The 111052-nt window shown below is 63.8% G+C and carries 105 protein-coding genes and 2 pseudogenes (2 of these 107 running past the window's edge); 47 read left to right on the forward strand and 60 right to left on the reverse strand.

Annotation, left to right across the window (positions count from 1 at the left end; all coding sequences use genetic code 11):
* Positions 1–336: the 5' portion of a DUF488 domain-containing protein gene (locus KCX70_RS04030; protein ID WP_021209839.1), read on the reverse strand. It extends 66 nt beyond the left edge of the window; only the first 336 of its 402 coding nucleotides appear in the window; the start codon lies at positions 334–336; its stop codon lies off the left edge, out of view.
* A gap of 195 nt (positions 337–531) precedes the next feature.
* Here KCX70_RS04030 and KCX70_RS04035 point away from each other — a divergent pair, with 195 nt between their 5' ends.
* The 15 genes from KCX70_RS04035 to KCX70_RS04105 all read left to right on the forward strand — a co-directional run bounded on the left by KCX70_RS04035 (position 532) and on the right by KCX70_RS04105 (position 18753).
* The gene (locus KCX70_RS04035; protein WP_021209840.1) at positions 532–885 is read left to right on the forward strand and encodes a hypothetical protein; all 354 of its coding nucleotides are present in this window, start codon (positions 532–534) and stop codon (positions 883–885) included.
* Between the two features lie 57 nt (positions 886–942).
* Complete coding sequence (locus KCX70_RS04040) at positions 943–1383, forward strand: CopD family copper resistance protein (protein WP_102847052.1); 441 nt, start codon at positions 943–945, stop codon at positions 1381–1383.
* Between the two features lie 223 nt (positions 1384–1606).
* Positions 1607–2863, forward strand: a complete 1257-nt coding sequence (locus tag KCX70_RS04045; protein ID WP_212619359.1) for an acyl-CoA dehydrogenase family protein — start codon at positions 1607–1609, stop codon at positions 2861–2863.
* A gap of 980 nt (positions 2864–3843) precedes the next feature.
* A complete protein-coding gene (nosR, locus tag KCX70_RS04050) occupies positions 3844–6060 on the forward strand; it encodes a transcriptional regulator NosR (RefSeq protein ID WP_212619360.1) in 2217 nt (738 codons plus the stop codon).
* A gap of 29 nt (positions 6061–6089) precedes the next feature.
* Positions 6090–7991, forward strand: a complete 1902-nt coding sequence (nosZ, locus tag KCX70_RS04055) for a TAT-dependent nitrous-oxide reductase (RefSeq protein ID WP_212619361.1) — start codon at positions 6090–6092, stop codon at positions 7989–7991.
* Positions 7992–8203: 212 nt separating this feature from the next.
* Positions 8204–9511, forward strand: a complete 1308-nt coding sequence (locus tag KCX70_RS04060) for a nitrous oxide reductase family maturation protein NosD (protein ID WP_212619362.1) — start codon at positions 8204–8206, stop codon at positions 9509–9511.
* Positions 9508–10434, forward strand: a complete 927-nt coding sequence (locus KCX70_RS04065; RefSeq protein WP_212619363.1) for an ABC transporter ATP-binding protein — start codon at positions 9508–9510, stop codon at positions 10432–10434. The genes KCX70_RS04060 and KCX70_RS04065 overlap by 4 nt, the downstream gene beginning before the upstream one ends.
* A complete protein-coding gene (locus tag KCX70_RS04070) occupies positions 10431–11258 on the forward strand; it encodes an ABC transporter permease (RefSeq protein ID WP_212619364.1) in 828 nt (275 codons plus the stop codon). The genes KCX70_RS04065 and KCX70_RS04070 overlap by 4 nt, the downstream gene beginning before the upstream one ends.
* Before the next feature lie 22 nt (positions 11259–11280).
* Positions 11281–11832, forward strand: a complete 552-nt coding sequence (locus tag KCX70_RS04075; protein WP_212619365.1) for a nitrous oxide reductase accessory protein NosL — start codon at positions 11281–11283, stop codon at positions 11830–11832.
* Between the two features lie 47 nt (positions 11833–11879).
* Positions 11880–12065: a twin-arginine translocase TatA/TatE family subunit gene (tatA, locus tag KCX70_RS04080; RefSeq protein ID WP_207765181.1), complete on the forward strand. Its 186-nt coding sequence runs from the start codon at positions 11880–11882 to the stop codon at positions 12063–12065.
* Positions 12066–12977: 912 nt separating this feature from the next.
* The gene (locus KCX70_RS04085; protein ID WP_212619366.1) at positions 12978–14168 is read left to right on the forward strand and encodes an NnrS family protein; all 1191 of its coding nucleotides are present in this window, start codon (positions 12978–12980) and stop codon (positions 14166–14168) included.
* A 107-nt stretch (positions 14169–14275) separates the two neighbouring features.
* On the forward strand, positions 14276–15019 hold the full coding sequence (locus KCX70_RS04090) for an SDR family NAD(P)-dependent oxidoreductase (RefSeq protein ID WP_212619367.1): 744 nt from the start codon (positions 14276–14278) through the stop codon (positions 15017–15019).
* 16 nt (positions 15020–15035) lie between these two features.
* A complete protein-coding gene (locus tag KCX70_RS04095) occupies positions 15036–16154 on the forward strand; it encodes a methyl-accepting chemotaxis protein (protein ID WP_212619368.1) in 1119 nt (372 codons plus the stop codon).
* 235 nt (positions 16155–16389) lie between these two features.
* Entirely contained in the window at positions 16390–17529 is a 1140-nt protein-coding gene (locus KCX70_RS04100) for an HPP family protein (protein ID WP_212619369.1), read from the forward strand.
* Positions 17530–17613: 84 nt separating this feature from the next.
* Positions 17614–18753, forward strand: a complete 1140-nt coding sequence (locus tag KCX70_RS04105; RefSeq protein ID WP_212619370.1) for an HPP family protein — start codon at positions 17614–17616, stop codon at positions 18751–18753.
* 13 nt (positions 18754–18766) lie between these two features.
* Here the strand turns inward: KCX70_RS04105 and KCX70_RS04110 are convergent, their stop codons facing one another.
* The 4 genes from KCX70_RS04110 to nirJ form a co-directional block, all read right to left on the reverse strand.
* On the reverse strand, positions 18767–19627 hold the full coding sequence (locus KCX70_RS04110) for a LysR family transcriptional regulator (RefSeq protein WP_212619371.1): 861 nt from the start codon (positions 19625–19627) through the stop codon (positions 18767–18769).
* 891 nt (positions 19628–20518) lie between these two features.
* Entirely contained in the window at positions 20519–22012 is a 1494-nt protein-coding gene (locus KCX70_RS04115) for a nitrite reductase (protein ID WP_212619372.1), read from the reverse strand.
* A complete protein-coding gene (gene cobA, locus KCX70_RS04120) occupies positions 22003–22848 on the reverse strand; it encodes a uroporphyrinogen-III C-methyltransferase (RefSeq protein WP_212619373.1) in 846 nt (281 codons plus the stop codon). The genes KCX70_RS04115 and cobA overlap by 10 nt, the downstream gene beginning before the upstream one ends.
* Before the next feature lie 64 nt (positions 22849–22912).
* Positions 22913–24100 carry a heme d1 biosynthesis radical SAM protein NirJ gene (nirJ, locus tag KCX70_RS04125; protein WP_212619374.1) on the reverse strand — a complete coding sequence of 396 codons (1188 nt, stop codon included), beginning with the start codon at positions 24098–24100 and terminating at the stop codon, positions 22913–22915.
* A 559-nt stretch (positions 24101–24659) separates the two neighbouring features.
* On the opposite strand from nirJ, the gene KCX70_RS04130 reads away from it, so the two are divergent.
* Positions 24660–24890 carry a hypothetical protein gene (locus tag KCX70_RS04130; protein ID WP_212619375.1) on the forward strand — a complete coding sequence of 77 codons (231 nt, stop codon included), beginning with the start codon at positions 24660–24662 and terminating at the stop codon, positions 24888–24890.
* Positions 24891–24923: 33 nt separating this feature from the next.
* Here KCX70_RS04130 and KCX70_RS04135 read toward each other — a convergent pair whose 3' ends face one another.
* From KCX70_RS04135 to KCX70_RS04170, 8 genes are read right to left on the reverse strand one after another with little or no spacing between them, the layout of a single operon-like run.
* Positions 24924–25436, reverse strand: coding sequence for an Lrp/AsnC family transcriptional regulator (locus tag KCX70_RS04135; protein ID WP_212619376.1), 513 nt, complete (start codon positions 25434–25436; stop codon positions 24924–24926).
* Positions 25411–25854, reverse strand: coding sequence for an Lrp/AsnC family transcriptional regulator (locus KCX70_RS04140; protein ID WP_212619377.1), 444 nt, complete (start codon positions 25852–25854; stop codon positions 25411–25413). Before KCX70_RS04140 ends, KCX70_RS04135 begins: the two co-directional genes overlap by 26 nt.
* Complete coding sequence (locus KCX70_RS04145; protein ID WP_212619378.1) at positions 25847–26362, reverse strand: Lrp/AsnC family transcriptional regulator; 516 nt, start codon at positions 26360–26362, stop codon at positions 25847–25849. The genes KCX70_RS04140 and KCX70_RS04145 overlap by 8 nt, the downstream gene beginning before the upstream one ends.
* A complete protein-coding gene (locus KCX70_RS04150) occupies positions 26359–26817 on the reverse strand; it encodes an Lrp/AsnC family transcriptional regulator (RefSeq protein WP_212619379.1) in 459 nt (152 codons plus the stop codon). The genes KCX70_RS04145 and KCX70_RS04150 overlap by 4 nt, the downstream gene beginning before the upstream one ends.
* A 1-nt stretch (position 26818) precedes the next feature.
* Positions 26819–27997, reverse strand: a complete 1179-nt coding sequence (locus KCX70_RS04155; protein ID WP_212619380.1) for a cytochrome D1 domain-containing protein — start codon at positions 27995–27997, stop codon at positions 26819–26821.
* A complete protein-coding gene (locus KCX70_RS04160; RefSeq protein WP_212619381.1) occupies positions 27994–28335 on the reverse strand; it encodes a c-type cytochrome in 342 nt (113 codons plus the stop codon). The genes KCX70_RS04155 and KCX70_RS04160 overlap by 4 nt, the downstream gene beginning before the upstream one ends.
* Positions 28336–28352: 17 nt before the next feature.
* Positions 28353–28667, reverse strand: a complete 315-nt coding sequence (locus KCX70_RS04165; RefSeq protein WP_102847034.1) for a c-type cytochrome — start codon at positions 28665–28667, stop codon at positions 28353–28355.
* Positions 28668–28720: 53 nt separating this feature from the next.
* Positions 28721–30430, reverse strand: coding sequence for a nitrite reductase (locus tag KCX70_RS04170; protein WP_212619382.1), 1710 nt, complete (start codon positions 30428–30430; stop codon positions 28721–28723).
* 357 nt (positions 30431–30787) lie between these two features.
* Between KCX70_RS04170 and KCX70_RS04175 the strand changes: the two genes are divergently transcribed.
* From KCX70_RS04175 to KCX70_RS04200, 6 genes are all read left to right on the forward strand, one after another.
* Positions 30788–31594, forward strand: coding sequence for a CbbQ/NirQ/NorQ/GpvN family protein (locus tag KCX70_RS04175; protein WP_212619383.1), 807 nt, complete (start codon positions 30788–30790; stop codon positions 31592–31594).
* A complete protein-coding gene (locus KCX70_RS04180; protein WP_212619384.1) occupies positions 31578–32159 on the forward strand; it encodes a cytochrome c oxidase subunit 3 family protein in 582 nt (193 codons plus the stop codon). Before KCX70_RS04175 ends, KCX70_RS04180 begins: the two co-directional genes overlap by 17 nt.
* 10 nt (positions 32160–32169) lie before the next feature.
* A complete protein-coding gene (locus KCX70_RS04185; protein ID WP_102847030.1) occupies positions 32170–32421 on the forward strand; it encodes a cytochrome C oxidase subunit IV family protein in 252 nt (83 codons plus the stop codon).
* Between the two features lie 1169 nt (positions 32422–33590).
* Positions 33591–34031 (forward strand): c-type cytochrome, encoded by a 441-nt coding sequence (locus KCX70_RS04190; protein ID WP_102847029.1) that lies wholly within the window; start codon positions 33591–33593, stop codon positions 34029–34031.
* 3 nt (positions 34032–34034) lie between these two features.
* Positions 34035–35462: a cbb3-type cytochrome c oxidase subunit I gene (locus tag KCX70_RS04195; protein WP_212619385.1), complete on the forward strand. Its 1428-nt coding sequence runs from the start codon at positions 34035–34037 to the stop codon at positions 35460–35462.
* 81 nt (positions 35463–35543) lie between these two features.
* The gene (locus tag KCX70_RS04200) at positions 35544–37388 is read left to right on the forward strand and encodes a nitric oxide reductase activation protein NorD (RefSeq protein ID WP_212619386.1); all 1845 of its coding nucleotides are present in this window, start codon (positions 35544–35546) and stop codon (positions 37386–37388) included.
* Positions 37389–38062: 674 nt separating this feature from the next.
* Here the strand turns inward: KCX70_RS04200 and KCX70_RS04205 are convergent.
* The 4 genes from KCX70_RS04205 to ytfE all read right to left on the reverse strand — a co-directional run bounded on the left by KCX70_RS04205 (position 38063) and on the right by ytfE (position 40077).
* Positions 38063–38260: a DnrP protein gene (locus KCX70_RS04205; protein ID WP_212619387.1), complete on the reverse strand. Its 198-nt coding sequence runs from the start codon at positions 38258–38260 to the stop codon at positions 38063–38065.
* 133 nt (positions 38261–38393) lie between these two features.
* Entirely contained in the window at positions 38394–39077 is a 684-nt protein-coding gene (locus KCX70_RS04210; RefSeq protein WP_102852944.1) for a Crp/Fnr family transcriptional regulator, read from the reverse strand.
* Between the two features lie 136 nt (positions 39078–39213).
* Positions 39214–39351 carry a hypothetical protein gene (locus tag KCX70_RS04215; RefSeq protein ID WP_165788516.1) on the reverse strand — a complete coding sequence of 46 codons (138 nt, stop codon included), beginning with the start codon at positions 39349–39351 and terminating at the stop codon, positions 39214–39216.
* Between the two features lie 54 nt (positions 39352–39405).
* On the reverse strand, positions 39406–40077 hold the full coding sequence (ytfE, locus tag KCX70_RS04220) for an iron-sulfur cluster repair protein YtfE (protein ID WP_102852945.1): 672 nt from the start codon (positions 40075–40077) through the stop codon (positions 39406–39408).
* Positions 40078–40224: 147 nt separating this feature from the next.
* On the opposite strand from ytfE, the gene norR reads away from it, so the two are divergent.
* The 5 genes from norR (at position 40225) to ubiT (ending at position 44759) form a co-directional block, all read left to right on the forward strand.
* Positions 40225–41754, forward strand: a complete 1530-nt coding sequence (gene norR / locus KCX70_RS04225) for a nitric oxide reductase transcriptional regulator NorR (protein WP_102847024.1) — start codon at positions 40225–40227, stop codon at positions 41752–41754.
* Positions 41755–41848: 94 nt separating this feature from the next.
* Complete coding sequence (locus KCX70_RS04230; protein ID WP_102847023.1) at positions 41849–42058, forward strand: hypothetical protein; 210 nt, start codon at positions 41849–41851, stop codon at positions 42056–42058.
* A 312-nt stretch (positions 42059–42370) separates the two neighbouring features.
* A complete protein-coding gene (gene ubiU / locus KCX70_RS04235; RefSeq protein WP_102847022.1) occupies positions 42371–43366 on the forward strand; it encodes a ubiquinone anaerobic biosynthesis protein UbiU in 996 nt (331 codons plus the stop codon).
* A 14-nt stretch (positions 43367–43380) separates the two neighbouring features.
* Positions 43381–44271, forward strand: coding sequence for a U32 family peptidase (locus tag KCX70_RS04240; RefSeq protein ID WP_212619388.1), 891 nt, complete (start codon positions 43381–43383; stop codon positions 44269–44271).
* Positions 44265–44759 (forward strand): ubiquinone anaerobic biosynthesis accessory factor UbiT, encoded by a 495-nt coding sequence (gene ubiT / locus KCX70_RS04245; RefSeq protein ID WP_212619389.1) that lies wholly within the window; start codon positions 44265–44267, stop codon positions 44757–44759. The genes KCX70_RS04240 and ubiT overlap by 7 nt, the downstream gene beginning before the upstream one ends.
* A gap of 70 nt (positions 44760–44829) precedes the next feature.
* On the opposite strand, the gene KCX70_RS04250 is transcribed toward ubiT, so the two are convergent.
* Entirely contained in the window at positions 44830–45234 is a 405-nt protein-coding gene (locus KCX70_RS04250; RefSeq protein ID WP_212619390.1) for a putative zinc-binding protein, read from the reverse strand.
* A 91-nt stretch (positions 45235–45325) separates the two neighbouring features.
* Positions 45326–46003: a Crp/Fnr family transcriptional regulator gene (locus tag KCX70_RS04255; RefSeq protein WP_212619391.1), complete on the reverse strand. Its 678-nt coding sequence runs from the start codon at positions 46001–46003 to the stop codon at positions 45326–45328.
* Between the two features lie 235 nt (positions 46004–46238).
* Between KCX70_RS04255 and KCX70_RS04260 the strand changes: the two genes are divergently transcribed.
* From KCX70_RS04260 to KCX70_RS04270, 3 genes are all read left to right on the forward strand, one after another.
* Positions 46239–48245: a ribonucleoside triphosphate reductase gene (locus tag KCX70_RS04260; RefSeq protein WP_212619392.1), complete on the forward strand. Its 2007-nt coding sequence runs from the start codon at positions 46239–46241 to the stop codon at positions 48243–48245.
* A gap of 133 nt (positions 48246–48378) precedes the next feature.
* Positions 48379–48543 carry an anaerobic ribonucleoside-triphosphate reductase gene (gene nrdD, locus KCX70_RS04265; protein ID WP_021208804.1) on the forward strand — a complete coding sequence of 55 codons (165 nt, stop codon included), beginning with the start codon at positions 48379–48381 and terminating at the stop codon, positions 48541–48543.
* 2 nt (positions 48544–48545) lie between these two features.
* Positions 48546–49241 (forward strand): anaerobic ribonucleoside-triphosphate reductase activating protein, encoded by a 696-nt coding sequence (locus KCX70_RS04270; RefSeq protein WP_212619393.1) that lies wholly within the window; start codon positions 48546–48548, stop codon positions 49239–49241.
* Positions 49242–49661: 420 nt separating this feature from the next.
* Here the strand turns inward: KCX70_RS04270 and KCX70_RS04275 are convergent, their stop codons facing one another.
* The 4 genes from KCX70_RS04275 to KCX70_RS04290 are packed head-to-tail and all read right to left on the reverse strand — an operon-like array spanning position 49662 to position 52794.
* Positions 49662–51038, reverse strand: coding sequence for a 4Fe-4S binding protein (locus tag KCX70_RS04275; protein WP_212619394.1), 1377 nt, complete (start codon positions 51036–51038; stop codon positions 49662–49664).
* Positions 51035–51892 carry an FTR1 family iron permease gene (locus tag KCX70_RS04280; RefSeq protein ID WP_021208801.1) on the reverse strand — a complete coding sequence of 286 codons (858 nt, stop codon included), beginning with the start codon at positions 51890–51892 and terminating at the stop codon, positions 51035–51037. The genes KCX70_RS04275 and KCX70_RS04280 overlap by 4 nt, the downstream gene beginning before the upstream one ends.
* Before the next feature lie 21 nt (positions 51893–51913).
* Positions 51914–52246 (reverse strand): cupredoxin domain-containing protein, encoded by a 333-nt coding sequence (locus KCX70_RS04285; RefSeq protein WP_021208800.1) that lies wholly within the window; start codon positions 52244–52246, stop codon positions 51914–51916.
* A gap of 14 nt (positions 52247–52260) precedes the next feature.
* The gene (locus KCX70_RS04290) at positions 52261–52794 is read right to left on the reverse strand and encodes an iron transporter (protein ID WP_021208799.1); all 534 of its coding nucleotides are present in this window, start codon (positions 52792–52794) and stop codon (positions 52261–52263) included.
* Between the two features lie 321 nt (positions 52795–53115).
* Between KCX70_RS04290 and mdtD the strand changes: the two genes are divergently transcribed.
* Positions 53116–54528, forward strand: coding sequence for a multidrug transporter subunit MdtD (gene mdtD / locus KCX70_RS04295; protein ID WP_021208798.1), 1413 nt, complete (start codon positions 53116–53118; stop codon positions 54526–54528).
* Positions 54529–54535: 7 nt separating this feature from the next.
* Here mdtD and KCX70_RS04300 read toward each other — a convergent pair whose 3' ends face one another.
* Positions 54536–54751, reverse strand: a complete 216-nt coding sequence (locus KCX70_RS04300) for a hypothetical protein (protein WP_212619395.1) — start codon at positions 54749–54751, stop codon at positions 54536–54538.
* Between the two features lie 309 nt (positions 54752–55060).
* The gene (locus KCX70_RS04305; protein WP_212619396.1) at positions 55061–55963 is read right to left on the reverse strand and encodes a LysR family transcriptional regulator; all 903 of its coding nucleotides are present in this window, start codon (positions 55961–55963) and stop codon (positions 55061–55063) included.
* 188 nt (positions 55964–56151) lie between these two features.
* Here KCX70_RS04305 and KCX70_RS04310 point away from each other — a divergent pair.
* From KCX70_RS04310 to KCX70_RS04325, 4 genes and pseudogenes are all read left to right on the forward strand, one after another.
* Positions 56152–57533 (forward strand): annotated as a pseudogene (locus tag KCX70_RS04310) (glutamine synthetase family protein).
* Positions 57534–57545: 12 nt separating this feature from the next.
* Complete coding sequence (locus tag KCX70_RS04315; RefSeq protein WP_212619397.1) at positions 57546–59039, forward strand: aldehyde dehydrogenase; 1494 nt, start codon at positions 57546–57548, stop codon at positions 59037–59039.
* Between the two features lie 141 nt (positions 59040–59180).
* The gene (locus KCX70_RS04320) at positions 59181–60458 is read left to right on the forward strand and encodes an NAD(P)/FAD-dependent oxidoreductase (RefSeq protein WP_212619398.1); all 1278 of its coding nucleotides are present in this window, start codon (positions 59181–59183) and stop codon (positions 60456–60458) included.
* Between the two features lie 50 nt (positions 60459–60508).
* Positions 60509–61255, forward strand: coding sequence for a gamma-glutamyl-gamma-aminobutyrate hydrolase family protein (locus tag KCX70_RS04325; protein WP_212619399.1), 747 nt, complete (start codon positions 60509–60511; stop codon positions 61253–61255).
* Between the two features lie 173 nt (positions 61256–61428).
* Here KCX70_RS04325 and KCX70_RS04330 read toward each other — a convergent pair whose 3' ends face one another.
* The 10 genes from KCX70_RS04330 to KCX70_RS04375 form a co-directional block, all read right to left on the reverse strand.
* Complete coding sequence (locus KCX70_RS04330) at positions 61429–61761, reverse strand: hypothetical protein (protein WP_212619400.1); 333 nt, start codon at positions 61759–61761, stop codon at positions 61429–61431.
* Positions 61762–61773: 12 nt separating this feature from the next.
* Positions 61774–62172 (reverse strand): GFA family protein, encoded by a 399-nt coding sequence (locus KCX70_RS04335; RefSeq protein WP_212619401.1) that lies wholly within the window; start codon positions 62170–62172, stop codon positions 61774–61776.
* 91 nt (positions 62173–62263) lie between these two features.
* Entirely contained in the window at positions 62264–62722 is a 459-nt protein-coding gene (locus KCX70_RS04340) for a hypothetical protein (RefSeq protein ID WP_212619402.1), read from the reverse strand.
* A gap of 38 nt (positions 62723–62760) precedes the next feature.
* Positions 62761–63375, reverse strand: coding sequence for a LysE family translocator (locus KCX70_RS04345; RefSeq protein ID WP_212619403.1), 615 nt, complete (start codon positions 63373–63375; stop codon positions 62761–62763).
* A gap of 42 nt (positions 63376–63417) precedes the next feature.
* Complete coding sequence (locus tag KCX70_RS04350) at positions 63418–63804, reverse strand: tautomerase family protein (protein ID WP_212619404.1); 387 nt, start codon at positions 63802–63804, stop codon at positions 63418–63420.
* A 120-nt stretch (positions 63805–63924) separates the two neighbouring features.
* Positions 63925–65217, reverse strand: a complete 1293-nt coding sequence (locus KCX70_RS04355; RefSeq protein WP_212619405.1) for a PQQ-dependent sugar dehydrogenase — start codon at positions 65215–65217, stop codon at positions 63925–63927.
* Complete coding sequence (locus tag KCX70_RS04360) at positions 65214–65663, reverse strand: DUF2231 domain-containing protein (protein ID WP_031311109.1); 450 nt, start codon at positions 65661–65663, stop codon at positions 65214–65216. The genes KCX70_RS04355 and KCX70_RS04360 overlap by 4 nt, the downstream gene beginning before the upstream one ends.
* A gap of 807 nt (positions 65664–66470) precedes the next feature.
* A complete protein-coding gene (locus KCX70_RS04365) occupies positions 66471–66749 on the reverse strand; it encodes a hypothetical protein (RefSeq protein ID WP_212619406.1) in 279 nt (92 codons plus the stop codon).
* A gap of 73 nt (positions 66750–66822) precedes the next feature.
* Complete coding sequence (locus KCX70_RS04370; protein WP_212619407.1) at positions 66823–67680, reverse strand: cell division protein; 858 nt, start codon at positions 67678–67680, stop codon at positions 66823–66825.
* Between the two features lie 92 nt (positions 67681–67772).
* On the reverse strand, positions 67773–68666 hold the full coding sequence (locus KCX70_RS04375; protein ID WP_212619408.1) for a DUF2971 domain-containing protein: 894 nt from the start codon (positions 68664–68666) through the stop codon (positions 67773–67775).
* Between the two features lie 129 nt (positions 68667–68795).
* On the opposite strand from KCX70_RS04375, the gene KCX70_RS04380 reads away from it, so the two are divergent.
* Together KCX70_RS04380 and KCX70_RS04385 are read left to right on the forward strand one after the other, a co-directional pair.
* Entirely contained in the window at positions 68796–69008 is a 213-nt protein-coding gene (locus KCX70_RS04380) for a hypothetical protein (protein WP_212619409.1), read from the forward strand.
* 139 nt (positions 69009–69147) lie between these two features.
* Positions 69148–70113 carry an integron integrase gene (locus KCX70_RS04385; protein ID WP_212619410.1) on the forward strand — a complete coding sequence of 322 codons (966 nt, stop codon included), beginning with the start codon at positions 69148–69150 and terminating at the stop codon, positions 70111–70113.
* A gap of 177 nt (positions 70114–70290) precedes the next feature.
* Here the strand turns inward: KCX70_RS04385 and KCX70_RS04390 are convergent, their stop codons facing one another.
* The 7 genes and pseudogenes from KCX70_RS04390 to KCX70_RS04420 form a co-directional block, all read right to left on the reverse strand.
* Positions 70291–72423: a TonB-dependent siderophore receptor gene (locus KCX70_RS04390; protein WP_212619411.1), complete on the reverse strand. Its 2133-nt coding sequence runs from the start codon at positions 72421–72423 to the stop codon at positions 70291–70293.
* Between the two features lie 474 nt (positions 72424–72897).
* A pseudogene (locus tag KCX70_RS04395) lies at positions 72898–73266 on the reverse strand (hypothetical protein); the annotation flags it as partial.
* Between the two features lie 144 nt (positions 73267–73410).
* A complete protein-coding gene (locus KCX70_RS04400) occupies positions 73411–74241 on the reverse strand; it encodes an NYN domain-containing protein (RefSeq protein WP_021208776.1) in 831 nt (276 codons plus the stop codon).
* 88 nt (positions 74242–74329) lie between these two features.
* Entirely contained in the window at positions 74330–75436 is a 1107-nt protein-coding gene (locus KCX70_RS04405) for a catalase family protein (RefSeq protein WP_212619413.1), read from the reverse strand.
* Between the two features lie 103 nt (positions 75437–75539).
* The gene (locus tag KCX70_RS04410) at positions 75540–75998 is read right to left on the reverse strand and encodes a DUF2214 family protein (RefSeq protein ID WP_021208774.1); all 459 of its coding nucleotides are present in this window, start codon (positions 75996–75998) and stop codon (positions 75540–75542) included.
* Positions 75999–76015: 17 nt separating this feature from the next.
* Positions 76016–77398 (reverse strand): MATE family efflux transporter, encoded by a 1383-nt coding sequence (locus KCX70_RS04415; RefSeq protein WP_212619414.1) that lies wholly within the window; start codon positions 77396–77398, stop codon positions 76016–76018.
* 111 nt (positions 77399–77509) lie between these two features.
* A complete protein-coding gene (locus KCX70_RS04420; RefSeq protein ID WP_045424622.1) occupies positions 77510–77803 on the reverse strand; it encodes a hypothetical protein in 294 nt (97 codons plus the stop codon).
* A 215-nt stretch (positions 77804–78018) separates the two neighbouring features.
* Between KCX70_RS04420 and KCX70_RS04425 the strand changes: the two genes are divergently transcribed.
* Complete coding sequence (locus KCX70_RS04425; protein ID WP_212619415.1) at positions 78019–78951, forward strand: SdiA-regulated domain-containing protein; 933 nt, start codon at positions 78019–78021, stop codon at positions 78949–78951.
* 14 nt (positions 78952–78965) lie between these two features.
* Here KCX70_RS04425 and KCX70_RS04430 read toward each other — a convergent pair whose 3' ends face one another.
* From KCX70_RS04430 to cra, 6 genes are all read right to left on the reverse strand, one after another.
* Positions 78966–79415 carry a DMT family transporter gene (locus KCX70_RS04430; protein WP_102852975.1) on the reverse strand — a complete coding sequence of 150 codons (450 nt, stop codon included), beginning with the start codon at positions 79413–79415 and terminating at the stop codon, positions 78966–78968.
* Positions 79416–80427: 1012 nt separating this feature from the next.
* Entirely contained in the window at positions 80428–80988 is a 561-nt protein-coding gene (locus KCX70_RS04435) for a DUF4136 domain-containing protein (protein WP_212619416.1), read from the reverse strand.
* 28 nt (positions 80989–81016) lie between these two features.
* A complete protein-coding gene (locus tag KCX70_RS04440; protein ID WP_102846990.1) occupies positions 81017–81628 on the reverse strand; it encodes a DUF4136 domain-containing protein in 612 nt (203 codons plus the stop codon).
* A gap of 17 nt (positions 81629–81645) precedes the next feature.
* A complete protein-coding gene (locus KCX70_RS04445; RefSeq protein WP_212619417.1) occupies positions 81646–82395 on the reverse strand; it encodes a methyltransferase domain-containing protein in 750 nt (249 codons plus the stop codon).
* Positions 82392–82697, reverse strand: coding sequence for a nucleotide pyrophosphohydrolase (locus tag KCX70_RS04450; RefSeq protein WP_212619418.1), 306 nt, complete (start codon positions 82695–82697; stop codon positions 82392–82394). The genes KCX70_RS04445 and KCX70_RS04450 overlap by 4 nt, the downstream gene beginning before the upstream one ends.
* Positions 82698–82847: 150 nt before the next feature.
* The gene (gene cra, locus KCX70_RS04455) at positions 82848–83837 is read right to left on the reverse strand and encodes a catabolite repressor/activator (protein WP_212619419.1); all 990 of its coding nucleotides are present in this window, start codon (positions 83835–83837) and stop codon (positions 82848–82850) included.
* A 256-nt stretch (positions 83838–84093) separates the two neighbouring features.
* Between cra and ptsP the strand changes: the two genes are divergently transcribed.
* The 4 genes from ptsP (at position 84094) to KCX70_RS04475 (ending at position 92196) form a co-directional block, all read left to right on the forward strand.
* Positions 84094–86976, forward strand: coding sequence for a phosphoenolpyruvate--protein phosphotransferase (gene ptsP, locus KCX70_RS04460; RefSeq protein WP_212619420.1), 2883 nt, complete (start codon positions 84094–84096; stop codon positions 86974–86976).
* Entirely contained in the window at positions 86976–87914 is a 939-nt protein-coding gene (gene pfkB, locus KCX70_RS04465) for a 1-phosphofructokinase (RefSeq protein WP_212619421.1), read from the forward strand. Before ptsP ends, pfkB begins: the two co-directional genes overlap by 1 nt.
* Positions 87915–87934: 20 nt before the next feature.
* On the forward strand, positions 87935–89674 hold the full coding sequence (locus tag KCX70_RS04470) for a PTS fructose-like transporter subunit IIB (protein ID WP_212619422.1): 1740 nt from the start codon (positions 87935–87937) through the stop codon (positions 89672–89674).
* Between the two features lie 116 nt (positions 89675–89790).
* Positions 89791–92196 (forward strand): membrane-bound PQQ-dependent dehydrogenase, glucose/quinate/shikimate family, encoded by a 2406-nt coding sequence (locus KCX70_RS04475; protein ID WP_212619423.1) that lies wholly within the window; start codon positions 89791–89793, stop codon positions 92194–92196.
* A 606-nt stretch (positions 92197–92802) separates the two neighbouring features.
* Here the strand turns inward: KCX70_RS04475 and KCX70_RS04480 are convergent.
* The 3 genes from KCX70_RS04480 to KCX70_RS04490 form a co-directional block, all read right to left on the reverse strand.
* Positions 92803–93210, reverse strand: coding sequence for an endonuclease domain-containing protein (locus KCX70_RS04480; RefSeq protein ID WP_212619424.1), 408 nt, complete (start codon positions 93208–93210; stop codon positions 92803–92805).
* 37 nt (positions 93211–93247) lie between these two features.
* Positions 93248–93556: a hypothetical protein gene (locus KCX70_RS04485; protein ID WP_021208759.1), complete on the reverse strand. Its 309-nt coding sequence runs from the start codon at positions 93554–93556 to the stop codon at positions 93248–93250.
* A 67-nt stretch (positions 93557–93623) separates the two neighbouring features.
* Positions 93624–95207: a peptide chain release factor 3 gene (locus tag KCX70_RS04490; protein WP_212619425.1), complete on the reverse strand. Its 1584-nt coding sequence runs from the start codon at positions 95205–95207 to the stop codon at positions 93624–93626.
* A gap of 507 nt (positions 95208–95714) precedes the next feature.
* Here KCX70_RS04490 and KCX70_RS04495 point away from each other — a divergent pair.
* Positions 95715–96878, forward strand: coding sequence for a type III PLP-dependent enzyme (locus tag KCX70_RS04495; protein WP_212619426.1), 1164 nt, complete (start codon positions 95715–95717; stop codon positions 96876–96878).
* 64 nt (positions 96879–96942) lie between these two features.
* Here the strand turns inward: KCX70_RS04495 and KCX70_RS04500 are convergent, their stop codons facing one another.
* Together KCX70_RS04500 and KCX70_RS04505 are read right to left on the reverse strand one after the other, a co-directional pair.
* Positions 96943–97758 (reverse strand): tetratricopeptide repeat protein, encoded by an 816-nt coding sequence (locus KCX70_RS04500; RefSeq protein WP_212619427.1) that lies wholly within the window; start codon positions 97756–97758, stop codon positions 96943–96945.
* A complete protein-coding gene (locus KCX70_RS04505; protein WP_021208755.1) occupies positions 97759–98439 on the reverse strand; it encodes a Fe2+-dependent dioxygenase in 681 nt (226 codons plus the stop codon). It abuts the gene before it with no gap.
* A gap of 157 nt (positions 98440–98596) precedes the next feature.
* On the opposite strand from KCX70_RS04505, the gene KCX70_RS04510 reads away from it, so the two are divergent.
* Positions 98597–100867 (forward strand): TonB-dependent receptor, encoded by a 2271-nt coding sequence (locus KCX70_RS04510; RefSeq protein ID WP_212619428.1) that lies wholly within the window; start codon positions 98597–98599, stop codon positions 100865–100867.
* A 339-nt stretch (positions 100868–101206) separates the two neighbouring features.
* On the opposite strand, the gene KCX70_RS04515 is transcribed toward KCX70_RS04510, so the two are convergent.
* From KCX70_RS04515 to KCX70_RS04535, 5 genes are all read right to left on the reverse strand, one after another.
* The gene (locus KCX70_RS04515; RefSeq protein ID WP_336512533.1) at positions 101207–102733 is read right to left on the reverse strand and encodes a sulfite reductase subunit alpha; all 1527 of its coding nucleotides are present in this window, start codon (positions 102731–102733) and stop codon (positions 101207–101209) included.
* 175 nt (positions 102734–102908) lie between these two features.
* Positions 102909–103778: a DUF4198 domain-containing protein gene (locus KCX70_RS04520; RefSeq protein ID WP_212619429.1), complete on the reverse strand. Its 870-nt coding sequence runs from the start codon at positions 103776–103778 to the stop codon at positions 102909–102911.
* A gap of 29 nt (positions 103779–103807) precedes the next feature.
* On the reverse strand, positions 103808–104317 hold the full coding sequence (locus tag KCX70_RS04525; RefSeq protein WP_212619430.1) for a DUF2271 domain-containing protein: 510 nt from the start codon (positions 104315–104317) through the stop codon (positions 103808–103810).
* 9 nt (positions 104318–104326) lie between these two features.
* Positions 104327–104920, reverse strand: a complete 594-nt coding sequence (locus KCX70_RS04530) for a PepSY-associated TM helix domain-containing protein (RefSeq protein ID WP_102846980.1) — start codon at positions 104918–104920, stop codon at positions 104327–104329.
* A 206-nt stretch (positions 104921–105126) separates the two neighbouring features.
* Positions 105127–105819 (reverse strand): SIMPL domain-containing protein, encoded by a 693-nt coding sequence (locus KCX70_RS04535; protein WP_212619431.1) that lies wholly within the window; start codon positions 105817–105819, stop codon positions 105127–105129.
* 148 nt (positions 105820–105967) lie between these two features.
* On the opposite strand from KCX70_RS04535, the gene KCX70_RS04540 reads away from it, so the two are divergent.
* The 3 genes from KCX70_RS04540 to KCX70_RS04550 all read left to right on the forward strand — a co-directional run bounded on the left by KCX70_RS04540 (position 105968) and on the right by KCX70_RS04550 (position 108977).
* On the forward strand, positions 105968–107221 hold the full coding sequence (locus KCX70_RS04540; RefSeq protein ID WP_021208748.1) for an ATP-binding protein: 1254 nt from the start codon (positions 105968–105970) through the stop codon (positions 107219–107221).
* A 33-nt stretch (positions 107222–107254) separates the two neighbouring features.
* Complete coding sequence (locus KCX70_RS04545) at positions 107255–107815, forward strand: response regulator transcription factor (protein ID WP_021208747.1); 561 nt, start codon at positions 107255–107257, stop codon at positions 107813–107815.
* Positions 107816–108035: 220 nt separating this feature from the next.
* Positions 108036–108977, forward strand: coding sequence for an AEC family transporter (locus tag KCX70_RS04550; RefSeq protein ID WP_212619432.1), 942 nt, complete (start codon positions 108036–108038; stop codon positions 108975–108977).
* Between the two features lie 73 nt (positions 108978–109050).
* On the opposite strand, the gene KCX70_RS04555 is transcribed toward KCX70_RS04550, so the two are convergent.
* Both KCX70_RS04555 and KCX70_RS04560 read right to left on the reverse strand, forming a co-directional pair.
* Positions 109051–110142 carry a calcium/sodium antiporter gene (locus tag KCX70_RS04555; protein ID WP_212619433.1) on the reverse strand — a complete coding sequence of 364 codons (1092 nt, stop codon included), beginning with the start codon at positions 110140–110142 and terminating at the stop codon, positions 109051–109053.
* 28 nt (positions 110143–110170) lie between these two features.
* Positions 110171–111052 carry the 3' portion of a calcium/sodium antiporter gene (locus tag KCX70_RS04560; protein WP_212619434.1) on the reverse strand. 204 nt of this gene lie beyond the right edge of the window, so only the last 882 of its 1086 coding nucleotides appear in the window; its start codon lies off the right edge, out of view; the stop codon is at positions 110171–110173.

Raw genomic sequence — 111052 nt, forward strand, 5'->3', positions numbered from 1 at the left:
TTCCAGCCACTGGGCCAGGATCCGTGCGTTGTTCTGTTGTTCGTCACGGGCCGCGTAGACCAGCGTCAGCGGCCCCCGGCTCGCAACGTCCAGCAGTGGCCACCAGTGTTCCGGGTGGCCCGCCAGCTCCCGCCGGTAGCTGTCCCGAAAAGCCTCGAAGGTCGTTTCCCCGGTCTTGAAGGCGCGCCGCAGCTCGGTCGAGGGCGCGAGCTCCTTGCGCCAGTCGTCCAGCGCCAGGGCGTCCTTGCGCAGGTTGCGCGGCCAGAGCCGATCGACCAGCACACGGTAACCGTCGCCGGGTCCCGCAGGCTCGTAGGCGCGTTTGCAACGGATCATCGGTCGAGCTCCATTGCAGGTGAGCTATCGTCGAGGGTTTGGGTAAAAAATACTCGTTGCAAGGTTATAAATACCTTTTAGGTGAGGGTAATAAATACTATTTCTCGCTTAATTCTTTGATAAATAAAGGATTTAAAAGCGGCACGCTTCGTGATTGCGATCAAGGAAACGACACAACATCCGAAGGAGCATCGCATGAAGAATCTAGTCGCTATGGTTAGCTGCGCAACCCTGCTGGCCAGCTCGCTGGCGGGGGCCGACGAGGTGGTATCGGCGCGTACGGACCGCGTCGTCGGAGGCGGTTTCGGTGGACTCAGCGGGTTCATGCTGGGTGCGGCGGCAGGTGGGCCTATTGGCGCCCTGGTGGGCGGTGGTCTGGGCTATTTCGCCGGGCAGGGCGTCCAGCAGGCGACTGGCCTCGATCAAACGCTCTATGTCGTCCAGGCCGAGGACGGTACCCGCGCCAGGGTGCGTAGCTCGGACGGCGGTTTCGCCGCGGGGCAGCAGGTGCGGCGTGACGGCGCCAACCTGAGCGCGCAGACTCGCTGAGCAGGGTTGCCGGCAGCTTGCCAGGCTGGCCGGCATCGATTAACGAAGGAGCGGCTGATGAGCTATTCCCTGGTCCACACCATCCATCTGTTGGCGGCCATCTTCTTCATCGGGACGTTATTCGTCGAGGTGGCGGTGCTCGGTCGCGTTCGCCAGCAGATCGAGCCGTCGCTGATGCAGACGGTGGACAAGGCCATCGGTGCCCGCCTGCGAGTGGTGCTGCACGGGGTGGTGCTGTTCGTCTATGGCGCTGGCATCGGCCTGGCCTGGTATCACCGCCATTCGCTGGCTGACCCTTTCTCCAGCAGTTTCGCGACGCTGCTGTCGCTGAAGATCCTGCTGGCAATCGGCGTGTTTTTCAGCTTCGGCCTGGTCGCCCTGTTGCTGCGCAGCGGGCGCATGACGCCGGCGCGCTATCGGCGCATCCATTGGGCGATCTTCGCCCAGATGATCGGCATCGTGTTGCTGGCCAAGGGCATGTTCTACCTGCACTGGTAGTCGGGGCCGAGGACCCGGCGGACCTCGCGCCGCTAACCTCCGTCCTGCCTGCCAGGTGCGTCTCTACTGCATCGACACCTGGGCGACGATGACTTCGGTCAATCCTTGTGCGCTATGGATCGACGTGATTGAAGGCAGATTCAGCCGCTTGAGGCTCGTTCTTTTTCGGCTGCACCGCGTCTATGGTGCCCCATCCAGACCCGCCAGATCACCGAGGTATCCGATGCATTTCGCCTACAGCCCACGTGTCGAAGCGCTGCGCCAACAGCTGCGCGCCTTCATGGACGAGTACATCGTGCCGCGGGTCGGCGCGTGGCAAATGGAGGTCGCCGCCGGGGCCTACCCGGTGTCGTTCATGGAGGATCTGAAGGCGCTGGCGCGCTCGGAGGGTTTGTGGAACCTGTTCCTGCCCTCGCTGGGCAAGGACGAACCGGGCATGGGGCTGAGCAACCTCGAATACGCGCCGCTGGCGGAGATCATGGGCCGCGTGCATTGGGCCTCCGAGGTGTTCAACTGCAATGCGCCGGACACCGGCAACATGGAGCTGCTGCACCTGTTCGCCACGCCGGCGCAGCGCGAGCGCTGGCTCAAGCCGTTGCTCGAAGGCGAGATCCGTTCGGCCTTCGCCATGACCGAGCCGGACGTGCCGTCCTCCGATGCCACCAACATCCAGACGTTGATCCGCCGCGACGGCGACGACTACGTGATCAACGGCCGCAAATGGTTCATCACCAACGCCTCGCACCCCCACTGCAAGCTGCTGATCGTGATGGGCAAGACCGACCCGGACGCCGACACCCACCGGCAACAGAGCATGATCCTGGTGCCCTTCGACACGCCGGGCGTTGAGCGGGTGCGCAATATTCCGGTGATGAACCACCTCGCGCCGGAAGGCCATTGCGAGCTGCTGCTGCGTGACGTGCGGGTACCGGTTGGCAATCTGCTGGGCGAGGAGGGCGACGGCTTCATGATGGCCCAGGCACGGCTCGGACCAGGGCGCATCCACCACTGCATGCGTTCGATCGGCATGGCCGAGTTGGCTCTGGAGCTGATGGTCGAGCGCTGCCAGGAGCGCAAGGCGTTCGGCAAATACTTGCAGCAGTATTCGAACATCAGCGACTGGATCGCCGAGTCGCGTATCGAAATCGAACAGGCGCGCCTGCTGGTGCTCAAGGCCGCCTGGATGATCGACGAAGTCGGCGCCAAGGCGGCGCGCAAGGAAATCGCCATGATCAAGGCGCTGGTACCGCGCATGCAGACCGTCGTGGTCGACCGTGCCATGCAGGTCTACGGCGCCATGGGCCTGACGCCCGATACACCGCTGGCCGACATGTGGACCGGCGGCCGCGCCCTGCGCTTCGCCGACGGCCCGGACCAGGTGCATCTGCGCAGCATCGCCAAGATGGAAATCAAGGCCAGCGAGGCCCATCGCGGTGCAACCGCCCCCTACCTGACACCCTCGAGTCGTTGTCGCGTTTGAGGTGGGCTTAAGGGCTGCAGGCTGCAGGCTTCAGGTTTGGAGCCTGCAGTTTTGGTAAGGAGGCCCGCCCTCGGCGCGAAGCTTTTAGAAGCGGGCAGGCTTGCAGCCTGCATTCGCCGCGGGTCGCGCCTCCCACAATGGGACGGCGTTCAATGCACGCCCCGTGGGAGCGGTCTCGACCGCGAAGCTTTTGATTCAAAACGCACGGTGAGCAACGGGCTATTACCGAGACGGCTTGCGATATCTCCAAACGCCGAACCACTCGCGGTCAAGACCGCTCCCACACGTCAATGCACGCCCGTGGGAGCGGTCTCGACCGCGAAGCTTTGGATTCAAAACCCACGGTGAGCAACGGGCTATTACCGAGACGGCTTGCGATATCTCAGACGCCGAAGGATTCGCGGTCAAGACCGCTCCCACATGTCAAATGCACGCGCCGTGGGAGCGGTCTCGACCGCGAAGCTTTTGATCCAAAACCCACAATGGAGCACCGGGCTATTACCGAGACGGCTTGCGATACCTCCAGACGCCGAACAACTCGCGGTCAAGACCGCTCCCACATGTCAGATGCACGCGCCGTGGGAGCGGTCTCGACCGCGAAGCTTTTGATCCAAAACGCACGGTGAGCTCCGGGCATTACCGAGACGGCCTGCGATACCTCCAGACGCCGAACAACTCGCGGTCAATACCGCTCCCACACGTCAAATGCGCGCCCGTGGGAGCGGTCTCGACCGCGAAGCTTTTGATCCACACGCACGACGGGGCGCCGGCTATTACCGAGACGGCCTGCGATACCTCCAAACGCCGAACGACTCGCGGTCAAGACCGATCCCACTCGTCAATGGTCGCTGGCAAAGGGGCCTCATGTTGACATGGCTCAATGCAATCAGGGTTGCCGGGCAAGCTTGATTCGAGTCAAGGAGAGCGCCGGGGTCGCTCCCTACTATCGCCTCACATTCGATAAGTGAAGTGGGTAGGCCATGAAGTCCCGTCTTTCTCTCGCAGTTGGCGCCAGACGTGCCTGGAGGTTGGGCTTTGTCCTGCTGCTGGCACTGCTGCTGGGCGCCGCCCCGCTCGAGGCGCGCGAGTACGAAGCCGAACAGCAGCGCATCGAGCAGTTCTTTCCAGGCGCCAAGGTCTCTGCCGCCGAAGGCGAGTACCAGGTCCGCACCATCACCAAGGGTGACGAGGTGCTCGGCTACGCCTTCCAGAGCATCAACGTGGTGGACATCCCGGCCTATTCCGGCAAGCCGATCAATATCCAGGTGCTGCTCGACCCCAAGGGCGTGATCGTCGATGCCTACGTGCTCGAGCATCATGAGCCGATCCTGCTGGTCGGCATTCCGGTCGAGAAACTCCACGCCTTCACCGCCAAGTACAAGGGCATCAGCGTCGACCAGAGGGTCGTGGTCGGCCACTCCAGCGACGAGAGCGCCGTCACCATCGATGCGGTCACCGGTGCCACGGTCACTGTCATGGTGGTCAACGAGATCGTCATGCGTGCCGCCCACGATGTCGCGGTGTCGCTCGGGCTTGTGGAAGACAAGGCCGGCGCCGCGCAGAAACCGGCCACGATCCGCCAGGATGTTTTCCAGCCGGCCAACTGGAGCGAGCTGACCGGCAACGGCGCCATCCGCCGCCTGCGCCTGACCCGCGGTGATATCGACCAGGCGTTCAAGGGCACCGAGGCCGAAGGCATCGACGAAGCCGCTCCGGAGGCCGCCAGCGAGACCTTCATCGACCTCTATGCCGCCGAGGTCAATCCGCCGACCATCGGCCGCAACCTGCTAGGCGAGCGCCAGTACCAGACCCTGATGGACGGCCTGAAGCCGGGCGAGCACGCGGTCGCGGTCATGGCCAGCGGCGACTACTCGTTCAAGGGCTCGGGCTATGTGCGCGGCGGCATCTTCGATCGCGTGCAGCTGCGCCAGTTCGGCAACGTCATCAGCTTCCACGATCGCGACTTCCAGCGTCTCGACGACGTCTACGCCGAGGGCATCCCGCACTTCGGCGAGATGGCCATCTTCATCGTCCGCGAACACGTGGCCTTCGACCCGGGTTCGCCCTGGACGCTGGAGCTGCTGGTGCGCCGCCAGACCGGCCCGATCAGTGGCGTGTTCACCAGCTTCGAACTGCCGTACCAGATGCCCGAAGCCTACCTCGAGCGCCCACAGCCGAGCGCCGAGGAGCTGGCCGCGGTCGAAGAAGCCAGCCGGCCGATGTGGGTCAACATCTGGTACCAGAAGAGCTTCCAGATCGGCGTGATCCTGGTCGCCTTGGCGCTGCTGACCGTCATCCTCTTCCTGCAGGACACCTTCGCCCGTCGGCCGCGCTTCATGCACTGGCTGCGCCGTGGCTACCTGGTGTTCACCGTGGTGTTCATCGGCTGGTACGCGCTGGGCCAACTGTCGGTGGTCAACGCGCTGACCTTCGTCCATGCGCTGTTCCAGGACTTCCGTTGGGAGCTGTTCCTCACCGACCCGGTGATCTTCATTCTCTGGACCTTCACCGCCGCCAGCATCCTGCTCTGGGGCCGTGGCGTGTTCTGCGGCTGGCTGTGCCCCTTCGGCGCGTTGCAGGAGCTGATCAACGAGGCTGCGCGCAAGCTGAAGATCCCGCAATACGAGCTGCCGTTCGCCGTGCATGAGCGGCTCTGGGCGATCAAGTACATCGTGCTGCTGGTGCTGTTCGGCATCTCGCTGGAGTCGATGATGCTGGCCGAGAAGGCCGCCGAGGTGGAGCCGTTCAAGACCGCCATTACCCTGCAATTCGATCGCCAGTGGTGGTTCGTCGCCTACGCCGTGGCACTGCTGGTGATCAACATCTTCACCCGCAAGGTGTACTGCCGCTACATCTGCCCGCTGGGCGCGGCGCTGGCGATCCCGACCAAGTTCCGTTTGTTCGACTGGCTCAAGCGCCGCAAGGAATGCGGCAACCCCTGTCAGCTGTGCGCCAAGGAATGCGAGATCCAGGCGATCCATCCGGACGGCCACATCAATGCCAACGAGTGCCACTACTGCCTCGATTGCCAGATGACCTACCACAACGAAAACAAGTGCCCGCCGCTGATCCTGAAGAACAAGCGCAGCAAGCGCGGCAAGAAGGCACCTGCCGGCCCGACCTTGATTCCCGTAGTGCAAGTGATGGACCCCCAGAGCGATGCGCCCGAGCGCGCGAGCTCGCAACCGATCGTTTGACCTGACGCTGTCCCCTAAGGAGCAATCACATGAGCGACAAAGAAAGCAAGAACCCCCAGGCGCTGGAGAAGAGCGGCCTCAGTCGCCGCGGCTTCCTCGGGGCCAGCGCCATGACCGGCGCGGCGGTAGCGGCCACGGCGCTGGCCGGTGGCGTGATGAGCCGCGAGTCCTGGGCGGCTGCGGTCAAGGAGTCGAAATCGAAGATCCATGTCGCGCCCGGCGAGCTGGATGACTACTACGGCTTCTGGAGCGGCGGTCACCAGGGCGAGGTGCGGGTGCTGGGCGTGCCCTCGATGCGCGAGCTGATGCGCATCCCGGTGTTCAACGTCGATTCGGCCACCGGTTGGGGCCTGACCAACGAGAGCCGCGCGATCATGGGCGAGAGCGCCAAGTACCTCAACGGCGACTGCCACCACCCGCACATCTCCATGACCGACGGCAAGTACGACGGCAAGTACCTGTTCATCAACGACAAGGCCAACAGCCGTGTTGCGCGCATCCGTCTGGACATCATGAAGTGCGATGCGATGCTCACCGTGCCGAACGTCCAGGCCATCCACGGCCTGCGTCTGCAGAAGGTGCCGCACACCAAGTACGTATTCGCCAACGCCGAGTTCGTCATTCCGCATCCCAATGACGGCACCAACTTCGACCTGCAGGCCGAAAGCGCCTACACCATGTTCAACGTCATCGACGCCGAGAAGATGGAAATGGCCTTCCAGGTCATCGTCGACGGCAACCTGGACAACACCGACGCCGACTACACCGGCAAGTACGCGGCCTCCACCTGCTACAACTCGGAAAAGGCCACCGATCTGGGCGGCATGATGCGCAACGAGCGCGACTGGGTGGTGGTGTACAACATCCCGCGCATCGAGGCGGCGATCAAAGCAGGCAAGTTCACCACCCTCGGCGACTCCAAGGTGCCGGTGGTCGATGGCCGCGCCGGTTCGGAATTCACCCGCTACATCCCGGTGCCGAAGAACCCGCACGGTGTGAACACCTCGCCGGACGGCAAGTACTTCATCGCCAACGGCAAGCTGTCGCCCACCGTGACCATGATCGAGATCGCCAAGCTCGATGACCTGTTCGACAACAAGCTCAAGGACGCGCGCGACACCGTCGCTGCCGAACCCGAGCTGGGCCTGGGCCCGCTGCACACCACCTTCGACGGCCGCGGCAACGCCTACACCACGCTGTTCATCGACAGCCAGGTGGTCAAGTGGAACATGGCCGATGCGATCCGTGCCTACAAGGGCGAGAAGGTCGACTACATCAAGCAGAAGCTCGACGTGCAGTACCAGCCGGGACACCTGCATGCCTCGCTGACCGAAACCAGCGAAGCCGACGGCCAATGGCTGGTGGCGCTGTGCAAATTCTCCAAGGACCGTTTCCTGCCGACCGGCCCGCTGCACCCGGAAAACGACCAGCTGATCGACATTTCCGGCGACGAGATGAAGCTGGTGCATGACGGCCCGACCTATGCCGAACCGCACGACTGCATCCTGGCCCGCCGCGACCAGATCAAGACCAGGAAGATCTGGGACCGCAAGGATGCCTTCTTCGCGGCCACGGTAGAGCGCGCCAAGAAGGACGGCGTCACTCTCGAGACCGACAACAAGGTCATCCGTGACGGCAAGAAGGTGCGCGTCTACATGACCTCGTCGGCGCCGACCTACGGCCTGACCGAGTTCAACGTCAAGCAGGGCGACGAAGTCACCGTGACCATCACCAACATCGACGAGATCGAGGACGTGACCCATGGCTTCTGCATGACCAACCACGGTGTGAGCATGGAGATCAGCCCGCAGCAGACCTCCTCGATCACCTTCACCGCCGACAAGCCCGGCGTGCACTGGTACTACTGCAACTGGTTCTGCCACGCACTGCACATGGAAATGGTCGGTCGCATGCTGGTCGAGCCGGCCTGAGGTCGGTGAGGTAATCCGCGCTGCTGAACCGGAGCGCGGAGCGGTAATGAAGCTTCGCCCGAGGGCGGGCCTCCCACAGGTATCGGCGACATGCGGACCGGTGGGAGGCGCGACCCGCGGCGAACAAGCGACGATGCAATAGCGTCGTGATCCAGCCCGGACCCGCTGGAGGACGCCAACCAACCTGCCTGGACGCTGAAAGGAACAACGCTGTGCTCAGATCTCAGGCTTTTTCACCGCTACAACCGCTGGCAGCCGTGCTGCTGGCCCTTTTCTGCGGTGCGGCTCAGGCGGCTCCGCAACCCATCACCTCGCTGCCGCTCGAGGCGGACGGCGAGCACCGCTGGCTGTTGCCGGCGGGCGAATACAACGGCTCGTTCGGCATCGATGAATCGATGCAAATCCACTGCGCGCCTGGCGCGGTCATCGACGCGCAGGGCGAGGGCAATGCCCTGACCATCACCGCGCCGGACGTCCGCATCCAGGGCTGCACGCTGCGCAACTGGGGCGGCAACCTCACCGACCTGAACGCCGCCGTGTTCATCGGCCCGAAGGCGCGCGGCGCGGTAATCGAGGACAACCACATGCAGGGCCCGGGCTCGGGTGTCTGGGTCGACTCCACTCGCGACGTCAGCGTGATCGGCAATCGCATCCAGGGCGACCCGAGCATCCGCTCGCAGGACCGCGGCAATGGCATTCATCTCTACGCCGTGCAGGGCGCCCGGGTCATCGGCAACCACGTGCGCGAAACCCGCGATGGCATCTATATCGATACCTCTAACGGCAACCTGCTCGAGAACAACGTGCTCGAGGACCTGCGCTACGGCGTGCACTACATGTATTCCAACGACAATCGGGTGATCGGCAACCTGACCCGCCGCACCCGCACCGGCTACGCGCTGATGCAGAGCCGCAAGCTGACCGTGATCGGCAACCGCTCCGAGCAGGACGAGAACTACGGCATCCTGATGAACTACATCACCTACTCGACCCTGCGCGACAACCAGGTCAGCGACGTGCGCAGCGGCTCCAGCGGCGACAGCATGATCGCCGGCGCCGAGGGCAAGGCGCTGTTCATCTACAACTCGCAGTTCGACGTGATCGAGAACAACCTGTTCGCCCACAGCCCGCTGGGCATCCACCTGACCGCAGGCTCCGAAGACAACCGCATCGCCGGCAACGCCTTCGTCGACAACCAGCAGCAGGTCAAGTACGTCGCCACCCGCACCCAGGAATGGTCCATCGACGGGCGCGGCAACTACTGGAGCGACTACCTCGGCTGGGACCGCAACGACGATGGCCTGGGCGACGTGGCGTATGAGCCCAACGACAACGTCGACCGCCTGCTGTGGCTCTACCCGCAGGTGCGCCTGCTGATGAACAGCCCGAGCATCGAAGTGCTGCGCTGGGTGCAGCGTGCCTTCCCAGTGGTCAGATCGCCCGGCGTGCAGGACAGCCATCCGCTGATGAAATCGCCCATCGAACCCTTGATAGCCAAGACGCAGGAGCCGACGCCATGAGTGCCGTACAGATACAGGGCGTGAACCAGCGCTACGGCAGCATGACGGTGCTGCACGACTTGAACCTGGAACTCGCCGAGGGCGAGGTGCTGGGCCTGTTCGGCCATAACGGCGCCGGCAAGACCACCAGCATGAAGCTCATTCTCGGCCTGCTGTCGCCCAGCGACGGGCAGGTGCGGGTGCTCGGCCATGCGCCGAACGATCCGGCGGTGCGCCGCCAGCTCGGCTACCTGCCGGAAAACGTGACCTTCTATCCGCAGCTCAGTGGCCGCGAGACGCTGCGCCATTTCGCCCGGCTCAAGAGCGCACCGCTGGCGCAGGTGGACGAACTGCTGGAGCAGGTGGGCCTGGCTCACGCCGCCGAGCGGCGGGTCAAGACCTACTCCAAGGGCATGCGCCAGCGCCTCGGCCTGGCGCAGGCACTGCTCGGCGAACCACGCCTGCTGCTGCTCGACGAACCGACCGTGGGGCTGGATCCGATCGCCACTGGCGATCTTTACCAGCTGATCGATCGGCTGCGCCAGCGCGGCACCAGCATCATTCTCTGCTCCCACGTGCTGCCGGGCGTCGAGGCGCACATCAACCGCGCGGCGATCCTGGCCAAGGGCCGCCTGCAGGCGGTCGGCAGTCTGGCGCAATTGCGCGTCGAGGCGGGCTTGCCGGTGCGCATCCGTGCCAGCGGCGTGGACAACGGCGCCGCCTGGCTGCAACGCTGGGATGCCGCCGGGCACAGCGCGCGGTCGCTGGGCGAGCGCAGCGTCGAGGTCAGCGCGATCAATGGGCACAAACTGCCGCTGCTGCGCGAACTGCTCGGCGAAGGCGAGCCGGACGACATCGAGATCCACCAGCCCTCGCTGGAGGACCTGTATCGCTACTACATGGAGCGCGCCGTGGACGTCCGCGCCGCGGAGGGCACGCTATGAGCCAGGTCTGGAACATCGCCCGTAAGGAACTCAGCGACGGCCTGCGCAACCGCTGGTTGCTGGCCATCAGTCTGCTCTTCGCAGTGCTGGCGGTGGGCATTGCCTGGCTCGGCGCCGCGGCGTCCGGCCAGCTCGGCTTCACCTCGATCCCCGCCACGGTCGCCAGCCTCGCCAGCCTGGCGACCTTCCTGATGCCGCTGATCGCGCTACTGCTGGCTTACGACGCCATCGTCGACGAGGACGAGGGCGGCACCCTGATGCTGCTGCTGACCTATCCGCTGGGGCGCGGGCAGATCCTGCTCGGCAAGTTCGTCGGCCACGGGCTGATTCTGGCGCTAGCGGTGCTGATCGGCTTCGGCTGCGCCATGCTGGCCATCGCTCTGCTGGTGGACGACATCGAGATCGGCATGCTGCTCTGGGCGTTCGGCCGCTTCATGGTCTCCTCGACCCTGCTCGGCTGGGTGTTCCTGGCGATGGCCTATGTGCTCAGTAGCAAGGTCAGCGAGAAATCCAGCGCGGCCGGGTTGGCGCTCGGCGTGTGGTTTCTGTTCGTGCTGGTGTTCGACCTGGTCCTGCTGGCGCTGCTGGTGCTCAGCGAAGGCAAGTTCAGCCCCGAGGCGCTGCCCTGGCTGTTGCTGCTCAATCCGACCGACATCTATCGACTGATCAACCTGTCCGGCTTCGAGGGCGGCAATGCCATGGGCGTACTGTCACTGGGCGGCGATCTGCCGGTGCCGGCGGCCGTCCTCTGGTTGTGCCTGCTGCTCTGGGTGGGTGCTTCCCTGCTACTGGCCTACGGCGTGTTCCGTCGTCGCCTGGCCTGACTCTGAAAAGGAAACTGTCACCATGAATGCGCTATATATCCGCTCGTCACGCCTGTTGCTCGCCGCTACGCTGCTGCTGGGGCTGGCCGCCTGCAACGAGCCTGAGGAGAACGCACAGGCGCTTGCGCCGGTGGCCTTCCATGCCAGCGATGAATGCCACGTCTGCGGCATGGCGATCAGCGATTTCCCCGGCCCGAAAGGCCAGGCGGTGGAAAAGGGCAAGGTCCGCAAGTTCTGCTCGACGGCTGAATTGCTCGGCTGGTGGCTGCAACCGGAAAACCGCAACCTGAACGCCAAGCTGTATGTACACGACATGGGGCGCAGCACCTGGGAACAACCTGATGATCACTACCTGATCGACGCGACCAGCGCCTACTATGTCGCCGGCACGCACCTGAAAGGCGCCATGGGCGCGGTGCTGGCGACGTTCGCCAAGGAAGAGGACGCCAAGCGCCTGGCTGAAGAGCAGGGCGGGCGTGTGTTGCGCTTCGAAGAGATTGACCAGTCGGTGCTGCAGCCGGCGGCCGCCATGCCGATGAGCATGGGCGACCACCAGGCCCACGCCGGTCATTGAACAAGCGGCCTGTGCATGGCCGCACCTGACACAACTTCAAACGAGGTATTGCAATGATGGGTATCAGTATCTGGCAACTCCTGATCGTGCTGCTGATCGTGGTCATGCTGTTCGGCACCAAGCGCCTGCGTGGACTGGGCTCGGACCTGGGCGGCGCGATCAGCGGCTTTCGTAAATCCATGAGCGATGGGGAAAGCGCCGGCGCCGACGCGGTCAAGCACGAGCCGAAATAACTCGGCGCACGCGAGTGTTTTTTTATGCTTTTGCTATAGCAGGCTCGCCTTCGGGGCGAGGCTTTTCCTGCGCCGAGTTGGAGCCATTCGCCGCGGGTCGCGCCCCCCACAGAAAAAGCGCGCCACTTGCATAAGGTGGCACCACGCACGGGTTGCTTTCGTGGGAGCCCCGACCCCGGGGCGAAGCTTTTCGGGCACCGAGCTGGCGCCGTTCGCCGCGGGTCGCGCCTCCCACAGAAAAGCGCGCCGCTTGCATAAGGTGGCGTCAAGCACGGGTTGCTTTCGTGGGAGGCCCGCCCTCGGGGCGAAGCTTTTTTCAGGCGCCGGGTTGGCGCCATTCGCCGCGGGTCGCGGCTCCCACAGGAAAAGCGTGCGACGTGCACAACGTAGCGGCATGTACGGGCTCGATTTGTGGGAGCCCCGCCCTCGGGGCGAAGTTTTTTGGGCACCGAGCCGTCGCCATTCGCCGCGGGGTCGCGGCTCCCACAGAAAAAGCGAGCGACCTGCACAACGCAGCGCCATGTACGGGCTCGATTTGTGGGGGGTGGCGCCACGCACGGGCTGCTTTCGTGAGAGGCCCGACCCCGGGCCGAAGCTTTTCAGGCACCGAGCGGCGCCGTTCGCCGCGGGTCGCGCCTCCCACGTAAAGCAGCGTAGGGTGGATGTCGCTTTTTACATCCACCATGAGCCGGCTCGGTGGATCGGTGAGGCGCGATCCACCCTACGAAGCTCTGCGACAGCCCTGTCATCGCCTGCCAGCGCCCCCTCGTCAAAAGCTGATTGCAATCAAGTCTGGGAACGCCTCCTACGCTGTACAAAGTAACCCTGGCTCCGGAAATCTCGGCGCCCGGTTCCTCGGTCCGGCGGCTTGTCGCTTCGTCGGCCGTTGCAGAATGAGTGTCAGGAGGCCCCGTGCAAGTCATCGATCGGCGAAAAGCCCTCAGTATTCCGCCCCTCTGGCGGCTCGCGTTTCGTCCATTCTTTCTCGCCGGCAGCCTCTTCGCGATGCTGGCGATTCCGCTGTGGATCGGGGCCTGGACCGGATTGTGGTCGGGCTTTCACCCCACTGGCGGCTGGCTCGCCTGGCACCGCCACGAAATGCTCTTCGGCTTCGCCATGGCCATCGTCGCCGGCTTCCTGCTGACGGCGGGTCAGACCTGGACGGGCCAGCCCGGAGTTTCCGGTAACCGCCTGGCGGCGCTGGCGGGCGTCTGGCTGCTGGCGCGTCTGGGCTGGTTGCTGGGTGCACCGATCGGCCTGCTGGTGGTGGCGGACCTGCTGTTCCTGCTCGGCGTAACCGGGTTGATGGCGCGCATGCTCTGGGTGGTCAGGCAGAAACGCAACTATCCGATCATCGCCGTGCTCACCCTGATGACCGGCGCCGATGTGCTGGTGCTCTGCGGCGTCGCGCTGAGCGACGACGGACTACAGCGCCAGGGCGTACTCGCCGGGCTGTGGCTGGTGGCGGCGCTGATGGCCATCATCGGTGGGCGGGTGATTCCCTTCTTCACCCAGCGCGGTCTCGGCCGTGCCGACGCGGTGAAGCCCTGGCTCTGGCTGGACGTGGCGCTGCTGGTCGGGACCGGCCTGATTGCCGCGCTTTATGCCGCCGGTGTCGCCCTCGTACCGCATGTGCTGCTCGGCCTGCTGTTCATTGCTATCGCCGCTGGCCACCTGCTGCGCCTGGCGCGTTGGTACGACGCCGGCATCTGGCGTGTGCCGCTGCTGTGGTCGCTGCACCTGGCCATGCTCTGGCTGGTAATCGCTGCTGCGGGCCTGGCGCTGTGGAACTTCGGCCTGCTGAGCAACGCCAGCGCGGCGCTGCATGCCCTTTCGGTGGGTTCGATGAGCGGCCTGATCCTGGCGATGATCGCGCGCGTGACGCTCGGCCATACCGGACGCCCCTTACAGCTACCGTCGGGCATCGTCGCCGCCTTCACTCTGTTCAATCTCGGCGCGGCTGCGCGGGTGTTTATCGCCAGCCAGTGGCCGATGTCCGGACTCTGGCTCGCGGCCGGCTGCTGGGCCGCCGCCTTTGCCCTGTACGCCTGGCGCTATGCCCCGATGCTGGTGAGCGCACGGGTCGACGGTCATCCCGGCTGACTGTGGTCGTCGGCATTCCTACCTGTAACCCCTGATCGAATAACCGCTGCCCGCCCATTCTGGGTCGGGCCGCTTGTGGCTCGGCGATCGCCGGCATCGGAGTAAATATGAAGAACGAATTCAAGGACCGCCTGGCCATCGTCACGGGTGCCAGTTCCGGGATCGGCCTCGCGCTGTGTGCCGCTCTGCTGCAGCGTGGTGCTCGTGTGCTGGCCATGTCGCGCAGCGTCGGAGGGCTGGGCCAGTTGCTGGAGAGCTATCCCGAGCAGATGGTCTGGGTGGCCGGTGATGTTACCGTCGCCGACGACCTGCAAACGCTGGCGCGGCGCGCCGCCGTGCTCGGTCCGGTGGATTACCTGGTGCCCAATGCCGGTATTGCCGAGCTCGGCGACAGCCTCGACACGAGCTGCTTCGACCGTCAATGGGCGGTCAACGGCGCCGGCGCGCTGAACACCCTGGCGGCGCTGCGGGCCGAGCTCGCCAAACCGGCCTCGGTGGTCTTTGTCGGTACCTTTCTGACGCGCAGCACCTTCCCTGGCCTGGCCGCGTATATCGCCAGCAAGGCGGCACTGGTGGCCCATGCGCGCACGCTGGCGGTGGAATTCGCGTCGCTGGACGTGCGCATCAACACGGTGTCGCCCGGGCCGACCGCCACCGCCATCTGGGGCACCCTGGGCCTGGCCGACGAACAGCTGGAGGCGGTCGCCGATGCGGTCACCAAGCGTCTCCTGCCGGGGCATTTCCTCGAGTCGGCGGCGGTCGCCAACGTGATCCTGTTCCAGCTGTCGCAGGGCGCTCGCGGCGTCTACGGACAGGACTGGGTGGTCGATAACGGCTATACGCTCAACTGACCTCGCGAGGCCGACGATGATCTTCGGAGCCAGGCGGGCCGCCCGCCAGTTGCAAGACGAACGCGATCGCCTGCAGCGCACCTGCGACGATCAGGCCGCGCGTATCTCGGCGCTGGAGCAGGCGCTCGCCGCCATGCAGGCGGCACGCAGCGATGAGCAGCGCCAACTCCGTTACTACCGCGGCGTGGCCAGCAAGCTGGCCTGCTTCAGTACATCGGTGGCGCATCTGGGCGACTCCTTCGAGTACCTCACCGGTCAACTGGGCGAGAACCGCCTCCGTGCCGAGCAGGTCGACGACGCGGCGTTGAGCAACCAGCAACGCTTCGGCGAATTGCAGGGCAAGGCGATCGACATGGAGCGTGGCCTCGATCAGGCCTCGCGCAAGGTCGAGGCCCTGGCGGCGCATTCGCAGGAGATCAACGGCATCGTCGATCTCATCAGCGGCATCGCCAGCCAGACCAACCTGCTCGCCCTCAACGCCGCCATCGAGGCGGCGCGGGCGGGGGAGGCCGGGCGCGGTTTCGCGGTGGTCGCCGGGGAGGTTCGCACCCTGGCGGAGCGAACCGCGCTGGCTACCGCCGACATTGTCCGCAAGATCACCGAGGTGCAGGCCGAGATCGCCGACGTGCACCACTACATCCAGCTACAGGGAAACCTGGCGCAGGGGTTCAGCCAGACCACGGCCAGCGCCGTCGCCGGCATGCAGCACCTGCATCGATTGGCCGGGAGCATGCGTGACGGCATCGAGCGTTCCTCGTTCCGCGCGGGAATCGAGCTGGCCAATCTGGACGAGCTGTCGTTGAAGTTCGTCGTCTACAACCAGGTCCTAGGCGCTGCCGAGCAGAGCGTTCCGACGTTGCCCAGCGAGCGCGATTGCCGGTTCGGGCGCTGGTACTACGCGGAGGATAACCGGCGCATGCAGCGCCTGGCGCACTTCCAGCGGATCGAGCGGCCGCACACCGCCGTGCATCACCAAGGGCAGCGGGCACTCGAGGCATTTGCGCGACAGGCGCTGGAGGACACGCTCGGGCACCTCGGCGAGATGGAGACGGCCAACCTCGAGGTGATGCGCATTGTCGCGGCGCTGATCGACGAGTACGAAGCCAGCACCCGGCCGTCTCACGCACCGGCGTGAAGTGCCTGATGGGCTGCGGCCCGCGGGTCGAGCGCCAAGGCAGCCGCAGCGTTGATAACAAAAATTTTGCATCGAAGCATCAACAGGATTCATTGGCAGCACGGCCCAGACGCACCGACAATGTGCGGCCCGGCTGGCTGGTGCCTCTTTTCCGTGCGCCAATGCCCCGCCTGTTCGTGGTATCTCGTCCTCCTGGACGGCCGCCGTACCGCCTTCCTTCGCTCAAGCAGGTCGCATGCAACAACGTCTTATCGACTGGTGCCGTTCCTTCGCCCCGGCGCCTCTCTCTGCGCGCCCGGCCGAATGGCTGCGCGCGGCCATCGGTATCGGTCTGGTGCTGCTGCTGATCATTCCGGCCAGTGCGCTGGTGTTCGGGAGCAGTATTTCGCTGCCGTTGGTGGCGCCGGCGGCAGCGTCGGCGGTGCTGGTGTTCGCCGCGTCGTCGAGCCCCTTCGCGCAGCCCTGGTCGGTGATCGGCGGCAACCTGCTGGCCACCGCGATCGGCGTAGCGTTGGCAGCCAGCGACTTGCCAGTCGCGGCCGCTGCCGGCATCGCCGGGGCCCTGGCGATCCTCTGTCTGTTCATCCTGCGCTGCCTGCATCCGCCTGCCGCGGCGCTGGCGCTGGTGGCGGTGATAGGTAGCCCGCAGGTGCACGCTTTCGGCTTCGAACTGCTCTATCCGGTGGCCTTCAATTCGCTGCTGCTGGTCTCGGTTGCGCTCCTCTACAACAACCTCAGCGGGCATGCCTATCCCAAGCCGCGCCCGCACAAGGGCAACCCGCACCACACTCACGACCCCCTGCCCAGTGAGCGCATGAGCTTCAGCGAGGACGATGTCGAGCGCGCGCTGGCCGACTTCGGCGAATACGTCGACGTCACCCGCGACGATCTCGCCCAGTTGATCAAACAGACCGAAAAGCACGCGTTGCGGCGCAGCATGGGCGAGATCACCGCCGCCGACATCATGTCCCGCGACCTCTACTGGGGCACGCCGGACTGTTCGATTCAGCAGGCCTGGCAAACGCTGCGCGAACACCGTCTGCATTCGTTCCCGGTGCTGGAGCCCGACAGCCGCCGCCTGGTGGGTATCGTGACCCTGGTCGATCTGCTCAAGCACTTCCAGCCGGCGTCGGCACGGATCAAGTTCGGCCAGCTCAAATTCCTGCGCGGCGTCCAGCTACGCACGATCATGAGCACGCCGGTGGTCTCGGTAACCGAGGACAGCCACATGGTCGATCTGGTGTTCCTGCTGTCCGACCGCGGTCTGCACTGCCTGCCGGTCGTCGATGGCCAACAGCGACTGGTCGGCATGATCACCCAGACCGACCTCATTGCCGCGCTCTACCGCAACTGGCTCAAGCACCTGCCCGACTGAGTACGACCATCTCGCGGAGACTAGGGGAACCCGGCTGCTGGTACAGTGCCTGACAAGCCAACCCCTTCCGGACAAGCAGAGCCCATGCAAGAACGCCTGAGCCACTGGTTGCGGTCCTTCTTCCCGGCCCCCCAGAGTGTCTCCCACAAGCACTGGATTCGCGCCGTGATCGGCGTCGGGCTGGTAGTGCTGCCGATGGTGGCGGTCGGGCTGCTGGTGTTCGGCGGCCCCGTGACCCTGCATATCGTCGCGCCCGCCGGCGCCTCGGCGGTGATCCTGTTCAGCGCCTCGTCCAGCCCGTTCGCCCAGCCCTGGTCGGTGATCGGTGGCAACCTCATCGCCGTGGCGATCGGGGTGACGCTCGGCCTCTGCGGCCTGACCCCGGTGGCTGCGGCCGTGACGGCGGTGTGTCTGGCGATCGCCTGCCTGTTCCTGCTGCGCTGCATGCACCCGCCGAGCTGTGCGCTAGCGATGGTCGCGGCGATCGGCGGGCCGGGCATCACCGAGCTCGGCTATGGCCTGCTGTATCCTGTGGCGTTCAATTCGCTGCTGCTGGTGGCATTCGCCCTGCTGTACAACAACCTCACCGGGCATCCCTATCCCAAACCGCGGACCCAGGGCAGCGGCGTCCAGGCCGGCAGCGTGCCGCTGGGCGAGGAGCACCTGGGTTTCACCGATGACGACGTCGAACGCGCGCTGCAGGAGTTCGGCGAGTATGTCGACGTGACCCGCGATGACCTGCTCGAGCTGATCCAACGCATCGAAAAGCATGCCATCCGCCGCAGTATGGGAGATGTCAGCGCTGCCGACATCATGTGCCGTGAATTGCATACCTGCGCCCCGCAGGAGAGCCTGCATCAGGCGCGCGCATTGGTGCGCCGGCACCGGCTGCATGCGCTGGCGGTGGTCGATCCAGACAGCCACGCGCTGATCGGCATCGTCACCCAGACCGACCTGCTTCAGCACCTCGAATCGCATCCTTCACGCTTCAGCCTCCGCCGCCTGTCCCTGCGCCGCGAGACGCGTATCAGCGACATCATGAGCGCCCCGGTGGTGTCGGTGCGCGAGGATGCCCAACTGCCGGACCTGGTCTACCTGCTGGCCGATCGCGGCATGTCCTGTCTGCCGGTGGTCGACGCTGAGCAGCGGCTGGTGGGCATCATCACCCAGAGCGATCTGATCACCGGCTTGTACCAGAGCTGGATGAAGCGCCTGAGCAACTGACGGCCGGATCGGCTCAGATCGCGTAGTTCCAGCGCGACCAGTCGTAGTCGTCCCGAGCGACCTCGCGTAGCAGTTCGAGTGCCTTGAACAGGGCCGGCGACTGCGCCGCGCGGGAATGGACCAGGTAGACCGGGTAGCTGAATTCCGGCGCTTGCTCGACGCGCTTGAGGATGCCTTCGTCGAGATAGCGCTGCACCACGCGCGTGCGGAAGTAGCCGCGCCCGCCGCACTGAACCAGATACTGCAGCGCCAGCGGCCCGAGGCTGAAGGACAGGGCGGCGCGCATATGGCCCGGCAGGGAAAGGTCGTGCTGCTGACGGAACGCCGGGCCCCAGTCGATATAGAGATAAGGATCCGGCTCGGTTGCATGCACCACCTGGATGAGTTTTTCCTCGAGCAGTTGCTCGATCTGCAATCCGGGCCAGTACTCGGGGCGGTGCACCAATGCCGCATCCAGCGCGCCCAAGTCGAGTTGCTTTTGCAGCTCATCGCCACTGGCCACCTCGTTGCGCAGCGCATGGTCAGGCATTGCCTGGCGCAGCCGCTGGACCCAGGCAAGCATCAGCGGGTTACACAGGCTGACCTCGGCTCCAAGCGACAACAGCTTGTCGTAGCCGCGCGGCAACGGCAGGTCGCGCCGCGCCGTTTCCCAGGTCTGCACCAGTTGCGTGGCATAGGCGACAAAACGTTCGCCGTCAGGCGTCAGCCGCGCCCCGGCCCGGTTGCGCACGAACAGCCGGCAACCGAGCTGCGTCTCCAGACTACGCACCCGCGCGGTCACCGCCGTCTGGGTGACATGCAGGCGCTCGGCGGTGGCGATGAAGCTGCCGCTGCGAATGATCTCGAGAAAGGTGCGGGCGAGATCGATATCCATGGAAAGCGGCGCTCATATCAAAGGGAGTGATATGAAAGCAGGTTGGGATCAATGGTGGAAGTGGACAAGGGTACCGAAGGTGGCATTCAGCTCGTAAAGCTCGCGGTCGAGACCGCTCCTACAAGTCTGTGCACGCCCGTGGTAGCGGTCTTGACCGCGAAGCTTCTGATCCAAACCACGACCGGGCAGCGGCTATTACCGGGACGGTTTGGGGCGCCTCAGACACTGGAGAGTTCGCGGTCGAGACCGCTCCTACAAGGCGGTGCATTACCTGTGGGAGCGGTCTTGACCGCGAAGCTTTTGATTCACACGCACGACTGGGCAGCGGCTATTACCGGGACTGTCTGGGGCGCCTCAGACACCGAAGAGCTCGCGGTCGAGACCGCTCCTACAAGCCTGTGCACACCCGTAGGAGCGGTCTTGACCGCGAAGCTTTTGATTCAAACCACAACGGGGCACTGGCTATTACCGGGACTGTCTGGGGCGCCTCGGACACCGTGGAGCTCGCGGTCGAGACCGCTCCTACAAGGCTGTGCACACCTGTGGGAGCGGTCTTGACCTCGAAGCTTTTGATCCACCAAACCACGACGGGGCAGCGGCTATTACCGGGACTGTCTGGGGCGCCTCAGACACCGTAGAGCTCGCGGTCGAGACCGCTCCTACAAGGCGGCGCATTACCTGTGGGAGCGGTCTTGACCGCGAAGCTTTTGATTCACACGCTCGACTGGGCAGCGGCTATTACCGGGACGGTTTGGGGCGCCTCAGACACCGAAGAGCTCGGGGTCGAGACCGCTCCCACAAGTCTGTGCACACCCGTGGGAGCGGTCTTGACCGCGAAGCTTTTGATTCAAACCACGACCGGGCAGCGGCTATTACCGGGACGGCCAGCCCTCAGTGCGAGGTCCCCTCGGCAAACTCGATCTTGTTGCCGACGTTGTATTTGCCGGACGGTTTGTTCATCGGGATGCGTTTGATCTCTTCCAGCGTCTTGGCGTCGTAGACGATCAGCGCGCCGTCGGTGTCCCAGACGCTGAGCAGGGCGTAGCGGCCGTCGTTGGTGAATTCGACGTGGGCAGCGTTCTTGCCCGGCATTGGCCGTAGCGTGTAGGCGATTTCCAGGGTCTGTTTGTCGATCAGGTGCACGGCGTCGTTGTTCGGGCCGAAGAACACGTCTGTCCAGGCGTATTTCGAGTTCAGGTGGCTGCGCATGAAGAAGCCGGGGCCTTCGGTGGGGATTTCCTTGATCAGCTTCCAGGTCTCGAGGTCGAGCACCGAGATCAGGCCCTTGCTCACGTTGGGCGTGGCGAAGACCCACTTGCCGTTGCGCTTCCAGTAGATGCCCGAGCCCAGGTGCGGCATGCCCGGCAGCGGGATGTCGGTGACCGCCTTGCCGGTGTCGAGGTCGATGACCTGGCCGCCGAGGGCCTTGCGCGAGGTGGCCAGCAGGTAGCGATAGTCTGGGGTAAAGGAGAAGTCGTCGAGAAAGTCGGCGGCCTCGATGCGCCGTGGTTTGAAGTCCGGCTCGCCGGCATAGGACAGCTCCCAGGCTTCCTTCACGTCCTTCAGTGCGACCACGAAGCTGTCGCGTGGCGGGGCGGTGTAGACGGCGCTGACCCGCGACGGCGTGCCGTCCGCGGCGACCGCCGGGATGTGCTTTACCAGCGACAGGTCGCGCGCGTCGAGCAGTACCAGATTGCCCGGCAGGTAGTTGCCCACCAGCACCCAGCGGCCATCGTTGCTGACGGCCAGATTGCGGGTGTTCAGCCCGGCGCGGACCTCGGCGATCATGGTCAGGTTGTTGAGGTCGTAGACGCTGACCCAGCCGTCGCGCGAGGCGAAGTAGACGAAGCGCCCATCCGGCGAGAACTTCGGGCCACCGTGCAGGGCGTAGTGCGACGGGAAGTTGGCCAGCTCGGTGAAGCGCTCGCCGTCGAGCACGCGTACATGATGATTGCCGGCCTCGACCACGACGAACAGGTTGAGCGGGTCGGCGCCGTGTTGCGGCGTGCTCGGTAGCTTGGAAACGTCGGCAAGGATGCGGTGGCTGGCGCGAATATCCGCGTCGCTCCAGGTCGGCGGGGTCGCTGGCGGCTGATAGAGATAGCTCACCAGACCATCGATCTGTGCATCGTTCAGACGGTCGCCGAACGCCGCCATCTGGCTGGCCGGCCGACCGTTGTGGATGACCTCGCGTGCCTCGTCAGGCTTCAGTCGGCTGAGGCTCTCCGGCAGCAGCGCCGGCCCTGCGCCGCCCAGACGATCGACGCCATGGCAGCTCTGGCAGTGTTGCTCGTAAAGCGCGCCGGCCTGTTCCAAGCCCACCACCTCGGGCGCTGCCTGAATCGCACCAGAAAGTGCCAACAGCACTAGCGGAACTACTCGCATAGGGCCTCCTGTGGAGCGGATTGTATATGCCGGGCGGTGCGTAGCCGAGCCGGGAATTCCAGCTCGGTGTCGGCGAACAAGCCGACCACCTGGCCGATGACGGTTAGGGTTGGCGGCATCAGCTGGTGCGCCTGCGCCATGCTCGGCAGTTGCTTGAGGCTGCAGCGCACCACGCGCTGGTCGGCGCGGGTGCCGTTGCCGATCAGTGCGGCCGGCGTGTCGACCGGCAGGCCGGCGGCGATCAGGTTGCGCGAGATCTCGCCGAGCGCGGCCAGGCCCATATAGAAGACCAGCGTCTGCTTGCCCTCGACCAGACTGGTCCAGGACAGCTGCAGCGCGCCGTCTTCCTGCAAATGGCCGGTGATGAACTGGCAGGAATGCGCCAGGTCGCGGTGGGTCAGCGGAATGCCGGCATAGGCGCTGCAACCGGCAGCGGCGGTCACGCCCGGAACCACCTGGCCATTGATGCCATGCGCCAGAAGGAATTCCAGTTCCTCGGCGCCGCGGCCGAAGATGAAGGGGTCGCCGCCTTTCAGCCGCACCACGCGCAGCTTCTGCTGCGCCAGGTCCACCAGCAACTGGTTGATCTGCGGCTGCGGCAGGCTGTGGTAGCCGCTGGTCTTGCCGACGTAATGGCGGGCGCAGCGGGCTGGCAGCAGCTGCATCAACTCCTCACTGACCAGGCGGTCGTAGACCACCGCGTCGGCCTGTTGCAGCAGGCTCCAGGCGCGCAAGGTGAGCAGGCCCGGGTCGCCGGGGCCGGCGCCGACGAGGGCGACTTCGCCAGGGGCCAGCGTGGCGCCGAGTGCAGCGGGGAGAGTGGTTGGCTGATCCATGCGAACTCCTGAAATCTCATCGGACGACGGTAGGTCTCGGGCGGCCTCGGGGCCGCGCTCGGTATCAAAGGGCGACGGCGGGAATGCGCTGCGGTTGCGGCAAGCCGATTTCTTCATCGCTGAGGTAGCAGCCGGGGTCTTCGCCCCAAAGGTTGCCCTCGGCCCAGGCGCGGGTACGGGTGTTGCCGTTGCAGATCGACAACCAGCGGCACTCTGCGCAGCGTCCGCCCACTGCGCGGGGATGCTGGCGCAGCTCGGCGAGCAGCGGCTCGGGCTGGTCCAGCCAGAGCTGGCGGAACGACTGCCGGCGCACGTTGCCGACGGTGTGCTGCCACCAGTAGGTGTCCGGGTGGACATCGCCGATGTTGTCGATATTGGCGATGCCGCTGCCCGAGGCGTTGCCGCCCCAGGCGCGCAGCATCCGCTCCAGACGGTCGCGGTGTTCGGGCAGGCGCTGTTCGACCCACTTCAACAGCAGCACGGCATCGGCGTCGTTGTTGCCGCTGACGAAATCGGTTTCGCGGCCGTGCTGCACATCATCCCAGGCCTGCTCGAACAGCTGGTACATGGCGTCGCGGGTCATCTGGTGATGGGCGTCGGCCTTGCGGCTGCGGCTGCGCTTGCCACGGCCGCTGTAGTTGAGGTGCGAGAGGTAGAACTTCTGCACGTCGTGTTCGCGCATCAGCGCCAGCAGTGCCGGCAGTTGCGGGTAGTTGTTCTGCGTCAGGGTGGTGCGCAGGCCGACGCGGATGCCATGCTGGCGGCAGAGGTCGATGGCGTGCATGGACGCGGCGAAGCTGCCCTTGAGCTGGCGCCAGTCGTCGTGCACCGCTTCCAGGCCGTCGATGCTGATGCCCACGTAGTCGTATTTCGCCGCGGCGATCTGCTCGATGTTGCCCTCGTCGATCAGCGTGCCGTTGGTCGACAGCGCGACGAAGAAGCTGCGCAGGCGCGCGTATTCGGACAGCTCGAAGATGTCGTCGCGCAGCAGCGGCTCGCCACCGGACAGGATCAGCACGCGGACGCCGGCCTCGTGCAGGTCGTCGATCACCTTGAGCGCTTCGGCCGTGTCCAGTTCGTCGCGGAACTCGCTGTCCGCCGAGGTCGCGTAGCAGTGCTTGCAGGTCAGGTTGCAGCGCCGCAGCAGGTTCCAGATCACCACCGGTGGCCGTGCGCCAGCGGTGCTGCGTGCGCCCAGCACCGGCATGGCGGGCCGGGCGAGCGCGCGCAGGTAATGGCTGATTCTCAGCATGAGGGGGTCTCCTCGCGTCACGCGTCTTGCGTGTTTCGATGGAGGCAGCATCACCGACTGGCGAATGCCAATCCTTGACCGCAAACAATAAAGAGGTGGGCCCCGGCCCCGTAACAGAGCAGCGGTGCAGGCCGGGCGCCGATGCGCAGGGTCGCGTTCCGCCAAATCGCGGTAATCGTCGGAAGCGTTTCGCGTCGCCTGCCCGTAGGGTGGATCACGCTTCTCCGATCCACCGATCCACCGCGCGAAACATCGGTGGATGTGAAGCGCGACATCCACCCTACGCCGCTGCCGGTAGGGTGGGCTGTCGGCGCAGGCGGAGGGCGTTTGTCGGATGCTTGCGCTGTAAGCGCTTGCGTTGGTTACCGCGACGCGGGAATACGTCCAGCGGTTATTCCAACCTACGGACCTGGCCTTCATCACAAACGGAACGCACGGTTACCAGCGGTGATGGACGCAAAAAGGCCGTCCCGATAACGTCGCGAACATCCCGTTTGGATGGGATAGACAGCTGGCCGGGCTTGCCGGCTTCCTTGCAAGGACATTTAAGGACGCGCCGATGAGCACCATCGAATTCGTTGCGCTTTACCTTCTCAACAGCTTGTTCTGGAAATGGATCATCAGCTGGGGCGGAGCCCAGTGGATCGAGGGCTGGAAGAGCATGCTCGTTCTGGACTGGTTCGCATGGCCGTGGAATGCCGAGCAGATCCGCTTGTATGCGCTGGTCATGTGGAGCTTCTCCACGCTCTTCTTCGTGATCGGTCTGTTCAAGCCCGAATGGCGGTTCTGATGGCCCGGCTTGTGCGGCGCGCGAGCAGCGGCTTCAGGTTCGGCTGCCCACGCGTAAGCCGGTCTTCTTGAGAATACGGCTGCTGACCAGCATCTCGTCGGCGCGGCAGGCGTTGCCGAGCAGTGCGCGGATCTCGGCGCGGTAGCCGTCGATCTCCTCGGCGCTGCGGCCGTGCACCATGGCGAACAGGTTGTAGCGCCAGCCATCCTGGCGCGGACGGCGATAGCAATGGCTGACGAACGCCTGAGCGCCGATCAACGGGCCGAGACGGGCGATCTCGGCGTCGTCCACATCCCAGACGGTCATGCCGTTGTGGCGGTAGCCGAGGCGGTAGTGATTGGGCACGGCGGCGATGCGGCGGATGGCGCCGTCGGCTTGTAGCTGCTGCAGCAGCGCGAGGGTGGCCTCGACGCTCAGCTCCAGGCGCTCGGCGAGCCAACCCCAAGGATCGTCCACCAGCGGCAGCCCGCCTTCGGTGAGCGATACCAGGCGCCGGGCCAGCTCGGCCTGCTGGGCAGGCTCAAACGGCGAAGTGCAGGCCGACATGGTAGGTCTCCTCCTTGGGCAGGTTGAGTACCGGCAGGCCGGTCTCGGCTTCGATCCGGGAAATGGTCTCCGCGATGCCCTGCGGTGTGGCGCAGCCGAGCACGAACCACATGTTCCAGGCGTGCTCGCGGCGGTAGTTGTGCGCAATTTCCGGCATCGCCGCCAACTGCTCGGCGACCTGATCGAAGCGCTCTTCCGGCACCGACAGCGCGGCGAGGGTAAAGGCGCCGCCGAGACGTTCGATGTCGAACATCGGGCCGAAGCGGGTCAGGGTGCCATCGTCGAGCAGAGCCTGGACGCGTTCGCGCAGTTGCGCGGCGTCGGCGTCCAGCTCTTCGGCCAATGCCTGCCAGGGATCGCGGACCAGCGGCAGGCCATGCTGCAAGCGGTTGATCAGGCGCCGATCGAGCTCATCCATGGGCCGCCACCGGTATCGCGGGCGGGGCGTAACGGCCACCGCATTGCTTGAAGGCGCGGGTGCTGAACAGCAGCTGGTGCGGCGCGTCGCTCAGCCCCTGTTCGGCGAGCAGCGCGGCGATCAACCGGCAGACCTGCTCGCGCTCGCGGCCGTGGACCATGCAAAACAGGTTGTAAGGCCAGTCGGGCAGGCGCCGCGGCCGCTGATAGCAGAGGTTGATGCCGGCGGCCTGGCCGAGGCGCTGGCCGATCTCGTCGACGATCTCGTCCGGGATGTCCATCACCAGCATGGCATTGGCGCGAAAGCCCAGGGCGCGATGCTTGATCACGAGGCCCATGCGACGAAACAGTCCGCTGTCGTTCCAGCGACGGACCTGCTCGAGCACCGCCTCTTCGCTGGCGCCGATGCGTTCGGCCAGCAGTTGATAGGGGCGGGCGGCGAGTGGCAGGCCGGCTTCGAGCAGGCGCCGCAGCTGCAGGGTTTGCAGATCATCGAGCAGGGCGGTCATGGCGCGTCTCCGATGGGGAAACCGAGGTCGATGCGGTAGGCCGCCCGCATCGGTAGATCCAGCGGCGTGAGCCCGGTTTCGGCTTCGATCCGCGCCAGCAGCGCTTCGACGTGAGCGTGGTCGGGGCCCGTCACCACGAACCAGAGGTTGTAGCGGTGCTCGCGCAGGTAGTTGTGGTTGACCTCGGGATAGCTGTTGATCAGCGCTGCGACCGATTCCAGGCGCGCCTCGGGCACCGCCAGGGCGACCAGGGTGCTGGCGCCGGCGCGGCTGTGCTCGAACACCGGGCCGACGCGCGACAGACCGCCGCCGTGCTCCAGGGCCTCGAGGCAGGCCAGCACCTCGGCTTCGCTGCAATCGAGCGCCTCGGCCATGGCGCGGTAGGGCTCGGCGCACAGCGGCATGCCGTGCTGGAAGCGGTCGATCAGGCGGCGGCTGAGGGCGTCGATCTGCATGTCACAACCCCGTCTCGTGGGCGCGGCTTGAGAAGAAGATGCCGCTCGGGCTGTCGGCCGGCAGGCGCTTGAGCAGTTGTAGCGTGTAAGGGTCCCAGACCTGCACCTCGTTGCCGTCGCGCACCGACAGCCAGAGTTGCTCGCCGCGCGGAGTGAATTCCATATGCAGCACCGCCGGACCGGGTTCGAGGGTCTTGATGATCTGGTGGGTTTCCGTGTCGATCACCTGCACCTTGCCGTTGTCCGGGTGGGCGAAGTTGACCCAGAGTTGCCGCGTATCCGGGCGTGACATCACGAACACCGGCTGGCCGGCGACGTCGATGGCGTCGGTCTGCTTCCAGCTCTGAGTGTCCATCACAAGTACGCGGTGCTGGCCGACCGCGGGAACGAAGGTCTGATCGCCCGCCACCGTCCAGCCTTCCAGGTGCGGCATCTTGTAGACCGGCAGTTTTTCCTGGCCGCGGCCGTAGCCGTCGATGATCCGCTCGACGCCGCGGTCGGGGTGCCAGAGGTCGATCTTGGCCATGCCGTCCTCGCCGAACAGACCGGCGATGTAATAGCGGCCTTCCGGGGTCAGCAGGCCGTCATAGGGTTGCTTGCCGACGTGCTCGAAGCGGGTCACGACCGGTGTGTTGCCCTGGCTGAAGTCCAGCAACCAGCTCTCGCCGGTGTCGAACAGGCTGTAGATGAAGCGCCGGCCGGGTGCGTCGATGACGCCGACCACGCGCGAATTGCGGCTGCCGTCGGCCAGCGGCGTGGCCGGGACATCGGCGACCAGCTCCAGCGTCAGGGCATCGAAGACTTTCACGCCGCCGGGCTCGTAGTTGCCGACGGCGATCAGCTTGCCGTCCTGGCTGATGGCGCCACCGATGCTGTTGCCGCCCTGGATGACGCGTTTGTCGATGCGCTGGCGCAGCAGGTCGACCTTGGTCAGCCCGCCGTCGCGGCCGAAGACGTAGGCGAAGCGCTCGTCGCGGGAAAACACCACCGAGGCGTGGGACAGGTCGCCCAGCCCCTCGATGCGGGCCAGGCGCGTCTGGCCGGTGGTCTCGACGATCTGCAGGCTGCCGGTGGCACGCTCCACCACCACGCCGAGGTCACCGGTGCCACGCAGTGGTTGCCCGGCACAGGCGCCGAGCAGCAGGCTGGCCGCGGCCAGCAACAGGGTTGGACGCATCATGGCGTGGGCTTTCCTTCGATCAGTCGGTCTACCAGCCAGGCGATGTCCTGCTCGCCGAGCAGGGCGTTCCAGGCGGGCATTGCAGTGTCGGGCCTACCGTGGGTCACGGTGGCGATCAGGGTTTCGCGGGCTTTGCCGGCGATGGCGTCGCGGGTCAGCGCAGGGCCCAGGCCGCCGGTCAGGCGCATGCCGTGGCAGGAACCGCAGTCCTGCAACAGCAGGCGTTCGAGCTGACCCTGGCGCTCGGCTGAGACGCCGGCCGCCAGGGCGGTGGAAAAGGGGAGGAGGGACACCAGGGTGAGCCCCAAACCGATGACTGCGTGGCGGGACCGAAGCATGATGTCCTCCTTGGGTGTTACTTCTGGCTCAGAACCCACTCGGCGAGGGTTTTGGCTTCTTCTTCGGTGACAGGGTTTGGCGGCATCGGGATCTGGCCCCAGGCGCCTACGGTGCCGTTCTTGATGTGGCCTGCGAGCAGGTCGGCAGCGCCTTCCTGACCGGCGTACTTGGCTGCGACGTCCTTGAATGCAGGTCCTACGATCTTGGTGTCGATGCTGTGGCAGGCCGCGCAAGGCTTGCTCTTGAACAGCGCTTCACCGTCCTGTGCCATGGCAGGCTGCAGGACCATTGCGCCGCCGAGGGCGAGCAGTGGGATCAGTACTTTCTTCATCAGTTACTTCCTCAAGGCTAGATGGGGGAGTCTGCGCTCCCCCGACGGGGCACTCAGTACACGTCGTGCTGAGTGTTGTAGACGTTAAATTTACCGGTTGGGGTGATCAACCTTTTGTCTTTGATCACCTTTTTCAGCTTTAGCGTCTTATCATCGACCACCACGATCGCCGATTGCTCCTCCTGGCCACTCCAGACCGAGAACCAGACTTCGTCGCCGGCTTTGTTGTACTCCGGCTGCACGACACGCTTGGCTCCACCGGTCAGGCCGGACCATTCACCAATCGGCAGGACAGTGTAGCCCGCCCCCAGATCGTCGATGTTGAACACCGCGGCCGACTGGCTGACCTTGGCGTCCGGGTTGAAGGTGGTGTCCAGGTAGATGTGCTTGGATTTCGGGTGGGTCTTGATGAACAGCGAGCCGCCGCCCTGGCCCTTGAGGGTCTCGACCACTTTCCACGCCTGGTCCGGGTGCTTGTCCGGATCGGTGCCGATCAGCGAGATGGTCTCGTCGCCCAGGTGGCTGGTGGCCCAGACTGGTCCGAATTTCGGGTGCACGAAGTTGGCGCCGCGACCCGGGTGCGGGGTCTTGCCGACGTCGACCTGGGCAGCGAGCTTGCGGTCCTTGGAGTCGATCACCGCGACCTTGTTGGAGTTGTTCGCCGCCGTCATGAAGTAGCGATGGCTGACGTCCCAACCGCCGTCATGCAGGAAGGGCGCGGTGCCGATCGTGGTGGTGGTCAGGTTGTCGATGTCTTCGTAGTTGACCAGCATGACCTTGCCGGTTTCCTTGACGTTGACGATGAACTCCGGGTGCTCGTGCGACGCGATGATCGCCGCCACGCGTGGTTCCGGGTGGTACTCCTGGGTCGCAGCGGTCATGCCGCGGGTCGAGACGATCTGCAGCGGCTCCAGGGTCTCGCCGTCCATGATGGTGAACTGCGGCGGCCAGTAGTCGCCGGCGATCACGTATTTGTCCTCGTAGCCCTTGTATTTCGAGGTCTCCACCGAGCGGGCTTCGACGCCCACCTTGATCTCGGCGACCTTGATCGGCTCCTTGGCCCAGAGGTCGATCATGTCGATCTTTGCGTCGCGGCCGATCACGAACAGATAACGCCCGGAAGCGGACATGCGCGAGATGTGCACGGCGTAGCCGGTGTCGATGGTCTTGACGATGTCCTTGGTCTTGCCGTCGATCAGGGCGATCTTGCCGTCGTCGCGCAGGGTGACGGAGAACAGGTTGGGCAGATCGAGATCGTTCATCTGTTTCTTCGGCCGATCCTCTGGCTTGACCAGTACCTTCCAGGAATCCTTCATCTGGCCCATGCCCCACTCCGGCGGCGTCGGCGGGGTGTGCTGGATGAACTTGGCCATCAAGGTGATTTCGTCCTTGGTGAGCGCGTTGGAGGTGCCCCAGTTGGGCATGCCGGCAGGCGAGCCGTAGGTGATCAGGGCTTCAAGATAGGCCTGGCCGCGCTCCTGCGTGATGTCGGGGGTCAGCGGCTTGCCGGTCGCGCCCTTGCGCAACACGCCGTGGCAGCCAGCGCAACGCTGGAAGTAGATTTCCTTGGCTTTGTCGAATTCAGCGGTGCTCAGGTCCGGAGCGCCGGGTGTGTGGAGCACCTGGGCGCTCGCCGGATCGATGACGCTGGCCTCGCCCTTGAGCGCCGCGTCGGCGTTTTCCGCATTGACCGCTGCCTGGGCGACTGCCAGACCGAGCAGTGAAAAGCCGGCGAGAACGCCTGCCAGTAAATGTTTGCTCATACCTTTCTCCTCTGACCGCTTCGTGCGGTTCCTGCTAGTGACGGCGATGTGGCAGTTCCCGGGTCTTGCTGTGTGCGGTTGCATCCTATGGTGGGCTCCGCGCGAAAGCGCTTGATGGCAATCAAGAGAGCCGTGGTGATGCCCGGCGCGTGACGCCGTGTCGCGGGGCGCCTGTTGCGCGTGGCGAAAAGGGAAAGGAAAGCCGGCCGGCCGGTGCTGCCGGTCGGTTCGCGAGCGCTCATTTGAGGCTGGGCTTGACCGTAATCAAGCTTCGCCGGAGGACGCCTTGAGGGCGCCTGACCTGACGGTTAGTTTGGCGGCAGATGCTTAACCAACTGCCGCCGTGAGGTATTGCCAATGAACGCGCCCGAGAAGTTTGCCGACCTGCCTGGTGCTCCGTTTTACCAGTCGCTGGGCAATGAGGAGGCGCTCTTCGAGCAGGCCTGGCGCCACGGTATGCCGGTGCTGATCAAGGGCCCGACTGGCTGTGGCAAGACCCGTTTCGTGCAGCACATGGCCCATCGGCTCAACCTGCCGCTGTACACCGTGGCCTGCCACGATGACCTCAGTGCGGCGGATCTGGTCGGCCGTCACCTGATCGGCGCCCAGGGCACCTGGTGGCAGGACGGCCCGCTGACCCGTGCCGTGCGTGAAGGCGGCATCTGCTACCTCGATGAGGTGGTCGAGGCGCGGCAGGACACCGCGGTCGTCCTTCACCCCTTGGCCGACGACCGCCGCGAGCTGTTCATCGAGCGTACCGGCGAGGCGCTGAAGGCACCGCCGGGTTTCATGCTGGTGGTCAGCTACAACCCCGGCTACCAGAACCTGCTCAAGGGCATGAAGCCCAGCACCCGGCAGCGTTTCGTCGCGATGCGCTTCGATTATCCGGCAGCCGCCGAGGAGGTGCGCATCGTCGCCAACGAGGCGCAGGTGGACGCCACGCTGGCGCATCAGGTGGTCAAGCTCGGGCAGGCCCTGCGCCGTCTCGAGCAGCATGATCTGGAAGAGGTCGCCTCGACCCGCCTGCTGATCTTCACCGCGCGGATGATCCGCTCCGGCATGAGCCCGCGAGAGGCCTGCCTGGCCTGCCTGGCCGAGCCGCTGTCGGATGATGCGCAAACCGTCGCGGCGCTGATGGATGTGGTTGATGTCCACTTCGCTTGAGGCCCGCACGACGCGGCGATTGCCGGGCGATCTGGCGATGTGGTTCTTCATCCTCGCCGAGCTGACCGTCTTCGCGATTCTGATCCTGGCCTTTGCCGTGGCGCAATGGCTCAACCCCGAGCTGTTCCATGAAAGCCGGGCGGCGCTGGACAGCTCGATCGGCCTGGCGCTGACCCTGAGCCTGCTGACCTCCGGCCTGTTCGCCGCCCTGGCGGTGGAGCAGGTGCGCATGGCCCAGTCGCGCCGCGCGGCGGTGCTGCTGCTGACCGCGCTGATCAGCGCCAGCGTCTATGTGGTGCTCAAGCTCAACGAGTACAGCCACCTTTCCGCGCTGGGATTGGGGCTGGAGCACAACACCTTCTTCACCCTCTACTGGATTCTCACCGGCTTTCACTTCCTGCATGTGCTGCTGGGCATGGTCATCCTCGGCTGGATGGCCGAGCGCTGCCGCCGCCGCGCCTATACGGCGTCGGACTGCGCCGGGCTGGAGTCCGGGGTGCTCTATTGGCACATGGTGGATATGGTCTGGGTGCTGCTGTTCCCGCTGGTTTACATCATCAATTGAGGAGGGGCGGATGTCCGCGTCGATCGTGCTGGTGCTCTGCTGGTTCGGCCTTGCGCTGCTGACCACGCTCACCGTGCTGCTGGGCAGCTCCGGCTCGACCCTGCTGCTCGCCGCCGGGGTGCTGGCGGTTGCGCTGGTCAAGGCCTGGCTGATATCCGACGGCTTCATGGAACTGCGCCACGCACCGCGAATGTGGCGCCTGCTGCTGCTCTGCTGGCCGCTGGCGATGGCCGGCGGAATTCTGTTGGCGATGATGGTGTAGGTCGCGAGCTTCGATCAAAAGCTTCGCGGTCAAGACCGCTCCCACGGTGTGCACGGACTTGTAGGAGCGGTCTCGACCGCGAGCTTTTCAGCGTCTGCATGTGTCCCCAGACCGCCCCGGTACTAGCCGATCCCGCGCAGTGCGTTTGAGTCCAAAAAGCTTCGCGGTCAAGACCGCTCCCACGGTGTGCACGGACCTGTAGGAGCGGTCTCGACCGCGAGCTTTTCAGCGTCTGCATGTATCCCCAGACCGCCCCGGTACTAGCCAATCCCGCGCAGTGCGTTTGAGTCCAAAAAGCTTCGCGGTCAAGACCGCTCCCACGGTGTGCACGGACCTGTAGGAGCGGTCTCGACCGCGAGCTTTTCAGCGTCTGCATGTATCCCAGACCGCCCCGGTACTAGCCGATCCCGCGTAGTGCGTTCGAAGCTAAAGCTTCGCGGTCAAGACCGCTCCCACGGTGTGCACGGACTTGTAGGAGCGGTCTCGACCGCGAGCTTTTCAGCGTCTGCATGTATCCAGGCCGCCCCGGTACTAGCCGATCCCGCGTAGTGCGTTCGAAGCAAAAGCTTCGCGGTCAAGACCGCTCCCACGGTGTGCACGGACTTGTAGGAGCGGTCTCGACCGCGAGCTTTTCGGTGTCCGCATGTGTCCCTGGCCGTCTCGGTACTAGCCGATCCCGCGGCGCTCGTTTGAAGCAAAAGCTTCGCGGTCAAGACCGCTCCCACGGTGTGCGCTGACTTGTAGGAGCGGTCTCGACCGCGAACTTTTCAGCGTCTGCATGTATCCCCAGACCGCCCCGGTACTAGCCAATCCCACATCGCTCGTTTGAAGCAAAAGCTTCGCGGTCAAAACCGCTCCCTCGGTGCGCACAGACTTGTAGGAGCGCACGGGCTTGTAGGAGCGGTCTCGACCGCGAGCTTTTCGGTGTCCGCATGTATCCCAAAGCGTCTCGCTAATAGCCAATCCCGCGGCTCTCGTTTGAAGCAAAAGCTTCGCGGTCAAGACCGGTCCCACGGTACGCACGGACTTGTAGGAGCGGTCTCGACCGCGAGCTTTTCAGCACCCGAATAAACCCGACCTTCACGTTCAGGTTTTTCTTGATTGTCATCAAGCAGGTTTCGATAGCTGCCTTCTTAAACTGGCCACGCCAACGCCATGAGGAGGCGACCATGTCCGAGACCTTTACCAAGGGGATGGCCAGAAACATCTACTTCGGGGGAAGCGTGTTCTTCTTCCTGGTGTTTCTAGGCCTGACCTATCACACAGAGCAGACCTTTCCAGACCGTTCCAACGAAGCGACGCTGACCGAGTCAGTGGTACGCGGCAAGGCCGTCTGGGAGAACAACAACTGCATCGGCTGCCACAGCCTGCTGGGCGAAGGCGCCTACTTCGCGCCGGAGCTGGGCAACGTCTTCGTGCGTCGCGGCGAGGATGCGGCCTTCAAGCCCTTTTTGCAGGCGTGGATGAAGGCACAGCCTCTGGGCGCTCCAGGGCGCAGGGCGATGCCCCAGTTCAACCTGAGCGAGCAGCAGGTCGACGATCTCGCCGAATTCCTCAAGTGGACCTCGAAGATCGACACCAACAACTGGCCGCCAAACAAGGAGGGCTAAGAGATGAGCATCATGAATCCGCATCTCAAGTTTCAATCGCAGGCCGTCGCCAAACCCTACTTCGTGTTTGCGCTGATGCTCTTCGTCGGCCAGATCCTGTTCGGCCTGATCATGGGCCTGCAGTATGTCGTCGGTGACTTCCTGTTCCCGTTGCTACCGTTCAACGTCGCACGGATGGTCCACACCAACCTGCTGATCGTCTGGCTGCTGTTCGGCTTCATGGGCGCGGCCTACTACCTCATCCCCGAGGAAGCGGACCGCGAACTGCACAGCCCGAAACTGGCGATCATCCTGTTCTGGGTCTTCGCCGCCGCCGGCGTGCTGACCATTCTCGGCTACCTCTTCGTGCCCTACGCCGGCCTGGCCGCGCTGACGCACAACGAGCTGCTGCCGACCATGGGCCGCGAGTTCCTCGAGCAACCGACCATCACCAAGATGGGTATCGTGGTGGTCGCCCTGGGCTTCCTCTACAACATCGGCATGACCATGCTCAAAGGCCGCAAGACGGCGATCAGCATGGTGATGATGACCGGTCTGGTCGGCCTGGCGGTGTTCTTCCTGTTCTCCTTCTACAACCCGGAAAACCTGGCGCGCGACAAGTACTACTGGTGGTTCGTGGTGCACCTGTGGGTCGAAGGCGTGTGGGAACTGATCATGGGTTCGATGCTGGCCTTCGTGCTGATCAAGATCACCGGCGTCGACCGCGAAGTGATCGAGAAGTGGCTCTACGTGATCATCGCCATGGCCCTGATCACCGGCATCATCGGTACCGGTCACCACTTCTTCTGGATCGGTGCGCCTGAGGTCTGGTTGTGGCTGGGCTCGATCTTCTCCGCGATGGAACCGCTGCCGTTCTTCGCCATGGTGCTGTTCTCGCTGAACATGGTGAACCGTCGCCGTCGCCAGCATCCGAACAAGGCTGCCTCGCTCTGGGCCATCGGCACGACCGTGACGGCGTTCCTCGGGGCTGGCGTGTGGGGCTTCCTGCACACCCTGGCACCGGTGAACTACTACACCCACGGCTCGCAACTGACGGCTGCCCACGGTCACCTGGCCTTCTACGGTGCCTACGCGATGATCATCATGACCATGATCAGCTACGCCATGCCGCGCCTGCGGGGCCTGGGTGAAGCGCCAGATGCCCGTGCTCAGCGCGTCGAGATCTGGGGCTTCTGGCTGATGACCATCTCGATGGTGATGATCACCCTGTTCCTGACTGCCGCTGGCCTAGTACAGGTCTGGTTGCAGCGGATTCCGGCCGACGGGGCAGCGATGTCCTTCATGAATACCGCCGAGCAACTGCGGGTGTTCTTCTGGCTGCGGCTGATCGCCGGGGTGTTCTTCATGATCGGTCTGATCTGCTACCTGAGCAGCTTCAGGCAGCGTGGCCGGGTCACCGCCGACGCGCCCGCTGCTGTCGCTGCGGCTTGAGTCCGATCGCAACATGAGCAACGGCCCGGCTGACTTGAGCGGGCCGTTGCCGTTTTCACAGGGCGTAACGGAGTAATCGCAATGGCCTTTACCGTCGAAGTCGAAGAGTGGGTCGGCAGTGTCTGGCACCGCTTCATCACCCGCCGCGCCAGCCCGGATTTTCCCGAGGCGAGCGTCGAGCTGGAGAGCATGCAACGCAGCCTGTCGGTGCTGTTTCGTGCGATGGGCGGGGCCAGCGGCGTCGGCGTGGAGGCCGCCAACGCGCGTGATCTGATGTTGCGCCGCAACCTGCTGCAACAGGTCGCCGGCACCTGCAAGCAACTGCCGGTCGCCTGGTGCGATGCGAGCAATCTGCGTTTGCCGCAGCGCCTTGCCGTCTACCCCGAAATCTCACTCAACCAGGATCTCTATCGCTGGCTGGCGCTGCTCGCGGCGCAGGCGGGCGAAATGCGCCACTGGGCGCGCGACAACCAGCGCTGGACCCAATCCATTCTCCAGCGCTTCCCGGCCATGCGGCCGCGTTACGAGCGGCTGGTCGAGGCGCATCTGCAACTGCGCCCGGATCCGGCCAGCCTGCCGCGTGCCGAGGGTCAGCTGGAACTTGCCTTGTGCCAGGCATTGCGCGAACCGGGCAGCGTCTTACAGTTCCCCCGCAGCGAAGTCGCACCCTGGCCGCTGCCGATGTGGCTGTACCCGGCGGAGAACCTCGGTGTGCCCCAGGCCACCGAGCTCACCGAAGAAGACCAGGACAACCACTTGCAGGCCCCACCGACCGAGCAGAAGGGCCTGCGCAAGCGCGCCAAGCGGGTCGAGGACAGCACCAGCAAGGGCGGCCTGATGCTGTTCCGCCTGGAGAACCTGTTCAGCTGGTCCGAGCATGTCGAACTGGATCGCCAGGGCGACGACAGCGAGAACGAGGATGCTTCGCGCGTCGCCGAGGACCTGGATGAGATCGCCATGTCACGTCAGCGCATGCAGAAGGGCGGCGGCCTCAAGCTGCACCTCGACCTGCCGCCGTCGGACGTCGACGACATCCCGCTGGGCGAGGGCGTCAAGCTGCCCGAGTGGGATTACCGCAAGCAGCACATGCAGGCCAATTTCGTCAGTCTGCAGATGATGCTGCCGCGCGGCTCCGAACCCATGGGCCTGCCGCTGCGGCTCAGCCCGCTGGCGCGCAAGCTGCGTCGTCAGTTCGAGCACCTGCGCAACGACCGGCAATGGCTGCGCGGCCAACCCCAGGGCTCGGAGCTGGACATGCAGGCCTGGCTGGATTTTCACGTCGAGCGCCAGCACGGCCAGTGCGCCGAGCGTGGTCTGTTCATGGAGCAACGGCAGAACCGCCGCGACCTGGCCTGCCTGCTGCTGGCGGACCTGTCCATGTCCACCGACGCGCACCTGGACGACGAGCACAAGGTGATCGACGTGATCACCGACAGCCTGTTGCTGTTCGGCGAGGCGCTGTCTGCGGTGGGGGATGATTTCGCCCTGTACGGCTTTTCCTCGCTGCGTCGCCATCAGGTGCGCATGCAGGAGCTCAAGAGCTTCAAACAGCGCTACGGCGACGACACCCGCGGTCGCATCCAGGCGCTCAAACCCGGCTACTACACCCGCATGGGCGCGGCCATTCGCCAGGCCACCGAACTGCTCGGCAACTGCAAGCAGCGGCGCAAGTTGCTGTTGCTGGTGACCGACGGCAAGCCCAACGACCTAGACCTGTACGAGGGCCGCTACGGTGTCGAGGATACTCGCCAGGCTGTACTAGAAGCCCGGCGCCAGGGCCTGCTGCCGTTCTGCATCACCATCGACCAGGAAGCCGGCGACTACCTGCCGTACATGTTCGGCGCCAACGGCTACACCCTGATCAAGGACCCGCAGCAGCTTCCTTTCCGCCTGCCGCAGCTCTACAAGCAGCTGACCCAGCCGTAGGGGATGTCGCTCTTTACATCCACCGTGACGCCGCTCGATGGATGGCCACCCCGTGGATCGGAGAAGCGTGATCCACCCTACGGCTGCTTTTGTGCAAGGCCGCCTCGGCGCGAAGCTTTTTGGTTTTGCGGGCTTGCAGGGTTGCGTAGATTTTTTTGCTCTAAGCGGGATTGCAGCCCTATTCGCCGCGGGTCGCGCCTCCCACAGAAAAGCATGCCACCGGTATAGATCGACGCCATGCTCGGACTGCTTTTGTGGGAGGCCCGCCCTCGGGGCGAAGCTTTTCGGGCACCGAGCCGGCGCCATTCGCCGCGGGCCGCCGTCCGCCCTGGCGTGGTGGATGGCCACCCGTGGATCGGAGAAGCGTGATCCACCCTACGGCTGCTTTTGTGCAAGGCTGCCTCGGAGCGAAGCTTTTTGGTTTTGCGAGCTTGCAGGGTTGCGTAGCTTCTTTGGCTTCTCAGCGGGATTGCAGCCCTATTCGCCGCGGGTCGCGCCTCCCACAAGGGCCGCGATGTGCACTGTCGTTTTTTGTAGGAGGCCCGCCCTCGGGGCGAAGCTTTTCGGGCACCGAGCCGGCGCCATTCGCCGCGGGTCGCCGCCCGCCCCCTAGCGTGGTGGATGGCCACCCCGTGGATCGGTGAAGCGTGATCCTCCCTAACGTGAGCCGGCGGTCATCCTGGGAAAAAATGGCGTGGCAGCCAGACGATCATCACGGCACAGAACACCGTCAGGGCGATGCAGAACCAGAAGAATTTGCGCTGGCGTCGTTCGCATGCGGTGTCGGCATGCGCGGGCAGGGGCATGCCGCAGTGGCTGCATTCGGCTTCTTGCGGCGGGTTGAGTTGTTGACAGTACAAGCACCTGGGCATGGCGGCGTTCTCCGTAGGTCACGCCCAGCTTGCCATGCCCGGTGGCGCTCCAGGCTTGACGGCAATCAACCCTGGGCAATGCCGTCCGCGGTGCGGTATGTCGCTGGCAGGCGGATACGCCTGCGGTGTTCGATCACTCGAACTGTTCCAGCCGCTGGCGATCGAGAATGGTGATCTGCCGGCCTTCCTGGGTGATGATGCCTTCGTCGATCAGGCGGCGGATGATCCGCGAGAAGGTCTCCGGCTGGATCGACAGGTGCCCGGCGATCAGCTGCTTAGCCATCGGCAGTTCGAAACTGTTTCCTTCGTCTTTCAGGCGCGCCAGTTGGGTCATCAGGTAGCGCACCACCCGGTGAGTGGCGTTCTTCAGCGACAGCGTCTCGATCTCGTTGATGCGCTGGTGCAGGCGCACGCTGAGCTTGCCCAGCAGCGCGAAGGACAGCTTCTGGTTCGCCTCCAGCAGGCGCATATAGGCGGCGTTGGAGAACCGATAGACCTGCGTCGGGCACACGGCCTGGGCCGAGGCGACGTAGTTGGGCGTGTCCATCAGCATCATTGCTTCGGCGAAGGTCTGACGGTTGCCGATTACCTCGAATACCTTTTCCTGCCCGTCCGGGGTCAGGCGGTAGATCTTGATCGCACCGGAGATCACGAAATAGAACGAATGCGCCGGTTCGCCCTGATGAAAAAGATTGTCGCCCTTGTCGAGATTGAGCAGCTGGCTGGCACTCATCAGCTCGTCCATCTGCTCGTCGTTCAGCGGCTCGAACAGGTGGTGGCTGCGAAGGATCTGGTTATGTACGCGGTGAAGCACCATGCAAGGCATCCTGTCATCTTCAAATTTTGGGCGTTCTCGGGCCGGCGCCTCAGGGCTGGCGGGTCCGAAAACAATTGCTGAGCCTAGCCCAGTTATGCCGCCCGGGTGTTGACCCAGGCCGGTTGCAGAGTCGCGGTCAGGGCGTGAGCGTACGGTTTTCGGAACTGCCAGGCTGCACGGTGCTGACCGCCAGGTCGAGCGCAACGCTGGTCGCCAGCGACAGCATCGCGGCGATGGCCAGGCCCCACACCATGGGTTGAATGATCGCTTTCATCTTGCCTCCGTACTACAGGGGCGGGCCGCGGCGGCCCGCTGGTGCGCGCGTGCCTCAGTGTGCCGAGGCATTGGCGAACAGGATGTTGTTTTCCAGATGGATGTGGTGCATCAGGTCGTCGCGCAATTCCTCCAGCCCGCGATAGAGGGCGCGCCAAGTGTTGCACGCGTTGGCCGGCGGGGTGATGTCCTGGGTCAGCTCGGCCAGTCGCGCCAGGGCGGCGCTGTGCTGGTCGTGCTCGAAGCGCATTACCGCGATCGGTCCCTGGGTCTGGGGCAGTTGGATATTGCGTTGCAGCATGGGGAAGAGGATCTGTTCTTCCTTGAGCATGTGGCTCTCGAGTTCCTGCTGCATGGCCCACAGGTGTTCGGCGAGTCCGAGCGGGCAGTCGGCCTTGTTGCCGTGCACCTGCTCGACGCGGCTGGCCAGGCGAATCAGCTCGGGGAACTGCTCACGGTGGCGTTCGTGATAGCGCTCCAGGAGGAACTCGATCAGCGCCGCGGCCGGCTCGTTGCGCCAATCCGGCTCGCTCGGTGTGGCGCTGTCCAGCGCGGCCAGCTGTTCGGCGATGGCCTGTGCGTCGAGATTGCGTTGCAGCGCCGCATCGCGCAGCGGCGTGTTGCCACCGCAGCAGAAATCCAGCTTGTACTGGCGAAACACGCGGGTGGCGCCGGGAATGAGGCAGGCCAGGCTGCCCAGGGTCTGTTCGGTAAGCGCGATGCTCATGGTGGCATTTCCGTGGGTGGAGATGCTCCAATCAGGGCAAGCTCCATGCCACGGCCAAGTCCTTGATTTGCATGCCGTAAAAATTACAGTTGGTTAAAACTACCTGGACGCTGTAGGGTTTAAAAAACCTCAAGGGTCGTAAATACCATGATGGAAGAAGCGTTGCTGGCCGACCTGGTCACCGAGCTGCCCAATGCCGTTCGGCTACAACGGCTGGTGCACACCCTGCACCAGCGTTTCAACTGCGGCGCGGTGGTGTTGTTGCGCCTGGACGAAGACACCCTGCGCCCGCTCGCGGCGGTAGGGCTGGTCCAGGAGGCGCTGGGCCGGCGCTTCGTCGTGGCGCAACATCCGCGGCTCGCGGCGATCCTCTCGCAGCGCGAGCCCACCTGGTTCGAACCCGACAGCCGTCTGCCGGATCCGTACGATGGGCTGCTGGACGAGCACGTCGGCGAACCCCTGCCGGTGCACGATTGCATGGGCGTGAGCCTGTTTGTCGAAGGCAAGCTGTGGGGCGCGTTGACCCTCGATGCGTTGCATGCCGGCACCTTCGACGACGACGCGCGGCGCGATCTGCAGCGCTACACCCTGGTGATCGAGGCGGCCATTCGCATCACCCGGCTGGAACACGAGAACCGCGGGTTGCGCCTGGCCCGCACCGACGTACTGGAGAGCACACCGCTGCCGGGAGACGGCGAAATCCTAGGGCAGAGCCAGGTGATCGCCGATCTGTTGCGCGAGCTGGAAGTGGTCGCCGACTCCGAGCTGCCGGTGCTGTTGCTGGGCGAGACCGGCGTGGGCAAGGAGCTGTTCGCTCGTTGGCTGCACCGTCATTCGCGACGGCGTAACAAGCCGCTGGTGCTGGTCAACTGCGCCGCCTTGCCCGAGTCGCTGGCCGAAAGCGAGCTGTTCGGCCACGTCAAAGGTGCGTTTTCCGGCGCCACCACCGACCGGCCCGGCCGTTTCGATGCAGCCAACGGCGGCACCCTGGTGCTCGACGAGGTCGGCGAGTTGCCGCTGGTGGTGCAGGCCAAGCTGCTGCGCACCCTGCAGAATGGCGAGATCCAGCGCCTGGGGGCCGACAAGCCGCGCCAGGTCGACGTACGCATCATCGCGGCGACCAACCGCAACCTGCGCGAGAGCGTGCGCGACGGGCATTTCCGCGCCGATCTCTACCATCGCCTGTCGGTTTATCCGGCGCCGATCCCACCGCTGCGCGAGCGCGGCAACGACGTGTTGATCCTCGCTGGCTACTTCCTCGAGCTGAACCGCGCCCGGCTGGGGCTGCGCAGCATGCGGCTATCACCGGCCGCCGAGCGCGCCTTGCTCGGTTATGGCTGGCCGGGCAACGTGCGCGAGCTGGAACATGTGATCAGTCGCGCGGCGCTGCGGCTGCTTAGCCGTGGCGCCTCGCGCAGCGAAATCCTCACCCTGGAGCCCGATCTGCTCGATCTGGAAAGCACCCGGTCCGCCGCGCTGGCCCCGGTTGCCGAAGCGTCGGCGCAGCCGTTGGAAGCACAGATCGTTCCGCTGCGCGAAGCCGTCGATAACGCTCAACGCCAGGCGATTGTCCAGGCGCTGGAGGCCAGCGGCGAGAACTGGGCTCAGGCGGCCCGGCTGCTGGACGTGGACTCGAGCAACCTGCACAAGCTGGCCAGGCGATTAAAGCTGAAGTGATGCCGAGGCGGCGCCTGCCATCAGCCTGCGCGAGTCATGTCGAGAGGGCGGTGGTCTAAGCTGCACACATTACCCTTCATCGAGGAGAGCCCCCATGGCCCTGGACCACGACCAGTTCGACGCACTGCTGACCGAGGCGCTGAGCCACGCCGAGCGCGCCGCCAGCGAAAACGATCCGCAGCATTATCAACAGGCTTTCACAGCCAGCATCAAGGCCATGCGGCTGTTGGCCGAAGAGTCGGGCGCCTGGCGGCAGATGGTCGCGCGGGCCACCGAGGAGTTCGAAGGAGATGAAGGCATCTGAGTTGAGCCGTAGCGAAACGGCTCGCGCAGGCGAGTAGAGCGCCGGCCGGCCTGTCCGGCTGCCCTCGCGCCTGCTTGAAGCGCCACCAGGCGTTTGAGCGTGGCGCCTGTACGCCGCGCCGTGCTCCAGCGCCCCGGCGGGACCGTCCTGGAGCCAGCTGAGGGGCGTTACCGCTTTACGTGGCGGTTCGCTCCCTTGACGTTCATCAATGCCTGTTACAGGTCCGCTACCTAGACTGCCGGCTTTCCGTCCGGTCCGGGCGGGTACCGTGCCATTGCACGGTGCGCACGATTTGCATGTCTAGGAGTTGCCATGCACCTGGTCTGTCCGGCAGGTAGCCTGCCCGCGCTGAAGGCCGCCGTCCAGCAGGGCGCCGATGCCATCTATGTCGGTTTTCGCGACGACACCAATGCCCGCCATTTCGCTGGTCTGAACCTGGATGAAAAGCAGCTCGACAAGGGGCTGCAGCTGATCCGCGAGAAGGGCCGACAGCTGTATATCGCCGTCAACACCTACGCCCAGCCCGACGGCTGGAACCGCTGGCAACGCGCCGTGGATCAGGCCGCGGCCCTGGGTGTCGATGCGCTGATCGCCGCCGATCCCGGGGTGCTGGGCTATGCCGCCAAGCGCCATCCGCAGCTCAACCTGCACCTGTCGGTTCAGGGCTCGGCAACCAATGCCGCGGCGCTGGCCTTCTATCAGCAGCGCTACAACATCAAGCGCGCCGTGCTGCCACGGGTGCTGTCGCTCAAGCAGGTCAAGCAGGTCGCCGCCAGCAGCCCGGTGCCGATCGAGGTGTTCGCCTTCGGCAGCCTGTGCATCATGGCCGAGGGCCGTTGCCACCTGTCGTCCTACCTCACCGGTGAGTCGCCTAACCTTTGTGGCGTGTGTTCGCCGGCCAAGGCGGTGCGCTGGAGCGAGGAGCCGGAAGGACTCACTTCACGCCTGAACGACGTGCTGATCGACCGCTACGCCGAGGGTGAGTCGGCCGGTTACCCGACGCTGTGCAAGGGCCGCTTCATGGTCAACGGCCAGCGTTTTCACGCGTTGGAGGAGCCGACCAGCCTGAACACCCTTGACCTGATTCCCGAGCTCGCTGCCATCGGCGTGACCGCGATGAAGATCGAGGGGCGTCAGCGCAGCCCAGCCTATGTCGAGCAGGTCACCCGCGTCTGGCGTGCGGCGCTGGACAGCTACCTCAAGGCGCCGCAGCGCTATGCGGTCGAACCCGGCTGGCGGCGGGTGCTGGACGGCCTGTCCGAAGGCTCGCAGACCACCCTGGGCGCCTACCACCGGGCCTGGCAATGAATAAGGATCCGCGCATGAAACTGTCTCTCGGTCCGGTGCTGTTCTTCTGGGATCGCCAGCAGACGCTGGACTTCTACGCCAACATGGCCAGCCAGCCGCTGGACGTGATCTATCTGGGTGAAACGGTGTGCTCCAAGCGCCGGGCGTTGATGCTCGACGATTGGCTGGGGCTGGCTCGAGACCTGGCCGAAGCCTCTTCGGCGCAACTGGTGATGTCCGGCCTGACCCTGGTCGAGGCCGCCTCCGAGCTGTCCAGCCTGCGCCGGCTGTGCGACAACGGTGAGCTGCTGGTGGAGGCCAACGACATGGGTGCGGTGCAGCTGATGTCCGAGCGCAAGCTGCCCTTCGTCGGTGGTCCGGCGCTGAACCTGTACAACGGCCATGCCCTGGCCGAGCTGGTGGCCAGCGGCATGACCCGCTGGGTGCCGCCGGTGGAAGCCTCCGGCGTGCTGATCAAGCGTGCCCGCGCGCAATTGCTGGAGCTGGGCGCGGCGTTGCCGGAAATCGAGATCTTCGCCTACGGCCACCTGCCGCTCGCTTATTCGGCACGCTGCTTCACCGCCCGCGCCGAGAACCGGCCGAAGGATGATTGCCAGCTGTGCTGCCAGAACTACCCGGAGGGCATCGCCCTGTTCAGCCAGGAAGGCGAGGCGCTATTCACCATCAACGGTATCCAGACCATGTCCGCCTCGGTCAGCAACCTGCTCGCCGACTATTCGGGACTGATCGACAGCGGTGCCGACCTGCTGCGCTTGAGCCCCCGCGCTGTCGGCATGGAAGGGGTGATCGGCGCTTTCGACGCGGTGCGCAAGGGCGCACAACCGCCGCTGGCGGTGGATGGCTGCAACGGTTACTGGCATGGCCAGCCGGGTATGCTGCGTGCCGAGGAGGCCGGATTATGCTGAACCCGCGTGCTCATCTGGTGAACCTCGGCGGCCGACTGCTGCCGCTCGCAGCCAAGACGCCCTTCCTGCTCCAGCGCCTGGCGCTGGAGCGCAGCCTCAATCAGGTTTTCGCCGAAGCGCTGGGCGACGGCGCCTTCGATGTGCTCGATGGCCACTGGATGCGGCTCGAGGTCGCCGACCTCGGTCTGGCTTGGTGCCTGACCTGCGAGCGCGAGCAGCTGCGCATCGCGGCACAGGCGCCGGTAGAGGTGACCATTCGCGGCAACTGGCGCGAGTTCCTGCTGCTGGCCAGCCGCCAGGAAGACCCGGATACGCTGTTCTTCCGGCGCCGGCTGGTGATCGAAGGCGACACCGAACTGGGGCTGGCCATCAAGAACCTGATCGACAGCCTCGACCCGGACACGCTGCCGGGCTGGCTGTGGAAACTGCTGCAGGGGGCCGGTGAGGAAGTGGCCGCAGCCGGGCGGACCCAGGCCGCCAGGGCGTGACCGGCTGAGGCCGGCCGCCGTGGAGGGACCGTTGGTGAGCGCTTGGAAGGACTGATGTACCGAACCGCTGTCACCTGTCCGGGGCTGTGTCGTTATCCACGCCCCGCTGCATCCGATCGCTGGCGACGATGACTTTCATGTCCTCGAACAGTGCGTCGGCGTCGGCCTCGGAGCAATCTTGCCGATAGCGCTTGCGCAGCCCGTAGCTGCTGAGGGTGACGTGTTCATCCGGGGTGACGCCGTGCTGCGCCAGGCAGACCAGCGCGCAATGCAGCGGGCAACCGTCGATGGCCAGGATCGGACGGCCGGAGAGGGCCTTGTTGACCAGCGCCGCGACGCGGCCGCCAACACCGGCGATGCAGGACATTTCCGCCAGTCCGCTGCGGTCGAGGCGCACCGCGAGGGTGTTGGCCAATTGCGCCACGTTGGAACAACCCGAGCAGGCGTATACCAGCGGCAGGTGGGGTGTCGGCATCCTCGTCTCCTGTTGCGCAATTCGCCCCACAGTATCGGGCTCCTGATGCCGGGCACGTTTGATGATCATCAAGAACCGGCAGTGGCGTCGGTCACTCCTGGTACGCCGCCAGGCCCTGGTTGTCGAGGATCTCGATACGTCGTCGCTGGACGCTGATCATTCCCGACTCGATCAGCCGGTGCAGGATCCGCGAAAAGGTTTCCGGCTGGATGCCCAGCTTTGAGGCGATCAGCCGCTTGGGTACGTCGAGGGTCACCACGCCGCTGTTGTTCTCCTGCTCCTGATAGAGAAAGCGCACCACGCGATGGCTGGCGTTGGCCAGGGTCAGGGTGTCGATCTCGTTCAGGCGTTGGTGCAGGCGGATGCTCAGGGTCGCGAGGATGTCCAGGCAGATGCTCGGATGCTGCTCGAGCATGCGCCGGTAGTGCGCACCGTGCAGACTGGCGACCAGACTGGCCTTGAGCGCGGTGGCGCTGACCGGGTAGTTCGGCGCGCCCGTGAACAACAGCGCTTCGGCGAAGGATTCGCCAGCCCGGATGACCTCCACCAGCTTCTCCTGGCCATCGCAGACCACCCGGTGCAGTTTCACCTGACCGCTGAACAGGAAGTAGAAGCGCTCCGCCTTGTCGCCCTGGTGGAACAGCGAGGCGCCGGCGGGCAGGCGCTTGAGGTTGGCCGAGGCACAGACCTCCTGCAGCGCACCCTCGGGCAAGCGGCTGAACAGGTGGTGGCGGCGAAGCCCCGCAACAAGGGATGTTTCGGTGAGCATGGTTCCTCCACCGGTACGCGTCCGGGATTGTTCGAGGTTGCATGCTAGAAGCGCCGACGACGATCTTTCCTTGATTCGAGACAAGATCGCGGCCCGCAGGCGGCTCATGCTGGCGGTGAAAAACAGCCGACGGGCATTGACTCTGGTCAATTCGCTTTGGGCGGGCATCCTCTAAATTTCACATCATCTTGTGGTTTCGTTTTATTGTTTATCTACATATGGTGGTGGAGACGTGATGCCTGGGCTCGTGGATGTGGATCAACCCGTGTCGCTGCGAAAGCGCGACGGTCGACTGGTGGCCTTCGAGGCGAGCAAGATCGGTGCGGCGATCGAGGCGGCAGCCCGGGCGACCGGTGAATTCGAAGCAACCGAGGCGAACGAACTCGCCGCCCGGGTGCTGGCGCGCTTGTCGCAACGGGTGGTGGCGGTAGAGCAGGCCCAGGACGCCGTCGAGCGCGTGCTGATGGAGGCGGGGCATTACGACACGGCACGCGCCTACATCGTCTACCGCGAACGCCATGCGCGCCTGCGCCGTGATCGCAAGGCGGTGATCGACGTCGCTGCTTCGATGAACGAGTACCTGTCGCGGGAAGATTGGCGGGTGCGCGCCAACGCCAATCAGGGCTACTCGCTCGGTGGCTTGATCCTCAACGTGGCCGGCAAGGTCACCGCCAACTACTGGCTGGACGAGGTCTACAGCCCGGCCATCGGCACCGCGCACCGCGAGGGCGATCTGCATATCCATGACCTGGACATGCTCGCCGGCTACTGCGCAGGCTGGTCGCTGCGCTCGCTGCTAAACGAGGGCTTCAATGGCATCCCCGGGCGCGTCGAGGCGGGCCCGCCCAAGCACCTGTCCAGCGCCCTGGGGCAGATGGTCAACTTCCTCGGCACGCTGCAGAACGAATGGGCCGGCGCCCAGGCGTTCAGCAGTTTCGATACCTACCTCGCACCCTTCGTGCGCAAGGACGGGCTCGGCTATGACGAGGTCCGCCAGGCGATCCAGGAGTTCATCTACAACCTCAACGTGCCGTCGCGCTGGGGCACGCAGACGCCCTTCACCAACCTGACCTTCGACTGGGTCTGCCCGGAGGACCTGCGCGAGCAGATCCCTTATATCGGCGGCGTCGAGATGCCCTTCGCCTATGGCGAGCTGCAGGCCGAGATGGAGATGATCAACCGCGCCTACATCGAGGTGATGCAGGCCGGCGACGGGTTGGGGCGGGTGTTCACCTTTCCGATCCCGACCTACAACATCACCCATGATTTTCCCTGGGACAGCGAGAACGCCGAGCGGCTGTTCGAGATGACCGCGCGCTACGGCTTGCCGTACTTCCAGAACTTCCTCAACTCGGACATGCAGCCCAACCAGGTGCGCTCGATGTGCTGCCGCCTGCAGCTCGACGTGCGCGAGTTGCTCAAGCGCGGCGGCGGGCTGTTCGGTTCGGCCGAGCAGACCGGCTCGCTCGGGGTGGTGACGATCAACTGTGCCCGCCTGGGTTATCTGCATGCCGGTGACTGGGCCGGGCTGGTCGAGCATCTCGATGCACTGCTGGACATGGCCAAGGAGAGCCTGGAGGTCAAGCGCAAGGTCATCCAGCATCACATGGACGCCGGCCTCTATCCCTACACCAAGCGCTATCTCGGCACCCTGCGCAATCATTTCTCCACCATTGGCGTGAACGGCCTGCACGAGATGGTGCGCAACTTCACCGAGGACGCCGAAGGGCTGCACACCGAGGCCGGGCGACGCCTGGCGGTCCAGCTGCTGGATCACGTGCGGGCGCAGCTGGTGCGCTTCCAGGAGCAGACCGGGCACCTCTACAACCTTGAGGCGACGCCGGCCGAAGGCACTACCTATCGCTTCGCCAAGGAAGACCGCAAGCGCTTCCCGGACATCCTCCAGGCGGGTTCCGCCGAGGCGCCGTACTACACGAACTCCTCGCAGTTGCCGGTGGGTTTCACCGACGACCCCTTCGAGGCGCTGGTGCTGCAGGACGAACTGCAGACCAAGTACACCGGCGGCACCGTGCTGCACCTGTATATGGCCGAACAGATTTCCTCGGCGCAGGCCTGCAAGCATCTGGTGCGCACCGCGCTGGGCCGTTTCCGCCTGCCTTACCTGACCATCACCCCGACGTTCTCGATCTGCCCGACCCATGGCTATCTCGCCGGCGAGCACGAGTTCTGCCCCAAATGCGACGAGGCGCTGCTGGCCAGGCAGCAAAATTGCTGCGCCTGAGCCGGGTCGCGAATGACACACCGAACCGACCTGTAGGCGCGAGGGGGACGCCGAGTCCCTCTCGCGAGGGCGGCGACACCGCTTTTGCGAGCGGGACTTCCACGATTATTCATTCACCACGAAGGAGCGACACATGACCCACGCCACTCAACTGCCCGAAGCCCAACGCCAGCGCTGCGAAGTCTGGACCCGCGTGATGGGCTATCACCGCCCGGTCGCGGCGTTCAACCCGGGCAAGCAGTCCGAACACCGCGAGCGCACCCATTTCACCGAGCAGGCGGCCGGGCTGGCGCGCTAGCCATGGGCGCTGCGCTGCGGGTCGGGGGCCTGGTGCCCCTGACCACCCTCGACTTTCCCGATCATCTGGCTTGCGTCCTGTTCTGCCAGGGCTGCGGCTGGCGCTGTCGCTACTGCCACAATCCCGAGCTGATTCCGGCCTGTGGCACGCAGGAGCGCAGCTGGGACGACATCCTCGACTTTCTCGACCAGCGCGTCGGACTGCTCGAGGCGGTGGTCTTCAGCGGCGGCGAACCAACCCTGCAACTGGCGCTGTCGGCAGCGATCGCCCAGGTGCGCGCCAGGGGCTTCAAAGTCGGGCTGCACAGCGCCGGTATCAAGCCGAAGCTGTTTCGTCAGGTGTTGCCGCTGGTGGACTGGGTGGGGTTCGACGTCAAGGCGTTGCCCGAACACGGCCGGCTGATCACCGGGGTCGAAGGCAGTGGCGAGGCCAACTGGAAAAGCCTCGAGGCGCTCATCGGTAGCGGCGTGGACTATGAGTGCCGCACCACCGTGCATTGGCAGCTGTTCGATGCCGAACGTCTGTGGGATATGGCCCAGCGCCTGCGCAAGCTGGGTGTCGAGCGGTTCGCCGTGCAATGCGTGCGCACCGCGAAGATGCTCGACGAGTCCCTCGCGGAAAGCCGCGCGCCCTATGACCAGCAGAAGCTGTGGGAGCGGATGGGGCGGCTGTTTCCCTCGTTTGTTTTGCGCGGTTGATGGCTAACTGAATTATCCGACAGCGAGGCTGCGCTAAAAGCTCGCGGTCAAGACCGCTCCTACAAAGGTGCGCACCGCCTTAAGTGCAAGCATCCCCGTGGGAGCGGTCTTGACCGCAAACGGCAAGCAGTAGGATGGGCGAAGCCCATCGCCCGCCCGGCAGAGCTGCAGGCTGTGGGTGGACCATCGCGGCGTGATTGGCCGTATGCCTGATGGGGATGGCGGAGTTGCCCGAGCGGCTTCGCTAAAAGCTCGCGGTCAAGACCGCTCCTACAAGGTGCGTGCCGCCTTAAGTGCAAGCATTCCCGTGGGAGCGGTCTTGACCGCGAACGGCAAGCAGCACGATAGGCGAAGCCCATCGCACTGTCAGGTAGCGTGCGCCGGGCCGCGTTCCGTTTCAGCCCCACCGTAACGAGCCGATCAGCTCCAGCCCCAGAACTGCAGATACCAGCCGTAACCGACCACCGCGGTTGCCAGTCCGACGCAACCGAAGGCCAGCAGGCGACGCAGTCCGTTGGCGCCGTGACGGGTGATCACTTTCCAGGCCAGCGTCAGGGTCCAGCCGATGGCGCCGGCCAGGAGCAGGGCGCGGGTCGGTTGTGCCCAGGCGAGGATGAAGCCTTCATAGCGCAGCAGCTTGATAGTGGTGGCCGAAAGCCCGAGGAACAGCCCGGCGCCGCCCAGCGGCGTGAACGCCAGCGCCAGATGGTTGAACACTTCGCCGCGGCGATTCATCAGACGCACCGCGCCTTGCAACACCAGCCATAACGCGCCGCCGATGAGCAGTGAGCTGGCGCCGATGTAGGTGAGGATCGCCGCGCCGTCGAGCCAGGTGAAGGCGTCGTTGTTCTGCGGGTAGTGGGTCAGCAACCACCAGGGCGCATTGGCCTCCAATGGCCAGAAGATGTCGCGGTCGACCAGCCACTCGGCAGCGGTTTGCTTGAGCGTGATGAACCAGGGGCTGACCGTCCACTGGAAGGCACCCATGGCCAGGCCGATCATGCCGAACAGCAACAGCGTGCTGTCCCAGTGGCCGTGCTGCGACTGGTTGCCGACGATGAGGATTTCCTGGTTCGGCGAACGGGCGGCGAGGGCGACGGCGCCGCGCTGGCCGCTGCAACGACCGCAGGCATGACAATCGCTGTTGCCCTGCATGCGGCGGATGTCGATCAGCGGGGCGCAGTTGGGCGTCGCCAGCTTCGGTCCCTGGTTGGCCTGCCAGCGTTCTTCGTCGACCTTGTAGTGCATCGGCGCCAGGCGCGCGAGCAGGCCGAAGACGCCGCTCACCGGGCACAGGTGCCGGCACCAGACGCGCTTGCCGCGACCATAAAGGAAGCCGACGATCATCGCGGCGACGGTCGAGCCACCAAGGATCAGCGCGGCGGCACGGCCGTAGTCGTAGACGCTGATCAGCTGGCCGTAGACGGTGGTCAGCACGAAGGCGATGGTCGGCCAGCCGCTCCAGCGAATCCACTGCGGAGTGCGCTTGTTCAGCCCGCGCCAGCTGATCCATTCGCTGAGCGAGCCTTCCGGGCAGAGCACACCGCACCAGAGCCGGCCGAAAATGACCATCGACAGCAGCACGAAGGGCCACCAAAGCCCCCAGAACAGGAACTGGGCGAACACGGTGATGTTGTCCAGCATGCGCGCCTCGGACGGCGGCAACGAGAGCACCGCCGGCACCAGCAGCAGGACCAGATAGAAACCAACCACCAGCCATTGGATAAGGCGGATGGTTCCGGCGTGCTGGCGCAGCAGATCGCCGATCCGCGCCAGCCAGGGGGTGTTGGCGATCATACGGTGCGAGCCTCCAGACGAGCCTCCGACTTCGGTCGCAGCCAGGCCCAGACGGCCAGCCAGTAGAGCGCCATGGTGATCACCGCCGCCAAGGATGGCATCGCGCGGTAGCCGGTCAGCCCGGCGATGGTGCTGCCCAGGGTGCCGCCATCATCGAGCAGGGCGGAGGTATCCCACAGCGGGTCGCCGAACACGGTGTAGAGCACTTCTGGCACATCCATGCCCATCAGCTGACCGCTGAAGCGATCGAGCCCGGCCATCAGCAGCGCCGCGCCGAGCAACAGCAGCAGCGCCTCGCTGACCTTGAAGAAGCGCTTCCAGGAGAAGAACCGGCTGCCGGCCTGCAGCGCCGCATAGCTGAGCAGCGCCAGCGCGAAGCCGAGCACGCCGCCGATGACGAAACCGGTCAGGTCGGCGCCTTCCTGCTGATGGCCGATGCCATAGAGGAACACCACGGTCTCGCTGCCTTCGCGCGCCACGGCGAGCATCGCCAGCACCAGCAGGCCGATGCCGCTGCCCTGGCTGAGGCTGGCCGCTGCACTGTCGACCAGATTGCGCTTCATGTCGCGGCCGTGATGGTGCATCCAGCCGACCATCTGCAGGATCAGCAGGGCGGCGATCACCAGCATGGCGCACTGGAACCATTCACCGGTCGGGCCGGCCAGCCAGTCACCGGCGCTGAGGATGCCCCAGGCCAGCAGCGAGGCCAGTCCGACACCTGCAGCGACGCCGCCCCAGAGCATGCGCAGCGCATGACGGTTGTTCGGTTGCTGGCTCAGCCAGGCATGCAGGATGCCGATGACCAGCAGTGCCTCGACGCTTTCGCGCCAGACGATGAACATTGATTGGCCCATGTCGCTTCTCCTGTGACGGAACTACTTGGCGATGATCTCCCCTTCCGGGAGGTCCATATGGAACTCGTCGAAGAAGGGGTAGCGACCCGGTTTCAGCGGATGGATGACGACAAACGAGGACACGCCGGGCGAGAGCACCTTTTCAACCCGCAGGGGTGTGCTCTCGAACTCGGTCGGCCCCTTGCCCGCATTGGTGACCACGATCTTGAAGCGCTGGCGAGCCGGCACCTCGATCGTGGACGGCTCGAAATGGCCATCACGGATGGTCAGCTCGTAGGTCGGCAGCCCGGCCTGGGCGCCACCGGCAAAGCCGGCAGCGAGCAGGGCCAGGGTGGATAGCAGGACGCGTCGCATGGCGGACCTCCGGCTCAGTAGCCGCCTTTCTTGCCGATACCGGCGTAGGTGAACTCGTAATTCAGCTTGCAGGTCTTGAACCAGGGCGCGACGCCTGTTTCCTTGTCGACGTGGCGGCCGAACATGCTGTGCTTGCCATCCGGCGGCGAGACGGTGAAGGTCAGCTGGTATTTGCCCGGGCCCATCAGCTTGACGTTATCGCCGTAGTGCGGGCCGTCGTTGGCGACCATCGGATGGAATTCGCCTTCGATCTTCTCGTCCGAACCCTTCTTGCTCAGCGCGTAATGGATGTTCAGGTAGGAAACGAAGCTGCCTTCCTGCCAGCCGTTGGGGTTGTTTTCAAGAGCGGAGATGTCGGCTTCCAGGTGCACGTCGGACTTGGCGGCATCGAGCATCATTCCGGCAGGTTCCATCTCGACCGGCTGCAGGTAGACCGCGCCGACCTCCATGCCGCCGCACTGCTGCGGCTCACCGATGGGGTATTCCTTGGCTTGGGCAAGGGGCGCGACGAGCAGAGAGATGACGGCGAAAGTAGCGGGAATGCGCATGAAGGCCTCCGGTAGATGAGCTGTAGGTTGACGCGTTAAGGTTCGCACCTGTGATGCTTAACGATAATGATTCGCGTCAATTGTGAACGAAATACTTTGTAACGTATAGCCCCGATTCGACGCCTGGTCGTTGCCATGAAGGCCGTAGGTCGCTGCCTGCGCTGGCTTGCGCATCGAGGGTGCGCCGGGTTGTCGCACCTCAGGCGAGGGATCCCGCCTCGCGTGGTCGATGTGTGGTCGGTGCTCTGCGCCGTCCGACGATAAAGGCTGCGAGTAGACCGTTAGGGGCCTACCATATGCTTTTCGACCCGGGGAATGCCAATGCCTCAAGCTGCCATGTTGGATGCTCGAACCGCCCGTGTATTGCCCTGGCTGGTCGCCATCGCCTTCTTCATGCAGACGCTCGACGGCACCATCCTAAATACCGCACTGCCATCCATGGCCCGTGATCTGGCCGAAGACCCGCTGCGCATGCAAGGTGTGGTCATCGCCTACATGCTCACCGTGGCGCTGCTGATTCCGGCGTCCGGCTGGCTGGCCGACCGCTTCGGTACCCGGCGGATCTTCTTCTCCGCTCTCATGCTGTTCACCCTCGGTTCGCTCCTCTGCGCGATGAGCACCAGCTTCAACCAGCTGGTGGTCGCACGTGTGGTGCAAGGCGTCGGCGGCGCGCTGATGCTGCCGGTCGGGCGCCTGGTCGTGTTGCGCGCCTATCCGCGTAGCGAGTTCGTCCGGGTCATGACTTTCATTGCATTGCCGGGCATGGTCGGCCCGTTGATCGGCCCGACACTCGGCGGCTGGCTGGTCGAATACGCATCCTGGCACTGGATCTTCCTGATCAACCTGCCGGTTGGGCTGATCGGCTGTTTCGCCGCGTCGCGTTTCATGCCGGACCTGAAAAGCCCGGAGCGGATACGCTTCGACAGCTTCGGCTTTCTGCTATTCGGCGGCGCCATGGTGCTGATCACCATCGCCCTCGAAGGGCTGGGCGAAATGCAGATGCCCCACGCTCGGGTGCTCCTGCTGCTGGTCATCGGCAGTGCCTGCCTGACCGCCTACTGGTTGCGCGCGGGGCATGTCGACAAGCCGCTGTTCAGTCCGACGCTGTTTCATACCCGCAGTTTCGCGGTGGGGATCTTCGGCAATCTGTTCGCCCGTCTGGGCAGCGGTGCGCTGCCGTTCCTGCTGCCGTTGCTGTTGCAGGTGGCGCTAGGCTATTCGCCGGCGCAGGCGGGCATGACCATGATTCCCCTGGCGGTCGGGGCCATGCTGATCAAGCCGCTGGCCAAGCCTTTGATCGACCGCTTTGGCTATCGGCGTATCTTGATCGGCAACACCTTGCTGCTCGGCAGTCTGATCGCCAGCCTCGCGACCATTGATGGACAGACGCCTGCCGCCTTGATGCTGGTGCACCTGAGCCTGATCGGCATGGTCAACTCGATGCAGTTCACTGCGATGAACACCGTCACTCTGGTCGGCCTGAGCCAACAGAACGCCAGCAGCGGCAACAGCCTGCTCTCGGTCGTCGTGCAGTTGTCGATGAGTCTCGGCGTGGCGTCGGCCGGAGCCCTGCTGGGCGGCTTCACGGAGCCGGGCGCCGACGGCGCGGCGGTGCTGCAGGCGTTTCACCTGACCTTTTTATGCGTAGGCGCCATGTCGCTGATGGCGGCCTCGCTGTTCTTCCAACTGGACAGCAAGCAGGCGATGGCCGCGCGTTTAATCGACGAAGAGTGATGCCTGATCAGCCGATACAGCGCTCGGCGTCGTCTTCCTCTTCGGGGATCTGGTCGGTGACGATCACGCGCGCGTGGCAGCCGTTGTCCTCTTCCATGCGCAGGCCGTAGTAGCGGCTGTCGTTGGCATCCCAGAACGCTTCGACCTGCGCCATGGTGCCCGCTTCGAGGAGCACCTCCAGGCTGTTTTCCAGGACGATTGTGTAGAGTTTTTCGCAAGACATGGTGGGCGGGCTCGTGCTCGATCTCAAGAATGACCACTGCTTGGCGGTGGTGATGTCATTCTGACAGCTTGATCGAGAGGCGCAGTGTCCGCTCATCGCCTGACGGCAGAATCCCGCTGAACGGTTCTTCGCCGGCGTGGTCTAGGCGCGCCGGCTATGCCGAATGCCGATCCTGGCGGTAGCGCCGATGAACTGGTCGCGCCCGCCGTCATCGGCGGCTGGTTGGCGCGGGCCGGGACACACGGCAACCCGGACGACCAGAGCCGGATGGGTGCTGCCGCAGGCCGCGGCAATAAACGGGGCGCGCCGCTAGTGGCCTTGACTCTCACCGCAGCCACAGGCGATCAGCCGGGCTCGGATGAGCTCGGCCAGCTCGTTGAAGAACACGTGTACCGAGCGGAGCGACAGGCTGTCCGGGCGCGTCAGCAGCCAGAGGTCGGTATCGCAACCCTCCAGCGGGCCGCTCAGGCGTTCCGTGCCGTCCAGGCTGCTGATCAGGAAATCGGGCAGGGCAGCCACACCTAAGCCTGCACTAACCAAGCCCCCCACCGACGAGATGCTGCTGCAGCGATAGCGCGGTACGACGTTGGGATGCGCCTGCAGTCGCCAGGCGACGGAGACGTGGTCGGAAAGGGAGTCATCGGGCGCGATCCAAGCTAGCTCCGTGGGCGCCTGTTGATACAGCGTGCGATAGCTGGGATGGCCGCAGACGAAGTAGGAACTCTTGCTCAAGCGCCGGCCGGCGAGGTGCTCGGGCGGGGCATTGGAAAGACGCAGGGCAATGTCCGCATCACGCCTGCTCAGGCTGGCGAACGCGTTGGAAGTCGCCAGCTCCAGTGAAATGGCCGGATAGCGCGTCATCAATTCCGAGAGCACGGGGATCAACAGGCTGCGCAGAACGGCGTCGGTGCACGTCAGCCGAACGGTCCCGCTGATGGTCTTTTCGCCGAGTGTCAGCGCGATTCGTGCGGTGTCCAGCGCCTGTTCCGCGCGCTCCGCCTGCTCGGCGAGCGCTTGGCCGCCCTGGGTGGGCGTATAGCCTCGGCGGTTCTTTTCGAATAGCGCCACTTCCAGATTGGCTTCGAGTTTGCGCAGCGCGCGAAAGACCGTAGATACGTCCATCTGAAGCAGCTCGGCGGCTTTGGCCAGCGTCCGTCCTCGTACCAGTGCGAGTACCAGGCTGAGGTCGCCATGAGTGATTTGATATTGCATCGGCGCAAACATCCCTTGCGATTTTGCCGCTATGGATTGCTCTGGCGCGCATTTTATACTCGGCTCGCTACTGCGAATCAAATCGCTCCCAGGCTTGGGATAGCCCGCTACGTTCGGCGCCCGCAGCCCGTGCCAATAACAAATTCGCTGCGAACCAGCGCGTCGGCAGCAAGGATGTTCTCAAAATGATTTCCGTATCCCCACGTGTCATACAGCTCAACGAAGCAAACAGCTTTCTCAAGGAGCACCCGGAAATTCAGTACGTCGATCTGCTGATCGCCGACATGAACGGGATCGTGCGTGGCAAGCGAGTCGAGCGGGCGAGCTTGCACAAGGTGTACGAGAACGGGATCAAGCTTCCAGCCTCGCTCTTCGCCCTGGATATCAATGGCTCCACGGTTGAAAGCACCGGTCTGGGCATGGACATCGGCGATTCCGACCGCGTGTGTTACCCGATTCCCGACACGCTGAGCCCCGAACCCTGGCAGAAGCGCCCGACCGCGCAACTGCTCATGACCATGCACGAGCTGGACGGCACGCCGTTCTTCGCCGATCCGCGCGAAGTGCTGCGTCAGGTGGTGCAGCGATTCGATGAGCTGGGGCTGACGGTCTGTGCGGCGTTCGAGCTCGAGTTCTACCTGATCGATCAGGACAACGTGAACGGACGCCCGCAGCCGCCACGCTCACCGCTTTCGGGCAAGCGACCGATATCCACGCAGGTGTACCTGATCGACGACCTCGACGAGTACTCGGACTGCCTGCAGGACATCCTCGAAGCCGCGCGGGAACAGGCGTTGCCGGCCGACGCCATCGTCAAGGAAAGCGCCCCGGCGCAGTTCGAGGTCAACCTGCACCACGCCGAGGACGCCATCAAGGCGTGCGATCACGCCGTGCTGCTCAAGCGCCTGATCAAGAACGTCGCGTACGACCACGAGATGGACACCACCTTCATGGCCAAGCCGTACCCCGGCCAGGCCGGCAACGGGTTGCATGTGCACATCTCGTTGCTGGACAAGAAGACCGGAAAGAACATCTTCGCCACCGAGGATCCGGAACAACATGCTCCGTTGCGCCATGCCGTGGCCGGCATCCTCGAAACCATGCCGGCATCGATGGCCTTCCTCTGCCCCAACGTCAACTCCTACCGCCGCTTCGGCGCCCAGTTCTACGTGCCCAACGCGCCGAGCTGGGGGCTGGACAACCGCACGGTAGCGGTGCGGGTGCCCACCGGCAGCAGCGAGGCGATTCGTATCGAACACCGGGTGGCCGGTGCCGACGCTAACCCGTACCTGATGATGGCCTCGATACTGGCGCCGGCATTCACCATGGCCTGACCAACGAGCTCGACCCGGGGCCAGCGGTGGAGGGCAACGCCTACGAACAGCTCGAGCAGGCCCTGCCGACCAACCTGCGCGACGCGCTGCGTGAACTGGACGACAGCGAAGTGCTGAACAAATACATCAGCCCCGACTACATCGACATTTTCGTCGCCTGCAAGGAGGCGGAGATGCAGGAATTCGAGAGCACCATTTCCGATCTCGAATACAACTGGTACCTGCACACGGTCTAAGGAGCACGACGGATGACGACCCTGACCGTAAACGAATGGGAGCAACGCGCCGGCCGGTTGAGCATCGAGGGCCGCGCCTTTATCGACGGGCACTACCGTGAGGCCGTGGGCGGCGCTGTGTTCGACTGCATCGGCCCCGTCGATGGACGGCAGCTGGCCCGCATCGCCAGTTGCACGGGCGAGGATGCGGATGCGGCGGTGAAGGCCGCGCGCGAAAGCTTCGAGCGCGGTGACTGGGCGCTGCGCGCGCCGGCGGAGCGCAAGCGAGTGCTGATCGGGTTCGCCGAGCTGTTGCTCGCCCATGCCGAAGAGCTGGCGCTGCTCGAAACCCTGGACATGGGCAAGCCCATCGGCGATTCGCTGAGCATCGACGTGCCGGCCGCGGCCAATGCCATTCGCTGGAGTGCCGAAGCCATCGACAAGGTCTACGGCGAGGTCGCGCCGACGCCTCATGGCCAGCTTGGCCTGATCACCCGTGAGCCGGTTGGCGTGGTGGCTGCAATCGTGCCCTGGAACTTCCCGCTGATGATGGCCTGCTGGAAACTCGGTCCGGCCCTGGCCACCGGCAATTCGGTGGTGCTCAAGCCCTCGGAAAAGTCGCCGCTAACCGCGATACGTATCGCCCAGCTGGCCTTCGATGCCGGCATTCCAGCCGGTGTCTTCAACGTTCTGCCCGGCTTTGGCCACACCGTCGGTAGCGCTCTGGCGCGGCACATGGACGTCGACACGCTGGTGTTCACCGGCTCGACCCGGGTCGCCAAACAGCTGATGATCGATGCCGGTCAGTCGAACATGAAGCGGGTTTGGCTCGAAGCGGGCGGCAAGAGCCCGAACATCGTCTTCGCCGATGCGCCGGATCTGGAGGCCGCGGCTGCGGCGGCAGCCGATGCCATCGCCTTCAACCAGGGCGAGGTGTGCATCGCCGGCTCTCGGTTGCTGGTCGAGCGCTCGATCAAGGATCGCTTCCTGCCGCTGGTGGTCGCCGCATTGCAACGCTGGCAGCCGGGCCATCCGCTGGACCCGAAGACTCGCATCGGCGCGTTGGTCGACAGCGGTCATCTGGAAACCGTCCTCGGCTTCATCCAGGCGGGGCGAGAGGAGGGCGCCGTGCTCGTCAGCGGCGGCCAGCGCGCTTTGCAGGAGACCGGCGGCAACTATGTCGAGCCGACGCTGTTCGATGGCGTGACCAATGCCATGCGCATCGCACGTGAGGAAATCTTCGGCCCGGTGTTGTCAGTGATCACCTTCGACAGCGACGAGGAAGCGGTGAACATCGCCAACGACACCCCGTACGGCCTGGCCGCCGCGGTGTGGACCGCCGATCTCTCGCGAGCCCATCGCACGGCCCGCGCGCTGCGTGCCGGCAGCGTCTGGGTCAACCAGTACGATGGCGGCGACATGACCGCGCCGTTCGGCGGCTTCAAGCAGTCGGGTAACGGTCGGGACAAGTCCTTGCATGCCTTCGACAAATACACCGAGCTGAAGGCCACCTGGATCAAGCTCTAACGAGCTATCGCGACTGGCGGCCGTCGCGCCGCTTCGTTCATTCATTCACAGTCGCGCATCGTGTCTGTTCGCCAGGCCAGCGGTATGGCCGGCGCTACGTTGAAACCGGTGCGCGTTCAATCAGATGCCGGGGGTTTCCCTATGACTCAACACGTCAACAGCTACTACGCCGCTTCACGCAACATTCGGGTGGACTATCCGCAACTCAGCGAGTCGGTGGAATGCGATGTCTGCATCGTCGGCGCCGGTTACACCGGCCTGTCGACCGCCTTGTTCCTGCTGGAGAACGGCTTCAGCGTGACCGTGCTGGAGGCCGCGAAGGTCGGTTTCGGTGCGTCGGGGCGTAACGGCGGGCAGATCGTGAACAGCTACAGCCGCGATATCGACGTCATCGAACGCCAGCTCGGTGCCACTCAGGCGCGGTTGCTCGGGGAGATGGCCTTCGAGGGCGGGCGCATCATCCGCGAACGCGTCGCCCGCTATGGCATCGACTGCGATCTGAAGGATGGCGGTGTGTTCGCCGCCATCACCGCCAAGCAAATGGGCCATCTCGAGGCGCAGAAGAAGCTCTGGGAGCGGTACGGTCATACCCAGCTGGAGTTGATGGACGAGCGCCGCATCCGGGAGGTCGTCGGCACCGACCGGTATGTCGGCGGCATGCTGGACATGAGCGGTGGCCATATCCATCCGCTCAACTTGGCGCTGGGCGAAGCGGCGGCAGTGGCCTCGCTGGGCGGCGCGATCTACGAGCAGAGCGCGGCGGTTCGTATCGACCGCGGCGCGCAGCCTGTCGTGCATACCGAACGCGGCCAGGTCAAAGCCCGCTTCGTGGTGCTGGCGGGCAACGCCTATCTCGGAGGGCTGGTACCGGAGCTGGCGTCCAAGTCCATGCCGTGCGGCACCCAGGTGATCGCCACCGAGCCATTGTCCGAGGAGCTGGCCCATAGCCTGTTGCCGCAGGACTACTGCGTCGAGGACTGCAATTATCTGCTGGACTACTTCCGCCTGAGCGGAGACAAGCGCCTGATCTACGGCGGCGGTGTCGTCTATGGCGCCCGCGACCCGGCGGACATCGAGGCGATCATCCGGCCGAAGCTGCTCAAGACCTTCCCCCAACTATGCGATGTCCGCATCGACTACACCTGGACGGGCAATTTCCTGCTGACCCTGTCGCGCCTGCCCCAGGTCGGCCGCATCGGCGACAACATTTATTACTCCCAGGGCTGCAGCGGCCACGGCGTTACCTACACCCACCTGGCCGGCAAGGTGCTGGCCGAGGCGCTGCGCGGACAAGCCGAGCGCTTCGATGCGTTTGCTGGCCTGCCGCATTACCCATTTCCCGGTGGCCAGCTGCTACGTGTGCCGTTCACGGCGCTGGGCGCCACCTACTACCAGTTGCGTGATCGCCTGGGCGTCTGAGGCGATACCCGTCGGCGTGATCCGCTGGCGGGCTTTTTGGAGGATTGTTCATGTCCCGCGTGCCCTTGATTGGCGTCACCGCCTGCCGACAGCAGCTCGGCAAATACGATTCACATACCGTCGGCGACAAGTACGTCGAGGCAGCCGCCTTTGCGGGCCTGCCGCTGGTGCTACCGGCGCGTAGCACGCCGAGCGATCCGCAACGCTTGCTCGATAGCCTCGATGGCATCCTGTTCACCGGCTCGCCATCCAATGTCGAGCCCCGCCGCTACGATGGCCCCGCGAGCCTGGCCGGCACCGCGCATGACCCTGACCGTGATGCCAATACGCTGCCGTTGCTGCGTCTGGCTATTGAGCGCGGCGTGCCGGTGTTCTGCATCTGCCGCGGTTTCCAGGAGCTCAACGTGACGCTCGGCGGCAGTCTGCACCAGCGTGTACAGGAGGTGCCGGGCTATCTCGACCACCGCGAGCCGCAGAGCGATACGTTGGCCGAGCAGTATGCGCCGCAGCATGCGGTAACGGTTCAGCCTGGCGGGGTCTTCGAGCGGATTGGCTTGCCGGCGGTGTTTCAGGTCAACTCGCTGCATAGCCAGGGCATTGACCGGTTGGCCGCGCCGCTGCGTGTCGAAGCGGTTGCGCCGGACGGCCTGGTGGAGGCCGTCTCCGTACGCGACGCTCCAGGTTTCGCCATTGGCGTGCAATGGCACCCGGAGTGGCGTATCGCGGAGAATCCCGAATCGCTGAAGCTGTTCCAGGCTTTTGCCTCGGCGTGCGAAGCCTACGCGGCGGCTCGGTAGGATCTGCGACTTTCCCGCGCGAACCGGTCTCACCCGCCCCCGAGGCCGGACGCTGTCAGTGGGGCAGGCGCCCGCGATGGCCTCGCTTCGAACTTCGGGCGCGGTTCCCATCGACGGATCGCCAGGTGAGCGCCGAGGACGCTCCTAAGCGTCGATGCCGTCGATGCCGTCGATCAGGCGCTAGCGCCTCGGGCCGTTGCGCGTCTGATCAACCATTCGACGCCACAGGCAACCAGCCAGTGGAACGTGAGCCAGACCATGAGTGAAAGCAGCCAACCGAGCAGCGTCGGTGACGGCAGCCCCCAACCGCTCGCGCCGTTGCCCTGCAAGACCGGCAAGCCGCTCTGCTGGAGCAGATAAGGAACCGCCAACGCCGTCATCCCGAAGGCCTCGAAAGGCGTCTGGCGCAGCGCCGTGGTGAAGACGGCGAGCATCAGCAGCAGCACATGCAACGCGCAGAGACCAAGCCATATCCGAACCCGGCACTGGCCGATGGTGCGGCTCAACGGCTCGCCCGCTCAGTCATATTCGGCATGCTGGGGCAGGTCATCGGTGATGTGGAACCACGGCGCCTTGCTGGCCACGAACACATGGCGCTGCGCCTCGACACCTGGATCGGTGTCGAGCGTGCCGAGTGGAAAACCGTAGACGTCCGGATTGGCGTCGAAGCGCGTGTACAGGCTGGAGCCGCAGTTCGAGCAGAAGCCTTTGTGCTCGCCTAGAGACGACTCGTAGAACTTGATCAGCTCCCGGCCGGCGATGAGCTTCCAGTCCGCCGAGCGGATCTTGGCTCGCGTTCGGAATGCCGATGCGTGCAGCTTTCGGCACATCGAACAATGGCAGTTCAGAACGTCGGTCAGGGGCCCGTCGATCTCATATCGAACGCCGCCACACAGACAGCTACCGGTTTGCGTCATCGTCTCGCCTCCTTGTGATTACCCAGCGCTTGGGTCCCCCGCATTGGTGGGCGGCGCCGAGCTCGCCCGACCCACGCGAGGGACTGCTGGATCAAACCACGCCGAACTGAATTTCGATACGGTTTTCGTGCGACTCGGGGCCGTGCCAGGCGTGGTAGACCTCGCGGCTTTCGCCGGTGAAGCTCAGGTTCGCCGCGGTGATCTGCTCGATAAGCGGCCGATACCCGCCAGTGAAAAGATCCCGCAGCACGCCGTCGTAAACTAGGCTGGCGCACGGAAAACTGCCGAGCTGCTTAACGGACAATCGCTCGCCCGTGTAGGCCTGCGCATTGCTGATCGGCAGGCAGAAATCCATGGTGTAGCGATCCGTTTCGTTCTTGGGCAGGTTGTACGAGACGAACAGCCACGGCCCGGCGATCTGCAAGCCATAGGTTTCGACAGCTTCCATCAATTCGCGCCCGTGTCGCTCGGCGTGGACGCCTACTTCAGGAATCGTCAGTTCCTGGGTGGCGAACAGGACATGCATCGGCGCTACTATCTTTCTTTGCATTGCAGTCTCCTTGAAGGGTCGACCGGCGCGTCAGGCCATCAACGCTCCGAGGCCGCCAGTTGCACCCCGAGCGCGGCGAACGTGGCGGCGAAACCGCGCCGCATCCAGGCCTGAACGCGAGGCGACTCGATCACCGCCTTGCGGAACGCATGGGCGAGCAGGCCGTACAGCACGAAGACGGCGAAGGTCATCGCCATGAACACAGCGCTGAGCGTAAGCAACTGCAGGGTAGGGGAGGCGTCGGTCGGGCTGATGAACTGGGGCAGGAAGGCGAGAAAGAAAATCGTCAGCTTGGGATTGAGGATGTTCAGCAGGAATGCCTTGCAGACGAGGCCGAGCGCGCCGTTGCCCACTGCGACCGACTGGGTGGCGAACGCCGAGCGGTCGCGCCATGTGGCGATCGCCAAGTAAAGCAAGTAGGCGACGCCCACGTACTTGAGCGTCTGGAAGGCCACGGCGCTGGTATGCATGACGGCGGCCAGGCCGAGCACCGTTGCCAGCAAATGCGGAACGATTCCCAGCGTGCAGCCCGCCGAGGCGAACAGGCTGGCGCGCCGCCCCATCGTCAGCCCGGCGGAGACCGTGAAAACGACGCCGGTACCCGGAATGAGCACGACGATCAGCGAGGTGACGAGGAATTCGAGGCTGGGCATGGCGGGTGTGTCCTCAGGAGCCTGGCGCAGTCAGGCGAGCGGCTATCGGTTGATGTTGTAGGTCAGGTCGCGGACTTCATCACCGGTCATGCCCCGGAAGCCCCATTGATAGGGCTGCTGTTCGGTAATCGTGATTTCGACGTCGACCGGCGCGAGGTGGAGCTGGCGTTCGAGCTCGCTGAACAGCATCTTGATCAGCGCTTTCTGCGTTTCGGGCTTGCGCCCCGCCATCATGTTGATTTCGATGACGGTATAAGCATCGCTTCGGCCGCCCGGATAGTAGAAGTCGGCCGTCTCCATGGGGACGAAGCGATGGGCGCGCTTGTTCTCCGGCATGCCGAGCACCGCCTGCATGCAGCCGTGAATGACGTCCGATAGCCGCGCCTTGATCGGGTCGAGCCGCTCTCTGATGCCATAGACAACGATCATTTGGATTCCTCTGGGCAGCCGGCGTCGCGCCGCGGCATAACGGATTGGCAGTTTTGCTGGAGCGACGAAGTGTAGCCAACGACCGCTTCGGTCGCTGGCTGATTTCGAAAAAACGGAGCCTTATTGGCTGCGGGTTATCCGCCACACGGTATTCGACAGGTCGTCGGCGACGATCAGCGCCCCGTCCGGATCGACCGTCACGCCGACGGGGCGGCCAAACGTCTTGCCTTCGTCCGTGCGAAAGCCGGTCACGAAATCCACCGGTTCGCCGGCCGGACGACCGTCGCTAAACGGCACGAAAACAACCTTATAGCCCACCGGTTGTTCCCGGTTCCAACTGCCATGTTCGCCAACGAAGACGCCATCGGCGAACTCGCCTCCCATGGCCGGGCTGGAGAAGGCCAGCCCGAGAGCGGCGACGTGCGAGCCGAGCGCGTAGTCCGGCTTGATGGCTGACGCGACCTGGTCCGGGTTCTGCGGGCGCACCCGGTTATCGACATTCTGCCCCCAATAGCTGTAGGGCCAGCCGTAGAAGCCCCCTTGCTGAATCGAGGTCAGGTAGTCGGGCACCAGATCGGGACCCAGTTCGTCGCGCTCGTTCGCCACCGCCCACAGCTGGCCGGTTCCCGGCTGGATCGCCAGCGCCGTGGGATTGCGCACACCCGTTGCGTAGGGCTTGTGGGCGCCGGTTTCGGCGTCTATCTGCCAGATCATCGCCCGGTCGACTTCCGCTTCCATGCCACGCTCGGTGATGTTGCTGTTCGAACCGATACCCACATAGAGGAAGCGCCCGTCAGGGCTGATCGTCAGCGACTTGGTCCAGTGGTGATTGATCTCGGCGGGAAGGTCGGTGACCTTGGTTGGCGGGCCGCTGGCCTCGGTTTGCCCCTCCTGATACTCGAAACGCACCAGGGCGTCCTGGTTCGCCACGTACAGCTTGCCCTCATGCAACGCCAGGCCGTAGGGCGCGTTGAGATTGTCGGCAAACACGGTCTGCAGCTCGTAACGGCCATCGCCATCGGCGTCACGCAGCAAGGTCAGGCGATTGCCACTTTTTACCGAGGTAGTGCCCTGTGCCTTGATATAGCCGGCGATCACATCCTTGGGCTTGAGCTTGGGTGCGTTACCGCCTTTGCCCTCGGCGACGAGGATGTCGCCATTGGGCAGCAGCAGCGTCTGGCGCGGAATCTTCAGGTCGGTCGCGATCGCCGTCACCGTAAAGCCGCTCGGCACGGTGGGCTTGCGATCGCCCCATGATGCGGGGTCGGCGATCTTCATGCTGGGCAGCAAGCCCCGCTGCGGATCGGGCAGCTTGGGCTGCGCGCCAAAGGATTGGGCATTGTCCCCCTCGCTACCACAGGCGCTCAGGAGCACGGATATCGCCAGGACGGAAAGTGCAGGTGCCTGCTTCATGCCTCACCTCCTGCACGCAGGTTGGTCATGCCTATCCAGGTCGCCGCGCAGGCCAGCAGGGTAACGATGACCGACAGCACCAGCCCCAAGGGCATGGTCGCCCAGGCATCCTTGGCATGTTCGAGCGCATTGATGAAGCCCAGCACCCAAGTGACTACCAGCAGCGCAAGGTAAACCACTGGACGCCCCTTCTTCTGATGGGCTCGGGCCAGGTTCACGAGCGCGAACAGAATCGCCAGCCCGCAGAACAGCAACCCGCCCGCAATCAACCAGGAAGAGAAATTGGTCCATTGAATTTCATAGGTCCGGAAATACGCGACATCGCTCAACAACCCGCCAAGAAACAACGGAACGGTTCCGGCCAGCAGCGTCGCGTGTACAGGGTTCGGCACATGCCGAGAAATGCTGTGCGTGGTGTGGTGGGTGCTGTGGGTGATAACGGTCACGAAGGCGTCCTCATTGCTGGACGATCCAGGCCTGCATGGCGCACACGCGCTAAGGGCCGGAATCGTTCTGACTGTGCCTTAGTGGGGATCGTGCCGCTGCCGGGTTAGTTCACATGAATCGACGGGGCGCTTGTTCGTCGCCTCCAGATCGGGGCGCGTCCGAGCTGGCGTTAATTTCAAATGCTAGCAGCTGATGTATTTTGGCGCTGCTATCGTTCAGGCCTGACAACCGGGATTAATCGTCGAAAAATGCGAGCCCGCGGCTAACGATTAGTTAAGGGGAGCATTTAACCTGCCCCCGTGAGCGGAGCGAGCGATATTGAATTACCTGTTAGGGCCCTGTGGCGCGATTAGGCAATGCTATTGGTAGGTACACGTCGGTGATCATTTCGTGCTCTGTCATGTGCGGCCCAACGTTTACATAGTGAAAGAAAACTGGAAAGTCACCAAGGTCAGGGGGCGTGCGAAGCACGTCCAACTGCAACGCAGTGTTAGGCCGATAGCCATTGGTCTAAGAGGCCGAATAGTCGTTCAAAGCGTAAAGTTCAAGGTAACCGCATTCAGAGCACCTAAACGCGCCAATAGGGATCTGCGAGGTAGAACTACGTATTGGCCCCAGCCAAAACGACTTTTCGGGTGGCCCATCATGCCAGTGTAATAATTGAACGCCCTGACCAATGTCGGGAATAAACCCCTGCTCCATGCTGCCACCGCACTTCCCACACTTGCGTTGTTTCATGTCTTTAAAATCCTTCACAGTGCCTAACGCCTAAATTAAGCCGAGCCGCGAAGCGACGTCGGCTTGAATTAATTGTTAGCCATCTTGCGACGGATGCGATCAGCCGCCTCACAAAAGCTAGAGATGGCCTTGCAGTAGTCAGCGGACCAATCATATTGATCCAAGATATGGTGGCGCAAAGCTTGAACTGCTCTCTGTATGCCAATAGACGATGCATCAGACTCAAGAGTGGAGATGAAGGATCGCAGGTTGTTGTGGGCATACCAAATGGACGAGCCATGCTCTGGCTCATCTTGGTGGGAGAGCCAGTCTTTCGCTTCTTGGGTGAGCTGCTGGATGTTTTCCATGATGGCTAACGTTTGGTTAAGGGCCGGCTTTAGCCGGTCCCGAGTGAGCGAAGCGAGCGACTTGAACCAGTTGTTAGCCGTCACTGCGCTGTTGGCATTCTCTTTCAAACAACAGGGCTGCGCTCCTATCACCGAGGTAGCGTGGAATACCGTTTATCGCCATAAAACCGGACATTTGTTGCTCGTGATGGCCGAGGATCAGTCCGCCGTAGCAATTGTGTGCATGACAACCGCTGATGTAGGTCGCGTTGTTTGTGATGAGGATATTCTCTGGGCGCACAAGCACTTCGATACCATTTCGTAAGAATCGCCCTCTTGTGACGATGACCTTATTTGGTGGCGAAAACTCCAACTCCAGCAAGATTTTGCGGTGTGCCTCCCGTATTGTAAGAGTTGTACTGACCAGTTGAATATCCCAGGGGGATGTCGAATAAAAAAGCTGGTTATTTTTGATGTGTAGTACTGGAGAGTTGAATTCGTCAAATGCGACAACATTCAACAAAAGATGCCCGTCGCCGAGAATCAAGCCGATGAGAGCAACTCCATCAATACTAATTGGAACCATGACAGTCCCGTATCCCTGGTCTTCACACGTGAAGCTATTCCCGCCAATAAAAATCTCAGCCTGATTGCCCGAAAAGTGGAGATTATATGGTTTTGATACCCCTTCACGCAGATTAAATGGATTGGCATTTGCTTTTTGCACTAGTTCTTTGGGAAGAAGTCCCCCCGTTTTTTCACGGTGGTGCTGATCGCACAAAAGTGTGATTTCATCTGCGACATGCCGATGAACTTGTGCCCATTCGCTCATGTGCTCGTATTCATAAAGCGGCATGCCGCAGATCACGCACCCAAAACCGCACCGTTGACGGACCTCTCGTTGGATTGGAAGCGGTATGTTGCGGCTAGTGCAAAGAGCTTGATCTGCCATGTTCGTTCCTTGGCGGCTAACGTTTGGTTAAGGGGCGGGCTTTAGCCCGTCCCAGTGAGCGAAGCGAACGGTTTGAACCACTAGTTAGCACTTCATACGGTGTTGTTCGCCACGGCGCTAAGCTTATGATTTTCTATCGTCCAGCGCGAAATTTCGCCTAGTTCACCAGGATAGTCTTTGAAAATATGTGCGGTTCTAGGACTAATTATTGGGCTGAATTTAGGGTATGGCTCATTAAATTTTATGAGCTCAGGTCTAAATGAATAACCCCAATTTGAAATTGCGGCCAAAGAAAGAGATATGTTTGTTTCTTTGACTAACTCCCAGACTTCTCTCTGATTTTCAATGCTTGTTCTTTCGCCAAGCGTTATTGACCTAATACAAGCTATAGGAATATTCATCACGTATATAGGAAATTTACCTGAATCAGAAACTTTCTTGCAATCATTGAGGCTTCTGACTAACCGAACCTCTGACTCATATTCCCATTGATCCGACTTCGTGCATAACTCTGAGATTGGGACGGCCTCGCCATCTGAAATGTAAGCGGAAATATCTTTTATTGGGCGCGCTGACCTGTAGTCTATTTCGATTTTTCCTTGGAAAAATTCGTGCTCGTCGTCAAATTCAATAACCGCCCCAGCATATTCATCCGCATAATGAGACCACATTAGAAGGGAGTCATTATTTTTGGATAGACAGAGTACTCCGATTGAGTTGTTTAGCGATGAAACAATATTTCTTGAATTAACATCGCTGCATTGGTCGGATTTGAATTCTGGATTCAGTTCGCCAATTGGAGGAGATCTTCTCTGACCCGTGACATCAAAACTAATTTGCAATTCTTTTGCGAGAAAATCGGTAGGAATATGCAATTCAGGAAGCATTTCGAATGGGTCATTAAATGCACCTGGCTGGGTGAACCGAATGCTCCCGCCAATCACCTTTTTCAATGTATCTATAGTCAAATATTTATACAGGCTCATGACTATCCTTTGAGGTGCTAACGTTTGGTTAAGGGGCCGGCTTTAGCCGGTCCCAGCGAACGAAGTGAGCGACTTGAACCGCTTGTTAGGCAGCGGGGCAAAGCGGGCTTCGTCGATGAATACCCCACAGTGGCCGAACCTGAAAAAACCATCAAGCCCGAAATAGGTGACAGGTTCACACCCGTGCACGGTGCTTGTGCGCCAGCCTGGGCGAAGTTCGAGCGCGAGCCGGCACGGACAACACGGCGCACTTTCGTGCTGCGCAAAACATTCAGATTAATTATTGAAGCACCGGAAGCTAAACCAACTTTCATACTGTGCAAATGCCAGAAAAAGAAATGACGCCTAACTATGATTAGACACCAAATGGTGTATAAGACGCCCAACGGGACTGGTGAATAACGTTCCTTGCATTGCTTACGCTCCTTGTCTAGGCTGGGCGTTCCAAGAGGATGATGACTGTATAAGGGAGTTATACACCATGGATGGAAAGCCGCGATTACTCGATCTGGTTCGTGAACAGATCAGATTGAAACACTACTCGATCAGAACTGAGCGTGTCTATTGCGAGTGGATCAAGCGCTACGTGCGGTTTCACAATTATCGTCACCCTTCAGAAATGGGCGCAGCGGAGGTGGAGGCGTTCCTTTCTGATCTTGCCGTTCGGCGCGATGTTTCTGCTTCTACGCAAAATCAGGCTCTTGCCGCACTGTTGTTTCTTTATAAGCAGGTGCTTAAACAGGATTTGCCCTGGCTTGGGGAAGTTGTGCGTGCCAAGAAACCTTCGCGTCTGCCTGTGGTGCTGTCCATACAAGAGGTGCAGCAGGTGCTCGGACACCTTGAAGGTGAGGTCGGTCTCGTCACGCGGCTTTTATATGGGGCCGGGCTTCGTTTGATGGAGGCCTTGCGGCTGCGAGTCAAGGATGTCGATTTTTCACGTAACGAGTTGCTTATCCGTGACGGTAAGGGCCAGAAGGATCGTGTCACGGTTTTGCCCGTCAGTGTCATTGAGCCGCTGCGGCGTCACCTTGCTCGGGTGCGGGTACTCCATCAACAGGCATTGGCCGATGGCGGGGGAGATGTCTACCTACCGGACGCCCTGGCCCGCAAGTACCCCAAGGCGCCTTGGGAATGGGCTTGGCAATACGTGTTCCCGGCAGCGGGTCTCTCCGTGGATCCGCGCAGCGGGGCTGTGCGGCGTCATCATCTCGATGAAAAACGCGTGCAGCGGGCTTTCAAGCGTGCCGTGAAAGCATCGGGACTAGCCAAGTTGGCGACACCGCATACGTTGCGCCACAGTTTTGCCACGCATTTGCTGGAGAGCGGGCAGGACATTCGGACGGTGCAAGAACTGCTCGGGCACGCGGACGTCAAGACCACGATGATCTATACACACGTGCTCAATCGGGGCGGCCTTGCGGTATTGAGCCCATTGGACCGGCTCTAGGCGGCCACGTCGGTCGTATCGGCTGCGCCCGTTGAGCTCAGTGCGGCACATGCAGAACAGAGCGCATCGCTAAACCACACGTCTGGTGCTGCCTGATCAGATAGGGTGGGAGAGGTGTTCTGACGCGGCAGGCTCGGGAAGCAGTCGAGCGGCTTCCCGAGCCTGGCCGACGCACTGTTACAGCTCGATGGAGATACCGGCCTGCAGGGTGCGCGGGGCACCCGGATAGGCCCAGATGTTGCCCCAGGCGCGTTCGTCGTATTCCTCGTCGAATACGTTGTCGAGGTTGAGGTTGAGGCGAACGCGGTCGGTCAGCGGATAGTAGGCAAGCAGGTCGACCACGGTATAGGCGCCCATGTCGAACGCGGTATTGGAGGTGCTGCCCTTGCGCGAACTCACATACTTCACGCCTACACCGAGGCCTAGTCCGTCGAGGGCGCCGTTGTCGAACTCGTAGGTGTCCAGCAGGTTGAAGCTGTGTTCCGGTACGTTGGCCAGACGGCTGCCCACCGGCATGCTGGCGCTGTTGCTTTCGGTCACCTCGGCGTCGACGTAGGCATAGCCACCGATCACGCGCCATTGCGGGGTGATGTTGCCGGCCACGCTGAGATCGAAGCCGCGGCTGCGCACTTCGCCCGCGGCGATCTGGAAGTTGCTGTCCAGCGGATCGGCCGTCAGCACGTTTTCCTTGGTGATATGGAACAGTGCCGCCGTCACGCTCAGGTTGTGCTCGGGCAGTTCGTACTTGACGCCGGTTTCGTAGGCGATGCCTTCTTCCGGATCGAATGCTTGGCTGCTGCGGTCGGCGCCGCGATTGGGCTTGAACGAGCGGGAGGCGTTGGCATAGACGGCCAGCGCGTCAGTCAGGTCGTAGATCGCACCGATGCGCGGCGACACGGCGTTATGCGCCTGGTCCCAGCTACCGGTGGGCGACAGCTTGTTGGTGTACTCCTGCTCGAAGCGTTCCAGGCGCGCACCGAGCTGAAGGGTGAAACGCTCTGTCAGCTCGACCTGATCCTGCAGAAACAGGGCATAGGATTGCAGGTCTTCATCATCGAACGTGGTGGTGCGCGTGATGGGCGGCAGCGGCTGGCCGTAGACCGGTTCGTAGATATCTATCGGGAAGGCGTTGGTGCCACCCGCGGAACGATCGATACGCGAGTTGTAGTTGAAGTCGTCGTACTCGACGCCGGTCAGCAGGGTATGGGCGAAGCCCAGCGCGTTGAAGCGCCCTTCGAGGTTGGCCTGGATGGCCGTGTCGTTCCATTCCAGCCGGCGTTCGCTGTAGTTGCGCCCTACGGTGCGGCCGTCAGCGGCCAGGCCGTTGTTCTCCACCGCTCCGCCTTCCAGCGAGCCGTCGAGGTATTGCACACCCCCACGCAGGGTCCATTGGTCATTCAGCAGATGCTCGATACGCAGCTGGGTCGTGGCGTTGTCATTGGCGAATTTGCCGGCGCTTTCTTCACCGAGGAAGCGGTCCCGCGGTAACTGGCCTTGCTGGTTGGCGTAGCGCGTCACGCCCCGGTCGAGCGGGTGACGGTTGTGCAGGTAGTCGCCTTCGAAGCTGATGGCGGTCGCGGCGCTGAGGTCCCAGCGCAGCACTGGCGCGACGTTGTAGCGCTCGCTCTCGACGTGGTCGCGAAAGCTGTCGGCGCCTTCGGCTACCAGGTTCAGGCGATAGGTGAAATCGGCCTGCTCGTCCAGCGCGCCGGTGGTATCCAGCGTGCCGCGGCGCAGCCCTTCGGTATTGAACTGGGTACCCAGCACGGTGCGGCGTTCGGCCTGAGGTTGTTTGCTGACGATATTGAAGGTGCCGCCCGGGTCGCCGCGGCCATACAGCATCGAGGCCGGGCCGCGCAGCACTTCGATGCGCTCCATGGTGGCGGCGTCCGGCATGTTGGGATAGCCGCGGTTGACGGCGAAACCGTTGCGGTAGAACTCCTGGGAGCTGAAGCCGCGCACCAGGAATTCGGTCAGCCCTTGGCCACCAAAGTTGTTGCCCCGCTCGACGCCGCCAGCGTAATCCAGCGCGTCTTCGAGCCGCGTTGCGCCGATATCCTGTGCCACCTGCGCGGGGACTACGGTGATCGACTGCGGGATTTCATGGATGGGTGTGTCGGTCCGTGTCGCACTGGCCGAGCGGGTGGCGCGATAGCCATCTACCGGGCCGTCGGCGCGCTCGGCTTGTGAAGCGGTGATTTCCATTTGGCCGAGGGCGATGGGCTCGCTGGATGAAGCGGGCTGTTCTGCGGCCTGGGCCGTGCAGGCAAGCGCCTGGAGCGACAGGACAGGGACGATGAAGCGGCGCATGGGGTCGTTCTCTATAAGGCGTCGAGCGGAAGTGCGCGAATGCTATATATGTTGATAATTATTATCAACAATGCCGCCGACGCCACCTTTGCGGTGCCTGACTCGGATGTGCTTGAGGCTCTGACTGACGATCGGCCGTGGCGAGTCGCGTTAGGCCGCATGCTTGCTGGCGCGGCGATGCGCTGCGAACCAACTGGGCTGAGCCGGCGGTTGAGCAGGGCGGGGCGATGGCGATAAATCGCTCGCCTGGTGACGGTGGCGTCCCGCTGCGGGAGAGCGATTAATCAGCCGCCTTGTACCTCTGCGCTACCGCGGGGTGGGATCTCTTGATTGCGGCGCCGCTAGCGTTCAACGACTGCGGTCGGAGCCTTCGCGCGAGCGCGTGGATTCGCTGGCATCGGGCGTATCGGTCGTCTTTTGTGGCGCAGGTTCGGCGGCGGGCTCGCTGGAAGGCGCCATCGTCGGCGTACCGATGCTTTTGTCGGCGGCGCGGCAGGTCAGCTCCGCGAAGGGCTTGTCCGGTGAATAGTCACCTGGCACCCGCTCGACCCGCTGGCTGTTGGAGGTCACGGTGAATACCGGTGGCGCCGACGCATCCGCTCGAGCCTCATCCGGCACGTGAAATTCGCAGGTCACGGTCTCTTCGCTTTTGTTCATCACCCGAACCGCGCGAATCCCCACCAGCTCGACACCGGCTTCCGGGGTAGAGGTTGGCACGCCCATGGCACTGACTTCTACGTCGAGCCCGTTCAGGTGCGTGATGACCTCGGGCTTCGGTGTCTGAGCGAAGGCCATTGGCACGCAAAAGGCGACGCCGCAGGCAATGAGGAGTGGCTTGGTCATGGGTACCTCCGCAAGTTGTGTCTGCTTAGAAGGGTTCGATGGGAGAGGGTTCGGTCCTGGCGAACGTGATTGGTTGCATAACGTGTTCGCGGCGGCCGATGACGGGGTATGACCGACACCGGTCGAATCGCTGCTGATCGACGTCTATCGCGAGGCCTGGAGGTTGCGCACGTACAGCGCCTTGCCGCCGGTCGAGGTCGTTCCTCGGCTGTCCAGTTCGAACCGTTTCGGTTGCGACTTGATCAGGTCGCTGAGCTTCTTGAAGCCGTAGAGCCGCGGGTCGAATGCCGGGCGCAGCTTGCTGATGCTCGAGCCCAGCAGGCCAAGCTGGACCCAGTCGTCATCCTCGTCGGCGATGTCGCTCAGGACCTTGGCAATGAAGTCCACCGGCACCTTCTGCGCCTTGACCTGGGCGCTTCGCTCAGCGGGGCGGGCGTCGTCCTCGGTCTTCTCCGTTGGTGTGGGTGCGGACGCCTTCTCGCCGTTGCTCGGCGGCTCCTGGGAGGTCTTGGGTGCATCGGCGCGGAGAATCTCGGTGTAGATGAACTTGTCGCAGGCGGAGACGAACGGCGAGGGTGTCTTCTGTTCGCCGAAGCCGTAGACGTTCAGGCCTTCCTCGCGCAGGCGGGCGGCCAGACGGGTGAAGTCGCTGTCGCTGGAGACCAGGCAGAAGCCGTCGAACCGCCGGGTATAGAGCAGATCCATGGCGTCGATGATCAGTGAGCTGTCGGTGGCGTTCTTGCCCGAGGTGTAGGCGAACTGTTGGATGGGTTGGATCGAGTAGTCCAGCAGGACCTTCTTCCAGCCACCCAGATTGGGTTTGGTCCAGTCGCCGTAGATGCGTTTGACGCTGGCAACGCCGTATTTGGCGATTTCCTCGAACAGCCCCTCGACGATGGCGGCAGGTGCGTTGTCGGCATCGATGAGGACGGCGAGGTGGATCTGCTGACGAGTATTGCTGGGTTTGGCGGCCATGATTCGTCCCTGGATGAATGTCGCCCGACCATAACGCCTGCGCCGCCGTGCGGCCAGCGGCAGCGCAGGCGAGGCGCCTTGACTGTGTTCAGTTCGGCAGGTCGGGCGACTGGCTCGGCTCATGCAGCGGGCAGCCGTTGTGGCGTGCGCGATACGCCGCTGACATCTCGTACGCCGGCTTGCGTGAACGCATGATGCCGCCGAGTGGGCGGTGCGCCGCGAGACCATGCCAGGGGCTGAAGGACATCTGATCATCCACCACCGCCGAGCGGGCATCGCTCCAGGCTGTCTGCGGCTGCACCTCGATCCGAGCAACAGCCACGTAAGGGCTGTCTTCTTCCGGCCAGACCACGCTGGCGTCTTCGATGGGCATCTTCTCGATGTCCGTGGCCAGCTGAACGCGCAGCTCCCAAGTGCCGCCGTGCTGCGCGAAGTGGTCGCTGATCGCCTCGCGCAAGCCGTTCGGCCTGTTCTTCAGATCGACGTGCTGGTCCGTCAAGGCTTTCAGCTCCGGGGACACCGGGACCAGCGAAAGCTTGGCGAAATAAGGTCCGTAGAGCACGGGAACCACGCTGTAGTAGGTCTCCCCGAGCAGGTTCGTGGTGGGATGACCACCCATGCCTTTGAGCATCGCGCTTTCGCCTCCGGCTTTTTCAACCAGACTCTCGGCACCGCGCAGAGCGGCAGACAGCGCCTGCTTGGCGCGGGGCGCGCGGTCGGTGGTCTTGGCGATCAGCTTCACAGACTTGAGGAAGTCCTTGGGCGTCGGAGCCATGAACGCCGGCGCGTTGACCATGACGAAATCCTGGGTGACCTGGCCGTCGCTATTGGGCAGTCGCTCGCCCTCGACACCGATGAGCTTGATCGCCAGCCCGCGCGGGGTTGAAACCTTGTCGTCGAGAATGTCGCCCGGATTGGTCGAGTAGCGCATCAGCACCGGTTTCTTGCCTGACTGTGCAAAAGCACCCTGGGCCAGTGCCGGCGGCAGGCCATGCAGGATCTCGATTTCGCCTTGCAGCAGGCCGTGGCTCTTGGCATGCACGCTGCGGATCGCGTGGCCACCGTCGGCGTATGTCGTCTCGGCGATCTCGCGCATGGCCTGGATCAGACCTTCAATGCTCTCGGCTTCGTCGTCAGGCACTTGCTCGTATGCGGGGTGGAAGGGAAGGGGCGTGATGCTGAGGCGTTCGGTCATGGGCTCGGCTCCGGCAGTAAAGGCGGCGCGGTGTACCGCGCGGTCTGCTGTCGACAGTCGGAACCGGCAATGGTTGTGTCCGAAACCGGGCAGTCACCGCCCGCTACAGTGGCCTCACGCCAAAACCGCGCGCCATCAGCGTCGCCAGCAGCGGTAGCAGCAGCAGCGCAAGCAGCTCGATGCGAATCACGCCTTTGACCCAGCGCGCCGCGGTTGGTGTGATGAGCGGAACCTGGCCGGCCTTGAGCGCAGGGCGCCAGCGCAAGAAGGTCACCGTGGGGAAGATCGACAGCAACGCAACCGCCACGAACAGCCCGATCTTGGCGTGAAAGAAGCTGTTGTTGAGGTAGTAGTCCAGCCCTTTGCCGTAGCGCATCGCGCGTGCCGCGCCGGTGATCAGCACCAGGCCAGCGGCGATGCCGAAGGCCAGGTCGACGCGGAACAGGCTGCGGGCGCGCTTGAAATTCAATGGCAGGCGGAACAGTTGGTGCTCGAGCACCAGCAGGGCGAAGAGCAGGAAGATCGCCACGAAGTGCAGGTAAGCGGCGATGGCATAGGCCATTGTTCAGATTCCTTTGGTCAGTCAAGGGGCTGTGGCTGTGCTGCCTGCCGAACCGTATGGCTGGGCGCGAACCACTGCTGCCGACGTTGCAGGGTTCTGGCAAGGCTGCCCAGGCAGATGCCTCGCAGGAGCATGAAGGCGAGGAAGGCCAACCACAATCCATGATTGCCCAGTCCGCGCAACAGCCAGCCCAATGGTAGCGAAATCGCAACGGCGAGCAGCATGGCGTTGCGCATTTCCCGCGCGCGGGTGGCGCCGATGAACAGGCCGTCGAGCAGATAGCTCCAGACGGCCACCAGCGGTAGCGCTGCAAGATACGGCAGATACGCGATGGCGGTTGCGCGCACCGCCGGGATGTCGGTCTGCAAGCCGATGAACAGCTCTCCCCCGAGCAGGAAGAACAGGCCGAAGGCCAGGCTCGCCAGCAACGACCAGCCGCCGGCGACGGTCAGGATGCGGCGCAGCTCAGTGCGGTTTTGGGCGCCGATGGCGTGGCCGCTGAGCGCTTCGACCGCATGGGCCAGGCCATCGAGCGCATGCGCGGTCAGCATCAGGCCGTTGAGCAGCAGTGCGTTGGCCGCCACCGTGGCATCGCCCAGCCACGTGCCCTGCACTGTGACCAGAAAGAACACCAGTTGCAGCGCCAGCGAGCGCACGAAAATATCGCGATTGACTGACATCAGCGGTCGCCAGCTGGACCAGAGCCCTAGCGCCCGACGATCCAGCCGTCCCGGGTAGCGCAGCAACGCGCCGCGGGTCAGCGCCAGGCCGACCAGCACGCCACTCCATTCGGCCACCACCGAGGCGCGAGCGGCGCCGGCCACGCCCCAGTCCAGGCCGACCACGAACCAGAGGTCCAGGGCGACGTTGATGAAGTTGGTGGTCAGCAGAATCGCTAAGGGCGCGCGGGCGTTCTGAGTACCGAGAAACCAGCCGATCAGCGCCAGGCTGGCCAACGCCGCCGGCAGGCCGAACAGGCGGGTGTGGAAGTAATGCTGAGTCAGGTCATCGAGTTCGGCCGATGGCTGCATCAGTTGCAGCGCATAACCTTTGAGCGGCAGCGCGATCAGGCTAAGCAACAGGGCGAAGCCCAGCGCCAGCAGCAGGCCTTGCAGCAGGACCTGGCGCAGCGCGCCGCCGTCATCGCGTCCGGCGGCCTGGGCGGCGAAGCCAGTGGTGCCCATGCGCAGAAAGCCCATAACCCAGACGAGCAAGGTGTAAAGGCTGCCGCCGACCGCCACGGCGGCCAGCTGATGGGCGTGCGGCAGATGGCCGATCACCGCGCTGTCCACCAGCGCCACCAGCGGTACCGAGAGATTGGACAGAATCATCGGTGCAGCCAGCGCCCAGACCCGCTTGTGGGTGGGGACGTGCTGCCAAGCGGTCATCAACCGTGACATGAAGGGCTCCAGAGTGGCCCGGCATGATACAGCGTGTTGGGCTGCAGGCTTCAAGCGTCAGGCTTTCCAGCCTCCAGCCTCCAGCCTCCAGCCTCCAGCTTTTGGCTTTGCTTAGTGGATCAACCAGCTCAATAACCAGAGCCCCAGGAACAGATAGATCACCCCGGCGATGATCGAGCGACGGAAAAAGGCACGAAATGCACCGACCAGCAGCATCAGGCCGATCGCCAGCGCGATCAGGCTGATCAGCGAGCGGTCCATGCCGAGGGTTCGTGACAATCCCTCGAGGAAGTTGGCTCCGGCATCGGCGAACAGGCCGAAAAAACCACTGAGCGCATCGACGATGTAACGGATTACCGTGCCGAGCGCCTGGCCCAACCATTCGAAAAAGCTTTCCACCTGCATGCTGCGCTCCTGTCGGACGATCCGCGACCGCTGGGGCGGCCGTTCCTGCGGCATTGGGCTACCAAACCGTCCGGCAGTTCCCGGTGCGCTCGTTGAACCAGCCGGGACTGGCCGGGTCATTAGCGGGCTGATTCGCGCCGGAGTGGTGCGCGTCACGCAAATGCAATCCTTCCCAAGCAGTCTGTCTCGCCAATGCTGCGAGACGAGTACCGAACATGCCATTGCTTTCCAACATACCCTGGCGGTTGCCCGCGCTTCGTCCGCAAGTGTGGGGCCTGGGAGCGCTCGCCGCCGGGCTGCTCTACGCGGCCGCCAGCGTCCATCTGGACGAGCGAATCTTCTATGCCGTGCAATCGGCATGGCACGCGGACAGCCGCCAGGCCCGCAGCCTCTGGCTGCCGGAGTATCGAGTGCGAGTCGATGCGCGGCCGGTGGCGTCGATCCGCGATAACCTCTCCGGACTGACCTTCGATGAGCGGCGCAACCATCTCTGGGCGGTGGTGAATAACCCGGAGGAACTGGTGGCGATCGACGCGAACGGCCAGTTCATGGCGCGCTACCCGCTCGAGGGGTTCACCGACGTGGAGGCCGTGACCTATCTGGGCGATGACCTGCTGGTGGTCGCCGAGGAGCGCAGTCAGACCTTGGTGATCATGCCGGTGCCGAACCGGCCCGGCGCGCTGCAGCGCGGTGATTATGCCTCGTTGTCGCTGGCCCTGGGCGAAGAGGACAATGCCGGGTTCGAGGGGCTGGGCTACGATCGTGCCGGAGACCGACTGTTCGTGGTCAAGGAGCACTCACCGCGCAAGCTGTACGAGATTCAGGGGCTCAAGGCCAGCCTCGACGGGCAGTTGAACATCAAGGTCATCGACCGCGAGGCGTGGATCGAAGACAAGGATATGGCCAGCGACCTGTCCTCGGTTCACTTCGACGAGCGCACCGGCCATCTGGTGCTGCTCAGCGATGAAGCCAAGATGCTGCTGGAGCTCGATGGCCGCGGCGAGCTGGTCAGCTTCCGCTCGTTGTGGAGTGGCTTTGCCGGCCTCGACAAGAGCGTGCCACAGGCCGAAGGCATGACCTTCGACGCGCGGGGCGACCTCTATCTGGTCAGCGAGCCCAACCTGTTCTACGCCTTCGAACGCAAGTAGCTCAACCGCCGGGCTTAGCCGCGGCGGATCATCCAGACGCCGCCGAAAATCAGCAATAGCCCCACGACCTTGCCGAGGCTTATCGACGATTGGCGAAAGCCCGCCCAGCCGAAGTGGTCCAGCAGCAAGGCCATGCCCAGTTGGCCGGCCAACACCAGCGCCATGAACAGCAGCGCGCCGATGCGCGGCCCGGCAAAGGCGGCCGTGGCGATGAAGAACATGCCCAGCAGGCCGGCACACCAGTGATACCAGTTCAGACCCCTTAGCGCCTGCAGCCCCGGCATGTCGCGCTGGAACAACACCACGCAGATCAGCGCCACCGTGCCCACCGCGAACGACAGCATGGCGGCACTCATCACACTGCCGAAGTGCTTGGCGACCTGCCCGTTGATACCGGCCTGAAGCGGCAGAAAGGCTCCGGCAACGAACGGCAGGATGAGAAGCCACCAGGCGACGACGGGCATGCGATTTGTCTCCAGGGTTGAGAAGCTGGCCAGCCGGAACGGCAGGGCAGTGATTGGCCGGCCATTTTCGGTGCGCGGCGCGTCTACGACAAGGGTAGCGAGCTGCTTGTTTTGGCTTTGCTTTGTACGAGGCCCGCCCTCGGGGCGAAGCTTTTCGGGCACCGAGCTGGCGCGATTCGCCGCGGGTCGCGCCTCCCACAGAAGAGCGTGCGACCTGCGCAACGCAGCGCCATGCACGGGCTCAATGTGTGGGAGGCCCGCCCTCGGGGCGAAGCTTTTCGGGCACCGAGCTGGCGCCATTCGCCGCGGGTCGCGCCTCCCACAGAAAAGCGCGCGACCGGCACGACGCAGCGCCATGCACGGGCTCGATTTGTGGGAGGCCCGCCCTCGGGGCGAAGCTGTTCGGGCACCGAACCGGTGCCATTCGCCGCGGGTCGCGCCTCCCACAGAAAAGCGCGCGGCCTGCACAGCGCAGCGCCATGCACGGGCTCAATTGGTGGAGGCCGGCCCTCGGGACGAAGCTTTCGGGAGCAGAGCCGGCGCCATTCGCCGCGGGTCGCGCCTCCCACAGAAAAGCGTGCGACCTGCGCAACGCAGCGCCATGCACGGGCTCAATGTGTGGGAGGCCCGCCCTCGGGGCGAAGCTTTTCGGGCACAGAACCGGCGCCATTCGCCGCGGGTCGCGGCTCCCACAGAAAATGCATGCCCCCCGCGCAATGCGGTGTCATGCACTGACCGCTTTTGTGGGAGGCCCGCCCTCGGGGCGAAGCTTTTCGGGCACAGAGCCGGCGCCATTCGCCGCGGGTCGCGGCTCCCACAGAAAATGCGTGCCACCCGCGCAATGCGGTGTCATGCACTGACCGCTTTTGTGGGAGGCCCGCCCTCGGGGCGAAGCTTTTCGGGCTCCGAGCCGGCGCCATTCGCCGCGGGTCGCGGCTCCCCACGGAAAAGCGCGCGGCCTGCATAAGGCGGCGCCTCCCGCAAAAAAGAACAGGAGGCGCGGCTCGGCAGGTCAGTGCGGTGGGTATTGCGACAGCACGTCGGTGACGGCCTGGCGGAACACTCCGGTGCGTTCCTGTGGGCTGCCCGGATCGTCGCGCAGTATCCGTTCGGAACTGCCACGCCAGACCAGCTTGCCGTCTTTCGCGTCGTAGAAGTCGATCTGCAAGGTACCGACCTGGTAATGAATCGTCCGGGTGTCGGTGAGCATCGGACCGCCCCAATAGCCGTACCATGGGCTGCCCCAGGCGCTCATCGATGCGGTGGTGTATTGCTGCGTACGTTCATCGACGATGAACCAGGTCTGCACGCGTACATCCGGTTGCTGCCCGGACTGGGCCTGACGCAAGCCGCGCTGGTCGAGTTGTTCGCTTACCGCGCTGCGGATGCGTTGCTCGGTCAGGTCGCTTTTGATGCGCGGATCGTCCGGCCGGTACTGCAGGGCCGGCTCCTGCCAGCTCCAGGTTCGATAGGTGGAAAAATCCCGTTGCGGGTCGAAATCCCGTTGCACCTGGGGGCCTTGGCAGGCGGCCAGCACCAGTAGCAAGGGCAGCATCAGCAATGAGCGGAACATCGTGGTCCTCCTCGCGCTCAGGCGCGGGTCAATGCGGCGGGTAGTCGGCCAGGGCGCTATTCACCGCTTCGCGGGCGGCGTCCTTGCGTTCGGCCTGGGTGCTGCCGCTGCGGGACGCGGCGCGGTTGCTCCAGACGGTCTGGCCAGAGGCGCTGTCGATCATCTCGATGCGCACCGTGATGACCTGTTCTTCATAGTTGCGGACCACCGGAGCACTGGCGCCAATCCCGACGCCGCTGCCGTAGCCCGGGCCATAGCCGCCGTAGCGACCCACGCCGACGCGCGGTCCGTAGTCATCGTATACCTGGCGAACACGGGTCTCCAGCCGAGCGCTCGCGCTGATCTGGACGTCGCCCTTGGTCCCGGCGGGGGCCGGCCGCAGCCCGCGTTGGTCAAGGGCGCCGGCGACCATTTCCTGCAGCTCTTCGCCAGCGATCGAGGCAGTGCCGGCTGGCTGGTTGCGCCAGCTCCAGCTTTGATAGCTGGAAAAATCCCGCGGCGCGGCCGGGTAGATCGGAGACTGGATCTGCTCGATCGGCGGGGCTGGCGGGATCGGCGCCGACTCCTCGGTATACGGATTGCCGCTCTGGCAGGCAGCCAGGCTCAGGCAGAGCAACGTGAGAACAGCGCGCAACGACATTGGACCTCCCGGTCGGCTCAGCGGGGCCGACACATCCAGTGCAGGTAGCGCCCGAGGCCGGCAAACGTCGGATGGCGGCGGTAGGCCAGCTCCATCTCGATCAGCTCGGCAGGCTCGGTGCGGGCCTGGAAATCGGCGGGCATGTAGTCATGGAATACGCGCACGCCACTGGTTGATTCGACCTGCCAGTGCGGCGCGAGTTGCGCCGCCAGCTCGCGCGGGTCGAGCGGTTGTTGCGGTGTCAGGCTCTGGCGCTCACCGGCGTAGGTCTGGGTGCGCAGCTTCTTGAAATGGCCCTTGAGCAGGTTGCGGTAGATCAGCGCATCGCGGTTGTAGAAGGCCAGCGACAGCCAGCCGTCCTCGGCAACCAGGCGGTGCAGCACTGGCAGGATCGCCTGCGGTTCGGCCAGCCATTCAAGCACCGCATGGCAGATGACCAGATCGAAACGGCCTTCGACGTGGCTTTCCACGTCCTGCCAGGGGGCCTGAATGAACGTCGCGTTCTGGCCTGCTTCGGCGAATTGCCTGCGAGCGCCTTCCAGCATGGGTTCGGCAGGCTCGGCCAGCGTAACCTGATGGCCCTGCCGTGCGAGCCAGAGGCTCATGTAGCCGAGCCCCGCACCAATGTCCAACACACGCAGTGGGCGCTGCGGCAAGGCTTCGGTGAGATCCGCCTGCAGCACGGCGAGACGGATCGCGCCCTTGGCGCCGCCGTAGATCTTCTCGGCGAAGCGCGTCGCCAGTTCGTCGAAATGTCGATCGCTCATCGGACGAACCGCCTTTCGTTGTCGGCGAGCTTGGCCAGCAATGCCTGCTCCATGTCGATGCCCAGTTCGCTGCACATCAAGAGCAGGTACGTGAGAATGTCGCCCACTTCCTGGCCGGCATGGTCGAGCTGGTCAGCCGATAGCTGGCGCGACTCGTCCTCGGTCTGCCACTGGAAAATTTCCACCAGCTCGGCCATTTCCACGCTGGCGGCCATGGCGAGGTTTTTCGGGCTGTGGAAACGCCGCCAGTCGTTGCGGTCGCGGATCGCATGCAGGCGTTGAGTGATCTGTTCAATGTTCATCAGAAAGGCGGGCTCGTTAAAAGGCCGGGGCCGGTGCGGCCTATGGCTGACCGCAATTGATTGTTTCCGGATCGCGGCAAGCATCTGTAACGGCGAGTCTGCTCGCGATCAGCGTCGGCGGCCATTCTATGCCCGCTACGGGTTCATCGCTCAAGGGCGGCGCACTTTCAATTCGCGTGCAATGGCGATGACCCCGGGGCGATAGTCGCCTTGCTCGATGGCGGCGATCGCTCGCTCCAGCACCCGCTCGGCAATCTGATCGTGCTGCTGGGAGATCGCGTTGACCCGGATCGGCAGGAAGTCCAGCAACTGCGCGTCACCGAAGGTCGCCAGTCGCAGATGCCCGGGCCAGAGCAGGTCGCGCTCACGCAGCGCATCGAAGACGCCTTCGAGCAGGACGTAGGCGGTGGTGATCAAGGCATCGGGCAACGCGCCGCGGTCGAGCAGGGCGAGCATCTGCTCGCGGCCGCAGGCACGGCTGAACTGCTCGGCCTGGAGCATGCTGATCGGCCCGCGGTGATGCTCGAGGGCCTGGTGAAACCCCTGCTCCCGCTGCTGACTGATCGGCAGTGCAGGCCGCGCGCTGATCAGCGCGATATGCGCACCGCTCGGTACGTCCAGGGAGCGGGTCAGCTGCGCCGCCGCCTCGCGGTCGTCGCTGACCACGGAACAGAAGTGCTCGGCGTCCAGGGCACGGTCGAGGGCGATTACCGGGGTGCCGGCTGCCAGCAAGGTTCGGTAACTGGCATCGTCGGCTGGCAGGCTGCTGGCGACGATCAGCGCGTCGCAACGGCGTGAGCGCAGCACCTGGATGACCTGGCGCTCGGTGTCGGGCTCGTCGTCGGAGCCGGCAATGAGCAACTGATAGCCGCGTTGGCGGGCGCGCTGCTCGAGCAGCTTGGCCAGGCGTGCGTAGCTGGGGTTTTCCAGATCCGGAACGATGAAGCCGATCGTCCGGGACTGCCCCCGGCGCAGGCCAGCTGCCTGCTGGTCAAGTTGAAATCCCTGCTGTTCGGCCACGGCCATGACGCGCTCGACCGTGGCCGGGCTGATCCGGCGTTGTGCAGCCTTGCCGTTGAGCACATAGCTGGCGGTGGTCACCGAAACGTTGGCGAGGCGGGCAATGTCGGTCAGTTTCAACTAAAGATCCTAGGGTCTGGTCCCGTTACGTCGCGGTGGCGATGGCGCGCCGTACCCTGCAAGACAGGCCGGGCGAAGACGGGTGGTATGAACTCGGGCTTCTAGAATTACCCAATATTGCGTAATGTGCCAACCTTAGCTGAAACGTTTCAGCAGTGTTCCGGTCTCAGGCGTCGATCAGGATTTCGGCGACACCGCCCCGTCGGCCGAGGCGACCGGCCCAAAACAATAAGCGCGAGCCCGCAAGGAGTTTTCCATGCTTGAGTTGAATGCAGAGCACATCCACATGCATCAGACCGCGCCGGACAAGCCTGCCGCGCTGACGTTGCTGAGCGAGGTGTTGGTGGCGGACGGGCTGGTGGCGCCCGGTTACCTCGACGGGTTGCGTGCGCGGGAAGCGCAGGGCTCGACGTTTCTCGGGCAGGGCATCGCCATTCCGCACGGCACGCCGGAAACGCGCGATCAGGTGTTCACCACCGGCGTGCGATTGCTGCATTTCCCCGGCGGCGTCGATTGGGGCAACGGGCAGCAGGTGTACCTCGCCATTGGCATCGCCGCGCGTTCGGATGAACACCTGCGGTTGCTGCAGTTGTTGACCCGAGCGCTGGGCGAGGGCGATCTCAGCGACGCGCTGCGGAAAGCCGAAAGCCCCGAGGCGATCATCGATCTGCTGCAAGGAGCGCCGCAGGCGTTGGCGCTGGATGGACAACTGGTCGGGCTGGGTGTCGCCGCCGATGATTTCGACGAGCTGGCGTGGCAGGGCGTCAAGCTGCTCAAGCGTGCGCAGTGCGTGGAGCCTGGTTTCAACGCCAGCCTGTCGCTGAACCAGGCACTGCCGCTGGGCGATGGCCTGTGGTGGCTGAGCAGCGAGCAGTCGGTGCAACGTCCAGGGCTGGCGTTCGTCACGCCGGCTGCCGATCTTCAACATCATGATCAGCCGCTCAAAGGCCTGTTCGTACTGGCGAGCCTCGGCGAAGCGCACCGGGCCATGCTCGAGCGGCTGTGCAACCTGCTGATCGAAGGGCGCGGGCAGGAATTGAGCGAGGCGACGTCCAGTCGCACGGTACTCGAAGCCCTCGGCGGTGAGGTGCCGGCCGATTGGCCGAGCGCTCGGGTGCCGCTGGCCAACGCCCATGGTTTGCATGCACGCCCGGCCAAGGTGCTGACTGAAATTGCCCAGTCCTTCGACGGCGAAATCCGCGTGCGTCAGGCCGGCAGCGAGAGCGCCGGCGTCTCGGCCAAGAGCCTGAGCAAGCTGCTGGCGATGGGCGCGCAGCGTGGCCAGGTGCTGGAATTCATGGCCGAACCCTCGATCGCCGGCGATGCGCTGCCGGCGCTGGTGCGAGCGGTCGAGGAAGGCTTGGGCGAGGAGGTCGAGCCGCTACCGGCTTCGGGCGAGGCGAGCGAGCCGCCGGTCATGGCGCAGGGGCCTGCTGAATCGGCCATCGAGCAGGCCGCGCTGCGCGCCGGTGAACAGGTGAACGGTATTGCCGCCTCGCCGGGCATCGCCATTGGCCCGGTGCTGGTGCGCAAACCGCAGGTGATCGACTACCCGACACGCGGCGAGTCGCCGACAGTCGAACTGCAGCGGCTGGATGCGGCACTGGAGCGCGTACATGGCGAGATCGGCGTGCTGATCGCCGAAAGCCAGGTCTCCAGCATCCGCGACATCTTCACTACCCACCAGGCGATGCTCAAGGACCCGGCGCTGCGCGAGGAAGTGCAGGTTCGGTTGCAAAAGGGACTGAGCGCCGAAGCGGCCTGGATGGTGGAAATCGAAAGCGCGGCGCAACAACAGGAAGCGCTGCACGACAAGCTGCTGGCCGAGCGCGCCGCGGACCTGCGCGATGTCGGGCGCCGCGTGCTGGCCTGTCTGACCGGCGTCGAGGCCGAGCAGGCGCCGGACGAGCCTTACATCCTGGTGATGGAAGAGGTGGCGCCTTCGGATGTAGCCACGCTCAACGCCCAGCGCGTTGCCGGCATTCTAACGGCGGGTGGCGGCGCCACGTCGCATAGCGCGATCATCGCGCGGGCGCTGGGCATTCCGGCGATCGTCGGCGCCGGGCCGGGTGTGCTCGGGTTGGCGCCCAACACTCTGCTGCTGCTCGACGGCGAACGCGGCGAGCTGCTGGTTTCACCGACCGACGCGCAGTTGGAGGAGGCACGCAGCGAACGCGCTGCCCGCGAAGAGCGCAAGCGGCTCGCAAATGAGCGTCGGCTGGAGCCGGCAGTCACCCGCGACGGGCATCCGGTGGAAATTGCCGCCAATATCGGCGCAGCCGGCGAGACGCCGGAAGCCGTGGCAATGGGCGCCGAGGGTATCGGCCTGCTGCGCACCGAACTGGTGTTCATGACCCATTCCCAGGCCCCGGATCAGGCGGCCCAGCAGGCCGAGTATCGCCGCGTACTGGAGGCCCTCGAAGGCCGTCCGCTGGTGGTGCGCACGCTGGACGTCGGCGGCGACAAACCGCTGCCGTACTGGCCGATGCCGGCCGAGGAGAACCCCTTCCTCGGTGTGCGCGGCATTCGTCTGAGCCTGCAACGCCCGGACATCCTCGAAACCCAACTGCGCGCCTTGCTCGCCTCGGCCGACGGCCGGCCGCTGCGGATCATGTTTCCCATGGTCGGCAACATCGAGGAATGGCGCACCGCCAAAGCGATGGTCGATCGCCTGCGCGTCGAGCTGCCGGTGGCGGACCTGCAGGTCGGCATCATGATCGAGGTTCCATCCGCCGCGCTGATCGCGCCGGTGCTGGCGCAGGAAGTCGACTTCTTCAGCATCGGCACCAACGACCTCACGCAATACACCCTGGCCATCGACCGCGGGCACCCGAGCCTGTCCGGCCAAGCGGATGGGCTGCATCCGGCGGTACTCAGGCTGATCGGCATGACCGTCGAGGCAGCGCACGCCCATGGCAAGTGGGTCGGCGTCTGCGGCGAGCTGGCCGCCGATGCGCTGGCGGTGCCAATGCTGGTGGGGCTGGGAGTGGACGAATTGAGCGTCTCGGCGCGCAGTATCGCGCTGGTCAAGGCGCGGGTGCGCGAGCTTGATTTCGTCGCCTGCCAGCGCTTGGCGCAACAGGCATTGATGCTCCCCGGTGCCCATGAAGTGCGCGCCTTTGTCGGGGAGCACTGCTGATGGCCCGTGTCCTTACCGTCACCCTTAATCCGGCGCTGGACCTGACCGTGCAGCTGCCGTCGCTGCGCCCGGGCGAGGTCAACCGCAGCGACAGCCTGCAGGTGCACGCCGCCGGCAAGGGCCTCAACGTCGCCCAGGTGCTGGCCGATCTCGGCCATCAGCTGACCGTCACCGGCTTTCTCGGCGAGGGCAATCCGCAGGCGTTCGAACAACTGTTCGCCGCGCGTGGTTTTGCCGACGAGTTCGTCCGTGTGGCGGGGGACACGCGCAGCAACCTCAAGCTGGCCGAGGCGGATGGGCGCGTCACCGATATCAACGGTCCGGGGCTCGCGGTGAGCGAGGCGCAGTGCGACGAGCTGCTGGCGCGGCTCGAACGGCTGGTGCCCGATCATGACCTCGTCGTCGTGGCCGGCAGCCTGCCGCGTGGAATCGAGGTGCAGTGGTTCGTCGAGCTGCTGCAACGGCTCAAGCGCCTGGGTGCGCGCGTGGCGCTGGACACCAGCGGCGCAGCGTTGCGCGAAGGCCTGGCCGCCACGCCCTGGCTGATCAAACCCAACGAACATGAGCTGGGCGAGGCGCGGGGCGTCGCGCTCGACGATTCGTCGGCGATCGCGGCCGAAGCACGGCGCCTGCAAGCCGAAGGCATCGCGCATGTGGTGGTTTCAAAGGGTTCCCACGGCGTCAGCTGGTTTTCGCCAAGCGCGGCACTGCATGCCAATCCGCCGAAGGTTCGGGTCGTCAGCACCGTCGGCGCCGGCGACTCGCTGCTCGCCGGCATGCTTCACGGTTTGCTGGAAGGCTGGCCGGCCGAACGCACCCTCACACACGCCACCGCCATCGCGGCGCAGGCGGTCGGGCAGGTCGGCTTTGGCATCACCGATACGGCCCAGCTCGCCGAGTTGGGAACCGCGATCCGGCTCCAGCCGCTCAGCCAATAATTCGAATAAGAGGTGAAGGAATGAATCTTCTCATCGTCACGGCCTGCCCCAACGGAATGGTCACCAGCGTGCTGACGTCACGCCTGCTCGAAGCGGCCGCCCAGCGTCTTGGCTGGTCGACCGCCGTGGAAGTCCACGACCCCAAGGCCATCGGCTCGCCGCTGACGCCGGCACAGATCGCCAACGCCGATCTGGTCGTTGTGGTGAAGACCGGGCCGCTGCCGCTGCAACGCTTCGTCGGCAAACGCGTGGTGCAGTCGACGCCCTCCGAAGCGCTGCTCGATCCCGAGGGCTTCCTGCGCAGCGCCGCCGAGACGGCGACCGAACTGCAACAGAGCGATGAGGCCGACGCCGCGCCGGCCAGCGGCAAGCCTAAGCTGGTGGCGATCACCGCCTGCCCGACCGGCGTTGCGCATACCTTCATGGCCGCCGAGGCCCTGCAGCAAGCCGCCGTGCGCAAGGGTTATGACCTGCAAGTGGAGACGCGTGGTTCGGTTGGCGCGCGCAATGTGCTCGAGCCCCAGGCCATCGAAGAGGCGGATGTCGTGCTGCTCGCCGCCGATATCGAAGTGGACGTCGCCCGCTTCGCCGGCAAGCGCGTCTTCCGCTGTGGCACCGGTGTGGCGCTGAAACAACCCGAGGCAACGCTGGATCGCGCGCTGGAAGAAGGCGCGGTGCTTAGCGGTGGCGCTGCGGCCAGTGCCGGAGCGGGCGAGCAGAAGGGCGAGAAGACCGGCGTCTACAAGCACCTGCTGACCGGGGTCTCCTACATGCTGCCGATGGTCGTCGCCGGCGGCCTGATGATCGCGCTGTCGTTCGTCTTCGGCATCGAGGCCTTCAAGGAGGAGGGCACGCTGGCCGCGGCGCTGATGCAGATCGGCGGCGATACGGCCTTCAAGCTGATGGTGCCGCTGCTGGCTGGCTACATCGCCTATTCAATCGCCGATCGCCCGGGCCTTGCGCCCGGCATGATCGGCGGCTTGCTGGCGGGCACGCTCGGCGCGGGCTTCATCGGCGGCATCATCGCCGGTTTCGTCGCCGGCTATGCGGCCAAGGCAGTCAGCCGCTGGATTCCTCTGCCGGCCAGTATCGAATCGCTGAAGCCGATCCTGATCATCCCGCTGCTGGCGAGCCTGTTCACCGGGCTGGTGATGATCTACGTGGTCGGCGCGCCGGTGGCGAAGATGCTCGCCGGACTCACCGAGTTCCTCGACACCATGGGCACCTCCAACGCCATCCTGCTCGGGCTGCTGCTCGGCACCATGATGTGCGTCGACCTGGGCGGGCCGGTTAACAAGGCGGCCTATGCGTTTTCGGTCGGGCTGCTCGCCTCGCAAAGCTACGCGCCAATGGCCGCGACCATGGCCGCCGGCATGGTGCCGCCCATCGGCATGGGTATCGCCACCCTGATCGCCCGCCGCAAGTTCGCCCAGACCGAGCGCGAAGCCGGCAAGGCGGCATTGGTGCTGGGCTGCTGCTTTATCTCCGAAGGCGCGATTCCTTTCGCTGCGAAAGACCCGCTGCGGGTGATTCCGGCGAGCATTGCCGGCGGCGCGCTGACCGGTGCCCTGTCCATGGCGTTCGGCGCCAAGCTGCTGGCGCCCCACGGTGGGCTGTTCGTGCTGCTGATCCCCAACGCCATCAACCATGCGCTGCTGTATCTGGTCGCGATCCTGGCCGGCAGCCTGGTGACCGGAGTGATCTATGCGGTGATCAAAAAGCCCGAGGCACAGCCTCTGGCGGTCGGCGCCACGGCCTGACGCGAGGCCAAAAGGCTGAACTAAGGCGTGCCTGTCGCATCCACTGATAGCGGGTGAAGATCGCACGACATCCACCCGCTTTTGTTTCAGAGAAAACGAACCGGCTGGAGATTGTGATGAGTATCGAATACGGCCCCCGTCCTTTACGGATTACGCTGACCGCTCTGGTGGTGCTGGTGCTGGGCGCGCTGATGGCGCTCGGCGGCGGTTATCTCGCCGCGCTGGGCGGGTCATGGTATTACCTGATCGCGGGCATTGGTTTGCTGGTGGTCGCCGGGCTGCTGTTCGCCCGACACCGCGCGGCGATTTGGCTGTATGCGGTGCTGTTACTGGCGACGTTGGCCTGGACGATCTATGAGGTTCGCTTCGACTGGTGGCAACTGGCGCCACGAATCGACCTGTGGTGCATCCTCGGCCTCTGGCTGATCCTGCCTTTCGTCAACCGCTACGTCAGCGACCGGCTGGTCTGGCGTGACGGCGCCAGCGGACTGCTCGGCATCGGCCTGGTGGCCGGCGCGCTGATGGCGGTGTTTTCGTTGACGCAGGACTATCACTCGATCAAAGGCGAGTTCAGCGATGCGCAGATGCAGGGCCTGAACCCGCAGGGGCAGGCAGGGCGCACGACCAGCGAATGGCCGGCGTATGGCGGATCCGAGCATGGCGACCGCTATTCCACCGCCGACCTGATCACCCCGCGCAACGTCGACAAGCTCAAGAAAGCCTGGGAATACCACACGGGCGACCTGCCCGGACCGACCGATCCCGGCGAGTTCACCTACGAGGTGACGCCGCTCAAGGTCGGCAATAGCCTGTTCATCTGCACCCCACACAGCATCGCTATCGCACTGGATGCCGATACCGGCGAGGAGCGCTGGCGTTACGACCCGAACATCAATCGCAAGGCCGAGTACTACCAGCACATGACCTGCCGGGGCCTGGCCTTCCATGATGGTGTGCGCTATGCCGCCGCGGCGTCGACTGACCAGCCGGACCAGCCCGCCGCACGTTGTGAGCGCCGCCTGTTCCTGCCCACAAACGATGCGACGCTGGTCGCCCTGGATGTCGACGACGGCAAGCCTTGCGAGGACTTCGGCGATGCCGGTGTGATCGACCTGAAGGAAGGCCTCGGCGAAGGTGCCCTGGGCGTCTACCTGCCGACGTCGCCGCCGGTTGTGACCGAGAAACTGGTGATCGTCGGCGGCTCGATCACCGATAACGGCGCGGTGGATTCGCCCGGCGGCGTCGTGCGCGCGTTCGACGTTCACAGCGGCGACCTGGTCTGGTATTTCGACCCGGGCAATCCGGACGCCTCCGAGCCTTTGGCACCGGGAGAAACCTATACCCGCAGCACGCCGAACTGGTGGACCACGTCGGTAGCCGACGAATCCCTGGGGCTGGTCTACATCCCCACCGGCAACCAGACGCCGGATCAGTGGGCGAAACCACGTACCCCGGAAACGGAGCGCTTCACCGACACCTTGGTGGCGCTGGATCTGGAGACCGGCAAGATCCGCTGGGAATTCCAGACCGTGCATCACGATCTCTGGGACCGCGACCTGCCTTCGCAGCCGACGCTGGTGGACATCGACCGGCCCGAGGGCAAGGTGCCGGCCATCATTCAACCGACCAAGCGCGGCGACCTCTACATCCTCGACCGCCGCACTGGCGAGCCCATCGTGCCGGTGGGCGAAATCCCGGTGCCGCAGGGGACCGACTACGGTGAATTCACCGCACCTACCCAGCCCGTCTCCTCGGTCAGCTACGCCCCGGACGAACCGCTGCACGAGCACGACATGTGGGGCGGCACGCCGCTGGACCAGATGATGTGCCGCATCCAGTTCCGCAAGCTGCGCTACGAAGGCGACTTCACCCCGCCGTCCGAGGGTGGTTCGTTGATCTATCCGGGTAACGTCGGCACGTTCAACTGGCCCTCGGTGGCGGTGGATCCGAGCCGGCAGGTCTTGTTCGGCGCGCCGAACTACCTGGCCTTCGTCTCCACCATGGTCAAACGCAGCGAAGTGGCGCCGGACGAGCGCACCGGCGGCGGTGAAACCGGGCTGCAACCCAACCTGGGCGCGCCGTACATGGTCAGCCTCAAGCCGTTCATGTCGGTGCTGGGCCTGCCGTGCCAGACCCCGCCGTGGGGCTATGTGACCGGCTTCGATCTGCGCACCATGAAGAAGGTCTGGCTGCACAAGAACGGCACCAGCCGCGACAGCACGCCAGTCCCCATCCCGCTTCCGGTCGGCACGCCGGCACTGGGCGGCCCGATTGTCACCGCAGGTGGCGTGGCTTTCATGAGCGGCACGCTGGATTACTACCTGCGCGCCTATGACTTGCAGACGGGCGAGCAACTGTGGAAAGGCCGTTTGCCGGCAGGCGGCCAGGCCACACCGATGACTTATGTATCGGAGAAGACCGGCAAGCAGTACGTTGTGCAGATGGCCGGTGGGCATGGCTCGTTCGGTACCGAGATCGGTGATTCGGTCGTGGCCTTTACGCTTGATGAGGAAGGGGAATAAGGGGGCGAGGGCCTTTGGTGAGTTCCCGGGATGGCTCGGCTCGACTCGACGAAGAGATTCGCCGAAAGTCCGCCCCTCACCCTAGCCCTCTCCCCAAAGGGGAGAGGGGACTGGCTTTGTGCAGGCCGACAGGCGGTGAGTCAGCTTGATGTCGTATGTGTTGATGCTGGCTGATGTGCAGGCCGGCCTTACCCGGTTGGGGACAACCGATGATCCTCCGGTGCGCTCAGCTAAGTCGCCAGGTTGCGCATAACCGCGACCGTCGGCGCGTTCAGCCAAAATCCGAGGTCCGGATGACGGCGATGATTCGGCGCGCTCAATCCTGAACCCTCTCCCCTCCGGGGAGAGGGTTGGGGTGATGGGTCGGGGTTCGTGCCAGCTCGGGAGTTCAGTCAGAGCGCAATCTCAATCTCCAGCGCATCGGGGGTACTGATGCGTCGAACAAGCCACGACCGTCCAGCGCGCTCAATCCTGCCCCCTCTCCTCTCCGGGGAGAGGGTTGGGGCGGGCTTCGTGCCAGCTCGGGAGTTCAGTCAGAGCGCAATCTCAATTCTCCAGCGCATCGGGGGACTGATGCGTCGAACAAACCAAGACCGTCCAGCGCGCTCAGTCCAGCCCCCTCTCCCCGCTGGGGAGAGGGCTGTGGTGACGGGAGCGGACTTCTACCCAGCGCATGACCTCTGCCAGAACGCCATCCATGTTCTCAAGCACATCCATATTGTTGAATCGCAGCACCTCGAGGCCCTGGCGCCTCAGGTAGGCGGTGCGCACGCGATCCTTCGCCAGTCCGGCCTCGTCATAGTGCTGGCCGCCGTCGAGTTCGATCACCAGATGCAGTTCGGCGCAGTAGAAGTCCAGCACATACGGCGGGCAGGGATGTTGTCGACGAAACTTCAGCCCCGCCAGGCCTCGATTGCGTAGCTGTCGCCACAGTAGACGTTCGCAGTCGGTGAGCTGCGTGCGCAGTTGTCGGGCGAACAGGCGTTGCCCGGGTGATGCTCGTTCGTTAGGCATTTCACGATCCTTGTGAAAGAGCCTGGCTCAAGCCTTTTCAGCAGCGTCTCCCCTGAACGGGGTGGTTGCCGCTGGGCTCCACGCATTGCTGCTCCGAATGCTGCTCCAGGCGTGGCGATTTGTCCCGCAGGCTGGACGTCAGGCTGTCCAGAAACTTCGTCGCCTGGGTCTGATCGTCGAAGCGTCGTGCGCCGTTCAACGAGCCGGTGTAGCTGCCGTTACTCGCGGCATAGCACTCCTGATTGTTCGAGCACGTCAGTGCAACGACCCAGTAAGGACTGTTGATCAGTACCCCAGCCTCAGCGGCAGAGGTGAACAGCACAAGCGCAAGCAGAAGACGCCGCATGATGTAGCTCCCGGAGGTGAAACCGCGAACATAGCCTAACGCCTTCCGCCGGCCCGTGTCGCAGGCCTCAATGATGCTCGCGCGTTGCCCTGAACTTCACCTCCGGCCAGCGCTCTTCCATCAGGCTCAGGTTGACGCGCGTCGGCGCCAGGTAGGTGAGGTGGCCGCCGCCATCCACTGCCAGGTTCTCGTACGCCTTGTCGGAGAATTCCTTGAGCTTCTTCTCGTTGTCGCACTCGATCCAGCGCGCCGACCAGACGTTGATCGCCTCGTAGGCGCATTCGACCTTGTATTCCTCCTTCAGCCGGCTGGCGACGACGTCGAACTGCAGCACGCCGACCGCGCCGAGGATGATGTCGTTGTTGCGCTCGGGGAAGAACACCTGGGTGGCGCCTTCTTCGGCCAGTTCCTGCAGGCCCTGGCGCAGCTGTTTGGATTTCAGCGGGTCCTTCAGGCGCACGCGGCGGAACAGTTCCGGGGCGAAGTGTGGGATGCCGGTGAAGCCGAGGTTCTCGCCTTCGGTGAAGGTGTCGCCGATCTGGATGGTGCCGTGGTTGTGCAGGCCGATGATGTCCCCGGCCCAGGCTTCCTCCAGCTGCTCGCGCTCGCTGGAGAAGAACGTCAGGGCGTCGGCGATGCGGATGTCCTTGCCGATGCGAGCGTGGCGCAGCTTCATGCCTTTCTCGTACTTGCCCGAACAGATGCGCATGAAGGCGATGCGGTCGCGGTGCTTGGGGTCCATGTTCGCCTGGATCTTGAAGACGAAGCCGGTGAACTTGTCCTCGACCGGCTCGACCACGCGTTCGTTGGCGGCGCGCGGCAGCGGGCGCGGCGCCCAGTCGACGACCGCATCGAGCACATGATCGACCCCGAAGTTGCCCAGCGCGGTGCCGAAGAACACCGGGGTCAGCTGACCGCTGAGGAACTCGTCCTGGTCGAACTCGTGGCAGGCGCCCTGGACCAGTTCGAGCTGTTCGAGGAAGCGCTCGTACTCGTCGCCGATGTGCTTGCGCGCTTCGTCGGAATCGAGCTTCTCGATGATCTTGACCTCGGTGCGCTCGTGCCCGTGGCCCGGCGTGTAGACGATGATGTAGTCGTCCTTGAGGTGATACACGCCCTTGAAGTCGCGGTAGCAGCCGATCGGCCAGGTGATGGGCGCGGCCTTGATCTTCAGTACCGCCTCGATCTCGTCGAGCAGCTCGATCGGGTCGCGGATGTCGCGGTCGAGCTTGTTGATGAAGCTGACGATGGGCGTGTCGCGCAGACGGCAGACGTCCATCAGAGCGATGGTGCGCGGCTCGACGCCCTTACCGCCGTCGAGGACCATCAGCGCCGAGTCCACCGCGGTCAAGGTGCGGTAGGTGTCTTCCGAGAAGTCTTCGTGGCCGGGGGTGTCGAGCAGGTTGATCATGTGCTCGCGGTAGGGGAACTGCATCACCGAGGTGGTGATGGAGATGCCGCGCTGCTTTTCCATTTCCATCCAGTCGGAGGTCGCGTGGCGGTCGGATTTACGCGACTTCACGGTACCGGCCACGGCAATCGCCTTACCCATCAGCAGGAGCTTTTCGGTGATGGTGGTCTTGCCCGCGTCGGGGTGGGAAATGATGGCGAAGGTGCGGCGCTTCGCGACTTCGGCGGCCTGAGAGGTCATGGCGGTCCCGGTATGAAAGCGTGTCGGAAAAAGCCGGCGATTATAGCAGCAAAGCCGCCGCGATATTGGCCGTTGCCGTCGTTACGGCCGGTTGCTCCGTCGTTGCCGGTGGTGTTCCTGCGCCATGCCGTTACGCTGAATAAGCGTGGCGGGCCGATGCGATCGGAACATCCCCGCGTCATATCGGTCGGTTTGAATACGGTAGGTTTGCCAAGACCGTTCGAAAAAGGGAGTGAGTACGGATTTTTCGTTGATCTCGAACAGCTGTGGTTCTAAAGTTCGCGCCCGAACGTCCATGCTGGAAACGATCCATCCGGCTCAAGTACTGACGACGAGAGGTTGCCGGTTTTTCGAACCCGACGAGCATGGCTCGCAGGTTCACCGGGACCGGTGATGCTCGGCGACATGCCTTGGGAAGTAGGCGAACCAAAATGGGGAAACTGTCAGACGTTCGAGGCCTTGCGCCACCCCCTGCTCACTCTTCCGTTCCGCCAACTGGAGCCCTGCATGTCGATCAAGATCGAAGACTACTATCCGCGCGAAACCTTCCAGAAGATGAAGGCCTTCGCCGATGAACGCGAAACCCCGTTCGTCGTCATCGACACGAAAATCATCAGTGATTCGTACGACCAGCTGGTCAGCAACTTTCCGTTCGCCAAGATCTACTACGCGGTGAAGGCCAACCCGGCCACCGAGATCACCGAACTGCTGCGCGACAAGGGCTCGAACTTCGACATCGCCTCGATCTACGAGCTGGACAAGGTCATGGCTACCGGCGTTGGCCCGGAGCGCATCAGCTACGGCAACACCATCAAGAAAGCCAAGGACATCCGTTACTTTTACGACAAGGGCGTACGCATGTACGCCACCGACTCGGAAGCCGACCTGCGCAACATCGCCAAGGCCGCGCCGGGCTCGAAGGTCTATGTGCGGATCCTCACCGAAGGCTCCAACACCGCCGACTGGCCGCTGTCGCGCAAGTTCGGCTGCCAGACCGACATGGCGCTGGATCTGCTGATCCTGGCCAAGCAGCTGGGCCTGGTGCCGTACGGCGTGTCCTTCCATGTCGGCTCGCAGCAGCGCGACATCGACGTCTGGGACGCCGCCATCGCCAAGGTCAAGGTGATCTTCGAGCGTTTGAAGGAAGAGGACGGCATCGTCCTGCAGATGATCAACATGGGCGGCGGCTTCCCGGCGAACTACATCGCCAAGACCAACGACCTGACCACCTACGCCGACGAAATCATCCGCTTCCTGAAGGACGACTTCGGCGATGACCTGCCCGAGATCATCCTTGAGCCGGGCCGCTCGCTGATCGCCAACGCCGGCGTGCTGGTGAGCGAAGTGGTGCTGGTATCGCGCAAGTCGCGCACCGCGGTCGAGCGCTGGGTGTTCACCGACGTGGGCAAGTTCAGCGGGCTGATCGAAACCATGGACGAGTCCATCAAGTTTCCGATCTGGACCGAAAAGAAGGGCGAGATGGAAGAAGTCGTCATCGCCGGCCCGACCTGTGACAGCGCGGACATCATGTACGAGCACTACAAGTACGGCCTGCCGCTGAACCTCTCGAGCGGCGACCGCCTGTATTGGTTCTCCACCGGCGCCTACACCACCAGCTACAGCGCGGTGGAATTCAACGGCTTCCCGCCGCTGAAGGCTTACTACCTCTAAGCCGCACCGCTATACAGAAACGCCGCGAAGTTCGCGGCGTTTCTGTATCTGCCGTTCGGCTATTTCAGGCGTCGGGCTCAAGCAGATCAGGGCGTGTCGTAGTGATCTCCCGGGCAAGCAGTCGGTCGCCCTGGTCACCGATATCGGCGCAGCGGGCGACGTACGCCATGGTGATGTCGGCAATGTGTTCGATACGCACCGCCAACAGCTCGTCCCGCGCCTTGCGCAAGAAATTCAAGTGTCCGGTCGCCAATGCCTGGATCAACCAGCGACGCGCTTCGTCCCACTGCTGTTGAGTGATCAGCACCGCGGCGTAACTGAACTGACCGCGAAAATCACCGGCTTCGGCAGCGCGTCGATACCACTCGAGGGCTGCGGCAGGATCGGCGGGCACCACCAGTCCTTCTTCCAGGTAACGCCCCAGCAGATTCATCGACTTCGCATGGCCCAGCGTTGCTGCCTGGCGATACAGCGCCAAGGCTTGCGCCTGATCCTGCGCGACGCCGCGGCCAGTGGCAAACAGGTTGGCCAGGTTGTACATGGCCCAGTCGAGACCCTGTTCGGCTGCCTTGCGGTATTCGCTGGCAGCGGCCGACGGGGCCGGATTGCAGCCCCAGCCGTGCTCCAGGCAACGGCCGAGCATGTTGTGCGCCATCGCATTGCCTTGCGCGCGGGCGATGCGAAACCAACGAACGGCCAGCACCGGATCGCGCTGTATCCCTCGGCCCTCCAGCAAAATCTGGCCGAGCATCACCTGGGCGTCCGCCAGGCCGGTTTCGGCGGCGGCGAGGATGGTCCGAGCCGCCTCTCGTGGTTCGCCCACCAGCATGTCGGGCAACTGGTCGGGCGATACTTCGTTACGGCGAGGTAGGTAGGTCACTTAGACGTCCGACCAACGACGCAGCAGGTTGTGGTACGTGCCGGTCAGTTGAACGAGCGAGGGATGGTCCGGTACGTCGCGAGTCAGCTGCTGAATCGCCTGGTCCATCTCGTAGAGCAGGGTCCGCTGTCCATCATCGCGAACCAGGCTCTGCGTCCAGAAGAATGAAGCGATGCGTGCGCCACGGGTGACCGGCTCGACTTTGTGCAGGCTGGTCGACGGGTAGAGCACCAGGTCGCCGGCGGCAAACTTGACCCGCTGAGCGCCGTAGGTGTCCTGAATGACCAGCTCGCCGCCGTCGTAGCTGTCCGGATCGCTGAAGAACAGCGTTGACGACACATCGGTGCGGACGCGCTCCGGGCTGTTCTTCACCTGCCGGATGGCATTGTCGATGTGGTAACCGAACGAGCCGCCTCCGGTGTAGCAGTTGAACAGCGGTGGAAAGACCTTGTTCGGGAGCGCGGCGGACATGAACAGCGGGTTCTGCCAAAGACGCTGCAGCATGGCCTCGGAGATCTCCCGTGCCAGCGGGGAGTCGTCAGGCAATTGCAGGTTGTGCTTGGCTTTGGCGGATTGATAGCCGGCCGTGACCTTGCCGTCAGCCCAGGGGGCTTGCTCCAACGCGCTGCGGATACGTTTGACTTCGTCGGGGCTGAAGATGGCGGGTATGTGCAGAAGCATGTCGGTAGCCGTAGAGGTCAGAAGGTAGGCGGATCGAGCACGTGTTGGATCTACCAGATGAGCCGGGGATTATTTCAGGAATTTTCTTAATGGCAATTGATATCGATTATTGTTTGTTCTAGATTTCGCGTCCTCCGCGTTACCTACTGAGAATAATATGTCGATGTCCTTGGATCGCCCTGCTTCAACTCCTCGCTTGCTCGCCACGGCCGTAGGTGTGGCTATCACTGGCATGTCCGCTGCGCAACTGGCGCAGGCTGACCAGACCGCGCCGCTCAGCCTCGGTACCACGACGGTAACGGGCGATGCTGTAGACGGCCACTACAAGGTCGATCAGGCGCAGTCATCCAAGTACACCGCTCCGCTTCGCGATACGCCTCGTTCGGTCACTGTCGTACCTCAGCAGGTGTTGAAGGACACCAATTCACTGAACCTGCAGGACGCCCTGCGCACGGTGCCAGGCATCACCATGGGTGCGGGCGAAGGCGGTAATCCCACCGGGGACCGTCCGTTCATTCGCGGTTTTGATTCCCAGAGCAGCATGTACCTCGACGGTGTGCGTGACACCGGCGCTCAGAGCCGCGAAATTTTCGCTGTCGAAGCGATAGAAGTGGTCAAGGGTTCCGACTCTGCCATGGGCGGGCGCAACTCGGCTGGCGGCAGCATCAACCTGGTGAGCAAGAAGGCGCACCTCGGCAACTCGCTTGACGGTGGATTCACCTGGGGTTCCGATCAGACCCAGCGCTACACCCTCGATGGCAATTACCAGTTCAACGAAACCTCGGCAGGCCGGTTGAACCTGATGAGCCACGAGAGCAACGTCGCGGGTCGCGACGCGGTCAATAACGACCGTTGGGGTCTCGCTGCGTCGCTGGCCTTTGGGCTGGGTACGCCGACCCGTCTGTTCCTCGACCATTACCACATGGAAAACGATGACCTGCCCGACTCCGGTATCCCTTATACCTTGTCGGCCAATCGCAGCTCGGCCAACCCAGACAAGCCTACCGATGGCGGCGATAGCAGTAACTATTACGGCCTGAAAGACCGCGACTTCTCCAAGGGCCGCGCCGATACCTCGACAATTGCGGTCGAGCACGACCTGAACGATAACCTGACGATCAAGAACACGCTGCGTCACGGCAGTTCCATGCAGGACTACATCTGGAGCCAGCCGGACGACAGCAAGGGCAACGTTGCCAATGACTTGGTCTTCCGCCGTGCGAACCAGCGCGTCAGCAACACGACCAGCACGATCAACCAGACCGAGCTGTTTGGCGAAACCGTGATTGCCGGCTTCAAGAACAGTTTCTCCTTTGGCGTCGAGTTTGGCCGCGAGAATGCGGACCGCTCCGGTTACAACCTGGCGGGCACCAGTGCTGGGACCTGTACACCCGCGCTCATCGCCTCGGGCGATTGCACCTCGTTATCGAACCCGAACTACAACCAGGCCTACACGGGCACCATCACTCGCAATTACTACGGTACCGAAACCGATGCCGATACCCGTGCGCTGTGGGCATTCGACACCCTGGAACTGACCCAGCAGTGGCTGTTGAGCATGGGCGTGCGCTATGACTATTTCGACACCAGCGCCAAGACCACTGCGGCTAGTGGCGTCACTCGCATCGAAGACACCAGCGAGTTCGTCACCGGTCAGTTGGGTCTGGTCTACAAGCCTGTCGAGAACGGCAGCATCTATGTCTCCTATGCGACTTCTGCGACGCCACCCGGCTCGACGCTGGGCGAAGGTGTCGAGTCCAACGGCTTGGCTAATGGCAACGGCACTGTCGGTAGCCTCGCCAGCGACATGGAGCCGGAAGAGACCACCAACTATGAGATCGGGACCAAGTGGGACCTGCTCGATAACCGCCTGTCCCTGGGGGCTGCAGTGTTCCGTACAGAGAAGGACAACGCCCGAGTACTGGCAAGCAACTACACCTACGAGAACGTCGGCAAGACTCGGGTGGATGGCTACGAGCTGACCGCGACCGGTCGCCTGACCCGCAAATGGAATGTGTTTGCCGGTTACAGCTATCTCGACAGTGAACTCGTAGAAGGCGGCGCGGTAGGCAATCGCGCGGGAGCTGTCACCAGCCAGTCGAACCCCGATAACGGCAACCAGCTGCCGAACACGCCAAACCATAGCTTCAGCCTTTGGACCACCTATGACGTGACCGAGAAGTTTGCGGTAGGCGGCGGTGCGTTCTATGTCGATGAGGTTTACGGCAACACTGCGAACTCATTGTTGGTCGACTCTTACTGGCGCTACGACGCAATGGCCAGCTACAAGGTGAACAAGAACTTGGATTTGCAGGTAAACGTGCAGAACCTGACGGACGAGACCTACTACGACAAGGCATACGGCGCGCACTACGCCAGCCAGGCCGCAGGCCGCACGGCATTGCTGAGCACGAACTTTCACTTCTGATCGAAACTAGAAGTGGAGGCGCGCTCTGGTTGCCTCGACGCGATAACAACAAAACCCCGCCAATGGCGGGGTTTTGTTTTCAGGCTGACTGTTTTTAACCTTCAGCCGGGTTGACATAGGCGGGCGCCGCAGCAGGCTGCCAGGTGGTGAAGTACGCGCCGAATGCGGCCGCGATCTAACGCAGCATCAGCCAACGGGGCTATTCGTTGAAAGTCCAGGCGCCTCGATACTGCTGATGACTGATCTTTTCCAGGGGTCGAACAGGCTGAAGAAACGCGCGGATATCCCGCCAGGGCTAGGCATTCGGCACGAACAAACCAATGCACTGCAGCGGAGGGCTTAATACAGGTCGCGTCGATAGCGGCCCTGTTCTGCCAGCGTTTGCAGCTGCGCCTCACCCAGGATGCCGCTAAGGATCTGCTGCACTTCTCGGCCCATGCCTTCGAGGCTGCCGCATATATAGAGCGCCGCGCCTTCGTTGAGCCATTGGCGAAGGTCATCCGCCGCATCGCGGAGCAAGTGCTGAACGTAGATTTTGTCCGTTTGGTCGCGGGAAAACGCGAGGTCAAGCCGCTCCAGATGGCCAGCGTGCAGCCAGCCTTCCAGCTCTTCGCGCAAGAGCTGGTCATGTGCCGCGTTGCGTTCGCCGAACATCAGCCAGTTGCGCGAGCCAGGCGTCGTCGCACGTTCGCGCAGGTGGGCGCGCAGACCAGCCAGGCCAGTTCCGTTGCCGATCAGGATCATCGGCGTTAACGGATCGACGCCATGAAAGCTGGGGTTTGACCGGATACGGAGGTCGATAGACCTGCCCAGTTCTGCATGTCGGCACAGCCAACCTGAACCCAGCCCGAGGCGGCCATCCTGATGCCGGGCCTCACGCACCAATAGCCGTACATGGCCTTCGGCAGGGATCGAAGCGATGGAGTATTCCCGGTGGGGCAGGGGTGGCAAGGCCAGAAGCGTGTCCAGATCGCAGCCTTGCAGACGTGCACGCTCCGCTGGCCAGCGCCGGGCGGCAAGAGCGGCGGCGATGGTTTGCTTACCGTCTACAGTCGCCTCTGGGTCGACGCCCAGCTGACGAAGCCATTGATCCACTTCGAGTTGGTCGTGGCGAGGACCGACCTCGGCAATGTCGCCCGCTTGCCATTGCGGCACCTCACCTTGAGGGCACAGGGTCAGCTGATAAACCGGGGCCCCCTGGCTGCCTGGGTTGAGCAGGGTTCGGCTCTGCAGCCTCCAGGGTTGGTACGGCGCCGGTTGCCAGTCAGTGAAGTCGCTGCGGCCGCTGATATGGCCAAGCTGGTGTTGCCAATGACGCAGCGTGCCGGGGTCCGCGCGATCAGCCTCCAGTCGATCGAATAACGGCAGTGCGCCGAGTGCGCGCAGGCGGGCGTCGATTCGTCGGGCGAATCCGCAGAAGTGGGCGTATTGCCGGTCGCCGAGCGCGAGCAGGGCGAACTCCAGGTCCGACAGCACCAGCTTTTGTTGCAAAAGGCGCTGCTCGAAGCGCGCCGCGTTGTCCGGTGCTTCGCCTTCTCCGTAGGTGCTCAGGATGAACAAGGCTCGGCGCTGTTTGGTCAGCGCTATCGGGTCCACAGCGCTCAAAGGCCGGACGTCTACCGTGAGCCCGGCATCGCGCAATTGTTCGGCACTGCGTTCGGCCAAGTCACGCGCTTGGCCGCCTTGGCTGGCATAGCCAATCAGCAAGCTGCCGGGCGCAAGAGCCGCGGCTGAAGGTTGTGTGTGCTTTCGATGGTGATGCCAGATATGCAGACAAACGCCGACATAGGCTGCGAGAACCATCAGAGCGGAAACGGCTCGGGATGGGTGCCACCAGAACAGCCAAACGGCAAGCGCCATGCACATCAACAGCGGCGCGTAGCGCAGGAGCGCGGTATTGCGGGCCAAAGTAGCCGTCTCCTGGGGTCTGATGGTCGAAATTGAGATGGTTGGTGTGGCGCCCTTGCGCCGGGTATCGGCACGTATGCCAAACGGGTGCCGCAGCGACGAACACTTCCCGTCGCTGCAGCACACGCAGTTTTTACTGTGGTAGTACCTCAAGCGTTGCGCTGTAGCTGGCCCGGCGTTCGGTGGCGGGCTTGGCCACGCCTTTATCGGTCTTCAGCTCGGCTTCCAGCCAGTACATGCCGGCATTCGGCCAGGTGATGCTGACCTTCCCCTGCGTGTCGGTCTTCGCCTTGATCTCGCCCAGCTCGTCGCGATAGCGGTTGCCGCCTGGAATCACGCTGATTTCCACGTCCGAAGCCGGTTTGCCGTCGAGCAGGAAGACGAATTCAGCGGCTTCGCCTGCAAACAGATCGTTTGGGTGCGTGACAGGAGACAGTTCGAGGCCCTTGCCTGTGGGTGTCAGCACGTCTTCGGTCGGATTGCCAGAGGTCACGAATACTTCCATCCGGCTGCTGGTCTGAGCGACCTTGAGGTCTTCGGCCTTGGCCGGAACATCCTTGGCGAAGCTGTCGGCAGTGCCCATCCAGCGGCGAGTTTCACCGTTTTCCTTCCAGCTGGCGAACAGACCGTCATTGGCGACCGCCAGTTTGTAGGTACCTTTCTGGGTCAGGTGCAGGTCGAAGGTTGTGCGGTAGCGCCCGAGGTTGCCGTTCTCGGCTTTGAGCTGCGAGTCGTCTGGCGCGATCAGTTGCAGTTCCGGGACCGGACGGCGCATGCCCTGGGGGCCGCCAGCCGGTGCGTTGTCGACGCCGATGCCCTTGAGGCGCATCGGGAAATGCTCGAAGTAGAACAAATCATTGGAGACGGCTGCGTCGACGGTCACCCACGGATCTTCTCCTGACAACACGGTTGCGGACGGCAGCATCCAGGCGCGGTGCGCCTGAGCCGACAGCGGCAGGCAGACGGCCAGCGCCAGGGCGGTCCATTTGAGCATCGGTTTCATCGCGAGCTTCCTTGAATGGGAGTGGTTGTTCAGGGTTTGAGCGTTAGGGAAACGGCGCCCAGTTCGCTTTCGCCCTGGGCTTGATGGCTTTGCTGCTCAGAGGCAGGCCAGCTGAACGGAACGCGCAGCAGTTCGCGCCCCCCAACTTCACGCGCGGCCTCGACGACCAGACGATAGTCGCCCGGCGGCATATCTCTGAGAGGTGCTTTGTCGCTGTCGAAACTCAGGGTGTGGCTGCCAACGGCGCGGGTGGCCGAGCTGATGCCGTCCACCGGCATTTCCAGGCTGCGGCCGCTACGGCGCCACCAATGTCGCAAATCCTTCAGCCACTTCTGGCCTTCGTTATCCTTCATCTTCATGTCGTACCAGACCGCCAGGTCGGCCACATGGCTCTGGTCGGGTTTCTCCAGCCATATCGCGACGTAAGGGCGGTGATATTCCGCCACCTGCAATCGGGGAATTTCGACCGTTACTTGAAGCTCGGCTGCCATCAGCGGCGAGCTGAGCAGAGCGAGGGGCAGCAGCAACGACTTGCGCATTGAGGATCCTCAGTGAATGAACAGCAGTGCCAGCAGCACTGGAACGATCAGGCCCAGGCCGACCAGGGGCCAAGTGGAAGGGCGCCCGGTTGCGTGGCGCTGCAGCAGCAACAAGCCGGTGAGGCTGAACAGCACGCAAACGCCTGCGAAGATGTCGATGAACCAACTCCAGGCCGCACCCGTATTGCGACCCTTGTGGAGGTCATTGAGATAGGACACCCAGCCGCGGTCGGTGGACTCGTACAGCACTTCGCCGCTTTCCAGCGTCAGGCTGAGCCAGGCATCTCCGCCGGGGCGGGGCAGGGCGATATAGAGTTCGCCATCGGACCATTCGGCCGAGCGGTCGGCGAGATCGACGCCAAGCTCGCTTTCGATCCACTGGCGCAACGCATCAGGCACGCCACTCTCCGGCGACTGCGCCAGGAGTTGCTTGTGCAGCGCTGCCGGTAGTTGAGCCTGGCGTTCGGTCACGGCGGGGTGCGCCTCGATTTGCGCGGCGTGATTGAGCGTGATCCCGGTGATCGCAAACAGCAGCATGCCGACCAAGCACAGCGCAGAGCTGATCCAATGCCATTGGCGGAGCGTGCCAAGCCAGGGTTGCATGAAATTCCTTGAGAATGGTGCGAATGGACGGCCGGGATTCTAAAGGGCGTTCGGGCGCGAATGCTAAGAATTTACAGAAGACATACATTCGCGTTAACGCAGGTCGCGGCAGCATGGTTGCGGTTTGGCTGCCAACGACGCCGTCCCGGAAGATGGCGGGGCGGTTATATCGAGCACGCGGCCCATTGCAGGCCGCGTGGCTTTCTTCAGGGCATCTGCACTTCGATCACGCCGTCGGCGTTGATGCTGATCTGGCGAGTGCCGGCCTCGATGTCGGGGGCGGGCGCGGCGTCCATGCTCTTCATTGCGAAGTTGCGCATTTCCGGCTGGTAGCCGCCACCGCTCGACAGGTTGAGGCTGACGATTCGGTAATCGCTGCCGCCCAAGGCCTCGGTGGCCAGTTGCGCGCGGGCACGGAAGGCGGCGACCGCATCCTTGAGCAATGCGTCTTCGTTCTGCTTGCGGATCGCATCGGAAACGCTGAACTGCATACCGCCCATTTTGAGGTCTTGCATCAACTCGCCGGTCAGCTTGGACAGCTTGGCAAAATCGCCGCTTTCCAGCCGCAGCTCGGCACGTTCGCGCCAGGCGGTGATCTGCTGGCCTTTCTCTTCGTAGACCGGATAGCTGCTTCGGCTACCCTGACTGACCACCACGCCTTTCGCTTGCCGGGCGCGTTCAAGCGCCTTGTTCATGGTCCGGGTGGTCTCTGCGGCCAGTTGCGCGGGATCTTCGTGCTGCGCTTCGCTGTAGAGCGTGACATGCATGCGGTCCTGGGCGACCTCGCTGGTCGCTTCGGCGCGTAGCGAGATCTGGTTGTAGTGCTGCTCGTCGGCGACAGCGGGAAGGCAGGCGATACAGGCGAGCAGCGCAACGCTGCGAGGTAGGGTCACGAACATGAAAACTCCTGAATTCGATAGCACCAGCGGTGCGGCGCAAAGACTTTAGCCCTTTGCCTGACGATGTGCAGTTTTTCGTGCGTCGCGTTGCCGCAGATCAGCTGACATTCGGGCGGCTTGGTTATACTCGCGGCTCTTTGGAGACCCCATGTACGCATCCGTTCATCTGCTGTCCGCCAGCCGCCAAAACCTCCGCCTGCTCATCCTGATCCGCATTCTCGTGCTCGCTGCTCAGGCGGGTGCGGTAGGGCTTGCCTACGCCACGCAACTGTTCGGGCTGCCATGGTTTCATCTCGGCGTGACCCTGGCCGTGTCGGCGATGATTTGCCTGGGTACGGCATTGCGTCTGCGCGGCCCCTGGCCGGTGACCGAACTCGAGTATGCCGTGCACCTGGCCACCGACCTGCTGATCCACAGTGCCTTGCTGTACTACTCGGGCGGCTCGACCAACCCGTTCGTTTCCTATTACCTGGTGCCGTTGACCATCGCTGCGGCGACGCTGCCTTGGTTGTATTCGGTCGTGTTGTCCGGTCTTGCCCTGGCTGGCTACACGCTGATGCTGGTGTGGTATGACCCGGTGATCGTGCCGCCGGTCGATCGCACCACCTTGCTGGTTTACGGGATGTGGCTGAGCTTCGCCCTGGCGGCGGCGTTGATCACTTTTTTCGTGGCGCGCATGGCCGAGCAGTTGCGACGTCAGGAACAGCTCCAGGCCCAGCGCCGCGAGGAGAGCATGCGCGATCAGCAATTGCTGGCGGTGGCCACCCAGGCCGCAGGCGCTGCGCACGAGCTGGGCACACCCTTGGCCACCATGAGCGTGCTGCTCAAGGAGCTGCGCCAGGAGTATCCGCAGCCTGAGTTGAACGATGACCTGGCCCTGCTGCAGTCGCAGGTGCAGCTGTGCAAGGAAAGCTTGCGCCAGCTGGTACGCGCCGCCGAGGCCGATCGTCGTCAGGCCGTCGTCGAGCAGACCGTGCGCGAGTGGGTCGAATCGGTGCTGCAGCGCTGGCATCTGATGCGCCCGGAGGCGACCTATCGCTTCCAGTGCCTGGGCAAGGGCTCCCCGCCGCGCCTGATGCCGCCTGCCGACCTCGGGCAATCGCTGCTCAACCTGCTGAACAACGCCACCGATGCCAACCCGGACAATCTGGATATTCGCCTGGACTGGGACGCGCAGTGGATCAGACTGACCATCCGTGACCACGGTGCCGGAGTGCCGCTGGCCATCGCCGAGCAGATCGGCAGGCCCTTCATCACCACCAAGGGCAAGGGGTTCGGCCTCGGCCTGTTTCTGAGCCAGGCCAGCGTGACCCGCGCGGGCGGAACGGTGAAGCTTTACAATCACGAAGAGGGTGGCACCCTGACCGAACTGCGCCTGCCGCATGGTTCGATGCGGGCCTGACCCTGACGTGACCCAAACGCGAGGAATCTAGACATGACCGAAGAGTTGCAGCACGAAGGCGAAGAACAGCCCCACCTGTTGCTGGTAGATGACGACCCCACGTTTACCCGGGTCATGGCACGCGCCATGAGCCGGCGTGGTCTGCACGTCAGTATCGCCGGCTCGGCCGAAGAAGGCTTGGAGATGGCGAAGCAGGAGCTGCCTGATTACGCGGTGCTGGACCTGAAAATGGACGGCGACTCCGGCCTGGTTCTGCTGCCCAAGCTGCTCGAGCTCGATCCGGAAATGAAGGTGCTGATCCTGACCGGCTATTCAAGCATTGCCACCGCCGTCGAGGCCATCAAGCGCGGGGCCTGCAACTACCTGTGCAAGCCTGCCGATGCCGACGACGTCCTCGCCGCGCTGCTGTCCAAACATGCCGACCTGGACACCCTGGTACCGGAAAACCCGATGTCGGTGGACCGGCTCCAGTGGGAGCACATTCAGCGTGTTCTCGGCGAGCACGACGGCAATATCTCCGCCACGGCCCGCGCGCTGGGCATGCACCGGCGGACCTTGCAACGCAAACTGCAGAAGCGCCCGGTACGGCGTTGAATCGTTTTTGGCTGGGATGTCCGTCTGGTCTGGATCGGGCCTCCGGGATTCAGCAGGCTACGGCCTTCCGGCTGACGGACAATTCTAGGGGGGCGGCCCGGCTCTTGTCGGAGCGGTCTTGACCGCGAACCCTACTGCGATGCCGCCTCTTTTCGCGGTCGAGCCCGTTCCTACGGATCTGCGGTTAACATAAGGCTGACTTCGCTTCTCGAGCTCGTTCATGCTTTCCGTTGCCATCCAGACCCTCGGCGTCACCGCTCCGGTCTTCGTCATGTTGTTCATCGGTGTCGCGCTCAAACGGTTGGCCTGGATCGACGCATCCTTCATCCACACCGCTTCATCGCTCGTGTTCAAGGCCACGATGCCGACCCTGCTGTTCCTGTCGATCCTCAGGGCCGACCTGGATGCGGCGCTGCAGCCGGCATTGCTGAGCTATTACGTCGTCGCCACCGTAACGACCTTCTTCCTCGCCTGGGCGTGGGCGCTCTGGCGTTGCCCGCGTGCAGACCGCGGCGTCTACGTCCAGGGCGCGTTTCGCGGCAACAACGGCATTGTCGGGCTGGCGCTCGCCACGAGTCTCTACGGTGACTACGGGTTGTCGCTGGGCGGAGTGCTGGCTGGCCTCGTGATACTCGTCTACAACAGCCTGTCGGCGCTGATTCTGGCGATCTACAACCCGGAAGGACGCGCCAGCGCCGCTGCCATCCTGCTCAGCATCGTGCGTAACCCGCTGATCATTGGCGTGACGGCCGCCGTCCCCTTTGCCTATTGGCAGGTTCCGTTGCCGGACTGGCTGCTGACATCCGGGCAGTATTTCGCGCAGATGACGCTACCGCTGGCGCTTATCTGCATCGGCGGCACGCTGTCGCTCTCGGTCCTGCGTGAAAGCAGCCGCATCGCGCTGAGCTCGAGTCTGATGAAGCTGGTCTGGCTGCCGGCGTTGGCCACCATCGGCGCCTGGCTGTTCGGATTCCGCGGCGCCGAGCTCGGTATTCTTTTCCTCTATTTCGCCTGCCCGACGGCATCGGCCAGCTTCGTGATGGCACGGGCGACCAATGCCAACCATCAGTTGGCGGCGACGATCATCGTGCTCACCACCTTGATGGCCGTGATCAGCATCAACTTCGGATTGTTCATGCTCGGTTGGTTGGGCTGGATCTAGACGTTGCCAGCCCATTGGTGACCTTCAGCGGCTGTCTTGCATCTGGTTGCTACCCGCAGCGGTTGCCTGGTCGTTAGCGCGGCTGTTGCTTCCAGGCTCGGCTGGCGATCACCAACAGGGTTACCGCGGTCAGCGGCAGGGCATAGCCAATCAGCGCATCGCCGAGGGTTTCGGCGAAAGCGCGCCCGGTGCTGACCATTACCAGGTAGACCGTGTAGGCGACGTAGTAGGCCAGGAACAGCAGGCCCTCCCAGCGGTTGATGCAGTAGCCGGTAAAAAAGATGGGCAGGCAGGCCAGTGCCACCGCGATCATTACCGGGAAGTCGAAGGCCAGGGCGTTCGCCGCCACCCCGATCGCGCTCGGAGACACCAGCGAGGCCAGTCCCAGCACGCAGAGCAGATTGAAGATGTTGCTGCCGACGATATTGCCTACGGCGATGTCACGCTCGCCGCGAATCGCAGCGAGGATGGAGGTGGCGAGTTCCGGGAGCGAGGTGCCGACGGCGATAACGGTCAGCCCGATCACCAGTTCGGACAGGCCCAGTGCCCGGGCAAGCGACACGGCGCCTTCCACCAGAAAATGGGAACCACCGACCAACAGCGCCAAGCCGACGATGACCAGGCCAGCATTGATCAGGCTGGCGTAGGGCTTGGGCGCTGCGTCGAGGCCGAACTCCTTGGCGAACTCGTCGTCTTCCGTTGCGTTCGCGCTGGCTCGACGACTGCTGACGATCAGGAACAGCGTGTAGCCGACCACCGCGCAAAACAGCAGTGCGCCATCGAGCCGGCTGAGCGCGCCGTCCCAAGCCAGGGCGTAGGTGATCAGGCTGGCGCCGATCATGATCGGTACGTCGAGCCGAATCAGCTGGCGAGAGACGATCAGCGGCGCAACCAAGGACGTCATGCCGAGGATCAACAGTACGTTGGCGATATTGCTTCCCAGCACGTTGCCAATGGCGATGTCGCCACTGCCATTGAGCGCTGCCTGCACGCTCACCGCGGTTTCCGGCGCACTGGTGCCGAACGCCACCACCGTGAGTCCGATCACCAGGGGCGGGATACCGAACTGCGCCGCAAGCTTGGCCGCGCCACGCACCAGCACTTCGGCGCCGGCGACAAGAAGTACCAAGCCGGCTATCAAATAGACGAAGGTCATTGCGGACACGTAGAGTCGCTCCAGAGAAGGAAATGGTTCAGCGCTGGTGCTTCCAGGCGCGCAGAAAGATCACCAAAAGCGTGATGGCGGTCAAGGGCAATACGTACCAAGTCATTGCGTGGCGCAGCAGGTTGATCGCCGGCAGGCCGGTGGAAAACAGCACCAGGTAAAGCGTGTAGGCCAGGTAATAACCGAAGAACACCACGCCTTCCCAGCGGTTGATGCGGTAGCCGGAAAAGAAGATAGGCAAGCAGGCGGCGAATACCGCGAGCATCACCGGAAGGTCGAACGCCAGCGCATTGGGCGAGATGGACAACCCGTCGGCTGAAACCAGCGCGCCGGCACCCAGCACCAGCAACAGGTTGAAGATGCAACTGCCAACGATGTTGCCGACCGCGATGTCGCGCTCGCCGCGGTACACCGCCATCAGCGAGGTCGCCAGCTCGGGCATCGAGGTCCCTACCGCGATCACGGTCAGGCCGATCACCAGCTCCGACAGCCCCAAGGCGCGAGCTAGAGCCACCGCCCCCTCGATCAGCAGTTGCGAGCCGACCATCAACAGGCCCAGCCCGAGCAGGATCAACAGCAGCTGCAGTACCCAGCTCCACGGCCTCGCTTGGTCGTCGGCACCGAATTCGATGGCGAACTCGTCCACAGCCGCCCGGCTTTTTTCGCGCTTGCTGGCGATGACCAGAAAGCAGGTGTAGAGCAGCAGCGAGGCCAGCAGAATGGCGCCGTCCAGGCGACTGATGCTGCCGTTCCAGGCGAGCATGTAGGTCAGGACGCCCGCACCGATCATCACCGGTACGTCGAGGCGCACGAGCTGGCGCGACACCAGTAGCGGCGCCACGAGCGCGGACAGTCCCAGGATCAGCAGGATGTTGGCGATGTTGCTTCCGATCACATTGCCCACGGCAAT

Source organism: Stutzerimonas stutzeri (assembly GCF_018138085.1).
Taxonomy (GTDB): domain Bacteria; phylum Pseudomonadota; class Gammaproteobacteria; order Pseudomonadales; family Pseudomonadaceae; genus Stutzerimonas; species Stutzerimonas stutzeri_AI.

What these genes read in the sequence shown, in the direction of transcription:
- KCX70_RS04035 (WP_021209840.1), top strand. Translation starts at nt 532, where the DNA reads ATGAAGAATCTAGTCGCTATGGTTAGCTGCGCAACCCTGCTGGCCAGC.
- KCX70_RS04040 (WP_102847052.1), top strand. Translation starts at nt 943, where the DNA reads ATGAGCTATTCCCTGGTCCACACCATCCATCTGTTGGCGGCCATCTTC.
- KCX70_RS04045 (WP_212619359.1), top strand. Translation starts at nt 1,607, where the DNA reads ATGCATTTCGCCTACAGCCCACGTGTCGAAGCGCTGCGCCAACAGCTG.
- nosR (WP_212619360.1), top strand. Translation starts at nt 3,844, where the DNA reads ATGAAGTCCCGTCTTTCTCTCGCAGTTGGCGCCAGACGTGCCTGGAGG.
- nosZ (WP_212619361.1), top strand. Translation starts at nt 6,090, where the DNA reads ATGAGCGACAAAGAAAGCAAGAACCCCCAGGCGCTGGAGAAGAGCGGC.
- KCX70_RS04065 (WP_212619363.1), top strand. Translation starts at nt 9,508, where the DNA reads ATGAGTGCCGTACAGATACAGGGCGTGAACCAGCGCTACGGCAGCATG.
- KCX70_RS04070 (WP_212619364.1), top strand. Translation starts at nt 10,431, where the DNA reads ATGAGCCAGGTCTGGAACATCGCCCGTAAGGAACTCAGCGACGGCCTG.
- KCX70_RS04075 (WP_212619365.1), top strand. Translation starts at nt 11,281, where the DNA reads ATGAATGCGCTATATATCCGCTCGTCACGCCTGTTGCTCGCCGCTACG.
- KCX70_RS04090 (WP_212619367.1), top strand. Translation starts at nt 14,276, where the DNA reads ATGAAGAACGAATTCAAGGACCGCCTGGCCATCGTCACGGGTGCCAGT.
- KCX70_RS04095 (WP_212619368.1), top strand. Translation starts at nt 15,036, where the DNA reads ATGATCTTCGGAGCCAGGCGGGCCGCCCGCCAGTTGCAAGACGAACGC.
- KCX70_RS04100 (WP_212619369.1), top strand. Translation starts at nt 16,390, where the DNA reads ATGCAACAACGTCTTATCGACTGGTGCCGTTCCTTCGCCCCGGCGCCT.
- KCX70_RS04105 (WP_212619370.1), top strand. Translation starts at nt 17,614, where the DNA reads ATGCAAGAACGCCTGAGCCACTGGTTGCGGTCCTTCTTCCCGGCCCCC.
- KCX70_RS04110 (WP_212619371.1), bottom strand. Translation starts at nt 19,627, where the DNA reads ATGGATATCGATCTCGCCCGCACCTTTCTCGAGATCATTCGCAGCGGC.
- KCX70_RS04115 (WP_212619372.1), bottom strand. Translation starts at nt 22,012, where the DNA reads ATGCGAGTAGTTCCGCTAGTGCTGTTGGCACTTTCTGGTGCGATTCAG.
- cobA (WP_212619373.1), bottom strand. Translation starts at nt 22,848, where the DNA reads ATGGATCAGCCAACCACTCTCCCCGCTGCACTCGGCGCCACGCTGGCC.
- nirJ (WP_212619374.1), bottom strand. Translation starts at nt 24,100, where the DNA reads ATGCTGAGAATCAGCCATTACCTGCGCGCGCTCGCCCGGCCCGCCATG.
- KCX70_RS04130 (WP_212619375.1), top strand. Translation starts at nt 24,660, where the DNA reads ATGAGCACCATCGAATTCGTTGCGCTTTACCTTCTCAACAGCTTGTTC.
- KCX70_RS04135 (WP_212619376.1), bottom strand. Translation starts at nt 25,436, where the DNA reads ATGTCGGCCTGCACTTCGCCGTTTGAGCCTGCCCAGCAGGCCGAGCTG.
- KCX70_RS04140 (WP_212619377.1), bottom strand. Translation starts at nt 25,854, where the DNA reads ATGGATGAGCTCGATCGGCGCCTGATCAACCGCTTGCAGCATGGCCTG.
- KCX70_RS04145 (WP_212619378.1), bottom strand. Translation starts at nt 26,362, where the DNA reads ATGACCGCCCTGCTCGATGATCTGCAAACCCTGCAGCTGCGGCGCCTG.
- KCX70_RS04150 (WP_212619379.1), bottom strand. Translation starts at nt 26,817, where the DNA reads ATGCAGATCGACGCCCTCAGCCGCCGCCTGATCGACCGCTTCCAGCAC.
- KCX70_RS04155 (WP_212619380.1), bottom strand. Translation starts at nt 27,997, where the DNA reads ATGATGCGTCCAACCCTGTTGCTGGCCGCGGCCAGCCTGCTGCTCGGC.
- KCX70_RS04160 (WP_212619381.1), bottom strand. Translation starts at nt 28,335, where the DNA reads ATGCTTCGGTCCCGCCACGCAGTCATCGGTTTGGGGCTCACCCTGGTG.
- KCX70_RS04165 (WP_102847034.1), bottom strand. Translation starts at nt 28,667, where the DNA reads ATGAAGAAAGTACTGATCCCACTGCTCGCCCTCGGCGGCGCAATGGTC.
- KCX70_RS04170 (WP_212619382.1), bottom strand. Translation starts at nt 30,430, where the DNA reads ATGAGCAAACATTTACTGGCAGGCGTTCTCGCCGGCTTTTCACTGCTC.
- KCX70_RS04175 (WP_212619383.1), top strand. Translation starts at nt 30,788, where the DNA reads ATGAACGCGCCCGAGAAGTTTGCCGACCTGCCTGGTGCTCCGTTTTAC.
- KCX70_RS04180 (WP_212619384.1), top strand. Translation starts at nt 31,578, where the DNA reads ATGTCCACTTCGCTTGAGGCCCGCACGACGCGGCGATTGCCGGGCGAT.
- KCX70_RS04185 (WP_102847030.1), top strand. Translation starts at nt 32,170, where the DNA reads ATGTCCGCGTCGATCGTGCTGGTGCTCTGCTGGTTCGGCCTTGCGCTG.
- KCX70_RS04190 (WP_102847029.1), top strand. Translation starts at nt 33,591, where the DNA reads ATGTCCGAGACCTTTACCAAGGGGATGGCCAGAAACATCTACTTCGGG.
- KCX70_RS04195 (WP_212619385.1), top strand. Translation starts at nt 34,035, where the DNA reads ATGAGCATCATGAATCCGCATCTCAAGTTTCAATCGCAGGCCGTCGCC.
- KCX70_RS04200 (WP_212619386.1), top strand. Translation starts at nt 35,544, where the DNA reads ATGGCCTTTACCGTCGAAGTCGAAGAGTGGGTCGGCAGTGTCTGGCAC.
- KCX70_RS04205 (WP_212619387.1), bottom strand. Translation starts at nt 38,260, where the DNA reads ATGCCCAGGTGCTTGTACTGTCAACAACTCAACCCGCCGCAAGAAGCC.
- KCX70_RS04210 (WP_102852944.1), bottom strand. Translation starts at nt 39,077, where the DNA reads ATGGTGCTTCACCGCGTACATAACCAGATCCTTCGCAGCCACCACCTG.
- KCX70_RS04215 (WP_165788516.1), bottom strand. Translation starts at nt 39,351, where the DNA reads ATGAAAGCGATCATTCAACCCATGGTGTGGGGCCTGGCCATCGCCGCG.
- ytfE (WP_102852945.1), bottom strand. Translation starts at nt 40,077, where the DNA reads ATGAGCATCGCGCTTACCGAACAGACCCTGGGCAGCCTGGCCTGCCTC.
- norR (WP_102847024.1), top strand. Translation starts at nt 40,225, where the DNA reads ATGATGGAAGAAGCGTTGCTGGCCGACCTGGTCACCGAGCTGCCCAAT.
- KCX70_RS04230 (WP_102847023.1), top strand. Translation starts at nt 41,849, where the DNA reads ATGGCCCTGGACCACGACCAGTTCGACGCACTGCTGACCGAGGCGCTG.
- ubiU (WP_102847022.1), top strand. Translation starts at nt 42,371, where the DNA reads ATGCACCTGGTCTGTCCGGCAGGTAGCCTGCCCGCGCTGAAGGCCGCC.
- KCX70_RS04240 (WP_212619388.1), top strand. Translation starts at nt 43,381, where the DNA reads ATGAAACTGTCTCTCGGTCCGGTGCTGTTCTTCTGGGATCGCCAGCAG.
- ubiT (WP_212619389.1), top strand. Translation starts at nt 44,265, where the DNA reads ATGCTGAACCCGCGTGCTCATCTGGTGAACCTCGGCGGCCGACTGCTG.
- KCX70_RS04250 (WP_212619390.1), bottom strand. Translation starts at nt 45,234, where the DNA reads ATGCCGACACCCCACCTGCCGCTGGTATACGCCTGCTCGGGTTGTTCC.
- KCX70_RS04255 (WP_212619391.1), bottom strand. Translation starts at nt 46,003, where the DNA reads ATGCTCACCGAAACATCCCTTGTTGCGGGGCTTCGCCGCCACCACCTG.
- KCX70_RS04260 (WP_212619392.1), top strand. Translation starts at nt 46,239, where the DNA reads ATGCCTGGGCTCGTGGATGTGGATCAACCCGTGTCGCTGCGAAAGCGC.
- nrdD (WP_021208804.1), top strand. Translation starts at nt 48,379, where the DNA reads ATGACCCACGCCACTCAACTGCCCGAAGCCCAACGCCAGCGCTGCGAA.
- KCX70_RS04270 (WP_212619393.1), top strand. Translation starts at nt 48,546, where the DNA reads ATGGGCGCTGCGCTGCGGGTCGGGGGCCTGGTGCCCCTGACCACCCTC.
- KCX70_RS04275 (WP_212619394.1), bottom strand. Translation starts at nt 51,038, where the DNA reads ATGATCGCCAACACCCCCTGGCTGGCGCGGATCGGCGATCTGCTGCGC.
- KCX70_RS04280 (WP_021208801.1), bottom strand. Translation starts at nt 51,892, where the DNA reads ATGGGCCAATCAATGTTCATCGTCTGGCGCGAAAGCGTCGAGGCACTG.
- KCX70_RS04285 (WP_021208800.1), bottom strand. Translation starts at nt 52,246, where the DNA reads ATGCGACGCGTCCTGCTATCCACCCTGGCCCTGCTCGCTGCCGGCTTT.
- KCX70_RS04290 (WP_021208799.1), bottom strand. Translation starts at nt 52,794, where the DNA reads ATGCGCATTCCCGCTACTTTCGCCGTCATCTCTCTGCTCGTCGCGCCC.
- mdtD (WP_021208798.1), top strand. Translation starts at nt 53,116, where the DNA reads ATGCCTCAAGCTGCCATGTTGGATGCTCGAACCGCCCGTGTATTGCCC.
- KCX70_RS04300 (WP_212619395.1), bottom strand. Translation starts at nt 54,751, where the DNA reads ATGTCTTGCGAAAAACTCTACACAATCGTCCTGGAAAACAGCCTGGAG.
- KCX70_RS04305 (WP_212619396.1), bottom strand. Translation starts at nt 55,963, where the DNA reads ATGCAATATCAAATCACTCATGGCGACCTCAGCCTGGTACTCGCACTG.
- KCX70_RS04315 (WP_212619397.1), top strand. Translation starts at nt 57,546, where the DNA reads ATGACGACCCTGACCGTAAACGAATGGGAGCAACGCGCCGGCCGGTTG.
- KCX70_RS04320 (WP_212619398.1), top strand. Translation starts at nt 59,181, where the DNA reads ATGACTCAACACGTCAACAGCTACTACGCCGCTTCACGCAACATTCGG.
- KCX70_RS04325 (WP_212619399.1), top strand. Translation starts at nt 60,509, where the DNA reads ATGTCCCGCGTGCCCTTGATTGGCGTCACCGCCTGCCGACAGCAGCTC.
- KCX70_RS04335 (WP_212619401.1), bottom strand. Translation starts at nt 62,172, where the DNA reads ATGACGCAAACCGGTAGCTGTCTGTGTGGCGGCGTTCGATATGAGATC.
- KCX70_RS04340 (WP_212619402.1), bottom strand. Translation starts at nt 62,722, where the DNA reads ATGCAAAGAAAGATAGTAGCGCCGATGCATGTCCTGTTCGCCACCCAG.
- KCX70_RS04345 (WP_212619403.1), bottom strand. Translation starts at nt 63,375, where the DNA reads ATGCCCAGCCTCGAATTCCTCGTCACCTCGCTGATCGTCGTGCTCATT.
- KCX70_RS04350 (WP_212619404.1), bottom strand. Translation starts at nt 63,804, where the DNA reads ATGATCGTTGTCTATGGCATCAGAGAGCGGCTCGACCCGATCAAGGCG.
- KCX70_RS04355 (WP_212619405.1), bottom strand. Translation starts at nt 65,217, where the DNA reads ATGAAGCAGGCACCTGCACTTTCCGTCCTGGCGATATCCGTGCTCCTG.
- KCX70_RS04365 (WP_212619406.1), bottom strand. Translation starts at nt 66,749, where the DNA reads ATGGAAAACATCCAGCAGCTCACCCAAGAAGCGAAAGACTGGCTCTCC.
- KCX70_RS04370 (WP_212619407.1), bottom strand. Translation starts at nt 67,680, where the DNA reads ATGGCAGATCAAGCTCTTTGCACTAGCCGCAACATACCGCTTCCAATC.
- KCX70_RS04375 (WP_212619408.1), bottom strand. Translation starts at nt 68,666, where the DNA reads ATGAGCCTGTATAAATATTTGACTATAGATACATTGAAAAAGGTGATT.
- KCX70_RS04385 (WP_212619410.1), top strand. Translation starts at nt 69,148, where the DNA reads ATGGATGGAAAGCCGCGATTACTCGATCTGGTTCGTGAACAGATCAGA.
- KCX70_RS04390 (WP_212619411.1), bottom strand. Translation starts at nt 72,423, where the DNA reads ATGCGCCGCTTCATCGTCCCTGTCCTGTCGCTCCAGGCGCTTGCCTGC.
- KCX70_RS04400 (WP_021208776.1), bottom strand. Translation starts at nt 74,241, where the DNA reads ATGGCCGCCAAACCCAGCAATACTCGTCAGCAGATCCACCTCGCCGTC.
- KCX70_RS04405 (WP_212619413.1), bottom strand. Translation starts at nt 75,436, where the DNA reads ATGACCGAACGCCTCAGCATCACGCCCCTTCCCTTCCACCCCGCATAC.
- KCX70_RS04410 (WP_021208774.1), bottom strand. Translation starts at nt 75,998, where the DNA reads ATGGCCTATGCCATCGCCGCTTACCTGCACTTCGTGGCGATCTTCCTG.
- KCX70_RS04415 (WP_212619414.1), bottom strand. Translation starts at nt 77,398, where the DNA reads ATGTCACGGTTGATGACCGCTTGGCAGCACGTCCCCACCCACAAGCGG.
- KCX70_RS04420 (WP_045424622.1), bottom strand. Translation starts at nt 77,803, where the DNA reads ATGCAGGTGGAAAGCTTTTTCGAATGGTTGGGCCAGGCGCTCGGCACG.
- KCX70_RS04425 (WP_212619415.1), top strand. Translation starts at nt 78,019, where the DNA reads ATGCCATTGCTTTCCAACATACCCTGGCGGTTGCCCGCGCTTCGTCCG.
- KCX70_RS04430 (WP_102852975.1), bottom strand. Translation starts at nt 79,415, where the DNA reads ATGCCCGTCGTCGCCTGGTGGCTTCTCATCCTGCCGTTCGTTGCCGGA.
- KCX70_RS04435 (WP_212619416.1), bottom strand. Translation starts at nt 80,988, where the DNA reads ATGTTCCGCTCATTGCTGATGCTGCCCTTGCTACTGGTGCTGGCCGCC.
- KCX70_RS04440 (WP_102846990.1), bottom strand. Translation starts at nt 81,628, where the DNA reads ATGTCGTTGCGCGCTGTTCTCACGTTGCTCTGCCTGAGCCTGGCTGCC.
- KCX70_RS04445 (WP_212619417.1), bottom strand. Translation starts at nt 82,395, where the DNA reads ATGAGCGATCGACATTTCGACGAACTGGCGACGCGCTTCGCCGAGAAG.
- KCX70_RS04450 (WP_212619418.1), bottom strand. Translation starts at nt 82,697, where the DNA reads ATGAACATTGAACAGATCACTCAACGCCTGCATGCGATCCGCGACCGC.
- ptsP (WP_212619420.1), top strand. Translation starts at nt 84,094, where the DNA reads ATGCTTGAGTTGAATGCAGAGCACATCCACATGCATCAGACCGCGCCG.
- pfkB (WP_212619421.1), top strand. Translation starts at nt 86,976, where the DNA reads ATGGCCCGTGTCCTTACCGTCACCCTTAATCCGGCGCTGGACCTGACC.
- KCX70_RS04470 (WP_212619422.1), top strand. Translation starts at nt 87,935, where the DNA reads ATGAATCTTCTCATCGTCACGGCCTGCCCCAACGGAATGGTCACCAGC.
- KCX70_RS04475 (WP_212619423.1), top strand. Translation starts at nt 89,791, where the DNA reads ATGAGTATCGAATACGGCCCCCGTCCTTTACGGATTACGCTGACCGCT.
- KCX70_RS04480 (WP_212619424.1), bottom strand. Translation starts at nt 93,210, where the DNA reads ATGCCTAACGAACGAGCATCACCCGGGCAACGCCTGTTCGCCCGACAA.
- KCX70_RS04485 (WP_021208759.1), bottom strand. Translation starts at nt 93,556, where the DNA reads ATGCGGCGTCTTCTGCTTGCGCTTGTGCTGTTCACCTCTGCCGCTGAG.
- KCX70_RS04490 (WP_212619425.1), bottom strand. Translation starts at nt 95,207, where the DNA reads ATGACCTCTCAGGCCGCCGAAGTCGCGAAGCGCCGCACCTTCGCCATC.
- KCX70_RS04495 (WP_212619426.1), top strand. Translation starts at nt 95,715, where the DNA reads ATGTCGATCAAGATCGAAGACTACTATCCGCGCGAAACCTTCCAGAAG.
- KCX70_RS04505 (WP_021208755.1), bottom strand. Translation starts at nt 98,439, where the DNA reads ATGCTTCTGCACATACCCGCCATCTTCAGCCCCGACGAAGTCAAACGT.
- KCX70_RS04510 (WP_212619428.1), top strand. Translation starts at nt 98,597, where the DNA reads ATGTCGATGTCCTTGGATCGCCCTGCTTCAACTCCTCGCTTGCTCGCC.
- KCX70_RS04515 (WP_336512533.1), bottom strand. Translation starts at nt 102,733, where the DNA reads ATGTGCATGGCGCTTGCCGTTTGGCTGTTCTGGTGGCACCCATCCCGA.
- KCX70_RS04520 (WP_212619429.1), bottom strand. Translation starts at nt 103,778, where the DNA reads ATGAAACCGATGCTCAAATGGACCGCCCTGGCGCTGGCCGTCTGCCTG.
- KCX70_RS04525 (WP_212619430.1), bottom strand. Translation starts at nt 104,317, where the DNA reads ATGCGCAAGTCGTTGCTGCTGCCCCTCGCTCTGCTCAGCTCGCCGCTG.
- KCX70_RS04530 (WP_102846980.1), bottom strand. Translation starts at nt 104,920, where the DNA reads ATGCAACCCTGGCTTGGCACGCTCCGCCAATGGCATTGGATCAGCTCT.
- KCX70_RS04535 (WP_212619431.1), bottom strand. Translation starts at nt 105,819, where the DNA reads ATGTTCGTGACCCTACCTCGCAGCGTTGCGCTGCTCGCCTGTATCGCC.
- KCX70_RS04540 (WP_021208748.1), top strand. Translation starts at nt 105,968, where the DNA reads ATGTACGCATCCGTTCATCTGCTGTCCGCCAGCCGCCAAAACCTCCGC.
- KCX70_RS04545 (WP_021208747.1), top strand. Translation starts at nt 107,255, where the DNA reads ATGACCGAAGAGTTGCAGCACGAAGGCGAAGAACAGCCCCACCTGTTG.
- KCX70_RS04550 (WP_212619432.1), top strand. Translation starts at nt 108,036, where the DNA reads ATGCTTTCCGTTGCCATCCAGACCCTCGGCGTCACCGCTCCGGTCTTC.